At 65.5% G+C, this 114,435-nt stretch carries 97 protein-coding genes and 1 pseudogene (1 of these 98 only partly in view); 55 read left to right on the plus strand and 43 right to left on the minus strand.

What is annotated here, in order from left to right; genetic code table 11:
• Both VRZ08_RS16640 and VRZ08_RS16645 read right to left on the minus strand, forming a co-directional pair.
• Nucleotides 1–338 (minus strand): annotated as a pseudogene (locus tag VRZ08_RS16640) (ATP-dependent DNA ligase); the annotation flags it as partial.
• The gene (locus VRZ08_RS16645) at nt 335–1,378 is read right to left on the minus strand and encodes a ligase-associated DNA damage response exonuclease (protein WP_414533254.1); all 1,044 of its coding nucleotides are present in this window, start codon (nt 1,376–1,378) and stop codon (nt 335–337) included. The gene VRZ08_RS16645 and the pseudogene VRZ08_RS16640, both read right to left, overlap by 4 nt.
• 58 nt (nt 1,379–1,436) lie before the next feature.
• On the opposite strand from VRZ08_RS16645, the gene VRZ08_RS16650 reads away from it, so the two are divergent.
• Nucleotides 1,437–2,411, plus strand: a complete 975-nt coding sequence (locus VRZ08_RS16650; RefSeq protein WP_414533255.1) for a methyltransferase domain-containing protein — start codon at nt 1,437–1,439, stop codon at nt 2,409–2,411.
• 180 nt (nt 2,412–2,591) lie between these two features.
• Here VRZ08_RS16650 and VRZ08_RS16655 read toward each other — a convergent pair whose 3' ends face one another.
• Nucleotides 2,592–3,938: an outer membrane protein gene (locus VRZ08_RS16655; protein WP_164633899.1), complete on the minus strand. Its 1,347-nt coding sequence runs from the start codon at nt 3,936–3,938 to the stop codon at nt 2,592–2,594.
• A gap of 344 nt (nt 3,939–4,282) precedes the next feature.
• Here VRZ08_RS16655 and VRZ08_RS16660 point away from each other — a divergent pair, with 344 nt between their 5' ends.
• The 3 genes from VRZ08_RS16660 (at nt 4,283) to pdeM (ending at nt 9,178) form a co-directional block, all read left to right on the plus strand.
• Entirely contained in the window at nt 4,283–5,503 is a 1,221-nt protein-coding gene (locus VRZ08_RS16660; protein WP_408018847.1) for an ABC transporter substrate-binding protein, read from the plus strand.
• A 197-nt stretch (nt 5,504–5,700) separates the two neighbouring features.
• A complete protein-coding gene (locus VRZ08_RS16665; RefSeq protein ID WP_414533256.1) occupies nt 5,701–8,388 on the plus strand; it encodes a ligase-associated DNA damage response DEXH box helicase in 2,688 nt (895 codons plus the stop codon).
• 115 nt (nt 8,389–8,503) lie between these two features.
• Complete coding sequence (gene pdeM / locus VRZ08_RS16670; protein WP_414533315.1) at nt 8,504–9,178, plus strand: ligase-associated DNA damage response endonuclease PdeM; 675 nt, start codon at nt 8,504–8,506, stop codon at nt 9,176–9,178.
• Between the two features lie 164 nt (nt 9,179–9,342).
• Here pdeM and VRZ08_RS16675 read toward each other — a convergent pair whose 3' ends face one another.
• Nucleotides 9,343–10,206 carry a LysR family transcriptional regulator gene (locus tag VRZ08_RS16675; RefSeq protein WP_414533257.1) on the minus strand — a complete coding sequence of 288 codons (864 nt, stop codon included), beginning with the start codon at nt 10,204–10,206 and terminating at the stop codon, nt 9,343–9,345.
• 97 nt (nt 10,207–10,303) lie between these two features.
• Between VRZ08_RS16675 and VRZ08_RS16680 the strand changes: the two genes are divergently transcribed.
• Entirely contained in the window at nt 10,304–11,224 is a 921-nt protein-coding gene (locus VRZ08_RS16680) for a DMT family transporter (RefSeq protein ID WP_346296460.1), read from the plus strand.
• Between the two features lie 120 nt (nt 11,225–11,344).
• Nucleotides 11,345–12,652 carry an NRAMP family divalent metal transporter gene (locus VRZ08_RS16685; RefSeq protein ID WP_205523576.1) on the plus strand — a complete coding sequence of 436 codons (1,308 nt, stop codon included), beginning with the start codon at nt 11,345–11,347 and terminating at the stop codon, nt 12,650–12,652.
• A 170-nt stretch (nt 12,653–12,822) separates the two neighbouring features.
• Here VRZ08_RS16685 and VRZ08_RS16690 read toward each other — a convergent pair whose 3' ends face one another.
• From VRZ08_RS16690 to VRZ08_RS16705, 4 genes are all read right to left on the minus strand, one after another.
• Nucleotides 12,823–13,623: a TIGR02186 family protein gene (locus VRZ08_RS16690; protein WP_414533258.1), complete on the minus strand. Its 801-nt coding sequence runs from the start codon at nt 13,621–13,623 to the stop codon at nt 12,823–12,825.
• The gene (locus VRZ08_RS16695; RefSeq protein ID WP_414533259.1) at nt 13,620–14,543 is read right to left on the minus strand and encodes a sulfite exporter TauE/SafE family protein; all 924 of its coding nucleotides are present in this window, start codon (nt 14,541–14,543) and stop codon (nt 13,620–13,622) included. The genes VRZ08_RS16690 and VRZ08_RS16695 overlap by 4 nt, the downstream gene beginning before the upstream one ends.
• Nucleotides 14,544–14,817: 274 nt before the next feature.
• On the minus strand, nt 14,818–18,153 hold the full coding sequence (locus VRZ08_RS16700) for a hypothetical protein (protein WP_414533260.1): 3,336 nt from the start codon (nt 18,151–18,153) through the stop codon (nt 14,818–14,820).
• A 254-nt stretch (nt 18,154–18,407) separates the two neighbouring features.
• On the minus strand, nt 18,408–18,965 hold the full coding sequence (locus tag VRZ08_RS16705; protein WP_119018500.1) for a TetR/AcrR family transcriptional regulator: 558 nt from the start codon (nt 18,963–18,965) through the stop codon (nt 18,408–18,410).
• A 332-nt stretch (nt 18,966–19,297) separates the two neighbouring features.
• On the opposite strand from VRZ08_RS16705, the gene VRZ08_RS16710 reads away from it, so the two are divergent.
• The 4 genes from VRZ08_RS16710 to VRZ08_RS16725 all read left to right on the plus strand — a co-directional run bounded on the left by VRZ08_RS16710 (nt 19,298) and on the right by VRZ08_RS16725 (nt 25,282).
• The gene (locus VRZ08_RS16710; protein ID WP_107342990.1) at nt 19,298–19,684 is read left to right on the plus strand and encodes a nuclear transport factor 2 family protein; all 387 of its coding nucleotides are present in this window, start codon (nt 19,298–19,300) and stop codon (nt 19,682–19,684) included.
• Between the two features lie 93 nt (nt 19,685–19,777).
• Complete coding sequence (locus tag VRZ08_RS16715; protein ID WP_107342991.1) at nt 19,778–21,568, plus strand: acyl-CoA dehydrogenase C-terminal domain-containing protein; 1,791 nt, start codon at nt 19,778–19,780, stop codon at nt 21,566–21,568.
• Nucleotides 21,569–21,733: 165 nt separating this feature from the next.
• A complete protein-coding gene (locus VRZ08_RS16720; RefSeq protein ID WP_263990603.1) occupies nt 21,734–22,942 on the plus strand; it encodes an acetyl-CoA C-acetyltransferase in 1,209 nt (402 codons plus the stop codon).
• A gap of 123 nt (nt 22,943–23,065) precedes the next feature.
• The gene (locus tag VRZ08_RS16725) at nt 23,066–25,282 is read left to right on the plus strand and encodes a 3-hydroxyacyl-CoA dehydrogenase NAD-binding domain-containing protein (RefSeq protein ID WP_414533261.1); all 2,217 of its coding nucleotides are present in this window, start codon (nt 23,066–23,068) and stop codon (nt 25,280–25,282) included.
• Nucleotides 25,283–25,696: 414 nt separating this feature from the next.
• Here the strand turns inward: VRZ08_RS16725 and gstA are convergent, their stop codons facing one another.
• Nucleotides 25,697–26,311, minus strand: a complete 615-nt coding sequence (gene gstA / locus VRZ08_RS16730) for a glutathione transferase GstA (protein WP_414533262.1) — start codon at nt 26,309–26,311, stop codon at nt 25,697–25,699.
• Between the two features lie 122 nt (nt 26,312–26,433).
• Here gstA and VRZ08_RS16735 point away from each other — a divergent pair, with 122 nt between their 5' ends.
• The 3 genes from VRZ08_RS16735 (at nt 26,434) to VRZ08_RS16745 (ending at nt 29,086) form a co-directional block, all read left to right on the plus strand.
• Nucleotides 26,434–26,925 carry a MarR family winged helix-turn-helix transcriptional regulator gene (locus tag VRZ08_RS16735; protein ID WP_107357390.1) on the plus strand — a complete coding sequence of 164 codons (492 nt, stop codon included), beginning with the start codon at nt 26,434–26,436 and terminating at the stop codon, nt 26,923–26,925.
• Nucleotides 26,926–27,018: 93 nt separating this feature from the next.
• Nucleotides 27,019–28,389, plus strand: coding sequence for a glutamate--cysteine ligase (locus VRZ08_RS16740; RefSeq protein WP_414533263.1), 1,371 nt, complete (start codon nt 27,019–27,021; stop codon nt 28,387–28,389).
• Nucleotides 28,390–28,534: 145 nt separating this feature from the next.
• Entirely contained in the window at nt 28,535–29,086 is a 552-nt protein-coding gene (locus VRZ08_RS16745; protein WP_107342996.1) for a PAN domain-containing protein, read from the plus strand.
• Between the two features lie 19 nt (nt 29,087–29,105).
• Here VRZ08_RS16745 and lepB read toward each other — a convergent pair whose 3' ends face one another.
• Together lepB and tldD are read right to left on the minus strand one after the other, a co-directional pair.
• Nucleotides 29,106–29,876 (minus strand): signal peptidase I, encoded by a 771-nt coding sequence (gene lepB / locus VRZ08_RS16750; protein WP_414533264.1) that lies wholly within the window; start codon nt 29,874–29,876, stop codon nt 29,106–29,108.
• Nucleotides 29,873–31,300: a metalloprotease TldD gene (tldD, locus tag VRZ08_RS16755; RefSeq protein ID WP_107342998.1), complete on the minus strand. Its 1,428-nt coding sequence runs from the start codon at nt 31,298–31,300 to the stop codon at nt 29,873–29,875. The genes lepB and tldD overlap by 4 nt, the downstream gene beginning before the upstream one ends.
• A gap of 232 nt (nt 31,301–31,532) precedes the next feature.
• Here tldD and VRZ08_RS16760 point away from each other — a divergent pair, with 232 nt between their 5' ends.
• Together VRZ08_RS16760 and VRZ08_RS16765 are read left to right on the plus strand one after the other, a co-directional pair.
• Nucleotides 31,533–32,003 (plus strand): MarR family winged helix-turn-helix transcriptional regulator, encoded by a 471-nt coding sequence (locus VRZ08_RS16760; protein ID WP_414533265.1) that lies wholly within the window; start codon nt 31,533–31,535, stop codon nt 32,001–32,003.
• Between the two features lie 114 nt (nt 32,004–32,117).
• Nucleotides 32,118–32,543 (plus strand): organic hydroperoxide resistance protein, encoded by a 426-nt coding sequence (locus VRZ08_RS16765; RefSeq protein WP_414533266.1) that lies wholly within the window; start codon nt 32,118–32,120, stop codon nt 32,541–32,543.
• Nucleotides 32,544–32,824: 281 nt separating this feature from the next.
• Here VRZ08_RS16765 and VRZ08_RS16770 read toward each other — a convergent pair whose 3' ends face one another.
• Nucleotides 32,825–33,373, minus strand: a complete 549-nt coding sequence (locus VRZ08_RS16770; RefSeq protein WP_107354283.1) for an invasion associated locus B family protein — start codon at nt 33,371–33,373, stop codon at nt 32,825–32,827.
• A gap of 410 nt (nt 33,374–33,783) precedes the next feature.
• On the opposite strand from VRZ08_RS16770, the gene coxB reads away from it, so the two are divergent.
• The 12 genes from coxB (at nt 33,784) to VRZ08_RS16830 (ending at nt 44,626) form a co-directional block, all read left to right on the plus strand.
• Nucleotides 33,784–34,641, plus strand: a complete 858-nt coding sequence (coxB, locus tag VRZ08_RS16775; protein WP_107354284.1) for a cytochrome c oxidase subunit II — start codon at nt 33,784–33,786, stop codon at nt 34,639–34,641.
• 66 nt (nt 34,642–34,707) lie between these two features.
• Nucleotides 34,708–36,333, plus strand: a complete 1,626-nt coding sequence (gene ctaD, locus VRZ08_RS16780) for a cytochrome c oxidase subunit I (RefSeq protein ID WP_107354285.1) — start codon at nt 34,708–34,710, stop codon at nt 36,331–36,333.
• A 72-nt stretch (nt 36,334–36,405) separates the two neighbouring features.
• The gene (locus VRZ08_RS16785; protein WP_263990613.1) at nt 36,406–37,344 is read left to right on the plus strand and encodes a heme o synthase; all 939 of its coding nucleotides are present in this window, start codon (nt 36,406–36,408) and stop codon (nt 37,342–37,344) included.
• A gap of 11 nt (nt 37,345–37,355) precedes the next feature.
• Nucleotides 37,356–37,523, plus strand: a complete 168-nt coding sequence (locus VRZ08_RS16790) for a hypothetical protein (RefSeq protein ID WP_012494516.1) — start codon at nt 37,356–37,358, stop codon at nt 37,521–37,523.
• A gap of 14 nt (nt 37,524–37,537) precedes the next feature.
• Nucleotides 37,538–38,155: a cytochrome c oxidase assembly protein gene (locus VRZ08_RS16795; RefSeq protein ID WP_414533267.1), complete on the plus strand. Its 618-nt coding sequence runs from the start codon at nt 37,538–37,540 to the stop codon at nt 38,153–38,155.
• A 71-nt stretch (nt 38,156–38,226) separates the two neighbouring features.
• On the plus strand, nt 38,227–39,084 hold the full coding sequence (locus VRZ08_RS16800; protein ID WP_107354288.1) for a cytochrome c oxidase subunit 3: 858 nt from the start codon (nt 38,227–38,229) through the stop codon (nt 39,082–39,084).
• Nucleotides 39,085–39,188: 104 nt separating this feature from the next.
• Nucleotides 39,189–39,575 (plus strand): DUF983 domain-containing protein, encoded by a 387-nt coding sequence (locus tag VRZ08_RS16805; protein ID WP_107354289.1) that lies wholly within the window; start codon nt 39,189–39,191, stop codon nt 39,573–39,575.
• Nucleotides 39,572–40,375 carry an SURF1 family protein gene (locus VRZ08_RS16810; RefSeq protein ID WP_414533268.1) on the plus strand — a complete coding sequence of 268 codons (804 nt, stop codon included), beginning with the start codon at nt 39,572–39,574 and terminating at the stop codon, nt 40,373–40,375. Before VRZ08_RS16805 ends, VRZ08_RS16810 begins: the two co-directional genes overlap by 4 nt.
• 146 nt (nt 40,376–40,521) lie before the next feature.
• Nucleotides 40,522–41,940 (plus strand): threonine synthase, encoded by a 1,419-nt coding sequence (gene thrC, locus VRZ08_RS16815; protein WP_164633885.1) that lies wholly within the window; start codon nt 40,522–40,524, stop codon nt 41,938–41,940.
• Nucleotides 41,937–43,226: a M16 family metallopeptidase gene (locus tag VRZ08_RS16820; protein WP_107343010.1), complete on the plus strand. Its 1,290-nt coding sequence runs from the start codon at nt 41,937–41,939 to the stop codon at nt 43,224–43,226. The genes thrC and VRZ08_RS16820 overlap by 4 nt, the downstream gene beginning before the upstream one ends.
• 61 nt (nt 43,227–43,287) lie before the next feature.
• Nucleotides 43,288–43,875 (plus strand): GNAT family N-acetyltransferase, encoded by a 588-nt coding sequence (locus tag VRZ08_RS16825; protein WP_012494521.1) that lies wholly within the window; start codon nt 43,288–43,290, stop codon nt 43,873–43,875.
• A 97-nt stretch (nt 43,876–43,972) separates the two neighbouring features.
• A complete protein-coding gene (locus tag VRZ08_RS16830; RefSeq protein ID WP_107354292.1) occupies nt 43,973–44,626 on the plus strand; it encodes a hypothetical protein in 654 nt (217 codons plus the stop codon).
• A 109-nt stretch (nt 44,627–44,735) separates the two neighbouring features.
• Here the strand turns inward: VRZ08_RS16830 and VRZ08_RS16835 are convergent, their stop codons facing one another.
• From VRZ08_RS16835 to VRZ08_RS16855, 5 genes are all read right to left on the minus strand, one after another.
• On the minus strand, nt 44,736–45,227 hold the full coding sequence (locus VRZ08_RS16835; RefSeq protein ID WP_107343012.1) for an ATP F0F1 synthase subunit B: 492 nt from the start codon (nt 45,225–45,227) through the stop codon (nt 44,736–44,738).
• A 5-nt stretch (nt 45,228–45,232) separates the two neighbouring features.
• Nucleotides 45,233–45,790 (minus strand): F0F1 ATP synthase subunit B, encoded by a 558-nt coding sequence (locus tag VRZ08_RS16840; protein ID WP_107343013.1) that lies wholly within the window; start codon nt 45,788–45,790, stop codon nt 45,233–45,235.
• Nucleotides 45,791–45,847: 57 nt separating this feature from the next.
• A complete protein-coding gene (locus tag VRZ08_RS16845) occupies nt 45,848–46,075 on the minus strand; it encodes a F0F1 ATP synthase subunit C (protein WP_009796340.1) in 228 nt (75 codons plus the stop codon).
• Between the two features lie 48 nt (nt 46,076–46,123).
• On the minus strand, nt 46,124–46,870 hold the full coding sequence (locus tag VRZ08_RS16850; protein WP_107354293.1) for a F0F1 ATP synthase subunit A: 747 nt from the start codon (nt 46,868–46,870) through the stop codon (nt 46,124–46,126).
• 69 nt (nt 46,871–46,939) lie between these two features.
• Entirely contained in the window at nt 46,940–47,326 is a 387-nt protein-coding gene (locus tag VRZ08_RS16855; protein ID WP_107354294.1) for an AtpZ/AtpI family protein, read from the minus strand.
• A gap of 302 nt (nt 47,327–47,628) precedes the next feature.
• Between VRZ08_RS16855 and VRZ08_RS16860 the strand changes: the two genes are divergently transcribed.
• The 3 genes from VRZ08_RS16860 to VRZ08_RS16870 are packed head-to-tail and all read left to right on the plus strand — an operon-like array spanning nt 47,629 to nt 49,390.
• The gene (locus tag VRZ08_RS16860) at nt 47,629–48,252 is read left to right on the plus strand and encodes a 2-hydroxychromene-2-carboxylate isomerase (protein WP_264054323.1); all 624 of its coding nucleotides are present in this window, start codon (nt 47,629–47,631) and stop codon (nt 48,250–48,252) included.
• 47 nt (nt 48,253–48,299) lie between these two features.
• Nucleotides 48,300–48,893: a hypothetical protein gene (locus VRZ08_RS16865; RefSeq protein WP_107354296.1), complete on the plus strand. Its 594-nt coding sequence runs from the start codon at nt 48,300–48,302 to the stop codon at nt 48,891–48,893.
• Between the two features lie 23 nt (nt 48,894–48,916).
• Nucleotides 48,917–49,390, plus strand: coding sequence for a secondary thiamine-phosphate synthase enzyme YjbQ (locus VRZ08_RS16870; protein WP_414533269.1), 474 nt, complete (start codon nt 48,917–48,919; stop codon nt 49,388–49,390).
• 240 nt (nt 49,391–49,630) lie between these two features.
• Here the strand turns inward: VRZ08_RS16870 and VRZ08_RS16875 are convergent, their stop codons facing one another.
• Nucleotides 49,631–51,295 (minus strand): MFS transporter, encoded by a 1,665-nt coding sequence (locus VRZ08_RS16875; RefSeq protein ID WP_414533270.1) that lies wholly within the window; start codon nt 51,293–51,295, stop codon nt 49,631–49,633.
• A 336-nt stretch (nt 51,296–51,631) separates the two neighbouring features.
• On the opposite strand from VRZ08_RS16875, the gene VRZ08_RS16880 reads away from it, so the two are divergent.
• Nucleotides 51,632–52,309, plus strand: coding sequence for a response regulator transcription factor (locus VRZ08_RS16880; RefSeq protein ID WP_011156603.1), 678 nt, complete (start codon nt 51,632–51,634; stop codon nt 52,307–52,309).
• A 280-nt stretch (nt 52,310–52,589) separates the two neighbouring features.
• Here VRZ08_RS16880 and VRZ08_RS16885 read toward each other — a convergent pair whose 3' ends face one another.
• From VRZ08_RS16885 to VRZ08_RS16905, 5 genes are all read right to left on the minus strand, one after another.
• Nucleotides 52,590–56,099, minus strand: coding sequence for a NahK/ErcS family hybrid sensor histidine kinase/response regulator (locus VRZ08_RS16885; RefSeq protein WP_414533271.1), 3,510 nt, complete (start codon nt 56,097–56,099; stop codon nt 52,590–52,592).
• Nucleotides 56,100–56,287: 188 nt separating this feature from the next.
• On the minus strand, nt 56,288–57,517 hold the full coding sequence (hemA, locus tag VRZ08_RS16890) for a 5-aminolevulinate synthase (protein ID WP_263990624.1): 1,230 nt from the start codon (nt 57,515–57,517) through the stop codon (nt 56,288–56,290).
• Between the two features lie 220 nt (nt 57,518–57,737).
• Complete coding sequence (locus VRZ08_RS16895) at nt 57,738–58,802, minus strand: MBL fold metallo-hydrolase (RefSeq protein WP_414533272.1); 1,065 nt, start codon at nt 58,800–58,802, stop codon at nt 57,738–57,740.
• 167 nt (nt 58,803–58,969) lie between these two features.
• A complete protein-coding gene (locus VRZ08_RS16900) occupies nt 58,970–61,108 on the minus strand; it encodes a methyl-accepting chemotaxis protein (protein WP_346296479.1) in 2,139 nt (712 codons plus the stop codon).
• Between the two features lie 213 nt (nt 61,109–61,321).
• On the minus strand, nt 61,322–62,014 hold the full coding sequence (locus VRZ08_RS16905; protein ID WP_414533273.1) for an outer membrane protein: 693 nt from the start codon (nt 62,012–62,014) through the stop codon (nt 61,322–61,324).
• A 567-nt stretch (nt 62,015–62,581) separates the two neighbouring features.
• On the opposite strand from VRZ08_RS16905, the gene VRZ08_RS16910 reads away from it, so the two are divergent.
• The 7 genes from VRZ08_RS16910 to VRZ08_RS16940 all read left to right on the plus strand — a co-directional run bounded on the left by VRZ08_RS16910 (nt 62,582) and on the right by VRZ08_RS16940 (nt 68,557).
• Nucleotides 62,582–63,331 (plus strand): metal ABC transporter ATP-binding protein, encoded by a 750-nt coding sequence (locus VRZ08_RS16910; RefSeq protein WP_264075561.1) that lies wholly within the window; start codon nt 62,582–62,584, stop codon nt 63,329–63,331.
• Nucleotides 63,332–63,338: 7 nt separating this feature from the next.
• On the plus strand, nt 63,339–64,208 hold the full coding sequence (locus VRZ08_RS16915; RefSeq protein ID WP_041810197.1) for a metal ABC transporter permease: 870 nt from the start codon (nt 63,339–63,341) through the stop codon (nt 64,206–64,208).
• Nucleotides 64,209–64,213: 5 nt separating this feature from the next.
• Nucleotides 64,214–65,131, plus strand: a complete 918-nt coding sequence (locus VRZ08_RS16920) for a metal ABC transporter substrate-binding protein (RefSeq protein ID WP_414533274.1) — start codon at nt 64,214–64,216, stop codon at nt 65,129–65,131.
• A 146-nt stretch (nt 65,132–65,277) separates the two neighbouring features.
• On the plus strand, nt 65,278–66,327 hold the full coding sequence (locus VRZ08_RS16925; protein ID WP_012494533.1) for a CobW family GTP-binding protein: 1,050 nt from the start codon (nt 65,278–65,280) through the stop codon (nt 66,325–66,327).
• Nucleotides 66,324–67,343 carry a WD40 repeat domain-containing protein gene (locus VRZ08_RS16930; RefSeq protein ID WP_414533275.1) on the plus strand — a complete coding sequence of 340 codons (1,020 nt, stop codon included), beginning with the start codon at nt 66,324–66,326 and terminating at the stop codon, nt 67,341–67,343. The genes VRZ08_RS16925 and VRZ08_RS16930 overlap by 4 nt, the downstream gene beginning before the upstream one ends.
• 33 nt (nt 67,344–67,376) lie before the next feature.
• Nucleotides 67,377–68,099, plus strand: coding sequence for an MgtC/SapB family protein (locus VRZ08_RS16935; protein ID WP_263990632.1), 723 nt, complete (start codon nt 67,377–67,379; stop codon nt 68,097–68,099).
• Nucleotides 68,100–68,203: 104 nt separating this feature from the next.
• Nucleotides 68,204–68,557, plus strand: a complete 354-nt coding sequence (locus VRZ08_RS16940) for a hypothetical protein (RefSeq protein ID WP_414533276.1) — start codon at nt 68,204–68,206, stop codon at nt 68,555–68,557.
• Between the two features lie 261 nt (nt 68,558–68,818).
• Here VRZ08_RS16940 and VRZ08_RS16945 read toward each other — a convergent pair whose 3' ends face one another.
• The 7 genes from VRZ08_RS16945 to VRZ08_RS16975 form a co-directional block, all read right to left on the minus strand.
• Entirely contained in the window at nt 68,819–70,249 is a 1,431-nt protein-coding gene (locus tag VRZ08_RS16945) for a homospermidine synthase (RefSeq protein WP_264054331.1), read from the minus strand.
• 109 nt (nt 70,250–70,358) lie between these two features.
• Nucleotides 70,359–70,763 (minus strand): nucleoside diphosphate kinase regulator, encoded by a 405-nt coding sequence (gene rnk / locus VRZ08_RS16950; RefSeq protein WP_107354310.1) that lies wholly within the window; start codon nt 70,761–70,763, stop codon nt 70,359–70,361.
• Between the two features lie 293 nt (nt 70,764–71,056).
• Nucleotides 71,057–71,443, minus strand: a complete 387-nt coding sequence (locus VRZ08_RS16955) for a RidA family protein (protein ID WP_013500818.1) — start codon at nt 71,441–71,443, stop codon at nt 71,057–71,059.
• 103 nt (nt 71,444–71,546) lie between these two features.
• The gene (locus VRZ08_RS16960) at nt 71,547–71,705 is read right to left on the minus strand and encodes a hypothetical protein (RefSeq protein WP_408018917.1); all 159 of its coding nucleotides are present in this window, start codon (nt 71,703–71,705) and stop codon (nt 71,547–71,549) included.
• A gap of 10 nt (nt 71,706–71,715) precedes the next feature.
• A complete protein-coding gene (locus VRZ08_RS16965; RefSeq protein WP_414533277.1) occupies nt 71,716–72,303 on the minus strand; it encodes a GNAT family N-acetyltransferase in 588 nt (195 codons plus the stop codon).
• A gap of 200 nt (nt 72,304–72,503) precedes the next feature.
• On the minus strand, nt 72,504–73,646 hold the full coding sequence (locus VRZ08_RS16970; protein WP_107354312.1) for a type III PLP-dependent enzyme: 1,143 nt from the start codon (nt 73,644–73,646) through the stop codon (nt 72,504–72,506).
• Between the two features lie 663 nt (nt 73,647–74,309).
• Nucleotides 74,310–74,570: a hypothetical protein gene (locus tag VRZ08_RS16975; RefSeq protein WP_107343034.1), complete on the minus strand. Its 261-nt coding sequence runs from the start codon at nt 74,568–74,570 to the stop codon at nt 74,310–74,312.
• Between the two features lie 207 nt (nt 74,571–74,777).
• Here VRZ08_RS16975 and VRZ08_RS16980 point away from each other — a divergent pair, with 207 nt between their 5' ends.
• The 6 genes from VRZ08_RS16980 to VRZ08_RS17005 all read left to right on the plus strand — a co-directional run bounded on the left by VRZ08_RS16980 (nt 74,778) and on the right by VRZ08_RS17005 (nt 81,530).
• Entirely contained in the window at nt 74,778–76,868 is a 2,091-nt protein-coding gene (locus VRZ08_RS16980; protein WP_264054333.1) for a M3 family metallopeptidase, read from the plus strand.
• Nucleotides 76,869–76,872: 4 nt separating this feature from the next.
• Nucleotides 76,873–77,526, plus strand: coding sequence for a DUF1007 family protein (locus VRZ08_RS16985; protein WP_414533278.1), 654 nt, complete (start codon nt 76,873–76,875; stop codon nt 77,524–77,526).
• Nucleotides 77,523–78,701 (plus strand): nickel/cobalt transporter, encoded by a 1,179-nt coding sequence (locus tag VRZ08_RS16990; protein WP_414533279.1) that lies wholly within the window; start codon nt 77,523–77,525, stop codon nt 78,699–78,701. The genes VRZ08_RS16985 and VRZ08_RS16990 overlap by 4 nt, the downstream gene beginning before the upstream one ends.
• A 174-nt stretch (nt 78,702–78,875) precedes the next feature.
• Nucleotides 78,876–79,913, plus strand: coding sequence for a ferrochelatase (gene hemH, locus VRZ08_RS16995; RefSeq protein WP_263990638.1), 1,038 nt, complete (start codon nt 78,876–78,878; stop codon nt 79,911–79,913).
• 155 nt (nt 79,914–80,068) lie between these two features.
• A complete protein-coding gene (locus VRZ08_RS17000; RefSeq protein ID WP_414533280.1) occupies nt 80,069–81,064 on the plus strand; it encodes an SPFH domain-containing protein in 996 nt (331 codons plus the stop codon).
• Nucleotides 81,065–81,080: 16 nt separating this feature from the next.
• The gene (locus VRZ08_RS17005) at nt 81,081–81,530 is read left to right on the plus strand and encodes an NfeD family protein (RefSeq protein WP_263990640.1); all 450 of its coding nucleotides are present in this window, start codon (nt 81,081–81,083) and stop codon (nt 81,528–81,530) included.
• Between the two features lie 280 nt (nt 81,531–81,810).
• On the opposite strand, the gene VRZ08_RS17010 is transcribed toward VRZ08_RS17005, so the two are convergent.
• Entirely contained in the window at nt 81,811–82,824 is a 1,014-nt protein-coding gene (locus tag VRZ08_RS17010; RefSeq protein ID WP_119019693.1) for a KpsF/GutQ family sugar-phosphate isomerase, read from the minus strand.
• Nucleotides 82,825–83,028: 204 nt separating this feature from the next.
• On the opposite strand from VRZ08_RS17010, the gene VRZ08_RS17015 reads away from it, so the two are divergent.
• Nucleotides 83,029–84,744: an outer membrane beta-barrel protein gene (locus VRZ08_RS17015; protein ID WP_414533281.1), complete on the plus strand. Its 1,716-nt coding sequence runs from the start codon at nt 83,029–83,031 to the stop codon at nt 84,742–84,744.
• A gap of 45 nt (nt 84,745–84,789) precedes the next feature.
• Here the strand turns inward: VRZ08_RS17015 and VRZ08_RS17020 are convergent, their stop codons facing one another.
• From VRZ08_RS17020 to VRZ08_RS17035, 4 genes are all read right to left on the minus strand, one after another.
• Nucleotides 84,790–85,641, minus strand: coding sequence for an ABC transporter permease (locus tag VRZ08_RS17020; RefSeq protein WP_408018908.1), 852 nt, complete (start codon nt 85,639–85,641; stop codon nt 84,790–84,792).
• Between the two features lie 109 nt (nt 85,642–85,750).
• Complete coding sequence (locus VRZ08_RS17025) at nt 85,751–86,545, minus strand: ABC transporter ATP-binding protein (RefSeq protein WP_414533282.1); 795 nt, start codon at nt 86,543–86,545, stop codon at nt 85,751–85,753.
• 210 nt (nt 86,546–86,755) lie between these two features.
• Entirely contained in the window at nt 86,756–87,754 is a 999-nt protein-coding gene (locus VRZ08_RS17030) for an ABC transporter substrate-binding protein (RefSeq protein ID WP_414533283.1), read from the minus strand.
• Between the two features lie 130 nt (nt 87,755–87,884).
• Nucleotides 87,885–88,157: a hypothetical protein gene (locus VRZ08_RS17035; protein WP_107354323.1), complete on the minus strand. Its 273-nt coding sequence runs from the start codon at nt 88,155–88,157 to the stop codon at nt 87,885–87,887.
• Nucleotides 88,158–88,324: 167 nt separating this feature from the next.
• Here VRZ08_RS17035 and VRZ08_RS17040 point away from each other — a divergent pair, with 167 nt between their 5' ends.
• The gene (locus VRZ08_RS17040) at nt 88,325–89,833 is read left to right on the plus strand and encodes a diguanylate cyclase (RefSeq protein WP_107357392.1); all 1,509 of its coding nucleotides are present in this window, start codon (nt 88,325–88,327) and stop codon (nt 89,831–89,833) included.
• Between the two features lie 27 nt (nt 89,834–89,860).
• Here VRZ08_RS17040 and galU read toward each other — a convergent pair whose 3' ends face one another.
• Entirely contained in the window at nt 89,861–90,736 is an 876-nt protein-coding gene (gene galU / locus VRZ08_RS17045) for a UTP--glucose-1-phosphate uridylyltransferase GalU (protein ID WP_107343045.1), read from the minus strand.
• 123 nt (nt 90,737–90,859) lie between these two features.
• On the minus strand, nt 90,860–91,804 hold the full coding sequence (locus tag VRZ08_RS17050; RefSeq protein WP_263990647.1) for an alpha/beta hydrolase: 945 nt from the start codon (nt 91,802–91,804) through the stop codon (nt 90,860–90,862).
• Between the two features lie 221 nt (nt 91,805–92,025).
• Here VRZ08_RS17050 and VRZ08_RS17055 point away from each other — a divergent pair, with 221 nt between their 5' ends.
• Entirely contained in the window at nt 92,026–92,502 is a 477-nt protein-coding gene (locus VRZ08_RS17055) for an Hsp20 family protein (protein ID WP_107343047.1), read from the plus strand.
• A gap of 141 nt (nt 92,503–92,643) precedes the next feature.
• Here the strand turns inward: VRZ08_RS17055 and VRZ08_RS17060 are convergent, their stop codons facing one another.
• Nucleotides 92,644–93,426, minus strand: a complete 783-nt coding sequence (locus VRZ08_RS17060) for a hypothetical protein (protein ID WP_414533284.1) — start codon at nt 93,424–93,426, stop codon at nt 92,644–92,646.
• Nucleotides 93,427–93,886: 460 nt separating this feature from the next.
• Here VRZ08_RS17060 and gltB point away from each other — a divergent pair, with 460 nt between their 5' ends.
• The 4 genes from gltB (at nt 93,887) to VRZ08_RS17080 (ending at nt 104,161) form a co-directional block, all read left to right on the plus strand.
• Complete coding sequence (gltB, locus tag VRZ08_RS17065) at nt 93,887–98,614, plus strand: glutamate synthase large subunit (protein WP_264075580.1); 4,728 nt, start codon at nt 93,887–93,889, stop codon at nt 98,612–98,614.
• Nucleotides 98,615–98,770: 156 nt separating this feature from the next.
• Complete coding sequence (locus VRZ08_RS17070) at nt 98,771–100,225, plus strand: glutamate synthase subunit beta (protein ID WP_414533285.1); 1,455 nt, start codon at nt 98,771–98,773, stop codon at nt 100,223–100,225.
• Nucleotides 100,226–100,879: 654 nt separating this feature from the next.
• Nucleotides 100,880–102,871 carry an ATP-binding protein gene (locus tag VRZ08_RS17075; protein WP_414533286.1) on the plus strand — a complete coding sequence of 664 codons (1,992 nt, stop codon included), beginning with the start codon at nt 100,880–100,882 and terminating at the stop codon, nt 102,869–102,871.
• Between the two features lie 885 nt (nt 102,872–103,756).
• The gene (locus VRZ08_RS17080; RefSeq protein WP_414533287.1) at nt 103,757–104,161 is read left to right on the plus strand and encodes an endonuclease domain-containing protein; all 405 of its coding nucleotides are present in this window, start codon (nt 103,757–103,759) and stop codon (nt 104,159–104,161) included.
• A gap of 1,109 nt (nt 104,162–105,270) precedes the next feature.
• On the opposite strand, the gene VRZ08_RS17085 is transcribed toward VRZ08_RS17080, so the two are convergent.
• Nucleotides 105,271–106,047 carry an SDR family NAD(P)-dependent oxidoreductase gene (locus VRZ08_RS17085; RefSeq protein WP_107354327.1) on the minus strand — a complete coding sequence of 259 codons (777 nt, stop codon included), beginning with the start codon at nt 106,045–106,047 and terminating at the stop codon, nt 105,271–105,273.
• 139 nt (nt 106,048–106,186) lie between these two features.
• Here VRZ08_RS17085 and VRZ08_RS17090 point away from each other — a divergent pair, with 139 nt between their 5' ends.
• A complete protein-coding gene (locus VRZ08_RS17090; protein ID WP_414533288.1) occupies nt 106,187–106,921 on the plus strand; it encodes an SDR family NAD(P)-dependent oxidoreductase in 735 nt (244 codons plus the stop codon).
• Nucleotides 106,922–107,033: 112 nt separating this feature from the next.
• Here the strand turns inward: VRZ08_RS17090 and VRZ08_RS17095 are convergent, their stop codons facing one another.
• Both VRZ08_RS17095 and dapA read right to left on the minus strand, forming a co-directional pair.
• Complete coding sequence (locus tag VRZ08_RS17095) at nt 107,034–108,731, minus strand: DUF459 domain-containing protein (RefSeq protein ID WP_414533289.1); 1,698 nt, start codon at nt 108,729–108,731, stop codon at nt 107,034–107,036.
• Between the two features lie 146 nt (nt 108,732–108,877).
• A complete protein-coding gene (gene dapA / locus VRZ08_RS17100; RefSeq protein ID WP_414533290.1) occupies nt 108,878–109,795 on the minus strand; it encodes a 4-hydroxy-tetrahydrodipicolinate synthase in 918 nt (305 codons plus the stop codon).
• Nucleotides 109,796–110,140: 345 nt separating this feature from the next.
• Here dapA and VRZ08_RS17105 point away from each other — a divergent pair, with 345 nt between their 5' ends.
• Nucleotides 110,141–110,626 carry a DUF2231 domain-containing protein gene (locus VRZ08_RS17105; RefSeq protein WP_414533291.1) on the plus strand — a complete coding sequence of 162 codons (486 nt, stop codon included), beginning with the start codon at nt 110,141–110,143 and terminating at the stop codon, nt 110,624–110,626.
• On the plus strand, nt 110,623–112,029 hold the full coding sequence (locus VRZ08_RS17110) for a PQQ-dependent sugar dehydrogenase (RefSeq protein ID WP_414533292.1): 1,407 nt from the start codon (nt 110,623–110,625) through the stop codon (nt 112,027–112,029). Before VRZ08_RS17105 ends, VRZ08_RS17110 begins: the two co-directional genes overlap by 4 nt.
• A 38-nt stretch (nt 112,030–112,067) precedes the next feature.
• On the opposite strand, the gene VRZ08_RS17115 is transcribed toward VRZ08_RS17110, so the two are convergent.
• Complete coding sequence (locus VRZ08_RS17115) at nt 112,068–113,453, minus strand: lytic murein transglycosylase (protein ID WP_414533293.1); 1,386 nt, start codon at nt 113,451–113,453, stop codon at nt 112,068–112,070.
• 194 nt (nt 113,454–113,647) lie between these two features.
• Between VRZ08_RS17115 and VRZ08_RS17120 the strand changes: the two genes are divergently transcribed.
• A complete protein-coding gene (locus tag VRZ08_RS17120) occupies nt 113,648–114,280 on the plus strand; it encodes a LysE family translocator (RefSeq protein ID WP_414533295.1) in 633 nt (210 codons plus the stop codon).
• A 14-nt stretch (nt 114,281–114,294) separates the two neighbouring features.
• Here VRZ08_RS17120 and VRZ08_RS17125 read toward each other — a convergent pair whose 3' ends face one another.
• Nucleotides 114,295–114,435 carry the 3' portion of a sulfite exporter TauE/SafE family protein gene (locus VRZ08_RS17125; protein ID WP_107343058.1) on the minus strand. Its footprint extends 627 nt past the window's final position, so the window shows 141 of its 768 coding nt (coding positions 628–768); its start codon lies beyond the right edge, outside the window; its stop codon occupies nt 114,295–114,297.

Below are 114,435 nucleotides of genomic sequence, written 5' to 3' on the forward strand. Positions count from 1 at the left end.
GTCCCGTCGTCGACCCCCACCCCCGACCCCTCCCCGCAAGGGGGAGGGGAGGAAGCTCGGCCTCGCGGCGATGGCCACATCAGCGCGACTGTCTCCGACAAATCGCCGACGTAGTCGTAGGACAGGCCGAACAGTACCGGGTCGGTGCGTTCGGCGATCAGGGCGCGGATTAGCCCGGGCTTGGCGTGGCGGAACGACAGCGCGCCGGTGAGCGCTGCCAGCGCCCAGCCGCGGTCCGGATCTTCGACCTCGCGGAAGTAATTAGTGATCAGCCGCAGCTTGTTGTTGCGGCCGGGCTCGTAGCCGAGGCGGTCGAGCAGTTCTGCGAAGCGGTTCATGCTTCGCTCGCCTCGTCGGCGGCCGGCATGCCGACGTCTTCATCTTCGTCGCCATAGCCAACCAAATCGAGCGGCCGCGCCGCGAGGCCCTTGGTCTGGCACCAATGCACCAGCGCATCTTCCTGGCCGTGGGTGACCCACACTTCGCCGGCACCGGTGGCCGCGATGGTGGCGGTGAGGCCGTCCCAATCGGCGTGGTCGGAGATCACCAGCGGCAGTTCGACGCCGCGTTGGCGGGCTCGGGCGCGTACCCGCATCCACCCCGACGCGAACGCGGTCAGCGGATCGGGGAAGCGGCGCGTCCAGAGATCGGAGGTCGCTGACGGCGGCGCCAGCGTGATGGTGCCGGCCAGCTCAGCCTTCTTGACGCCTTTCACCGGGCGTAATTCGCCAAGCGGGATGCCGGATGCCTGATAGTAATGCGTAATTTTCTCCATCGCGCCGTGCAGATAGATCGGCGCGTCGTAGCCGGCCTGCCGGATCAGCGCGATCACCCGCTGCGCCTTGCCGAGCGAGTAGGCGCCGACCAGATGCGCGCGCTCTGGAAACAGCGCAACGGAGTCGAGCAGCTTACGGACTTCGCCTGCCGCGTCGGGATGGCGAAACACAGGCAGGCCGAAGGTCGCCTCGGTAATGAAGACGTCGCACGACACGATCTCGAACGGCGTGCAGGTCGGGTCCGGCGCGTCCTTGTAATCGCCGGACGCGACGATGCGGATGCCGCCGGCTTCAACCGCGACCTGGGCAGAGCCGAGCACATGGCCGGCAGGATGGAACGTGACCGTCGTGTCGCCGAGCCGGATGGTCTCGCCATAGGTGACCGCCTGGGTTGAGCCCGCGAAGTTGTCGCCGTAGCGCAGCCGCATCATGTCGAGCGTAGGCTGGGTCGCCAGCACGGTGCCATGGCCGGCGCGGGCGTGGTCGGAATGGCCGTGAGTAATCACCGCGCGGTCGACCGGCCGCACCGGATCGATGTGGAAGCCGCCAAGCCTGCAACACAGGCCCGCGGCGGTCGGCATCAGGATGTCGTGCGGTCGCATCTTCGCTATATAGGCGGGCGTACCTTTCAAACGAGTCTCATCCCGCCGGGTTCCGTCGATGCCGACGTACCTGTTCCTGTCGTCCGGAAATGTTCTTGCCGACCGACGCTACGGCTTTGCGCGCGAGCTCCTGGCTCGCGGCGAGGCGGAGGCGGCAGCCGACCTACTGGCGCAGGCGGTCGAGCTGGCGCCGGACTTTACCTCGGCGTGGTTTGCACTCGGGGAAATTCGTCAGGACCGGCTCGGCGACCGCGACGGCGCGATCGATGCGTTTCGGCGGGCGCGATCGGCGGATCCGCGCGATCGGCACGGCGCCGGTCTGCGCCTGATGCGGCTCGGCGCCGCCAATCTCGATGCGATGTCGCCCGCCTATGTCGGCACGCTGTTCGATCAATATGCGCCGCGATTCGACAAGTCGCTGGTCGAGGATCTCGGCTACCGCGGCCCGGCATTGCTGCTCGAGGCGGTGCGCGAGGTCTGGGCAGCGACAGGCCGAGTGATGGTGTTCCGGCGCGCAATCGATCTTGGCTGTGGCACCGGGCTGGTCGGCCGCGCGTTTGCGCCAATCGTTTCCGAAATCATCGGCTTCGATTTGTCGCCGCAGATGATCGAGCGCGCCCGCGCGAGCGGCGTGTATGCGCGACTCGCAGTGACCGATCTGGTGCAGGGGCTTGTCAACGAACCATCGGCGAGTGCCGGGCTGATCCTTGCCGCGGACGTGCTGATCTACATCCAGGACGTGGCGCCGCTGCTCCGCGAAACTACGCGAGTGCTGCAGCCGGGCGGCCTGCTCGCTGTCACAGCCGAGACGCATGCTGGCGATGGCGTGGTGCTGACGGCCGGGCTGCGATTCGCCCAGGCGGAAAGCTATCTGCGCGAAGAATTGCAGCAGGCAGGTCTTGCGGTCGCGCTGCTGCAGCACGCGTCGGTCCGCAATGAGAATCAAGCCCCGCTGCCGGGGGTGGTCGTCGTTGCCTTCAAGCCCGACGACGAGATCCGACGCGTCGAACCCGAGACGCCTTGCGATACCTAGCCGAGCTCTGGCAACGGACCGAGCGATTTTCCGTCATTGCGAGGAGTGGAGCGACGAAGCAATCCAGCGTGGTTCACGCAGGCCTCGATTGCTTCGCTTAGCTCGCAATGATGGAGTTCCTGCAAACAAAAACCCCGGCCGCTAGGCCGGGGCTCTGTGTCCGTCGCTGTGAGGCGAAGATTAGTACTTCGCGACCACCGGCTGATTGAAGTGATAGTTGATGCCAGTGCGCAGGATGTGTTCGGTGACCTTGGTGGTGTTGATGCCGGTGCCGCCGAACACGTCGGTGGTCGAGCCGAGGTCAACGTAGAGATATTCGGTCTTCGAGGTCCAGTTCGGGCCGAGCAGGCCGAACAGCTGGAACGGAGTCTCGATGCCGGCGCCGGCAGCCCAGCCACCCTTGGTGGTCTTGAAGCTGTAGTTGCCGATCGAGCTGACGATGTCGGACTTGATGTTGCCGTAGGCGTAGCCGGCGGTGCCGTAGAACAGCGTCGAGCCGAGCGAGTAGCCGATGCGGCCACGCGCGGTACCGAACCAGGGCAGCTTGGCGTCATAGTAGGCCCGCGGACCGAGCACCGAGGCGCGCTGATCCTTCTGGGTCGAGCCCTGGAAGTCGGCTTCGACACCGAACACCCAGTTCGAGGCCTGCCAGTTGTAGCCGATCTGGCCGCCGCCGATGAAACCGTCCGGCGCCAGGTTGAAGGCGTCGGTCGCACCGCCGAGGGTCAGGCTCGAGCGATCACGCCCGGTCGCGCCGCCGAAATTGCCGCCGATATACAGGCCAGCCCAGTTCGCCGGGGGCGGAGTGATGTAGGTGCCGTTGCCGCCGATGCGGTAGTTCAGACCGGCGCGGAAGATGCTCTCGCGCACTTCGGTGCGCAGGCTCTGATTGCCGAAGAAGTCGGTCTGGTTGCCGAGGTCGAGATACAGATATTCGATCTTGCCGGTCCAGTTGCCGCCCAGCGCAGCTTCCACACCCGAGCCGATCACCCAGCCGGAGCGGGTCTTGCTGTTGTCGAACGCCACCAGACCACCTTCGGTGACGGTGGTCTTGACGCTGCCGACCGCATAACCGCCGGTGAAGTAGGCGACCGCCGGGCCGCGCACGAGGCCGACGCGGCCGCGCACGGTGCCGAACCAGTCGAGCTTCTGGTTGTAGTTGGTGGCGAGGCCGTTGAGCGAGGTGTAGCCGTCGCTCGCGCCGCTGCCCTGGATGTCGGCTTCGAGGCCGAGCAGCATCGGGCCGAGGAACGAGCCGAGCTGCCAGTTGTAGCCGATCTGGCCGCCACCGATCACGCCCTGCGGCTGCAGGTAGGTGGTGTTGAGCGAGGCGCCGCCCGGATAGGCGTGGGTCTGCAGGTTGCGGCCGAGGCCGACACCGACGTTGGCGCCGATGTAGAAGCCCGTCCAGTCATAGACGGCGGCAACCGGGGCCTTCAGGTACGGAGCCTTGACGGCGAGATCGGCCGCTTGGGCGCTGACGGCGGCGGTGCCAGCCAGCACGACGCCGGCGAAGATGCGTTTCATGGACGGGAATCCCCTCTTAAACCTGCGCGAACATTACGGGGACGGCATCGAGTCGTCTGTACCCGGGCGGCCACACCGGCTGAAAATCGCGGGTAAACGATTGATTGACGCGGTAAATCCCGGTTTTGAAAGTTCCGGGGTGCGGCGACGAGTCGCTCTCGCATTGCCCGCTGTACGGCAGAAATCTCGCCCCTTACGCGTATTCGGCGGTCATTCAATCGGTTGATGGGTTGCGTTGGCTTCCCGCCTCTGCCCAGGATGGCTCCGCCGCAGAAGCGCACAGCGCCGCGGCCGAACAAGAACCGGTCGTTTCGAGCCGGCACACCCAAGGGGAGAGAAACTCGATGAATTTGCGCACCAGCTCCGTCCGCACGTCCGTGGCGGCGATCGCGGCGGTGATGTTGACCGCGGGGGCGGCAACGGCGGCGGACAAGAAATACGATCCGGGCGCCAGCGACACCGAAATCAAGATCGGCCAGACCGTCCCGCATTCCGGCCCGGGCTCGCTCTACGGCGTGCTCGGCCGCGTCGGTGAAGCCTATTTCCAGATGCTGAACGAGAAGGGCGGCATCAACGGCCGCAAGGTCAAGTTCATCACCCTGGACGACTCCTACAGCGCGCCGAAGGCGGTGGAAGCGACCCGCCGGCTGGTCGAGCAGGAGGAAGTGCTGGCGCTGTACGGCTCGCTCGGCACCGCGCCCCAGACTGCGGTCCACAAGTACCTGAACTCTAAGAAAGTTCCGCAGCTGCTGCTGAACACCGGGGCGTCGAAGTGGAACGACCCGAAGAACTTCAAATGGACCATGGCGGGCCTGCCGCTGTACCCGACCGAGGCCCGCATCCTCGCCAAGCACGTCATTGCGGTGAAGCCGGACGCCAAGGTGGCGATTCTGTACCAGAACGACGATTTCGGCCGCGACTTCCTGGGGCCGTTCAAGAAGGTGCTGGAAGAGGCCGGCGGCAAGGCCAAGGTGGTGGCGGAAGCCAGCTACGACCTGACCGAGCCGACGATCGACTCGCAGATCATCAACCTGTCGAAGTCCGGCGCCGACGTGTTCTTCAACATCACCACCGGCAAGGCGACCTCGCAGTCGATCCGCAAGATCGCCGAGATCGGCTGGAAGCCGCTGCACCTGCTGTCGGCCGGTTCGACCGGCCGCTCGATCCTCAACGCAGCCGGGCTCGACAATGCCAAGGGTATCGTTGCGGTTCGCTACTCGAAGGAGGTCGGCGTGCCGCGCTTCGAGAACGATCCGGACGTCAAGGCGTTCGAAGAGCTGCGCGCCAAGTACCTGCCCAACGTCGACAAGGACAACACCATTGCGTACGCGGGCTATGGTCAGGCCGTGACGATGGCCGAGATCCTGCGTCGCTGCGGCGATAACCTGACCCGTGAAAACGTGATCAAGCAGGCGACCTCGCTGAAGGGCTTCCACTCGCCCTATTTCCTCGACGGCATCGACTACAGCTACACGCCGGACGACTACACTCCGATGAAGACCCTCTACATCGCCACCTTCAACGGCACCGATTGGGACATCTCGGAGAAGCCGTTCACGGAGTAACAGCCGCGCCTGCTGTGATGACCCCGGCCAAGCGGAAGCGCGGCCGGGGTTTTCGTTACGGCGTGGGGTCCTCAAGGGTGAGAAGCATTGCGCGTTAGCCAGGCGTCTCGAACCGTGATGCGGCAGAGACTGGCAGGCGGCGAGCATTTCTCGCGCCCAACCTCGACCGCCGCACGGCGAATGCCTAGCTTGGCGGGGTGAGCGTCGCCGATTCTTCCTCCGATTTGCTGCCCGACCGGTTCCGCCGCTGGTTCGCCGAACGCGGCTGGGCGCCGCGCGACCATCAGCTTGCGCTTTTGGAAAAGGCACAGGCGCAACGCTCCGCCCTGCTGATCGCGCCGACCGGCGCCGGCAAGACGCTGGCCGGCTTTCTGCCGTCGCTGGTGGAACTGTCCTCTTCAAGCCCGCTTGCCGGGAGAGGTCGGCTTGTCGGCAATGCCGGCAAGCCGGGTGAGGGTGCTGATGAGTTTCACCCGGTTGAACCAGCCTCGCTTGCCGAGACGCCCCCTCTTCCGGCGCAGCAAGCTAGCCTTGCCGCGCCACCTTCTCCCCGCGGGCGGGCAGAAGGAATGGTCCCGCGCAGTGGCGGGCTCCATACGCTCTACATCTCGCCACTCAAGGCGCTTGCGGTCGACATCGCGCGCAACCTCGAGACGCCGATCGCAGAGATGAAGCTGCCGATCCGGGTCGAGACCCGCACCGGCGATACGCCGGTGTCGCGGCGGACGCGGCAGCGGCGCAATCCGCCGGACATTCTGCTGACCACGCCGGAACAGCTCGCGCTGCTGCTCGCCTCCGACGATGCGCCCTATCTGTTCGGCTCCTTGCGGCGCATCGTGCTCGACGAACTGCACGCGCTGGTGACGTCGAAGCGCGGCGATCTGCTATCGCTGGGCCTCGCCCGGCTGTGGCGGATCGCGCCGCAACTCCGAGCCATCGGGCTGTCGGCAACGGTGGCCGACCCGGACGAACTTGCCCGCTTCCTGGTGCCGCAGCCGGACGGCGAGGCTATCTCGGCCGACATCGTCGTCGCCACAGGCGCCGCGCCGCCGATCGTCGAGATGCTCGACACCAAGGAGCGGTTGCCATGGGCTGGGCACTCCGCACGCCACGCGTTGCCCGAGATCTACGACCTGATCCGGCGCAACACCACGACGCTGGTGTTCGTCAACACCCGCAGCCAGGCCGAGATGCTGTTCCAGGAGCTTTGGCGGATCAACGACGACAACCTCGCGATCGCGCTGCATCACGGTTCGCTCGATGTCGGTCAGCGCCGCAAGGTCGAGGACGCAATGGCAGCAGGGCGCTTGCGCGGAGTTGTTTGTACGTCGTCGCTCGATCTCGGCGTCGACTGGGGCGACGTCGATCTCGTCGTCAATGTCGGCGCGCCGAAAGGCTCCTCGCGGCTGATGCAGCGCATCGGCCGTGCCAACCACCGCATCGACGAGGCCTCGCGCGCCGTTTTGGTGCCGGCCAATCGTTTCGAAGTGCTCGAATGCGCTGTCGCGATCGAGGCGGTAGCCGAGAATGCGCAAGACACCCCGCCGCAGCGCAAGGGGGCGCTCGACGTGCTGGCGCAGCACATCCTCGGATGTGCCTGCGGCGAGCCGTTCTTCGCCGATGATCTGTACGCGGAGATTCGCAGCGCTGCTCCCTATGCGGGGTTGTCGCGCGCCGACTTCGACGACACGCTCGATTTCGTCGCCAGCGGCGGCTACGCGCTGAAAAGCTACGAGCGCTTCGCCCGCATCAAGCAGGACAAGCAAGGCCGCTGGCGGGTGGCCAATCCGAAGGTGCGGCAGAGCTATCGGCTCAACGTCGGCACCATCGTCGAAGAGGCGATGCTGAAGGTGAAGCTGGTGCGCTCGTCGCGCGCCAAGGGGGGCGGTACCACCGGCGCGATCGCACGCGGCGGCCGGATGCTCGGCCAGATCGAAGAGGGTTTCATCGAAGGGCTGACGCCCGGCGACACCTTCGTGTTCGGCGGCGAGGTGGTGCGCTACGAGGCACTGATGGAGGATCAGGTCTACGTCTCGCGTGCGCACGACAAGGACGCGCGGGTGCCGTCCTATATGGGCGGGAAATTTCCGCTCTCGACCTATCTGGCCGAGCGGGTCCGCGGGCTGCTCGCCGACAAGCGGGCATGGAAGGGCTTGCCGGATCAGGTGCGCGACTGGCTGGCGCTGCAGACCAAGGCGTCGCAGGTCCCGGCCCGGCGCGAACTGGTGATCGAGACATTCCCGCGCGCCGCCAAGTCTTATCTTGTCTGCTATCCGTTCGAGGGCCGGCTCGCCCATCAAACGCTCGGCATGCTGCTGACGCGGAGGCTGGAACGCGCTCGCGCGCGGCCGCTCGGTTTTGTCGCCAACGAATACGCGCTCGCGGTGTGGGGTCTCAGCGACATGTCGCAGATGATCCGGCAGGGCCGGCTCGATCTCGATGCGCTGTTCGATCCGGACATGCTCGGCGACGATCTCGAAGCCTGGCTTGCGGAGTCGGCGCTGATGAAGCGCACCTTCCGCAGTTGCGCGATCATTTCCGGCCTGATCGCGCGGCGCTTCGCTGGCGAAGAGAAGTCGCGGCGACAGGTGCTGTTTTCAACCGACCTCGTTTACGACGTCCTCAACAAGCATCAGCCCGACCATGTGCTATTGCGCGCCGCCCGCGCCGACGCCGCCACCGGGCTGCTCGATTTGCGGCGGCTGAGTGATATGCTGATGCGAATCAACGGGCGCATCGTCCACAAGGAACTCGATCGGGTGTCGCCACTCGCGGTGCCGGTGATGCTGGAAATCGGCCGGGAAGCCGTGTACGGCGAGGCCTCCGACGTCCTGCTCGCCGAAGCCGCCGACGACTTGGTCCGCGAGGCGATGGGATCCACGTAGGATGGGTTGAGCGAAGCGAAACCCATCAGACGCGCGCATTGAATCGATGGGTTTCGCTTCGCTCAACCCATCCTACGGGTGGATTGTTTTGCTCGCAGACCGCGCTTCGAACGAACTGGAAGAGGTGTCTGTCGTTACCATCGCCGGCGTGACGCTGGTCGCCGATCTATTCGGCGCGCTGTATTGGGAAGACGAGCGGCTGCTGGTCGTCTCCGATCTGCATCTCGAAAAAGGCTCGAGCTTCGCAATGCGCGGCGTGTTGCTGCCGCCTTACGACACGGTAGCGACGCTCGGACGGCTCGGCGCGGTGATCGCGCGGTTCAATCCGGCCACCGTGATCGCGCTCGGCGACAGCTTCCACGACCGCGACGCTCATGGCCGGCTGTCGCCCGCCAATCGTGACATCCTTACCGCGCTGCAGGCGCGGCGCGACTGGATCTGGATTTCCGGCAATCACGATCCGGACCTGCCGGCCGATCTCGGCGGCAGCGTTGCGGCCGAGGTGGCGGTCGGTGCCGTCGCGTTCCGCCACGAGCCCACCGGCGCCTGCGGTGAGATCGCCGGCCACCTGCATCCGAAGGCGCGGGTCAGCCGCCGCGGCCGCAGCATCGAGCGGCGCTGCTTTGCCGGCGACGGAACGCGCGTGGTGATGCCGGCGTTCGGCGCCTATACGGGCGGGCTGAACATTCGCGATGCGGCGTTTGCGAGACTGTTCGGCGGTGCGGCTTTCACCGCCCACGTGCTCGGCGACAACCGCCTCCACGCCATCGCCGCCTCGCGGTGTTGCTGATTCCAGAACTATCCACGAGTCATTCCGGGGCGCTCGCAAAGCGAGCGAACCCGGAATCTCGACGACTGCGATGTTGGGCGAGATTCCGGGTTCGCGCTACGCGCGCCCCGGAATGACCCGCTGAGAGGTCGACACGATTGACGGGCCTCAAGCCGCAGAACGTCTCACGCTGCCTTGGAGTGAACCTCCTCGCAAAATTCGGCGAGCCTGTCGGCGAGCCGCAACGTTGCCGGGCTGGCTTGCGGGGCGGCGATCAGCGCGAGCTCGGTGCGTTCGATCGGCGGGAAGCCATCGCGCGCGGTGAGTTTGCGATGATCGGCCTGAATTGAAATCTCCGACAGGATCGACAGGCCGAGCCCGGCCGCGACTGCGGCCTGAATGCCGGCGAGGCTTGAGCTGGTATAGGCCATGTGCCAGCGCCGGCCGGCGGCTTCGATCGCGTGGATCGCGCGGCGCCGATATAGGCAGCCGCCGGGAAAGAAGATCAGCGGCACCGAGTTGGCCTTGGGGTTGCACGGGTGGCTCTTGCTGTTCACCCAGTAAACGCGCTCCGGCCACGCCGCGACCGCGCCGGCACCGCCAGCTTCGCGCTTGAGCAGCACGAGATCGAGATCGCCGCGTTCGAGATCGCGCTTCAAATTCAGGCTCTGATCGGCGCGGACATCGAGCCGCAGGCCGGGACGGGCGCGCGAGAAATTGCCGAGCAGCCGCGGCAGCCTGTACAGCGCGAAGTCTTCCGGAATCCCGAGCCGCACCGCGCCCTCGGTGCTCGGCCGCCCGACCACATCGCGTGCCTCTTCGGCGAGTGCGAGCAGGCGTCGTGCGTAGGACAACAGCCGCTCGCCCGCCTCGGTCGGCAGCACGTCCTTGCCGCTGCGGTCGAGCAGTTGCTGGCCGAGATCGTCCTCAAGCCGCTTGATCTGCTGACTCACCGTCGACTGCGTCCGGTGCACGCGCTGGCCGGCGCGCGTGAAGCCGCCGGCCTCCACCACCGAGACGAAACTGCGCAGCAGTTCGAGATCGAGCATCGCAGCCTCATTCGAAAATCCACTGAGTGTGATTTTATCATTTAATTTCCCAATGACAACGCGAGCCCCTAAGCCGAGGCATCAGGAGACGTTTTCGATGTCGCTTACGCCCGCCGTTTCGCTCGCCTCGCCGCTGCTCAACCCGCGTGCCCTCCAGATCGTGCTGTTCTGCGCGCTGTGGAGCTTCGCTTTCGTGGCCGGCAAAGTCGGCGTCTCCGATTGCCCGCCGCTGATCCTGCTGGCGGCGCGATTCAGCCTCGCCGGCATTCTGATCCTCGGCATCTCGGCGCTGCGCCGCGAGTCGTGGACGTTGCGGCCACGCGATGTCGCGATTTGCGCGCTGCTCGGCCTCGCCAATAACGCGCTGTATCTCGGCCTCGGCTATGTCGGGCTGCAGACCGTCTCGGCCGGCATCGGCGGGCTGATCGTCAGCGCTAATCCGGTATTCACCGCGGTGGCGGCCGCGCTGCTGCTGCACGAGGCGCTGACCTGGCGAAAGGTCGCCGGCCTGGTACTGGGTGTCGCCGGGGTCGCTTTCATCGTCTGGCACCGCGTCGCGATCGGTGCCGAGGCATGGACCGGGCTCGGCTTTACGCTGGCCTCGCTGGCTTCGATCGTCGCCGGCACCATCCTGTTCAAGCGTCTGGCGCCGAGTGGCAGCCTGTGGATCGGCAACGGCATCCAGAATCTCGCCGCTGGGCTTGCGCTGACGCCGCTGGCGTTCTCGCTGTCGAGCGTCAACGATATCGTCCCGAGCTGGCGGCTCGCCGGCGCATTTGCCTTCCTGGTGCTCGGCGGTTCGATCATCGCCTATTGGCTGTGGTTTCGGCTGCTGACGCTGTACGGCGCGACGGCGGCCAGCGCCTGGCACTTCGTGATGCCGCCGCTGGCGATGTTGTTCGCCTGGCTGGTGCTTGGCGAATCGATCGATGGCCGAGATTTGCTGGGTGTGATCCCGGTGGCGATCGGAATCTATCTTGTGACAAGGCCGGCGCGTCCGGCTGTCCCGGCAGGCTGAATTGCCGGTGGAGCGTTCCGCTGCCGGAACGAAGCGGCTTCCGCTACGTTGGAGCTCGTCCACCTAGCCGGGATCCCGAGCGTGACCTTTGACGCCAGACGAGAGTTCGACCGGCCAGACTTGATCGATCCAGCCCCGGATGGGGCGCCCAAGGTCCAACGCCTCCAAACCTTCCGGCTCCGCGGCTTCTTCAAAACGCTCGGACCTGGCCTGATCACCGGGGCCTCCGACGACGATCCGTCCGGGATCGGTACCTACAGTCAGGCCGGCGCGCAGCTCGGTTACGGCATCGGCTGGACCATGCTGCTGACGTTTCCGCTGATGGTGGCGATCCAGGAGATTTCCGGCCGGGTCGGTCGCGTCACCGGCCACGGCATCGCCGGCAACGTCTGTCGGCATTATTCCGGCCGCCTGCTCGCCGTAATCGTGGTGCTGCTGTTCACTGCGAACACCATCAACATCGCCGCCGATCTCGCCGCGATGGCCGACGCCACCAAGCTGCTGATCGGCGGGCCGGCGCTGTTCTACGTGGTAGCGTTCGGGACGATCTCGGTGCTGGCGCAGATTTTCTTCGACTACAAGCGCTACGTCTCTGTGTTGAAATGGCTGACGCTGTGCCTGTTCGCCTATGTGGGCGCACTGGCCGCCGCCAAAGTCGACTGGGGACAGGCTGCCGCCGGCGTGCTGATCCCGCACGTCGCCTGGAGCAGCACTTATCTCACCACCATCGTGGCGATCCTCGGCACCACGATCTCGCCCTATCTGTTCTTCTGGCAGGCCTCGCAAGAGGCGGAGGAAGAGCGGATCGATCCGCACAAGAAGCCGCTGATCAAAACGCCACAGGACGCGCCACAGGAATTCCAGCGCATCCGGGCCGACACCATCATCGGCATGGCGTTCTCCAATCTGATTGCGCTGGCGATCATCATCACCGCGGCGGCCACGCTGCACGCCAGCGGCAAGACCGATATCGAAACCTCGGCGCAGGCTGCCGAGGCGCTGCAGCCGATTGCCGGTTCGTTCGCCGAATGGATCTTTGCGCTCGGCATCGTCGGCACCGGCTTGCTGGCGATTCCGGTGCTGGCGGGTTCGGCCGCCTATGCGGTGGGTGAGGGGAGGCGTTGGCCGGTCGGTCTGGCGCGCAAGCCGAAGCAGGCGGTGGCGTTCTACAGCGTACTGGCGCTGTCGGCTGTGCTCGGCATCGCGCTCAATTTCGCGCCGATCAACCCGATCTCGGCGCTGTATTGGAGCGCGGTGATCAACGGCGTCCTGGCCGTACCGGTGATGGTGTTGCTGATGCTGATTGCCCGCCGCCGCGACGCCATGCACGGCTTCGTCGTCCGCGGCCCGCTGCACTGGCTCGGCTGGCTCTCGACCGCCGCGATGGGTGTCAGCGTGGTGGCAATGGCGGTGGGCTATTTGCTTTAATTAGCCCCATACGCCGTCATTCCGGGGGGGCGCGAAGCGACCGAACCCGGAATCTTGAAGTTATCAGGCTGAGAGGTCGACACGCGTGGCGCTGCCGGGTGCCCTGAAGCTCCGGATTCCGGGTTCGCGCGTTGACACGCGCGCCCCGGAATGACGAGCGTGGGGAAGGTTTAGTCGCGCCGGAACACGATTGACGCCATCCAGCCGGTGGCGAGGGCCATCAGGGCAGTGATCAGGCCGTAGATGATGCCGTGCTGGCGCGCTGCGGTGGCGACGAATTGTTCGAAGCCGATCTTGGCGATTTCGAATGAGGTATCGGTCTCGGTCAGCAGCTCGCCGCCGGAGAACAGCTTGATCGAGATGTCGTAGCTGCCGATCGGGACTTCGGCCGGAAGCGGAATCCCGGTGCGGAACAGCGTCGGGGTCAGGAATTTCACCGCGGTGGTGTCTTCGCGGTACAGCCCGCGATCCTCGCGCAGCCGAAGGAAAGCCTGACGAAACTGATCGTCGGCAACGACGTCTGCGTAGTCGGTGCCGATCCGCTGGGTCAGCAGCACATGGTTCATGCCGAGCTGCTGCCGGCGCCGCACCTCGCTCGGTGCGATCGCGTCGATCGGCCGGTTGGCGAAGATCGCCAGATAGCTCGGCACCATCAGGAATTCGCGAGAGTCGCTGTTGATCCAGATGCCGAATTTGCGCTCCTTGCGCCGCGTCACCATGTTGGCGCGGGGGCCGAACACGCTGATCACCAGATCGTATTTGCCGGCTTCGACGAACGCCGGATGGTCTTTCTCGATCGCGCCGAACAGCACCAGCTCGCCGCCCGAATAGTTCGGCGTGACGGTGACGCGGGCGTTGGAGACCGACACGATCAGTCTCTCGGCACGCGCGGGCGCGGCGAGCGGCAGCATCAGCGCCAGCAGCACGGCGGTGGCGATCGTGCGGAGTGATGTGAACCGCCGCGTCGTCACGTCGGGCTCAATTCGCGCAGCGTGAACAGTTCGGCGGGGCGGATGCCGAGTTCGATCGCGAACCGCACGCCGACCGCCAGCACCAGCAGGCCGAGCAGCAGGCGGAGCTGTTCGCCGCGGATGCGCTGGCCGGCGCGGGCGCCGAACTGCGCGCCGGTGACGCCGCCAATCATCAGGATCAGCGCCAGCACCGCATCGACGAGGTGGCTGGTGGCGGCATGCAGCACGGTGGCGATCAGCATCGTCACCAGGGTCAGCACCATCGAGGTGCCGACGACGGTGCTGGTCGGGACCCGCAGCAGATAGATCAGCATCGGCACCAGGATGAAGCCGCCGCCGACGCCCATCACCGCGCCGATGAAGCCGATCAGCACGCCGATCGCCACCACCGGCAGCACCGACAGATAGATTTTGGAGCGCTTGAACCGGACCTTGAACGGCAGCGCATACAGCCAGTTGCGGTTGCCGGAGCGGCCCGCCAGCGGCACCTCGCCGCGGCTGGTGCGTCGGATCGCGCGGATGCCTTCGTACACCATCAGACCGCCGACCGAGGTCAGCAGCACCACATAGGACACTGCGATCACCAGGTCGAGCTGACCGACCGAGCGCATCAGCACGAAGAACCAGACGCCAAGTCCTGTACCGGCAATGCCCCCGCATAACAGCACGAACGCGAGGAGAGGATCGATTGCGCGGCGTCTCCAGTACGACAGCGCACCGGAGAATGAGGAGGCAGCCATGTGGCTGGTCACCGAGGCGACCGCGACCGCGGGCGAGATGCCGATGAAGATCAGCAGCGGCGTCATCAGGAAGCCGCCGCCGACGCCGAACATCCCCGACACGAAACCGACCGCGGCGCCCATCGCCAGCACGAGCAGGACGTTGACCGGGAGATCGGCGATCGGGAGATAGAGCTGCACGCGCGGTTCGCTTCGGAGTTCTCGCTGTGACGACAGCATCCCCCGGCTCAACGGCTGACGCTTCGCCCCGGAGATGTTCTTGATTCAATGATCTGGCAACACATCAGACCCGCTCAGCCGGACCGGCATGGCGGACTTCGCGCCAGATCGCGGTCCATCTGAACCGCTGTCCTTGCATAACCGAAATTAGTTCACGCCGGGATTACAGAATCGGTCGCAACCGAGTTTTTTAGGCTCGGTAGCGGCGATCTCGTCCACCTGATGGACGCTGGCGTTAGCGGGCCGCGCGCTTGGCCGCGGCGGCCGGCTGCCCGTCCCAGCCGCCGGCTGGCGCCGCGACCTTGACGGCGGCGTCGGGCTGCGGTTCGGCCGTGAAGGTCTGGATCGCGAGCTTGGCGGCCGCCAGCGACTGCGGGTCGAGGCGCTTGGCGACATCTTCGCGCTTGCGGCCCGCATCCTCGTCGCCCTGAGCGGCGGCGAGAGAGAACCACTTGTACGACTCCGCGAGGTTCTGATCGACGCCGATGCCGCGGGCATACAGGATGCCGAGGTTGAACTGGCTGTCGGCAACGCCACGCTCGGCAGCCTTGCGGAACCAGGCCGCAGCGGTCTTGTAGTTCGCGCCCTTGCTGCCGCCGTCGGCGTACAGCACGGCCAGATTGTGCATCGCCTTGGCGTTCCCGCGATCAGCCGCGGTCGAATACAGCTTCCGCGCAACGTCGAGGTCGCGCTTCACGCCGAGGCCCTTTTCATACAGCGTGCCGATGCGGAAGATCGCCGGCGTCACGCCGGCATCCGCTGCGCGCTGATACCATTTGGCGGCTTCGTCGTAGTTCACCGGCACGCCCTTGCCTTCGGCGTAACGGGTCGCGACTTCGTAAGCGGCGGCGGCGTCGCCCTTGAGCGCCAGGGTACGCAACGTCGCACCGCCAATGGTGTCGGGCAGCCGCTCGGCGGACGGAATCGCGACGGTGCCGAACTTCTCCGGCGCAGCGCTCGGCTGCGACGGGATCGTGCCGGTGATGTCGCTGGACGCGGCAGGCTCGGTCTGCTGCGCCGCCGGCGGCGTGTACAGCGACTGACGCTCGACCGGAGTCGGCGAAATCATCGACGGCGGCGGAGCGACCGGCGCGACAGACGGCGGCGCGGCGGGCTCGGTCGGATCGGATTGCCGCTCGTCCGCAGGCAGGCGCTGTTTTTCCGGCGCCGGGCTGGGCTTTGGCGCAGTGACGCTGGCGACCGGCGGCGCTTCGCCGCTGTCGAACAGTTTCATTGCCATCTGGAAGCTGGACAGCACGATCACGACGACGCTGGCGCCGACCAGCAGCGACTTGATCTTGGAGCCGAGCGGCGAGCCCGGTGTGCCGCCGTCCGGATCGGGCTTGTCGCCATCGGTCTTCGGCTTGCCGGGCTTGGCCTTGCCGGCGCTGGCGGACGCCGCCGCCTGCGCGGCGCGGCGCGCGGCAGCGATAAAGCTGGTGGCGTTTGCCGGCTCCGGCTGCGCCGGCGCGATCTCGCCCAGCGCGCTTTCAGAAGCGGCGATCCGTTCCGACGGCGAAGCGACCCGGGCCGGTGGCTTGGTGCCGGGCTCGAGCGGATGGTCCGGCGGCAGTGTGGCTTCCCGGCGAGCGGGCGGCGGCACAGCAACGACCGGCTCGATCTTCTGCGGCTGGTGCGGGCCCGCGGCGGACTCGTGGATGTCGTGGAAAGCGCGCGGCCCACGCGGCTCGGGCGCCGGGGCCGGTGGCTCGGCGGCTGGTTTGGCGGCGGCGAACTCGCGCGGCGCGGCAGCGAACGCCTCGACGGCCGGATTGGCCATCTCGGGCTGAGGCTGCGGCGGAACAGGCGCGGCTGCGGGAGTAACCGGGGCCGGTGCGATCGGCGCGGCAGCCAGGAAAGCGGGCTTCGCCGGTTCGGGGGCCGGAGTTAGGACGGGCGGCGGTGCCAGCGGAGGTGTCGCCCGCGCGGTGCGCAGATCGCCTTCGATCATCGCCAGCCGGTCGACGACATGGCCAAGGGTGTTGTGCACCGCCTCGAGCGAATCCTGAGTGTGGCGATCGGTTTCCGACTGGCTGAAGCGCATGTCGGAGAGTTCGCGCTTGATGGTGTCGACGAAGCTCGGGTCGAGCGCCGGCGCCGGCCGGCGATCGAGCTCCGTCAGCACCGCAAATTGCGACTGCTGCCGCTCCAGCATCCGCAGAATGTCGTGCAGGCCTTCCTCGACCCGCCCGAGATTGGCGCTGCCGCCGCGCTGCTCGGTCGCGGCTTCCATCCGCTCCAGCAGATGTGTGACGCGTTGTTCCAGATGCGCGAACGCGGACTGATTGTCGTTGCCGATCGGCAGATGATCGATCCGCTCCGACAGCGCCCGCACGGCGCTTTCGAGCTGCTCGGTGGATTCGCTCGGGGCAGGGCGCTCGCGGCTTTCCAGCGCTGCGGTCAGCGCCGAGATGCGCTGCTCCAGGGCGGCAAACGAGATGCTGTGGTTGTCGGCCTGCGCCAGCTGTTCGATCTTCTCGCCGAGCACGTGGACGTTGGCGCTGAGTTGCCCCAGCGCTTCATTGGAAGCGACGTTGGAGACGATGCCGCGCAGCGCGCCGATGGCGTTCTCGAGCTGCTGGACCGTGCCCGGATCGTCGCTGTTGCGGACGATCATGTCGATCTTGCCGCCGAGATTGCGGATCGCTTCGTCGAAGCCCGCGAGCTGTTCGGCCGGCGTCAGCGAGCGCAACGCGGTGTAGATCTCGCCGAGCGCGCGTTCGATGCCGGCAATCACTTCACTGTCGCTGCCGTTGGCCCGGCTTTCATCGAGCCGCTGCGCCAGCGAGCGGATCTCGCCTTCCAGCGTTTCGATCGCCTTGCGCGGCATCGCTTCGGTGATGGTCTGGCGGATCTCGGCGAGGTCGGCACGGAACGCGGCGATCGATTGTTCGACCTTGTCGGAGCGCTGCAGCGCGTCGATCTGGCTGGTGATCTTGTGGAGCTGCTTCTCCAGGCTGGTGAAATCCGGCCCGGCCAGCGGATTCGGGGGGGCCATCGCGGGCGCGATCGGCGGCGCAAACGACGCCGGCTGCCGCGGCATCCGGCCGATGCTGGCATCGAGTTCGCTCTGCCGCGCGGCGATTTCGGCAATCGCCTTGTCGAGCGCGTTCGGGTCGAGCGTGGGGGAGGGGTAGACTTGCTCGGCGGCGCGTTCGACGCGCTCGGTGGGCGATTGGGCCGGCACGGCTGCGGCCTCGGCCGGCCGAGCTGCCGCGGGCTTTGGCTCGGTAATCCGCGCCAGGCGGGCGTCGAGCCGGGAAATCGCGTCGTTCAGCTGCCGCGCGACCGGCGGCTCACTGCGCGCCGGCGTGCGGGAAATATGGTCGATCTGGCGGGCGATGGCGTCGAGCCGCTGATGGATTTCAGCGACTTCGGTAGCGCTGCGCTCGGGCATTGCGGGGCGGCCGGGCATGCGCGGTTGTTCGGTGGCCGGCTGCTGCGGGGCAGCCTCGCCGAGCTGAGCATTGATCCAGTCGGTGAGCGACAGCCCGGCGCGCTTTGCGGCGGCCTCGGCCTTCTCGCGCACTGACGGCTCGATCTCCTCGACACTCCACGACACGCGATTCATGCTCTTGTCCGCACCCAAGCCGGCCCCAGCCGCGCCCCGCACACCTCCGCGTCTTGCTCAAGCGAACATCGACACGACGCGGGAGTCTGCCTCTGGATCGACTTTTTCCCGTTAGGGTAAATACCGAGTTAAGGATCAGCGCGGACGGCGGTGAAACTTAACGATCGAGGCAGATAGCTTGGTTTTGCAGCTATTTGCCGCGCCTGGAGCGAGGCGGGAGCGGCTCAGGAGGCCGTCCGTTACCGCCGGCGTCGCTAACCGCCGGCGCGGGTGAACAGCGCGCTGAGGTCGTCGATGTCAGATTCCGTCACGGCGTTGAGCGCCGGATTCATCACCGCGGTCTGGCCGATATAGGCCCAGTACAGGAACTCCGCCCGCGGCCGGGCGTGGCGGCTCTCGACGCCGGATTCGATCATCAGCTTGGACAGGTATTCCACCCGCCTCGCGTCGACCGCGGCGACCATCTCGGCGGCGGCCGGATCAGTCGCGGCGAGCTCGCGGATGGCGCGGTCGAGGCTGCGGTCCTCGTTGAAGGCGAGCTTCATCAGATGTGTCAGCCGTGCGGGGCCGACGATCGCCGCATCAATCTCGCGGAAAACCTGCTCGGTAACCCGCTCCTTCCAGAGCTGCAGCAGCTGGGTGCGGAAGTCGGTGGCGTCCTTGAAGTGCCAATAGAAACTGCCGCGCGACACGTCCAAGCCCGCGGCTAGATCGCCGACTTTGAGGGCGTTGGCGCCATGTCGGGCGAGTGTCCGCAGCCCGTGGGCAAGCCAGTCCGCGCGCGTCAGCCGATCTTTGGTATCCGAATCCATGCCGGCACCATACACGCGTGTATTGACACGGCCAAGCCGGGCCGTTAGATGCCATTCAGAGGTGTATGGAGATGATCTGGCAGGCTGCTACGTTGCGGCCGCTGGAAATCATCACATCGGAGGAGCGCTCGTGCACGCCATGTTGGTCCAGCGGCCGATGGTCGACCTGTCCCGAGCCGCCACCCCGGTGCTTTGCAGCGATTTGGAGACGTGCCGGCGCCCGAGTGCGCCGCGGCGTCATCGCGCTTGATGTCGCGACCGATGATGGTCGAACATCCGACCCGCCCTACGTCTTCGCCGCAATTTTATCTCGCTCATCCGGAGAACTGCCGATGGCCTTGAACGGGCTCGACACCTGGTATGCCTTCATGAAGTCCCACGACTCAGATGCGTTGTGGGATCTGCTGCATCCGGACGCGGTGTTCGAAAGCCCGGTGGTTCACACCCCGCAGGTCGGGCGGGACATCGTGTTCAAGTACCTCAAGGGGGCCGAAAAGGTGCTGGGCGGCCCGGGCTTCACCTATGTGGGCGAATGGCGCAGCGATAACAGCGCGGTGCTCGAGTTCGAGAACGTGATCGAAGGCATCAAGATCAACGGCGTCGACATCATCACCTTCGCCGACGACGGACGTATTACCCACTTCAAGGTCATGGTAAGACCCTTGAAAGCGATCAACCTGCTGCATCGCTTGATGGGAGAACAGCTGGCGCAGCAATAAGCGCGCCGGCGACTGGTCGAATTCATCTCGCCGTCGCCTGAAGTTGTTTCAGGCGGCGCACACTTCACACCTGATCCCGATCGAGAGAACCGCATGACGATCTACAAGGCCCCGGTTGAAGAAGTCGGCTTCCTGCTCAACGACGTTTTTCAGTTCGACCGCTACAACAACCTGCCCGGGTTCGCCGATGCTGCGGCCGACGTGCGCGACGCGATCATCAACGAGGCGGCGCGGCTGAGCGAGGAAGTGCTGCATCCGCTCAACGCGGTCGGCGATCACGAAGGCTGCACCCGTCACGACGACGGCAGCGTCACCACGCCGAAGGGCTTCAAGGACGCCTACAAGCAGATCGCCGAAGGCGGCTGGATGGGCCTGTCGTCGCCGGCCGAATATGGCGGCCAGGGCCTGCCGATCACGCTGACCCAGACGGTGCAGGAATTCCTGAACTCCGCCAACATGGCGTTTGCGATGTACCCGGGCCTGACGATGGGCGCCGCGGCGGCGCTGACGGTGCACGGCTCGCCGGAGCAGAAGCAGACTTATCTGCCCAAGATGGTGTCCGGCGAGTGGACCGGTACCATGAACCTCACCGAGCCGCAGTGCGGCACCGATCTCGGCCTGCTGCGGACCAAGGCGGTGAAGCAGGCGGACGGCAGCTACAAGATCACCGGTACCAAGATCTTCATCTCGGCCGGTGAGCACGATATGGCCGATAACATCATTCATCTGGTGCTGGCGCGGATCGAAGGCGCACCGGCCGGAATCAAGGGCATCTCGCTGTTCGTGGTGCCGAAATTCCTGGTCAACCCCGACGGTACCGTCGGCGCCCGCAACGGCGTGATCTGCGGCTCGATCGAGCACAAGATGGGCATCCACGGCAACGCCACCTGCACCATGAACTACGACGGCGCCACCGGCTGGCTGGTCGGCGAAGAGAACAAGGGCATGCAGGGCATGTTCGTGATGATGAACGAGGCTCGCCTCGGCGTCGCCGTGCAGGGCCTGGCGCAGTCGGAAGTCGCCTATCAGAACGCCGTCGAATACGCCCGCGAGCGGCTGCAGGGCCGGGCGCTGTCGGGACCGAAGGCGACCGACAAGCCGGCCGATCCGATCATCGTGCATCCCGACATCCGCCGCGCGCTGCTGACGATGCGCGCGTTCAACGAGGCGGCGCGGGCGCTGGTGCTGTGGACCGCGCTGAAGAGCGACGTCGCGCATCGTTCCAGCGACGCCAAGGAGCGCCAGGTGGCCGACGATCATCTCGGCCTGATGACGCCGGTGCTGAAGGGCGTTCTGACCGACGGCGGCTTTGCCAATGCGGTCGCCGCGCAGCAGGTTTACGGCGGCCACGGCTACATCGCCGCCAACGGCGTCGAGCAGTTCGTCCGCGATGCCCGCATCGCGATGATCTACGAAGGCGCCAACGGCATTCAGGCGCTCGATCTGGTCGGCCGCAAGCTGCCGCGTGACGGCGGCCGCGCCGTGATGGCGTTCTTCGCCGAGGTCGGCGCCTTCGCCAAGGAGCACGGCGGCGACGAGGCGATGAAGCCGTTCGTGGCGCCGCTGTCGACTTCGCTCGGCCATCTGCAGAAGGCCACCACCTGGCTGATGATGAACGCGATGGCGCAGCCGGACAACGCCGGTGCCGCCGCCACCGACTACATGCACCTCTTCGGCCTCGTTGCGATGGGCTACATGTGGGCCAAGATGGCCAAGGTGGCGCAGGACAAGATCGCGGCCGAGGGTGCAAAGCCCTTCCTGACCCGCAAGCTGGTCACCGGCCGGTTCTTCGCCGAGCGGATGCTGCCGGAAACCGCGCTGCGGCTGACCCGGATCGAATCCGGCTGCGCCACGCTGATGGAACTGCCGGCGGAAGCGTTCTGACGCTTTCGTCAAACCAACGTCGTCATTGCGAGCGAAGCGAAGTAGTCCGAGCCGCGCACGAAGTCTGGATTGCTTCGTCGCTACGCTCCTCGCAATGACGCCTCGACACGCGATTGTTCAATTCGTCCGGCTCCTGTGAGCCCGGACCGAAACGGGAGAAAACGGATGCCCGAAGCCTATATTTACGATCACGTTCGCACTCCGCGCGGCCGCGGCAAGGCCGACGGCTCGCTGCACGAGGTGACCGCGCTGGCGCTCGCCACCGTGCCGCTGAAGGCGCTGAAGGAGCGCAACAACCTCAAGAAGGACGTGGTCGATGACGTCGTGATGGGTGTGGTCGATCCGGTCGGCGAAGCCGGCTCGGACATCGCGCGTTTCGCGGCGATGAAGGCGGGCCTCGGCGAGGCGGTGCCCGGCGTGCAGATCAGCCGGTTCTGCGCCTCCGGTCTCGATGCGGTGAACTTCGCCGCGGCGCAGATCATGAGCGGCCAGCACGAGCTGGTGATCGGCGGCGGCGCCGAATCGATGAGCCGTATCGGCATCGGTGCTTCGGGCGGTGCCTGGCCGATGGATCCGTCGATGGCGATCCCGTCCTACTTCATGCCGCAGGGCATTTCGGCCGACCTGATCGCCACCAAATACGGCTTCTCGCGCGACGACGTCGACGCCTATGCGGTGCGCAGCCAGCAGCTCGCCGCGAAGGCCTGGGACGAAGGCCGGTTCGACAAGTCGGTGGTGCCGGTGAAGGACATCAACGGCCTGACCATCCTGGCGAAGGACGAGCACATGCGTCCCTCGACGACGATGCAGTCGCTGGCGCAGCTGCAGCCGTCGTTCGCGCCGATCGCCGCGATGGGCGGGTTCGACGCGGTGGCGATCCAGTCGCACCCGGAAGTCGAGAAGGTCAACTACGTGCACCATGCCGGCAACTCGTCGGGCATCGTCGACGGCGCCGGCGCGGTGCTGCTCGGCAGCAAGGAAGCCGGTGAGAAGCACGGCCTGAAGCCGCGCGCCAAGATCCGCGCCTTCGCCAATATCGGCTCGGAGCCGGCGATGATGCTGACCGGTCCGGTCGACGTCACCAACAAGCTGTTCGAGCGCTCCGGCATGAAGAAGAGCGACATCGACCTGTTCGAGCTCAACGAGGCGTTCGCTTCGGTCGTGCTGCGCTACATCCAGGCGTTCGAGATCGACAACGACAAGATCAACGTCAATGGCGGCGCGATCGCGCTCGGCCATCCGCTCGGCGCCACCGGCGCGATGATCCTCGGAACCGTGCTCGACGAGCTCGAGCGCACCGGCAAGGCAACCGCGCTGGTGACGCTGTGCATCGGCGGCGGAATGGGCACCGCAACGATCATCGAGCGGGTGTGAGTATTCGATAGCACCGCGGGCCGCGCAACGCGCGCAGGCCTGCTCCCTCCCCCTTGCGGGGGAGGGGAGAAGAACATCAACCGCCGCGCCGCAACGGCTGCTGGCATCGAAGGAGCTAATCAGATGGCCTTCAAGAACTTCAAAGTCGAGACCGACGCCGACGGCATTGCGCTCGTCACCTGGGACCTGCCCGGCAAGTCGATGAACGTGCTCGACGCAACGACGATCGAGGAACTCGGCGCGATCGCGGAAGCGACTACCAAGGACGCCGCGGTCAAGGGCGTGGTGATCACCTCGGCCAAGGAGGCGTTCTGCGCCGGTGCCGATCTGTCGATGCTGGAGGGCATGAACCAGCAGTTCGCCCAGATCCGCAAAGACAAGGGCGAGGAAGCCGCCCAGAAAATGCTGTTCGACGAGAGCCGCAAGCTGTCGCAGATCCTGCGCGGCATCGAGACGGGCGGTAAGCCGTGGGTCGCGGCAATCAACGGTCTGGCGCTCGGCGGCGGCTTCGAAGTCACGCTGGCCTGCCACTATCGCGTCGCGGCCGACAATCCGAAGACCCGCCTCGGCCTGCCCGAGATCAAGGTCGGCCTGTTCCCGGGCGGCGGCGGCACCCAGCGGATTCCGCGCATCGTCAATCCGCAGGAGGCGATGACCATCCTGCTCAAGGGCGATCAGATCAAGCTCGACAAGGCCAAGGCGCTGAAGCTGGTCGACGCCGTGGTGCCCGCGGCCGATCTGATCAACACCGCCAAGGACTGGATCAAGAACGGCGGCAAGGCGGTGGCGCCGTGGGACGAGAAGGGCTTCAAGCTGCCCGGCGGCCCGGTGTTCTCCAAGCAGGGCATGATGATGTTCCCGGCCGGCAACGCGATCTATCGCCGCGAGACCTACGACAACTATCCGGCCGCCCGCGCCATCATGAGCTGCGTCTATGAGGGCCTGTTGGTGCCGATGGACGTCGCGCTGCGCATCGAGTCCCGCTACTTCGCGCATGTGCTGCAGACCAAGGAAGCGGCTGCGATGATCCGCAGCCTGTTCCTGTCGATGCAGGAGCTGAATAAGGGCGCGCGCCGTCCGCAGGGCGTGCCGCCGACCAAGGTCAAGAAGCTCGCCATCATCGGCGCCGGCTTCATGGGCGCCAGCGTCGGCTACGTCTCGGCCAAGGCCGGCATCGAAGTGGTGCTGATCGACCGCGACCAGGAGAGCGCCGACAAGGGCAAGGCGCACTGCCAGTCGGTCATCGAAGGTCTCATCAAGAAGGGGCGCGCCAAGGAGGCCGACCGCGACGCGCTGATGTCGCGGATCACCGCGACCGCCGACTTCAATGCGATCTCGGATGCCGACCTCGTCATCGAAGCCGTGTTCGAGGATCGCAAGGTCAAGGCCGAGACCTACGCCAAGGCGCAGCCGCTGCTGAAGGAAGGCGCGATCTTCGCCTCCAACACCTCGACCCTGCCGATCAACTCGCTGGCCGAAGAGTTCAAGGACCAGTCGAAGTTCATCGGCATCCACTTCTTCTCGCCGGTCGAGAAGATGATGCTGGTCGAAGTCATCCTCGGCAACAACACCAGCGACGCCACGCTGGCGGCCGCGCTCGACTACACCCGGCAGATCGGCAAGACCCCGATCGTGGTGAACGACAGCCGCGGCTTCTTCGCCAACCGCTGCGTGCTGCGCTTCACCGCCGAAGGCCTCGAGATGCTGATGGAAGGCGTCCCGGCGCCGATGATCGAGACCGCCGCCAAGATGGCCGGCATGCCGGTCGGCCCGCTGTCGCTGGCCGACGAAGTCGCGCTCGACCTGATCCTCAAGATCATGAAGGCCACCGAAGCGGACCTCGGCGAACAGGCGGTCGATCAGCAGCAGAAGAAGCTGATGGTCGAGCTGGTCGAGAAGCAGGGCCGGTTTGGCCGCAAGAACGGCAAGGGCTTCTACGTCTATCCGGAGAAGGGCAAGGGTCAGAAGAGCCTGTGGGACGGCATTGCCGCGCTGCAGCCCAAGCACCTCGATCCGGATACCATCGACGTCGAAGAGCTGAAGCAGCGCTTCCTCGCCGTGCAGGCGGTGGAAGCGGCACGCACCGTCGAGGACAATGTCATCGTCGATCCGCGCGAGGCCGATGTCGGCTCGATCCTCGGCTTCGGCTTCGCGCCGTTCACCGGCGGCACGCTCAGCTATATCGACTTCATGGGCACCAAGGAGTTCGTGGCGCTGTGCCACAAGCTCGAGGGCAAATACGGCTCGCGCTTCACCCCGCCGAAGCTGCTCGAAGACATGGCCAAGACCGGCGACACCTTCTACCACCGCTTCGCCCCGAAGAAGCAGGCGGCGGCGTAGTCACTCCGAGCACAGCCGGCTCCCTCTCCCGCTTGCGGGAGAGGGCTGGGGTGAGGGCGCCCCAGGCACTCAGTTCGCAATCTGCGGAGAGATTGGCCTTACCTTGATCGCTACGCGATGCGACCTCTCCCGCAAGCGGGATGGGTCACGCGACCGAGCATCAGTGCTCGCGTCGCCCTCACCCCACCCCTCTCCCGCAAGCGGGAGAGGGAGCGCGCTGCCGCTGGGGCGAGGCTTCCTCTTACTTTCAGCAGAAACAACAAGGGCCGGATCATCGTGATCCGGCCCTTTGTCTTTCCGCGCTACTCCCACTCCGTCATTGCGAGCGAAGCGAAGCAATCCAGTTCAGTGCACCGCGCTGGATTGCTTCGTCGCTTCGCTGCGCTCGCAATGACGAGCGAAAAACGAAATCCCTCACGCCTTCTGCAGCAGCCCTTCACTCTGCATCGCCGCCTGCACCTTCGGGCGGGCGGCGACGCGGGCCTTGAAGGCGGCGAGGTTGGGGTAGGAGGCGAGGTCGATCTTCATCCGGTCGCACCAGCTCAGGATCACGAACAGATAGCCGTCGGCGACCGTGAACGACGAGCCCATCAGATAGTCTTTGCCGGCGAGCTGCTTGTCGACATAGCCGAGGTGCCGGGCGATGCGGTCCTTGAAGAAATTCTTGGCGTCTTCGCCGAGTGTCGGGGCGAACAGCGGGCCGAAGCTCTTGTGCAGGTCGGTCGAGATGTAGTTCAGCCATTCCTGCAGCCGGTAGCGCTCCGGCGATCCGTTGGCCGGCGCCAGCTTGCCGGAGCCTTCCTTGTCGGCGATGAACTGCACGATCGCCGGGCCCTCGGTCAGCACCGAGCCGTCGTCGAGACCGAGCGCCGGCACCGAGCCCTTCGGGTTGATGGCCGCATAGTCCTCGCCGGTCTCCAGCTTCTTCGCCCGGATGTCGACCTTGACCAGGTCGAACGGCAGGCCGGCCTCGCTGAGCGCGATATGCGGCGACAGCGAACATGCACCGGGCGAATAATACAGCTTCATGGCAGGGGCTCCTCGGCGGGATTGGATTCAGGCGCGCGGGCGATTAAATGCCGGTGCATGGGCAAGTCAAGATTGATGCAGCTGCATACACTGGGTTACAGTCGCCGCGGATGGACGAACCGATGAAACGCAAGCCGTCGACCGAGGCCACTGCGGCCTGGGTCCGCCTGATGCGGGTCCGGAGCCGGGTGTTGGACGCTGTCGAGCAGGAATTGAAGAAGGCGGGCTTCCCGCCGCTGGCCTGGTACGACGCGCTGCTCGAATTGTCGCGCGCGCCGGGCGGCGAAATGCGCCCGGTCGAGCTCGAAAAGCAGATGCTGATCCCGCAATACTCCACCTCGCGGCTGGTCGACCGGCTGGTCGACGAGGGGCTGGTGGTGCGCCGTGAGTGCCGTAGCGACAAGCGCGGCCAGTTCGTCGAAATCACCGAGGCGGGCCGCGAATTGCAGAAGAAGATGTGGGCCGCCTATTCGGCGGCGATCGAAAAACACGTCGGCTCGAAATTGTCCGATGCCGACGCCGTCCGGCTGTGCGGGCTGCTCGACCGGCTCGGCTGCTCGTGCGACGGCTCCGCCGCTGCGCTTGATGCGCGAGACACCGCAGTCTCGCGATGATAAACAGCTCTCGCTTCGTGTTCGCGGTTGCTTCCGGCCGCGGCTTCCACCACCTCGCGTCGCCCGATCCCGCGCGCTTTTTCCGGACTTCCCATGGCGCGTGACCAGCTCGATATGACCCCGCTGAATTCGCGTGATGAACTCGTCGCGTGGATCGAAGCGGGCGTGAAATCGCCGGCCGAATTCCGCATCGGCACCGAACACGAAAAGACCCCGTTCACGCTCGACGGCCATCATCCGGTGCCCTACGAGGGCGCCCGCGGCATCGGCGCCCTGCTCGAAGGGATGCAGATCCTGCTCGGCTGGGAGCCGATCATGGAAGGCCCGCATATCATCGGGCTGCACGACGTCACCGGCGGCGGCGCGATCTCGCTGGAGCCGGGCGGCCAGTTCGAATTGTCGGGCGCGCCGGTCGAGACCGTGCACCAGACCCACGCCGAGCTGATGGCGCATCTGGCGCAGGTGCGTGAAGTGGCGACGCCGCTCGGGATCGGCTTCCTCGGCCTCGGCATGACGCCATCGTGGTCGCGCAGCGAAATCCCGGTGATGCCGAAGGGCCGCTACAAGATCATGACCAACTACATGCCGAAGGTCGGTCGTTACGGCCTCGACATGATGTACCGGACCTGCACGGTGCAGACCAATCTCGACTTTTCCTCGGAAGCCGACATGGTCAAGAAGCTGCGCGTCTCGGTCGCGCTGCAGCCGGTCGCGACCGCGCTGTTCGCCAACTCGCCGTTCACCGAAGGCAAGCCGAACGGCTTCCTGTCGTTCCGCTCCGAGATCTGGCGCGACACCGACAATGATCGCTCCGGCATGCTGCCGTGGGCTTTCGAGGACGGCATGGGATTCGAGCGCTGGGTCGACTACGCGCTCGACGTGCCGATGTACTTCGTCAAGCGCGGCGACAGCTATATCGATGTGGCCGGCTCGTCGTTCCGTGACTTCTTCGACGGCAAGAACGATAAGCTGCCCGGCGAGCGGCCGACGCTGTCGGACTGGGCTAATCATCTGTCGACGATCTTCCCCGAGGTGCGGCTGAAGCGGTACCTGGAAATGCGCGGCGCCGACGGCCAGCCGTGGGGCCGCCTGACGGCGCTGCCGGCGTTCTGGGTCGGCCTGCTGTACGACGACACCAGCCTCGACGCCGCCTGGGAGCTGGTCAAAGGCTGGAGCGCCGAGGAGCGCCAGGCGCTGCGGGACGAGGTGCCGCGGCTCGGCTTCAAGGCCAAGATCGGCAACCGCTTCCTGTTCGAAATCGCCAAGGAGTGCCTGGTGCTGGCGCATGCCGGGCTGCGCCGCCGCGGCCGTGTCGATCCAACCGGCCTCGACGAATCGCGGCATCTGGCGCCGCTCGACCGTATTCTCGACAACGGGCATACCCCGGCCGAGGAGATGCTCGAGAAGTATCAGGGTGCGTGGCGCGGCTCGGTGGAGCCGGCCTACGACGAATACGCGTTCTGAGCGCTGGCGGACCAAGACCGCGCTGGCCCGCGCCGTTCATCCGCCATACAGGTTGCCGGCCGTCAGATGGGCCGTGGGGCTGCGCTCCGGATTGGCCTGAGTTCCATCGGCCAAAGTTCCGGGCCTAACGCGAAAGCAAGTGTGAATGCGAAGCGGCCTGCTCAGGGCGTGTTTGCTCGTGCTCGCCGTGGCTGCGGCGGCGCTGTCGCCGCATGCGTCCCGTGCCCAAGCCAATATTGATCGCATCGGCGGCGATTACCTGCGCACGCCTGTGACCAGCGGCGACCCGGCCGAATGCGCGCTGATGTGCGAGCGCGACAAGCGCTGCCGGTCGTGGACCTTCAGCTATCCGCGCTCGCCCGAAGACGGTGCGATGTGTTGGCTGAAGAGCACGGTTCCGCCGCGCACGCCGAACTCGTGCTGCGTGTCCGGCGTCCGCGGTGCCGGCGTGCTGGAGCCGCGCAACGATTCCAACGAAGTTTCGATCGACCGCTTCGGCGGCGACTACCGCAATTTCGAACTGAAATCGGGCGAGGGTGACGAGGCTTGCAAGGCGGCCTGCGTCGACGAGCACAAGTGCCGGGCCTGGACCTATGCGCGTCCCGGCTATGTCGGCCGCAACGCCCGCTGTTTCCTGAAAAGCCAGATCAAGCCGCCGCGCCGCAAGGCCGGGTTCATCTCCGGCGTGGTGCGCTGAGGCGCAAAACGCTTGCGGCTCAATGCACCGCGGTGAAGAACCGCGCGACGCGGAAGCCGGAGAACCAATCGGTGACCGGCTGGCGGCGGACGCCGGGATTCCACGAGCCGACGATGGCATCGACCCGGCCGACCAGATCGTCGATCGGCAGCATGCCGACGCCGCCTTCGCTGACCGGCACGCGGCTGTCGGCGGAGTTGTCGCGATTGTCGCCCATTACGAACAGGTGGCCGGGCGGCACCGTGACCTCCCCCGTGTTGTCGAGCCGGCCATTGTCGTACAGCTTGAAGATCGGGTGGGCGACGCCGCCGGGCAGCGTCTCGATGTAGCGCGCGGCGGTCTCATACGAGCCGTTGTCGTCCTCGGCGCGGCCGACGCCGTCCGGCGTCACCTTGGCGGCGACGCCGTTGATGAACACTCGGCCGTTGTCGAGCTGCACCCGGTCGCCGGGCAGGCCGACTACGCGCTTGACCCAGACCTGCGAGCGATCGCCGGACCAGCGAAACACCACCACGTCGCCGCGGTGCGGCGTCGCGCCGAACACTCGCCCGCTTTCCGGGACCGACACATGGATCGGCAGCGAGGCAGCCGAATAGCCGTACGGATATTTCGAGGCCAGCAGCGCGTCGCCGATCAGCAGCGTCGGCTCCATCGAGCCGGACGGCACGTAGAACGGCTCGGCGACCGCGCCCTTGCCGACCAGCACGATCGCCACCACGGCGGCGAGCTGCGTCAGCTGCGAGCCCCAGCGCCGCGCGGTGCTCGCGGCCGTCTCCGTCTTCGTCGTCATCCGCCGGTGCCTCCGACCGTGATCCTGTCCATGCGCAGCGTCGGCTGACCGACACCCACCGGCACGCCCTGGCCGTTCTTGCCACAGGTGCCGATGCCGTCGTCGAGCTGCATGTCACTTCCGATCATGGAAATGCGGTGCAAATCGGTCGGACCGTTGCCGATCAGCATCGCGCCCTTCAGCGGTGCGCCGATCTTGCCGTTCTCGATCCGGTAGGCCTCGGTGCACTGGAACACGTATTTGCCTGACGTGATGTCGACCTGGCCGCCGCCGAAGTTCACCGCGTAGATGCCGTTTTTCACCGAGGCGAGGATTTCGGCCGGGTCGCGCTGGCCGGCCAGCATGTAGGTGTTGGTCATTCGCGGCATCGGGACGTGGGCATAGGACTGCCGGCGGCCGTTGCCGGTCGGCTTCATGCCCATCAGCCGGGCGTTCTGGCGGTCCTGCATGTAGCCGGTGAGGATGCCGTCCTCGATCAGCACGGTGCGGCTGGTCGGGGTGCCCTCGTCGTCGATCGACAGCGAGCCGCGCCGCGCCGAGATGGTGCCGTCGTCCACCACGGTGACGCCCTTGGCGGCGACCTGTTGGCCGAGTAGGCCGGCAAAGGCCGAGGTCTTCTTGCGGTTGAAATCGCCCTCGAGGCCGTGGCCGACCGCTTCGTGCAGCATCACGCCGGGCCAGCCGGGGCCGAGCACCACGTCCATCTCGCCGGCGGGCGCGGGCACGGATTCGAGATTGACCAGCGCCTCGCGCAGCGCGCCATCGGCGGCGTCACGCCACGCCTTGGTCTCGATGAACCGCGCATAGGGCTCGCGGCCGCCATAGCCTTTGGACCCGCTCTCCTGACGGTCGCCCTGGCCGGCGACCACCGAGACGTTGACGCGCACGAGCGGGCGGATGTCGCGGTAGCTCTCGCCGTCGGGACGCAGGATCTCGACCACCTGCCAGGTGGCGCCGACCGAGACCGACACTTGCCGCACCCGCGGATCCTTGTCGCGGATATAGGCGTCGATCTCGCCGAGCAGCTTGACCTTGGCCTCGAAGCCCGGCGCGTCGAGCGGGTTGTCGTCGCCGTAAAGCTGCACATTGGTGTGCGGCGGCGCCACCGACAGGCTGCCGCTGTAGTCGCCGCGCACCGCAGCGACCGCGTCCGCGGCGCGGATCAGCGCCGGCAGCGACACGTCGGAGGAATGCGCATAGCCGACCGCGTCGTCCTTAACGGCGCGTAAACCGAAGCCTTGCGCGGTGTCGTAGGTCGCCTGCTTCAGCCGGCCGTTGTCGAACGCCAGCGCCTCGGTCTGGCTGTATTCGAGAAACAATTCGCCATCGTCCGCCCCCTGCAGCCCCCGCGCGATCTCGCGCCTCACCTCGTCGCGATCGAGATTGGCGCGGTCGATGAGCGAGGTCTGGGCTGGGTTGGTCATGAGGTCCTGTTCCCGAAGTTGTTTGGATCACAAGATAGGCGGTCTGATCTGGTTCTGCGAGGGGTTGGCGGATTGGGGCGCACCGCGTTTGCAGGCCTCGGATCAATATGCCGTCATTGCGAGCGCAGCGGAGCAATCCAGCCTGTCTGCACCAAGCAGGGTCTCAGGGAGACGCATTCGCACCCAGATGCCTCGCTTGACAATATATCGTGCGCGATATAAATCGCGATCCATGAAGTCGCCCTCGACATCGTCACGCGCGCCGCGGCCGGCGGATAAGCTGAAGCTGGAGACCCAGCTGTGCTTTGCGCTGTATTCGACGCTGCTCGGGGTCAACAAGGTGTATCGGTCGCTGCTGCGCGAGCTCGACCTGACCTATCCGCAATACCTCGTGATGCTGGTGCTGTGGGAGAAGGATCAGGTCAACGTCTCGGAGATCTGCGATCAACTGTTTCTCGAAACCACCACGCTGACGCCGCTGCTGAAGCGGCTCGAAGCACGAGGGCTGATCCGGCGGCGGCGGTCGGCCGACGACGAGCGCCAGGTGATCGTGTCGCTGACCGACGAGGGACGGGGGCTGCGGGCGCGGGTCAAGCACGTGCCCGACTGCCTCGCCGCTGCGATGGGCTATTCGGGCGCCGAGATCGCCGAGCTGCGCGACCGGCTCACCGGCCTTCGTACCAATCTGTTTCGTAGCACCTGACCGAGGATGACGTTGAACAAGGCCAGCTCCACTTTGTCACCAGATATATCGTTCGCGATATAGCGTCGCACGATATTTATCTACCGCCTCTCTCCCACCTGAAAGGACCACACCATGTCAGTCGAGAAAGTTCTCTACCGCGCCACGGCCACCGCCACCGGAGGCCGCGACGGACGCGGCGTCAGCAGCGATGGCCATCTCGATGTCGCCCTGACCACGCCGAAGGAACTCGGCGGCGCCGGCGGCGACGGCACCAATCCGGAGCAGCTGTTCGCGGTCGGCTACTCGGCCTGCTTCCTCGGCGCGATGAAATTCGTCGCCGGGCGCGACAAGCTGCCGATCCCGAAGGACGTCAGCGTCACCGGTTCGGTCGGCATCGGCCCGATCCCGACCGGCTTCGGCATCGAAGTGGAGCTGAAGATCAGCCTGCCGGGCATGGATCCGGCCCAGGCTCAGACACTGGTCGATCGCGCCCACATCGTCTGCCCGTATTCCAACGCCACCCGCGGCAACATCGACGTGACGTTGACGCTGGTGTGAGGCCGCGTCGATCACGCGTGACGGTTTCAATAGCGTCTCGCCACAAAGATCGTCATGCCCGGGCTTGACCCGCCTGCGCGGCCGTAGCCGCTTCGACGCGGCGAAGGCCCGGGCATCCACGATTTCAAGCGAGGCCGTGCGTGTGTCCGTGGATGGCCGGGTCGGGCCCGGCCATGACGGCTATTGTGCGGAAACACAGCGCATCATAGCCGGCGCCGCGTGATGCGAGGCGACTATCGACTGTGGAATGGCGGCCGCGGACGTTAGAGTCCCGTGCCGTCCTACGGCAGCTTGTCGTAGCCTTCGCCGAGGCCGTTGAGGCTGAGCGGGAAGCCGATGCCTTCTTCCGGCGTTTCAAAGATGATGAAGGTCGCGGTCTTGGCGTTGCGCAGCTGGCCGAGCAGCTTGTCGTCCATCACCACTTCGGCGACGCAGCCGTTCGGCAGGCAGCGCACGAAGCCGGCGCGGCCGATGTCGGCGTTGTCGAGCTTGAGGCCGAGGCCCGACGGCAGCAGCACGCCGAGCGGCGCCACCACGCGCATCAGCTTGCTCTTCTGATCGGCGGTCTTGAGGATGATGACGGTGAGGCCGGCGTTGGAGCGGTCCTCCGCCACCACGCTCTGAATCAGCGCGCACTGCTCGGCCTTGGCGCCGGGCGGGGTGTCGCAGCGGATCTGCCAGTCACCATGCACCGACCTCACCGCGCCCTGGGCCTGCGCCGTGCTGCTGCCGGCCAGCGCCGCCAGCGCGATCAACCCGACCGCCAGCATGGCCCCGGACGCAGCGCGGCGGCTCGAGGCAAGGATTGGCGAAAGTCTGGCGAAGCCCATCAGAGATGTTTCCGAGGTGGTGACGGTTGAACGGGATGGTCGGCGGCGGGTTCCGACTGACCGGCAATGACGGCGCCATGAAGGCAGCGCGCGCGCCAGCGAATCAGGCTTCCGTGACATCCGGGTGCTTTGCCTACAGCGAGGGGCACATCTGTCAAGCCGGCCTCACAAGACTGACACGCTGTGTCAGCGGCACCGGACAAAATTCTTAACCGATGAGCAGGCCTGGGTTGTTTGCACGCGCGAACCCTCACTCCTGCATTGCGACGTCCCGAGAATTGTGATTTGAAAAGTAGAATAAGAAGCGTTCGCACTTAGGCTACGCTTTTGTGCCGAGCGCAATAAAACTGCACGGCCGGTCACGCCGATACGGCGGGCTCGCTGTGACAAGTCATAGGGAGCGCGGCGGCATGAAGGTGTCGAAGGGGCGTTTGGGGCGGTGGTCGCTGGGACTCGCGATCGCTTGCTGTGCGGCGGCGGTCGGCGGGACTGCATTCGCCGAGATGGGGCAGCCGGCCCCGTGGGAAGTTACCCTGCAACAACCCGCCTCTCCGGTAATGCAGAACATCGTCTGGTTTCACGGCTTCATGCTGTGGCTGATCACTCTGATCACGCTGTTCGTTCTGGCGCTGCTGGTGATCGTGGTGGTGAAGTTCAACGCCAAGGCCAACCCGGTCCCGTCGAAGACGACTCACAACACGCTGATCGAAGTCGCCTGGACGATCGTGCCGGTGCTGATTCTGGTCGCGGTCGCGGTGCCGTCGTTCCGCCTCTTGTTTCTCGAACTCGATATTCCGAAGCCGGACCTCACCGTGAAGGCGACCGGCAATCAGTGGAACTGGACCTACACCTATCCCGACGACAAGATCGAGTTCACCTCGATCATGCTGACCGATGAAGAGCGGGCCAAGATGAATCCGGTCCCGCCCCGTCTGCTCGGCGTCGACAACGAGATGGTGGTGCCGGTCGACAAGGTGGTGCGAATTCAGACCACCGCGGCCGACGTGATCCACTCCTGGGCGGTCCCGTCGTTCGGCGTGAAGATCGACGCCGTCCCCGGCCGTCTCAACGAAGCCTGGTTCAAGGCCACCAAGGAAGGCCGTTTCTACGGCCAATGCTCGGAACTCTGCGGCCGCGACCACGCCTTCATGCCGATCGTCGTCCGTGTGGTGAACGAACAGGAGTACGAAGCCTGGAAGAAAAAGCAGCAGGTCGCCTCGCGCATGCGTGACGATTCCTACGCCTCGGCCGCTTCCGCCACGCGCTAAGCGGCGGGATCGCAAGACGTCGAACGGAGACCGCAAGGTCTGAGGTTTTCAAGTCAGGATCTGAAGATGGCAATGGAAGCTGCAAGGGTCGCTCATTCCGAACACGCGCACGACGATCACGCGCATGCGCATCCGACCGGATGGCGACGCTATCTGTACTCGACCAACCACAAAGACATCGGGACGATGTATCTGGTGTTCGCCGTGATCGCGGGCATCATCGGCGCGGCGATGTCGATCGCGATCCGGGTCGAGCTGATGTTCCCCGGCATTCAGATCTTCCACAACACCCACACCTACAACGTGTTCGTCACGTCGCACGGCCTGATCATGATCTTCTTCATGGTGATGCCGGCGATGATCGGCGGCTTCGGCAACTGGTTCGTGCCGTTGATGATCGGCGCGCCGGACATGGCGTTCCCACGGATGAACAACATCTCGTTCTGGCTGTTGCCGGCCGCGTTCGCGCTGCTGATCATCTCGACCTTCGTCGAGGGCGAGCCGTCGTCGAACGGCGTCGGTGCCGGCTGGACGATGTATGCGCCGCTATCGACCATCGGGCATCCGGGGCCCGCCGTCGACTTCGCGATCCTGGCTCTGCATCTGGCCGGCGCATCGTCGATCCTCGGCGCGATCAACTTCATCACCACCATCTTCAACATGCGGGCGCCGGGCATGACCCTGCACAAGATGCCGCTGTTCGTGTGGTCGGTGCTGATCACCGCGTTTCTGCTGCTGCTGTCGCTGCCGGTGCTCGCCGGCGCCATCACCATGCTGCTGACCGATCGCAACTTCGGCACCACCTTCTTCTCGGCCGAAGGCGGCGGCGATCCGCTGCTGTTCCAGCATCTGTTCTGGTTCTTCGGCCACCCCGAAGTCTACATCCTGATCCTGCCGGGCTTCGGCATGATCAGCCAGATCGTGTCGACCTTCTCCAAGAAGCCGGTGTTCGGCTATCTCGGCATGGCCTACGCGATGGTGGCGATCGGCGTGATCGGCTTCGTGGTGTGGGCGCACCACATGTACACGGTCGGCATGTCGAGCACGACGCAGGCCTATTTCGTCGCCGCCACCATGGTGATCGCGGTGCCGACCGGCGTGAAGGTGTTCTCCTGGATCGCCACGATGTGGGGCGGGTCGATCGAGTTCAAGACGCCGATGCTGTGGGCGGTGGGCTTCATCTTCCTGTTCACCGTCGGCGGCGTCACCGGCGTGGTGCTGGCCAATGCCGGCGTCGACCGGGTGCTGCAGGACACCTACTACGTCGTCGCGCACTTCCATTACGTGCTGTCGCTCGGCGCCGTATTCGCGATCTTCGCGGGCTGGTACTACTGGTTCCCGAAGATGACCGGCTACATGTACAACGAGACCATCGGCAAGCTGCACTTCTGGCTCACCTTCATCGGCGTCAACATGGTGTTCTTCCCGCAGCACTTCCTCGGTCTGTCGGGAATGCCGCGGCGCTACGTCGATTATCCGGACGCGTTCGCCGGCTGGAATCTGGTGTCCTCGATCGGCTCCTACATCTCCGGCTTCGCCGTGCTGGTCTTCCTGTACGGAATGGCGCTCGCCTTCATCCGTAAGGAGCGTGCCGCCGACAATCCGTGGGGTGCCGGCGCCACCACGCTGGAGTGGACGCTGTCGTCCCCGCCGCCCTTCCATCAGTTCGAGGTGCTGCCGCAGGTGCGCTGAGGCCGGTGTTGGAACCTGCAACCGCCGCCGTTGTTGCGGCAGCGGATGCAGCTCGAAAGAAGAGGTGAGCCCGTGTCGGTCATCGACGTCAATCCGATCCCGCTTGCGCCCCGGATCTCCGAAGCCGGCGTCGCCGACTACATCGCCCTGCTGAAGCCGCGTGTGATGTCGCTGGTGGTGTTCACCGCCCTGGTCGGGCTGCTGATGGCGCCGGGGAGCTTCCATCCGGTGCTGGCGATCACCGCGATCATCTGCATTGCGGTCGGTGGCGGCGCCGCCGGCGCGCTGAACATGTGGTACGAGGACGACATCGACGCCAAGATGACGCGTACCGCCAACCGTCCGATCCCGCGCGGTCGGGTGACGCGGCCGGAGGCGCTGACCTTCGGCATGACGCTGGCGTTCTTCTCGGTGGTGACGCTCGGCATCCTGGTCAATTGGATCGCCGCCGCGCTGCTCGCCTTCACGATCTTCTTCTACGTCGTGATCTACACGATGTGGCTGAAGCGCTGGACCGCGCAGAACATCGTGATCGGCGGCGCCGCCGGTGCGCTGCCGCCGGTGGTGGCGTGGGCCTCGGTCACCGGATCGCTGGCGGTCGAGCCGATCCTGCTGTTCCTGATCATCTTCTTCTGGACGCCGCCGCATTTCTGGGCGCTGGCGCTGTTTCGGAACGACGACTACGCCCGTGCCGGCGTGCCGATGCTGCCGGTCGTCTCGGGTCCCGATCACACCCGGCTGCAGATCCTGCTCTACACCGTCGCGCTGGTCGCAGTGGCGGCGGCGCCGTGGCCGCTCGGGTACTTCGACGCGATCTATGGCGTGGCGTCGCTGGCGCTCGGCGGCTGGATGCTGGTGCTGGCGGTGCGGGTGTATCGCCATCGCTCCGGCAGCGCTGCGCTGCGCGCGACCCGCAATCTGTTCAAGTTCTCGATCCTGTATCTGTTCGCGCTGTTTGCGATCCTCCTGGTCGAGGTCGTCGCCGCGGCCGTGCTGCGGTTGATCGGTTGATGGAGGGCGCGATGGAGCCAGCTCATAAGACGCCGCCCGGTATCGTCCTCACCGATGCGCAGAAGAAGCGCCAGCGCGAACGCTCGATTGCGATCGCGGTGGCCCTCGGCGTGCTGGTGGTGCTGTTTTTCGCCGTGACGCTGGTCAAGGGACCGGCGGTACTGCACCGGCCGATGTGAGAAAGGTGCCGCCGATGTCGCCACCGCTTCCGCAGCAGCCGGCGCCGCGCCGCGGCCTCGGGCGCGACACGGCGGTGGCGGCGGCGTGCGGTCTGGTGGTCGCCCTGATGGTCGGGGCGTCGTTCGCGGCGGTACCGTTCTATAACTGGTTCTGCCGCACGACCGGCTTCAACGGCACCACGCAGGTGTCACGCGCTGCGCCGAGTTCGGCGCCGCTCGACCGCACCGTCACAGTCAGCTTCGATTCCAACGTCAACGGGCTGCCGTGGAAGTTCGAGCCGGAGCAGCGCGACATCGAGGTGCCGATCGGCAAGGTGGTGACGGTGTATTACCGCATCACCAATCTGTCGCGATCCGACACGGTCGGGCAGGCGGCCTATAACGTCACGCCGCTGACGGTCGGTTCCTACTTCACCAAGATCAACTGCTTCTGCTTCACCGAGCAGACGCTGGCGGCCGGCGAGAGCCGCGACATGCCGGTGGTGTTCTACATCGATCCGGCATTCGCCGCAGATTCGGAGAACGACACCGTCAAGACCATCACCTTATCCTACACCTACTACCCGGTGCGCGATCCGGCGCCGAAGCCGGTGGCTTCGAGCGAACCGGCACCGCGCAAGGGCAATCTCTGACAGGAAACGCAGCAACAAAAACGACCGGGACACGCATCACCATCCCGGAGGGATCGAAACGGAGAGCGACAATGGCCACGGCGCACGTCAAGCACCACGACTATCATCTCGTCGATCCGAGCCCCTGGCCGTTCGTCGGGTCGGTGTCGGCGTTCATCATGGCGTTCGGCGCGGTGTCCTGGATGCACCAGATGTATCAGGGAGCCCCGATCGTGTTCGGCGTCGGGGTGATCGGCGTGCTCTACACCATGGCGAGCTGGTGGAGCGACGTGATCCGCGAGGCGCAGTATCAGCACGATCACACCCGCGTGGTGCAGCTCAGCCACCGCTACGGCATGATCCTGTTCATCGCCTCCGAGGTGATGTTCTTCGTCGCCTGGTTTTGGGCCTACTTCAACGCAGCGCTGTTTCCGGCCGATCCGGTCCACGCCACCCGCGAGGCTCTGTTCGGCGGGGTGTGGCCGCCGAAGGGCATCGAGACCTTCGATCCCTGGCACCTGCCGCTGCTCAATACGCTGATCCTTCTCACCTCAGGCACCACGGTGACCTGGGCGCACCACGCGCTGCTGCACAACGACCGCAAGGGTCTGAAGCAGGGGCTGATCTGCACCATCCTGCTCGGCGCGACGTTCTCCTGCGTGCAGGCCTACGAATACAGCCACGCCACCTTCTCGTTCGCCGGCAATGTCTACGGCGCCACCTTCTTCATGGCGACCGGCTTCCATGGCTTCCACGTGCTGGTCGGCACCATCTTCCTGCTGGTGTGCCTGATCCGCGCCTATGCCGGTCACTTCACGCCGAAGCAACATCTGGGTTTCGAATTCGCCGCCTGGTACTGGCATTTCGTCGACGTGGTCTGGCTGTTCCTGTTCGTCTGCATCTACGTCTGGGGCCACGGCGCCTCGGCGATGGCGCACGGCGCGCACTGATGCCCTCGGCCACGTTCTTCGTTGCGAGCGAAGCGAAGCAATCCAGAACTGCGTCTAGGAGCGCCTGGATTGCTTCGTCGCTTCGCTCCTCGCAATGACGCCATATGGAGACGTCTTCGCCCACCATCCTGCAGAGCGCGCTCCGCGGCCTTGCTTGCCGATGCCCGCGTTGCGGGGAGGGGCGGCTGTATGCCGGCTTCCTGACGCTGGCGCCGCGCTGCGAGGTCTGCGGTCTCGACTTCGGCTTCACCGATGTCGGTGACGGCGCGGCGGTTTTCACCATCCTGATCGGCGGCGCCATCGTGGTGCTGTGCGCGCTGATCGTCGAGGTGAAGTATCAGCCGCCGTTCTGGCTGCACGCGGCGCTCTGGTTGCCACTGGTGGTGATCACGACGCTGGTGCCGCTGCGCTCGATCAAGGCGCTGTTGATCGCCCTGCAGTTCCACCACAAGGCGCAGGAGGGCCGCCTCGCCGGTCGCGAGCCGCAATGACGGCGGAAGCCGCGCGCCGGCGCAGCATCGCCGGGATGAGCCTGATCGCGCTGACGATGGTGGCGGTGCTGCTGTCGCTGGGGATCTGGCAGTTGCAGCGGCGCGACGAGAAGCATCGGCTGATCGCGGCTCTGAGTGAGCGGCTGGCAGCCGAGCCGGTGGCGCTGCCCGCCGCGCGCGACTGGCCGGCGCTCGATCCGCCGAACGATGAATTCCGCCGCGTCCGCTTCACCGCGACCTATCTGAAACTGCCGGACGTGATGGTGTATTCGTCCGGCTCGGCAGTTCGCGACGACGTCGCCGGTCCCGGCACCTGGGCGTTCCTGCCGGCTCGGCTGGCGGACGGCCGCATTGTGGTGATCAACGCCGGCTTCGTGCCCAACACCATGCAGGAGCGCGGCGCCGAGGATCGCGCGGTACAGCCGCTGCTGAGCGGGGAGGCGGCGACGCTGACGGGTTATTTGCGATTTCCCGAGCAGCCCGGCCTGTTTGCGCCGGCCCCAAATCTCGACACGCGGCTGTGGTTCACTCGCGACGTGCCGGCGATGGCCGCCGCGCTCGGTTGGGATAAGCCGGCCGAGATCGCACCGTTTTACATCGACTTGGAAGCGCCGATGCCGGCCGGCGGTGTGCCGAAGCCGGGACCGCTTGGCGTGCATCTGCGCGACAACCACCTGCAATACGCCATCACCTGGTTCGGGCTTGCCGCTGCGGTGCTGGTGGCGTTCGCCTTCTGGCTGCGCGGCCAGGGACGGCAGGTGGCAGTGCCGCCGGCGAAGGCATCACGTCGCACCGCTTGACCTCCTCGGCGGGCGCATCCGCCACAGGGAGCGATTTCCCCTGCGGGTCAAACTCCTTTATGGTGAGGCCGATTTCACCCGCGCGTGAGACTGAACTCGATCAATATCAAAGGCTTGGGCGTTGGGCCGGGCCTTTGGAGGCACCCTTGACGACCTATGTTTCGACCCGGGGCGAAGCCCCGCGCCTCGGCTTTTGCGACGTGATGCTGACCGGGCTCGCCCGTGACGGCGGACTGTATATTCCGGAAGTCTGGCCGCAGCTCACTCCCGATACCATCACCAGCCTGTTCGGCCGGCCGTACTGGGAGGTCGCCGTCGAGGTGATCCGGCCGTTCGTCGCCGGCGAGATCTCCGATGCCGAGCTCGGCCGCATGGCAAGCGACGCCTACGCCACGTTCCGGCATCCGGCGGTGGTGCCGCTGCGGCAGACCGGCCCGAGCCAGTTCGTGCTCGAGCTGTTCCACGGGCCGACGCTGGCGTTCAAGGACGTCGCGATGCAGCTGCTGTCGCGGCTGATGGATCACGTGCTGGAAAAGCGCAAGCAGCGCACCACCATTGTGGTGGCGACTTCCGGCGACACCGGCGGCGCCGCGGTCGAAGCCTTCGCCAACCTGAACAATGTCGACCTCGTCGTGCTGTTTCCGCACGGCCGGATCTCCGACGTGCAGCGGATGATGATGACCACGTCGGGCGCCCCGAACGTGCATCCGCTGGCGATCGAAGGCCATTTCGACGACTGCCAGGCGATCGTGAAGGGGCTGTTCAATCACCACAAGTTCCGCGACCAGGTGGCGCTGTCCGGCGTCAACTCGATCAACTGGGCCCGAATCGTCGCGCAGGTGGTGTACTACTTCACCAGCGCGGTCGCGCTCGGCGCGCCGAACCGTGTGGTCGACTTCACCGTGCCGACCGGCAATTTCGGCGACATCTTCGCCGGCTACGTCGCCAAAAAGATGGGCCTGCCGGTGCGCCGGCTGAAGATCGCCGCCAACGTCAACGACATCCTGGCGCGCACCCTGAAGACCGGCATCTACGAAGTGCGCGAGGTCCACGCCACCACTTCGCCGTCGATGGACATCCAGGTGTCGTCGAATTTCGAACGGCTGCTGTTCGAGGCTTCTGGGCGCGACGCGGCGCTGATCCGGTCGCTGATGGGCTCGCTCGGCCAGTCCGGCCGCTTCGTGCTGCCGGATGCGGTGCTCGCCGCGGTGCGCGAGGAGTTCGACGCCGGCCGTGCCGACGAGGCGGAGACTGAATCGGCGATCCGTGCCGCTTGGCGCGAGGCGGGCGATCTGATCGATCCGCACACCGCGGTGGCGCTGGCCGTGGCCGATCGCGACACCACCGATTCGAGCGTGCCGAACATCGTGCTGTCGACCGCTCATGCGGCGAAGTTCCCGGACGCGGTGGAAGCTGCTTGCGGCATCCGGCCGGATCTGCCGGCCTGGCTCGACGGGCTGATGAGCAAGACCGAAACGATCAAGATCATGCCGCGCGATCAGGTGGCGATCGAACGTCACGTGTTGGCGGTGAGCCGCGCCGCCAAGCAAGGAGCCGCCGGATGACCGTCGAAGTCAGTAAGCTTCCCTCCGGCCTCACCATCGTCACCGACACCATGCCGCATCTCGAGACTGCCGCGCTCGGGGTCTGGACCGGCGTAGGCGGCCGCGACGAAAAGCCGGACGAGCACGGCATCTCGCATCTGCTCGAACACATGGCGTTCAAGGGCACCACGCGCCGCACCTCGCGCGAGATCGCCGAGGAGATCGAGGCGGTCGGTGGTGACCTCAATGCCGGCACTTCGACCGAGACCACCGCGTATTATGCTCGGGTGATGAAGGCGGACGTGCCGCTGGCGCTCGATGTGCTATCGGACATTCTGGCCAATCCGTCGTTCGAGGCCGAAGAGCTCGAACGCGAGAAGAGCGTGATCGTGCAGGAGATCGGGGCCGCGCAGGATACGCCCGACGACGTCGTGTTCGAGTATCTGAACGAGCTGTGCTACCCGGAGCAGCCGATCGGCCGCTCGCTGCTCGGCACCGCCAAGACGCTGAAGAGCTTCAGCCGCGAAAAGCTGCAGTCGTATCTGTCGACGCATTATCGCGGTCCCGACATGGTGGTGGCGGCGGCCGGCGCGGTCGATCACGCCCGCATCGTCGAAGAAGTGTCGCACCGCTTCGCCAGCTTCGACGCCACGCCGGCACCGAAGCCGCAGCCGGCGATGTTCGGCGCCGGCGGCTCGCGGGTCGTGCATCGCGATCTCGAGCAGGCGCATCTGACGCTGGCGCTCGAAGGGCTGCCGCAGGGTGCGCCGACGCTGTTCAGCCTGCAGGTGTTCACCAACATCCTCGGCGGCGGAATGTCGTCGCGGCTGTTCCAGGAGGTGCGGGAAAAGCGCGGGCTGTGCTACTCGATCTACACCTTCCACGCGCCCTACAGCGACACCGGGTTCTTCGGTCTCTACACCGGCACCGATCCGGCCGATGCGCCGGAGATGATGGAAGTGATCGTCGACGTCATCAACGACGCGGTCGATACCCTGACGGACGCCGAGATCTCGCGGGCCAAGGCCCAGATGAAGGCCGGCCTGCTGATGGCGCTGGAGAGCTGTTCGTCGCGTGCCGAGCAGCTGGCACGGCACATCCTGGCCTACGGCCGGCCGTTGCCGGTCGACGAACTGGTCGGGCGAATCGATGCCGTCACCATCGATACCGCGCGAGAAGCCGGACGCACGCTGCTGGCGCGGAGCCGGCCGGCGGTGGTGGCGCTCGGCAGTGGCCGCGGTCTCGACAGAGCTGTCAGCTTTGCTGAAGGCTTGACACAATCCAAGGCCAAGACGTCCTATCATTGAGCTGACGCCGCGGGTCGCGGCGTTCGAGGCCCGCCGATTCTGCGGGTCGGGAGTGCCGTGCATGGCGCTGTTTCGTATGCCATCCGTCGGGCCCGCTGCGCTGGCGCCGCGCGGCAATGGGCTGTTGCTGCGCGCGCCGCAGATGGCCGATTTCCCGCAATGGGCCGAGCTGCGCGAGTACAGCCGGGCCTATCTGACGCCGTGGGAGCCGATCTGGCCGTCCGACGACCTGACCCGCTCCGGCTTTCGCCGCCGGCTGCGCCGCTATTCTGAAGATGTCGCCTCCGACCGCTCCTACCCGTTCCTGGTGTTTCGCGAGCACGACAACCAGCTGGTGGGCGGGGTGACGCTCGCCAATGTCCGTCGCGGCATCGTCCAGGCCGGCACCATCGGCTATTGGATCGGCCAGCCGTTCGCGCATCAGGGCTATATGACGGCGGCGCTGCGGGTGCTGCTGCCGACGCTGTTCGGCGAACTCAATTTGCATCGCGTCGAGGCGGCCTGCATCCCGACCAATGCGCCGTCGATCCGGGTGCTGGAGAAGTGCGGCTTCACCCGCGAGGGGCTGGCCCGGCGGTATCTGTGCATCAACGGCGTCTGGCAGGACCATCTGCTGTTCGGGCTGCTGCACGACGATTTCCGCGGCTGATTCGGCCGGTCCGGGAGCGCCTGCCGCCTTTGGTTCGCCGGCATTGCTTTGCTATAACCCCGCCGGTCGCAACGAATTGGACAGCCGGGTAGGGTGAATGGCTCAGGAGATTGAACGGGTGCCGTCGCGGCACCGGATCGCGCGCGCGGCGCGCGCCACCGTCGCGGTGGCGATCTGCGGCACTGTGCTGGCGGCAACGCCGGCGTGGTCGCAATCGATTACCGATCGTTTCAAGAGCTTGTTCGGCAGCTCCGACAAGGATCAGGCGCCGACCGTTTCCAACGGTCCGCCGGTCGAGAGCCAGCTGACCTGCCCGTCGGTGACGGTGCGCTCCGGCGCCTCGACCTATGCGGTCGGCCTGCCGGGCAAGGAGGCCAGCGGCTCCGATCTGCGCTACCAGGCGGTGATCAGCCGCACCGCCCGCGAGTGCAATCTGAACACCGGCGTCATCACCGCCAAGATCGGCATCCAGGGCCGGATCATCGCCGGTCCGGCTGGTGCGCCGACCTCGGTCGACGTGCCGCTGCGCGTCGCGGTCGTGCAGGAGGGCGTGTCGCCGAAGACGGTCTTCACCAAGGCCTATCGCACCAGCGTCTCGATGCAGCCGGACGGCAGTGTGCCGTTCAGCCTGGTCGCCGAGGACGTCGCCTATCCGGCGCCCTCGGTCTCGGACAACGACGCCTATGTGTTCTATGTCGGCTTCGATCCGCAGGCGCTGAAGCCGGAGCCGAAGGCGCGCAAACGGAAATAGCCGCGGCGGCGATCGCCGGCAGCGGCAACGCTGCCCGCGCCGCGACTGCAAAAACAAAAAGGCCGGCGCGATCGCTCGCGCCGGCCTTTGATTTGTAACAGGCGTCAGCTCAGTTGAGCTTGCCGCGGACTTCCTGGATGCCCTTGCTGAGCAGCTCGTCGGCGAGGTTGCCCTTGACCGATTCCGACAGGATGCGCGAGGCCGCCGCCACCGCGGCTTCGGCTGCCGCCGCGCGAACGTCGGCGAGCGCCTGGGCTTCGGCGAGGGCGATCTTGCTCTCCGCAGTCTTGGTGCGACGAGCGACGAAGTCTTCCAGCTTGGCCTTGGCTTCCGCCGCGATCCGTTCGGCGTCGGCCTTGGCGCTTTCGACGATCGCCTGCGCTTCGCGTTCGGCAGAGGCACGGCGCGCGCGATAGTCGGCGAGCAGCTTGGCGGCCTCTTCCTTCAGCTTGCGCGCTTCGTCGAGCTCCGCCTTGATCCGGTCGCGACGCTTGTCCAGCGCCTGCAGCACGGTGCGGTGCACGCCGAAATAGGCGAACACGCCGAGCAGAATGACGAACGCAATCGCGACCCAGGTTTCTGCTTCTCCGAAGATTGCCATCAGCCTCAGCCCTTCAACGAAGCGTCAACCGCGCTGTCCACCGCCTTGCCATCCGGCGTCACGCCGGCGAGCTGCTGGACGATCGCCGAGGCGGCGTCCGACGCGATGTTGCGCACGTTACCCATCGCGGCGGTGCGAGTCGCTGCGATGGTCTTCTCGGCGTCGGCGAGCTTCGCCGCGAGCCGCTGTTCCAGCGTCTTGCGCTCGGCTTCCGCCTGCGCATTGAGCTTTTCACGGGTTTCCGCGCCGATCGCCTGAGCCCGGGCGCGGGCGTCGGCGAGTTCGGCCTCATAGGCTTTCAGCGCGTCGTCCGCTTCGCCCTTCAGCTTCTGAGCCGCCGCCAGATCGCCGTCGATGGTCTTCTGCCGCTCTTCGATCACACCGCCGACGCGCGGCAGTGCGATCTTGGAAACGATCAGGTAGAGCGCAACGAATGCGATCGCCAGCGACACCAGTTGCGAGGCAAAGGTTTCCTGCTGGAAGGGCGGGAACGGCGCCTTGTGGCCTCCGCCCGCTTCCGTGTGGGCAGTGGTGCCCTTGGCGTCGCCATGACCTTGAGCCACGGGCTTCTCCTGTTCGGCCGGTCGCGACCCCGGAAGGTCAGGACCGGATTTTGGATCTTAGAGGGCGAACAGCAGCAGCAGCGCGATCAGCAGCGAGAAGATGCCGAGCGCTTCGGTCACCGCGAAGCCGAAAATCAGGTTGCCGAACTGGCCCTGGGCGGCCGAGGGGTTACGCACCGCAGCGGCGAGGTAGTTGCCGAAGATGATGCCCACGCCAGCGCCGGCGCCGCCCATGCCAATGCAGGCAATACCAGCGCCAATGTACTTCGCGGCAATCGGATCCATGTAACGAACTCCTGTTGGGGTTGGGTGTAGTCGTTTGCGAGTGGGTCTTTAGTGGCCCGGATGAATTGCATCGTTGAGATAGATGCAAGTCAAAATGGCGAACACATAAGCCTGCAGGAACGCGACCAGCAGCTCCAGCGCGGTCAGCGCGATGGTCAGGCCGAGCGGCAGCACGGCGCCGAACCAGCCGACGATGCCCAGTGCGCCGAGCATCGCCACGAAGCTCGCGAACACCTTCAGCGCGATGTGGCCCGCCAGCATGTTGGCGAACAGACGCACCGAGTGCGAAACCGGCTTGAGGAAGAACGAGATCACTTCGATGAAGACGACCAGCGGCAGGATGTAGACCGGAACGCCGGAGGGCACGAACAGCTTGAAGAACTTCAGGCCGTTCTTGGAAAACCCGTAGATCAGCACCGTGAAGAACACCAGCAGCGCCAGCGCGACGGTGACGATCAGGTGGCTCGACACCGTGAAGGTGTAGGGCACGATGCCGATCAGGTTCGATACGGCGATGAACATGAACAGCGAGAACACCAGCGGGAAGAACTTCAGGCCTTCCTTGCCGGCCGTCGACCGTATCATGTTGGCGACGAATTCGTAGGACAGCTCTGCGATCGACTGCAGCCGGCCCGGCACCAATTGGCGGCCCGGCACCAGCATCAGGATGGCGATCAACGCCACCGTGCCGAACATGTAGGCCGACGAATTGGTGAACGCGATTTCTTGTCCGCCAACGTGACCGAGGGTGAAGAGCTTGGTGATCTGGAACTGATGGATCGGATCGGCGGCCATTCGTCTCTCAGTCTGTCGGTGTCGCGAGCTTGCGCGGGATTCGAACGATCGGTGCGCCTTGGATCCCGCTCAGAGTCGCTCGGACTGTTTCGCCATGACGCCTGCTGCCCGCATCACGTTGACTACACCGGCGATGAAGCCGATCAGCGCAAACGCAATGAGACCCCAGGGCGAGGTCGAAAACAAACGATCGATACCCCAGCCGAGAGCCGCTCCGCCGAGAACGCCCGCAATCAACTCCGAAGAAAGCCGAAAACCGAGCGCCATCGCCGAAGCTTTGGCATGTCCGTTTTCACTTCCTGTTTCGGATTGATCCGTCTGGAGTTTCCGGCTCACCCGAGAATGGGCCAACCGTTGTTCCAGGCTTCCGAGCCGTGCGGAAAGCGCAGCCTCCTCAGGCGATCCGTCGCGCGGTTCATGCGCTGGTCGGCTGCTGTCGTGCGTGTCGTCCGCCATGTCGTGGAGACCCGAACTAGCTGCCGCTAACGATGAAATAACGCCCCAGAAACCCTTAAAAGCCGCGCGGACCATACTGACCACCTGTTGGCAAGTCAAGATTCGGTCGCAGCCGCTTACAGCGTTGTTTTGGCTGATTTTATTGAGGATTTGCGAGTCCGTGCGCTAACTTGTCCGCAGTGCATTTGCGGCGGTGCGCCATGATCCGGCTTGCATGGCCGGAATGGCTCTGATCCGATGCGATCGCTTCCGGCGATCGGTTCGCAACGGTCTCGCGGAAAGCCATCGTTATCGGAGACGGTATGTCGCGCCGGATCGACTACTACTTCTCGTTTCAATCGCCCTGGGCCTATATCGGCCACCAGCCGTTGCGACGGCTGGTCGAGATCTACGATCTGCAGCTCGCCTACAAGCCGGTGTTGCTGACCGGGCTGTTTTCGGAGACCGGCGGTATGCCGCTGGCGAAGCGGCACCCGGCGCGGCAGCGCTACCGGCTGGTCGAGCTGCAGCGCTGGCGCGACAGGCGCGGGCTCGACTTCAAGTTGTGGCCGAAGCACTGGCCGTTCGATGCGCGGCTCGCCGATGGCGTGGTGATCGCGGCGCTTGCCGCTGGACACGATCCCGAACCGTATCTGCAGCGCGCTTTTGCCGCGGTGTGGGAGCGCGAGCTTGATCTCGCCTCGCCGGCGGTACTGATCGAGCTTGCCAATGCGGCCGGCTTGCCCGGCGAAAAGCTCGTCGCGCATGCCGGTTCGGACCAAATTCGCGCCGCTTACGAGCAGAACCGGCTGGATGCGATCGCCGCCGACGTGTTCGGCTCGCCGGCCTATGTGCTCGACGGCGAGGTGTTCTGGGGCCAGGACCGGATCGAACTGCTCGAGGATGCGTTGAAATCCGGTCGCGCCCCGTACCGGCCGACGAACTGAGGCCCCATATAGGCGGGGTCTTTGATTCCGAGAGGCGGAGCATCCCGATGAGCTTTGCACCCATGGCCGTGGCCTTCTTGCCCGCGGGCGCCAGGCGCGGCCCGCGCCTCGCCGCGCTGACGTTGCTGCTTGCTGTCGGCGGCGCCGGCGGCGCGCTGGCCGAAACCCCACTGCCGGACAGCGAGAACGGCCGCTATGCCTTCAAGCCCGCAACCGAGGGTGTGGTGCGGCTCGATACCCGCACCGGCAAGGTCTCGACCTGCACCGATAAAGGCAGCGGATGGGCCTGCTACGAGATCGCCGACGAACGCGCCGCGTTCGATGCCGAGACCGGACGGCTGCAGGCCGAAATCGATCGGCTGAAGAAAGAGGCCGATACGCTGCGCGCTGCCAACGACAGCCTGAAAGCGCAGCTTGCCAGCGCCGGACAGCCCGGCGTGAAGACCGATGAGGCGCTGCCCAAGAGCGACAAGCTGCCCCAGCCGCAGATCACCGAGAAGGACGGCCAGCGCAAACTGGAAATCCCGCTGCCGAGCGATCAGGACGTCAATCGGGTGATGGGCTTCCTCGAGCGCGCCTGGCGCCGTCTGGTCGAGACGGCTAACCGGCTGCAGAAGGACTTCAGCGGCGACAAGATCTGATCGGTCGCGACACGAGGTCATCAATGAGTTCATCCCGTACTCTCAGCCGCGTGCCGCTGGCGCGCGCGACCGCCACCAGCGTCGCCTCGTCGCTCCTGACCGTGCAGACGAATGGGGCGGGCTTTACCGACATCACCCGCGAGCTCGCGGCATTCGTGGCCGAGGCGCAGGCCAAGGATGGTGGTCTCACCGTGTTCGTGCGTCACACCTCCGCGTCGCTGACGATCCAGGAGAATGCCGATCCGACCGTGCTGGTCGATCTCACCACAGTGCTGAACCGGCTCGCGCCTGAGAATGCCGGCTGGCGTCACGACACTGAGGGCCCGGACGACATGCCGGCGCACGTCAAGACGATGCTGACATCGGTGTCGCTGCAGATCCCGGTGCTGCAGGGCCGGCTCGCGCTCGGCACCTGGCAGGGCGTGTATCTGATCGAGCACCGGGCCCGGCCGCATCGCCGCGAGGTCGTGCTGCAATTTATCGGTACGACGGCGTAATCAATCTTCCCAATATGGACTGCGCCCTCATCCTAATGAGGCGCCCGGCGGAGTCTTGTGTCTGGAAGGATGAGGACATGCAGTAGCCGCGGTCTATGGTTCGAGACTGCGCTACGCTTCTCCTGACCATGAGGTTGTGAGCCTTCTTATCCGCCTCATCCCAGTTTCCCAAAACAAAACGGCCGCGGATTGCTCCGCGGCCGTTGCTATTTGGTAGGGCCGGCGTCGGCCCGCTGATCATCAGGTCTTGCTGATGTCGACGTTCTTGGTCTCCGGCAGGAAGATCAGGCCAACCACGACCGTAATCGACGCGAACACGATCGGGTACCACAGGCCGGCATAGATATCGCCGGTCGAGGCGACGATCGCGAACGCGGTCGCCGGCAGCAGGCCGCCGAACCAGCCGTTGCCGATGTGATACGGCAGCGACATCGAGGTGTAGCGGATACGGGTCGGGAACAGTTCGACCAGCAACGCCGCGATCGGGCCGTAGACCATCGTGACGAACAGCACCAGGACGAACAACAATCCGATCACCGCTGCGGTGCTCGGATTGAACACGTCGAACGGGTGCGCCATCTTGATGATCTGCGGATTGCCGGCCTTCGGATAACCGGCTTCCTGCACCGCCGCGAGCACCTGCGGGTTGGAGGTCTTGGCGTCGGTGTACGGCACTTCCTTGTCGTTCACCATCACCTTGACGCCGGAGCCGGCGGGGCCGTTGATGGTGGAGTACTTCACCGACGACTTCGACAGGAAGTCACGCGCGGTGTCGCACGGCTTGGTGAAGACGCGGGTGCCGACCGGGTTGAACAGGTCGCCGCAGCCCGCCGGATCGGCGACGACTTGCACCCTCACGGTCTCGATCGCCTTTTCCAGCGCCGGGTTGGCGTAGGTGGTGATCATCCGGAAGATCGGGAAGAACGACAGCGCCGCGATCAGACAGCCGGTGAGGATGATCGGCTTGCGGCCGATCTTGTCCGACAGCCAGCCGAAGATGATGAAGAAGCCGGTGCCGAGCAGCAGCGACCACGCGATCAGCAGGTTCGAAGTGTAGCCGTCGACCTTCAGGATCGATTGCAGGAAGAACAGCGCGTAGAACTGGCCGGTGTACCAGACCACGCCCTGGCCCATCACCGCGCCAAGCAGCGCGATCAGCACGATCTTGGCGTTGCCCCAGTTGGCGAACGCTTCGGTCAGCGGTGCCTTCGAGCTCTTGCCTTCCTCCTTCATCTTCTTGAACACCGGCGACTCATTGAGCCGCAGCCGGATCCAGACCGAGACGCCGAGCAAGGCGACCGACACCAGGAACGGCACGCGCCAGCCCCAATCGGCGAACGCCGCTTCGCCCACGATGGTGCGGGTGGCGAGGATCACCAGCAGCGACAGGAACAGGCCGAGGGTCGCGGTGGTCTGAATGAACGCAGTGTAGTAGCCGCGCTTGCCGGGCGGAGCATGCTCGGCCACATAAGTCGCGGCGCCGCCATATTCGCCGCCGAGCGCCAGGCCCTGCAGCAGGCGCAGCGTGATCAGGATGATCGGGGCGGCGATGCCGATGGTGGCCGCGTTGGGCAGCAGGCCGACGATGAAGGTCGACAGGCCCATGATCAGGATGGTGACCAGGAAGGTGTATTTACGGCCGACGATGTCGCCGACCCGGCCGAACACGATGGCGCCGAACGGACGCACCAGGAAGCCGGCGGCGAAAGCGAGCAGCGCGAAGATGTCCCGGGTGGCCGGCGGATAGGCGCTGAAGAACTGGGCGCCGATAATCGCGGCGAGCGAGCCGTACAGGTAAAAATCGTACCATTCGAAAACGGTACCGAGCGAAGATGCAAGAATGACGAAGCGCTCGTCACGGGTCATTCCACCCGACCGCCTGCTCGTCTCGGCAAGTGTAGCCATCAGCGTCTGCCTCCCTTGGGTTGTTTCGAGGGCTATGTTGTTGTTTTGTTTGAGGTCCGAGCCACAGCGCCGGGCGCGCGGCAACGGTCCGTCAGTGTACGGTAGCACCGGTACCGTCCTGCGGCATTACGACTTTCGACGCCAAATCCGCTGATAGTTGCGCTTGCTCAATGTTTTTGGGTTGCCGTGAGGGCATGATGGTACGGACAAGGCATTCACGTCCGCCTTGCCAGCCGTCCATCAGAGGGCGACACTTGCCACCCAACTTGCCATCGGTTCGCTTTGGCGTTCCGAGAGCGAAGACGGTTTGGTTCCAGCTTGCGAGTAAGGGACACCATGAGCACCCCCGCCAGCACGCACTTGATCATTGCCGACGACCACCCGTTGTTTCGCGATGCGCTCCGTCTGGCGGTTGCCAGCGTAGTCTCCTCCGCGAAGATCGGTGAGGTCGGTTCCTTCGAAGACCTGACCGCAATGCTCGAGCGCGAGGGCGACGTCGACCTGGTGCTGCTCGATCTCAAAATGCCGGGGATCAGCGGGTTTTCCGGGCTGATCTACCTTCGGGCTCAGTATCCGGCGATCCCGGTCGTCGTGGTGTCGGCCAGCGACGACGTCGAAACCATCCGCCGCTCGCTCGATTTTGGCGCCTCCGGCTTCGTGCCGAAGCGGTTCGGCGTCGAAAAGCTCGGCGAGGCAATCCTGCGGGTGCTGGACGGCGACGTCTGGGTTCCGCCGGATGTCGACCTGTCTGCGGCGGCCGATCCGGAGACCTCCAAGCTGCGTGACCGGCTGGTGACGCTGACCCCGCAGCAGGTCCGGGTGCTGATGATGTTATCCGAAGGCCTGCTCAACAAGCAGATCGCCTACGAGCTCGGGGTGTCGGAAGCGACCATCAAGGCTCACGTCTCGGCGATCCTGCAGAAGCTCGGCGTCGAAAGCCGCACCCAGGCGGTGATCGCCGCGGCCAAGATCTCCGGCAGCCAGTGGCGCCAGGAAGAGCCGATCGCGTCGTAAGCCCAGCGTTGGCTTAGATCGACCAATTCTTGCTTGTTCCGTTATGGCCGGGCTCGTCCCGGCCATCGACGTCTTTGGACGAGCGTGGCTGCGCAGCAAGGCGTAGATGCCCGGCAAAAGGCCGGGCATGACGGAAGTCGTCGGCCTATCTCCCGTCATTGCCAGCGAAGCGAAGCAATCCAGGGCTCCGGCGCACGGGGCTCCTGGATTGCTTTGTCGGCTTCGCCCCCTCGCAATGACGCTATGAACTCGGCCTTGCGCCGACCTGTCTCGGCGGCGCTTACTCCGCCGCCACGACCGACTGCTGGGCGTGCCACTGGCTCAGCAGCGCCCGCAGCGAGGCGGCCTTCACCGGTTTGTTCAGCACCGCGATTTCTTCCTGCCGCGCCGAGGCGCGGACGCCGGGGCTGCGGTCGGCCGTGATCAGGATCGCCGGGATGCTCTGGCCGAAGCGGGCGCGGATTTCACGGATCGCCGCGATGCCGTTGCCGCGGTCGAGGTGGTAGTCGACGAGAAGGCCGGTGACGCGCTGCTCGCTGCCCTCGATTGCGCGGACCGCGGCTTCCGGATCGGCGACCGCGATCACCTTGGCGTCCCAGGTGGTCAGCAGCGTCTTCATGCCGTCCAGGATCGCCGGATCGTTCTCGATGCAGACCACCAGGATGCCGCTCATCGAGGCGCGCGATAGCGGCGTGGCGCTGGTCACCGCCGCGGTGTGATTGACCGCTTCGGCGATCGGCACCGTCACCGAGAAACAGGAGCCGCCGCCGCGGTTGGAATCGAGCGCAATGCCGTGGTTGAGCACGCGGGCCAGCCGCTCGACGATCGACAGCCCAAGCCCGAGTCCCCGCGCGATCCGCGCGCCCTGTTCGAGCCGGTGAAATTCCTTGAAGATCTCGCCCCGCTTCAGGATCGGCACGCCGACGCCGGTGTCGTAGATGCCGATCCGGAGCGACTGCCCCTGACGGCGGCAGCCAACCAGCACTCGGCCCTGCGGAGTGTATTTGATCGCGTTCGAGATCAGGTTCTGCATCAGCCGGCGCAGCATCAGCCGGTCCGACTGCACCGGCAGCGAACACGGCACAAAGGTCAGCTCCAGCCCCTTGGCGCGCGCGGTCGGCGAGAACTCGATCTCCAGCGAGCGCATCAGGTCGCCGACCACGAAGTTGGTCAGCGACGGCGTCATTGCGCCGGCGTCGAGCCGCGAAATGTCGAGCAGCGCGCCAATGATCTCTTCGATCGCCTGCAGCGACTCGTCGATGTTCTCGACCAGGCGAGAGTCTTCGCCGCCGTTCTGGCGCTCGACCAGGCTGGTGGCGTACAGCCGCGCGGCGTTGAGCGGCTGCAGGATGTCGTGGCTGGCGGCGGCCAGGAAGCGGGTCTTGGAGATGTTGGCTTCTTCGGCCGTGCTCTTGGCGAGCGCGAGCTGCGAATTCAGCCGGGTCAGCTCCTCGGTGCGTTCACGCACCCGGCGTTCCAGCGTGGCGTTGGCGCGCTCTAGCGCTTCGGCGGCTTCGAAGCTCGGAGTGACATCGGAGAAGGTGATCACCAGACCGCCGTCGGGCATTCGGTTGGCGCGGACCTCGACCACCAGATGGCGGTCCGGGAAGCGCTCGATGAACGGTTCGCCTTCGGTGGTGTAGGCCGCCATCCGCATCTGGGTGTGCGCTTCGGCGTCGATCGGTGTGGTGCTGTTGCTGGCGAGGAATTCCAGGATCTCGATCAGCGGAATGCCGATCTGGATGATGTGCGGCGGCAATCCCAGGATCTCGCCGAACTGCCTGTTCGAACAGATCAGTTGCAGCTCGGGATTGAACACCGCAATGCCCTGGCGGACGTGGTTCAGCGCGGTCTGCAGAATCTCGCGGTTGAAATGCAGCGCGGCGTGAGAATCGTCGAGCAGCTTCAGGGCAGCTTCAGCCGACACGGTGCGCTTGCGCAGCAGCAGTGACAGCACCAGCCGGGACGAGGCCGCGCCGATCGAGGAGGCGATCAGATGCTCGGCGTGCTTCAACAGCTCGAAATCTGCAGGTGCCGCGGGATCGAGTGTGATGCGGCGGCCGGCGGCGAAGCTGCGGAAGGAATCGCGCGCACGATCCGGGCCGAGATATTGCGACACCGCGCCGACAATGTCCTGCACCGTCACGGTGGTGCGCCAGCGCCGGAACGCCGGAGTCATCGGCGTCAGCGTGTCCGGGACGAAGACTTCGGCCTGCAGCCGTTCGATCGAGGACGGCTGCCGCAGCAGCGACAGCAGGATGTAGGCGACGAGATTGAGCGATAGGCTCCACAGCACGCCGTGGAGAAGGGGCGGCAGATCGGAGCCGAACAGCGCCTGCGGCCGCAGCGCCTCGATGCCCCACGGGCCGTGCTGCAACAGCAGCAGGCCGGTGGTGCTGTTCTCCATGAAGCTCGGGATGAACAGCGTGTAGGCCCACACGGCGAATCCGACCAGCAGGCCGCCGATCGCGCCGCGCGCAGTGGCGCGGCGCCAGACCAGCCCGCCGAAGAACGACGGCGCGAACTGAGCGATCGCGGCGAACGACAACAGGCCGATGGCGGCGAGCTGAGTGTTGCCGAGTGCCCGGTAGTACAGATAGGCGAGGATCAGGATCGCGAAGATCGCAACCCGCCGCACCGTCAGCAGGAAACTACCGAAATTGCGTTGTTCGTCGGGGCGAGGCGCGCCGTGCCGCTTCAGCACCAGCGGCATCACCAGATCGTTCGACACCATGACGGCCAGCGCGACGCATTCGACGATCACCATCGCGGTGGCGGCCGACAGCCCGCCGATGAACACCGCGACGCTCAGCATCGGCGCGTCGGCGTCGATCGGCAGCGCCAGCACGTACATGTCGCTGTCGACCTTGCCGAACGGGAATTTGACCAGGCCGGCGAGCGCGATCGGAATCACGAACAGATTGATCGCAATCAGGTACAGCGGAAACAGCCAGCGGGCGCGGCCGACTTCGGCCTCGTTCGAATTCTCCACCACGCTGACGTGGAATTGCCGCGGCAGCATCATGAAGGCGCAGAACGACAGCGCCGTCATGGTCAGGAAGTTGGCCGGCGACGTCGAATCCAGCGCGCGGACCGCCTCGGGCATCTGCGTCGCCCGTTCGATCAGCGCCGATGGGCTGAACATCCAGAAGGTGACGAAGATACCGGCCGCCAGGAACGCCACCAGCTTGACGATCGACTCGGTGGCGACCGCCAGCATCAGGCCGTGCTGATGCTCGGTGGCGCTGGCCTGCCGGGTGCCGAACAGCACCGTGAACAAGGCCATCGCCATCGCGACGATCAGCGCGATGTCGCCGACGATCGGGATGTCGGCAATGTTGTGGTCGTCGCCCAGGATGGTCTGCAGCGACGACGACACCGCTTTCAGTTGCAGCGCGATGTAGGGGACCGAGCCGATGATCGCGATGATCGCCACGGTGGCGGCGACCTTCTGGCTTTTGCCGTAGCGGGCGGCAATGAAGTCGGCGATCGAGGTGATGTTCTGCGACTTGGCCAGTCGGATGACCCGGCGCAGCAGCGGTGCAGCGACCAGCACCACCAGGACCGGGCCGACATAGATTGCCAGGAAGTCGAAGCTGGAGCGGCTGGCGAAACCGACCGAGCCGAAGAAGGTCCAGGACGTGCAGTAGATCGCCAGCGACAGCGGGTAGATCAGCCCGCCGGCGCGCTCGCGCTGGCCTTGCGAGAGCCGGTCGCCCCAACTCGCGACGACGAACAGAAACCCGATGTAGGCGAGGGCGGCTGCGATCACGCCCCAGTCGTGCAGCATCGCGGTCGTGCTCCCTCGCGTCAGGCGGCAGGCGATTGATCAATCACTTCCCGCGCAGGCCGCCGGATGCAGGCCTGCAGGACGCAATTGCAAGTCTACCAAAACAGAAGGGGCGCCTGCGACAGGGATTTTCCCGGCCGCGGGCGCCCCCGCTGAAGATCGTTACCGCAGCGTGCGAGCGATACGGATCACTCCGCAGCGATCGCCTTGGCGCCGAGCGGCAGGCCGAGCTCGTTCCACACCTGCACCAGGGCTTCGGCCAGCGCGTCGATCAGCTTGTCGTCGTGATACGGCGACGGCGTGATGCGGAGCCGTTCGAGGCCGCGGGCGACGGTCGGGTAGTTGATCGGCTGGATGTAGATGTTGTGCTGCTCGAGCAGCAGATCGGACGCCTTCTTGCACTTCTCGGCGTCGCCGACGAACACCGGCACGATGTGGGTGTCGGTCGGCATCACCGGAATGCCGGCGTTGTTCAGCACGGCCTTGACGCGTGCGGCGCGATCCTGATGGCGTTCACGCTCCCAGGTCGAGCTGCGCAGATGCTTGATCGCGGCGGTCGCAGCGGCGCAGATCGGCGGCGGCAGCGCGGTGGTGAAGATGAAGCCCGGCGCGTAGGAGCGTACGGCGTCGATCACTTCGGTCTTGCCGGTGATGTAGCCGCCGAGGCAGCCGAACGCCTTGGCAAGGGTCGCTTCGATGATGTCGATGCGGGCCATCACGCCGTCACGCTCGGCGACGCCGGCACCGTGCGCACCGTACATGCCAACCGCGTGCACTTCGTCGCAGTAGGTCATCGCGTTGTACTTCTCGGCGAGATCGCAGATCTTCGCCAGCGGGGCGGTGTCACCGTCCATCGAGTACAGGCTCTCGAACGCGATCAGCTTCGGACGGTCGGGACCGGCGGCGATCAGCAGCTCTTCGAGATGAGCGGTATCGTTGTGGCGCCAGACCACGCGCTCGCAGCCCGACTGACGGATGCCTTCGATCATCGAATTGTGATTGAGGGCGTCCGACAGGATCAGGCAGTTCGGGATCAGCTTGCCGAGGGTCGACAGGCCAGTCTGGTTGGAGACGTAGCCCGAGGTGAACAGCAGCGCCGCTTCCTTGCCGTGCAGCGAGGCGATCTCCTGCTCCAGCTGCACCAGCGGATGATGCGTACCGGCGATGTTGCGGGTGCCGCCGGCGCCGGTGCCGATCCGGGTTGCGGTCTCGACCATCGCGCCGACCACCTTCGGGTGCTGGCCCATGCCGAGATAATCGTTCGAGCACCAGATCACAACATCGCGAGCTCCGGAGTTCGAGTGCCACGTAGCGTGCGGGAACCTGCCGGCAATTCGCTCGAGATCTGCGAACACCCGGTAACGACGCTCGTCGTGAAGTCGGGTGAGAGCGTCTTGAAAGAATTGATTGTACTGCATCGCGATGACCTGTTGGGGAGGCGGGATCGAACGACGGAACGCCGCAGAACCGGCGAAACTATTAGAACTCTTCCATCACCGAAGTCGAGGCGCAATTCGGCGATCGAGCTGCGCCCGACGCGATCCATATCATCGGTTCCGCAGGGCAAGGCTTGATGAAGATCAATGCCTTGGCTCGAATGCGGCCTTGTCAGGGATCACGCGGACAGCGCCGTAAACGTTAAGCGCTGGTGAACCGCAAAACGCCGTCTGTCGTCGGCGCTAGCTGCAAACGGTTCTGCGTCAGCATGTAGTTGACGTGCGCGATCAGCTCGCCGACCGCAAAGCCGGTTTGATGCGCATCCAACACGTGTTTGTGAAATACCACCGGGACCAGCTCGGACGAACTCATCGGGCTGGCGCGGCAGGCATCCGCGATCATCCCGCAGCGCTCCTCGTGATGATCGGCGAGCTGCTTGATGCGGATCTTGACGCCGTGGAACGGCAGGCCATGGCCCGGCAGTACCAGCACGTCGTCCGGTAAGAGTGTGTCGAGCTCGGCAATCGACGAAAGATACGAGCCGAGCGCGTCTTCGTCGGGCTCGTGCGCCCACACGCTGACATTCGGCGAGATCTTGCTCAGCACTTGGTCGGCGGAAAGGAACAGCTTGTCGGCCTCGCAATATAGCATCACCTGATCGGGCGAGTGGCCGGCACCGGTGATGATCCGGAACGACCGTTGCCCGATCGTGATGTCCTTGCCCTTCGCGAGCCTGCGATACGCTGCCGGCAGCGGCACGGTCTTCTTCAGATAGTCCTGGCCGCGGCCGACGAGCTGGTCGATCACAGCTTCGTCGATGCCGTGGCGGCGGAAGAACGCGCGGTTGTTAACCAGCCGCTCTTCGGTGCGGCGGTTCTGATGATACACGCCTTGCAGATACTCGATCTGCGACATGTAGAACGGGCAGCCGAACCGCTGCACGATCCAGCCCGCCATGCCGACATGGTCCGGATGGGCATGGGTGACGATCACCCGGCTGATGCGAAAGCCCGCCAGCGCACCGTCGAACAGCGTTTCCCAGGCCGCGATGGTCGCATCGTTGCCGAAGCCGGTGTCGACCATCGCCCAGCCATCGCCGTCGGCGAGCAGATAGATGTTTACGTGGTTGAGCCTGAACGGCAGCTTCAGCCGCAGCCACAGCACGCCCGGCGCGATCTCGACCGTCTGGTCGGGGCCGGGGTGGCTGTCCTGCACGTAGTGCAATTCGTCGTGCGGCGTCTCGGTCGCGTCGGTCTTCTTATGCATTCGGCGCATGCTCCCTGATCCGGCTTACCGGGCGCGGAGCGGCGGCGCCAGCCGAAAAACCGTCAGGGCCGGTTGCAGTCCTGACAGGCCTCAAATTCCAGCATCTGGACGCAAAAAAAGGCCGGCGGGGGTTAGCCGCCGGCCCTTCCTTTCATGTCGTGTCCCGATTAGGCGGCGCGGATATTGGTCAGGAACGCGTCGATCTCCTCGCGCAGCAGCGCCGCTTCCTGGCGCAGCGAGCCGGAGGCATTCAAGACCTCGGCGGCAGCAGAGCCGGCCTGAGAGGCGGCGGCGCTGACGCCGACGATGTTGCTGGAGACTTCGCTGGTGCCGCCGGCCGCGTGCTGGATGTTGCGGGCGATCTCGCGGGTCGCCGCGCCCTGTTCTTCGACCGCCGCCGTAATGGCGGTAGTCACCTCGTTGATCGAAGTAATGGTCTGGCCGATGTTGCGGATTGCGCCAACGGCCGAGCTGGTCACGCCCTGCATGGCGGCGATCTGCGCCCGGATCTCCTCGGTCGCCTTGGCGGTCTGGCTGGCGAGATCCTTGACCTCGGCGGCCACCACCGCGAAGCCGCGGCCGGCGTCACCGGCACGCGCCGCCTCGATGGTGGCGTTGAGCGCCAGCAGGTTGGTCTGCGAGGCGATGCTCTGGATCAGGTCGATCACCGCGCTGATCCGTTCGGCGTTATCGGCGAGGCCCTGCATCGTGGTGTCGGTCTCGCCCGCCTCGCGCACGGCGCGGGTCGCGATCTCTGCCGAGGTGGTGACCTGACGGCTGATCTCGGCGATCGACGAGGCGAGCTGCTCGGTGCCGGTCGCCACGGTCTGGACGTTGACCGAGGTTTCCTCTGCGGCCGACGCGACGGTGGTAACCAAGGCGCTCGATTGCTCGGATGTGGTCGCCATCGTGTGCGCGGTTTCCTGCATCTGGTCGGCGGAAGATTGCAGCTTTTCCATCGCGCTCCGCACGGTCGCCTCGAATTCGGCGATCCGCGCCTCGATCCGCTGGGTACGTTCGGCCTTCGCAGCGCGATCCTTGTCCTGCTCCTCGCTCAGCGTCCGCGCCCGGATCATGTTGTCGCGGAACACTTCCAGCGATTCGGCCATCACGGCGATTTCGTCGCGGCGGCTGCCGCGTTCGATGGCGGTGCTCAAATCACCGGCCGACAGGCTCTGCATCGACTTCTGCAGGCCGCCAATTCGGCGCAAGATGCTGCGTCCGACATACAGCCAGACGAACAGTGCCGAGCCGATCAGGGTCGCCGCGCCGAGTGCGATCATCACCCGCGTGGCCAGCGTGATCTGCGCCTGCGCGTCCGAGGTGCCGACCGTGGTCTCGTTGCGGACGTTGTCGACGAGCTGCTTGACGCTGATGCCGAGGCCGACGTTGAGCTTGCGGGTCTCGTCGAGCAGCAGATCGCGATAGTCGCGGGCATCGAGCTCGAGCTGGCGCAGCTTGAACGCGCCGGTCTTGCCGTCGCCGAGTGCCATCAGCTTTTGAGCCGCGGCTTTGATGTCAGCGGTTGTCTGATTTTGCGGGAGACCTTCCAAATTGGTATTCACCACCTGGCGGGCTTCCTTAAAGCTGGCTTCGACCGGCTCCAGATCATCGGCGCTGGAAGCCGACAGTGCGGCCATCAGGTTCGAGGCGATCAGATTGCTCTGGGCGATGACGTTGCCGAGCTGTTCGATCTGGCGTCCGGTCGCAGTCGCGTCGTCCTGCGACAGATTGGCCGAACCAAGCACGGCATTCATCTGAGTCTGCGCATCGAGCATCGCAGGGTTAGCAACTGCAATGAAGGCGTCGTGCGAGCGGCGCAGCTCTTCATAGAGCTTGGCGTGTTGTGTGGTCAGATCGAGCCGCTCCTTGGCGGCTGCGCCGAGGCTGCGGATGGTGTCGTCGATGTTCTTCAGGGTTTCGCTGAGCGCCGAAACGACTGCCTTGTCGCCACCGTAAGCAGTGATGTCGGCGAGCTTCTGGATCGCGACCTGCTGGGCCGCCTTCATCCGGGCTGAGCGCTCACGGAGTTGTTCGGCGGAGAGCGAGTCGAGAAGGATCGGGGCCTGGCTGGCGAGACTTTCGCTTTCGGTCGCGAGCTGGAGGCTGGCGGCAAGTTTGGGAATGTCGCGGCCGCTCAGCTCGGCGATCGTACGCCCCAGCTGATGCAGGCTGATCCCGGCCCACGCGCTGATCAGGATCGCCATGCCGGCGATCACCGTGAATGCAGCAAACAGGCTGCCACGAATTCCGAGTTGCGGAAACTTCAGCCGCGGACGCCGGAATATCGCGAATTTCCCAGACATGTTTCCCCCAACCTGGACTTTGCACTGACGCGTCGTCTTGGCGACGCCGGCCGGGAGTATCAGTTTAGGGGGTTAATATTCTTCACGTCGTTCTACGAGGAACGATCGCTATTTGAGCGATCGGTGCACCCGGTTCTGACATGGTTGCGAAAATGAAAAAGGGCCGGCGCGAGGCCGGCCCTTCCAACTTCCCGCAAAGGAAGTGATCAGGTCTTAGTACTTGGCGACGACCGGACCGCCCCAATTGAAGCGGTAGTTCAGGCCGGCCTTGACCACGTGCTCGTCGTTCTTGACCGAATAACCCGGGACCAGATCGACGTTGCCGAAGTCATAGTACTGATACTCGATCTTGCCCGACCAGTTCGGAGCGAACAGGTATTCGAGACCGCCACCGACGGTGTAACCATCGGTCTTGCTGTCGATCGCAACGCCGACGCCGTTGAAGGTCAGGCTGCTCGAGTAGTCGGCGTAAGCCCAACCGCCCTTGGCGTAGAGCAGTGCCGGACCCCAGGTGTAGCCGAGACGGCCGGTGACCGACGCCAGACCACGCTGGTTGTCGGCGTAGGTATAGCCACCCCACGACACCGACTCATTGGTGCCGCTCAGCCAGCTGTACTGACCTTCGATACCGAGCACCCAGTTCGGAGCGAACTGCCAGTCGTAACCGGCCTGCACACCGCCGAGGAACTTGCCGTTGTCGCTGGCGGTAACGCCGGTGCCGATGCTGTTGTCGCCGGAGAAGGCGCCACCGATGTGACCACCGATGTAGAAGCCGGTCCAGTTGTAAACCGGGGCCGGGGCGTAGGCGGGAGCCTTGGTGTACGGGCGGGCGGCGAGGTCCGCGGCGAGGGCCGGGGCCGCGCCGAGGGCGACCAGGGCCACGGTGCTGAGCAGAATCTTCTTCATGTGTTGTCTCCAGACTTTGTCAGACGCACCGCTAGTCGGCGCCATCTGCATCATGCTTAGCGGGATTTTGCGTAAAATGCTGTCACCGGGAGGCCACACTCCCTTTGGAACTAACCTCATGACGACGCACAATTTTTTATACCTAATGGAACCTTAAAGAGATCCAAATTCCGCCTTAATTTGAAACCGTTGGGAGCCTGCGTGATGGCGTGTCAGGGAGCAGGAGGCTGCCCAATTCTTCGGCGCTTGCAAGGAACCATTTAACATATTGAATCTGGGCGGTTTGTGCAGTTCGCGACACTTGCGGGCCGGGCGTCCGCTATTGTTATAATGTAACAGATCTCGATGAAGCGGACTGCCGCACGTGCCACCATCACCTCCTTCGCCATCCCATCTGGGCACGTCATCCGGCCATGTGCATCTGCATGTCCACGGTGCTGAATCGCCGCACCCTCCGCAGCTGGCGCCTTGGTCGATCCTGCGGATGGGGCTTGGGGCCCGAATCGCGGCGGCGCTGGCCGTCAGTGCCGGTCTTTGGACGCTTGTGCTGGTGGCAATGAGATGACCATGCGGGCGCAACTGACCTTCAACGACGTCACCCTCGGCTACGACCGCCACCCGGCGGTGCATCACCTATCGGGACGAATCGACGCCGGCTCGCTGCTGGCAGTGGTCGGGCCGAATGGCGCCGGCAAGTCGACGCTGTTTCGCGGCGTCGTGGGTATCCTGAAGCCGCTGGCGGGATCGATCGATCGGGACGGCCTGGACGTTCACGACATCGCCTATCTTCCCCAGAGCGCCGAGATCGACCGTTCCTTTCCAATTTCGGTGTTCGATTTCGTCGGCACCGGATTGTGGCGCTCGACCGGAGCGTTCGGCCGCATTGACCGGTCTGCGCGGCAGCGAATCTCCCAGGCTCTGGCGGCCGTCGGCCTGTCCGGCTTCGAAAACCGCAATATCGGAACGCTGTCGGGCGGCCAGATGCAGCGCATGCTGTTCGCCCGGGTGCTGCTGCAGGACGCGGCCGTGATTGTGCTCGACGAGCCGTTCAACGCCGTCGACGCTCGCACCACCGCTGACCTCGTCCATCTGGTGCAGCATTGGCACGGCGAAGGCCGCACCGTGGTGGCGGCGCTGCACGACATGGACCTGGTCCACGCCAGCTTCCCCGAGACTCTTCTGCTGGCGCGCACGGCGGTGGCGTGGGGCCCGACCGCCGAGGTGCTGACCGCCGACAACCAGGCCGAAGCGCGGCGGATGTGCGAAGCGTTCGACGACGGCGCGCCGGCCTGCACCGCAGCTTCCCAGGCGGCCTGACATCATGATGCTGTACCAGGCGCTGATCGCGCCGTTCACCGAGTTCGAATTCATGCGCCGGGCGCTCGCCGGTATCGTGGCGCTGTCGCTCGGCGGCGCGCCGATTGGCGTGTTCCTGATGCTGCGGCGGATGAGTCTCGTCGGCGACGCGATGGCGCACGCGATTTTGCCGGGCGCGGCGATCGGCTTTCTGCTGTCGGGCCTCAACCTGTTCGCGATGACGTTCGGCGGCCTGATCGCCGGCTTCGCGGTGGCGATTCTCGCCGGCGTGGTGTCGCGCGTCACCGAATTGAAAGAGGACGCCTCGCTGGCGGCGTTCTACCTGGTGTCGCTCGCGCTCGGCGTCACCATCGTGTCGATGAAGGGTACCAATATCGATCTGCTGCACGTGCTGTTCGGCAACATCCTGGCGATGGACGATCGCACCCTGCTGGTGATCGCCTTCAACGCCACGCTGACGCTGGTGGCGCTCGCGGTGATCTGGCGGCCGCTGGTGATCGAATGCGTCGACCCTTTATTCTTACGGACGGTCAGCCGCGCCGGCGCGCCCGCGCATCTCGCCTTCCTGGCGCTGGTGGTGATCAACCTGGTCAACGGCTTCCACGCGCTCGGCACGCTGCTTGCGGTGGGCCTGATGATTCTGCCCGCCGGCATCGCCAAATTCTGGGCGCGCGACATCACCGGCATGATGATGGTGGCGGTCTCCAGCGCCATGCTGTCCGGCTATGTCGGGCTGGTGTTGTCGTATCAGGCCGGCCTGCCGTCGGGCCCGGCGATCATCCTGGTCGCTGCCGTGCTGTATCTCGGCTCGGTGCTGTTCGGCCGCTTCGGCGGCGTGATTCGCAAGCTGTTTCCCGCACCGCATCTGGAGGCGTAACGCCGATGTTCCGTGTCGTCCTGATCCTCGCCGCCGGCCTTGCCGCGATGCTGCCGGCACGCGCGCAGGAGCGCGTCCGGGTGGTCGCGAGCTTCTCGATTCTCGGTGATTTCGTCCGCAATGTCGGTGGCGACCGCGTCGATATCGCCACGCTGGTCGGCCCTGGCGGCGACGTTCACGTCTATACGCCGTCGCCGACCGACGCCAAGAAAGTCGCCGACGCCAGGCTGCTGGTGGTCAACGGTCTCGGCCTGGAAGGCTGGCTGCCGCGGCTGGTGCAATCGTCCGGCAGCAAGGCCACCGTCGTCACCGCCACCAAGGGCATCATGCCGCGCGATGCCGACGAGGATGACGCCCACGCCGGCGGTGGGCACGCACACGATCACGGCGACGGCCACGCCGATCCGCATGCCTGGCAGTCGGTCGCCAATGCCAAGACCTATGTGGGCAATATCCGCGACGCGCTGATCGCCGCCGATCCGGCCGGCGAGGCCGCATACCGCGCCAACGCCGCGGCGTATCTGGCCAAGCTCGATGCGCTCGACCGCGACGTTCGGGAGGCTGCGGCGAAGATCCCCGAGAGCAAGCGCAAGGTGATCTCGACCCATGACGCCTTCGGCTATTTCGCCGCCGCCTACCGGATCGTCTTCATCGCGCCGCAGGGCGTCTCGACCGAATCCGAAGCCAGCGCCCGCGACGTCGCCAAGATCATCACCCAGATCCGCAAGGACAAGGTGCCGGCGGTGTTCCTGGAAAACGTCACCGACCCGCGGCTGATGCAGCGGATCAGCGCCGAGACCGGCGCCAAGATCGGCGGCACGCTGTATTCCGACAGCCTGACGCCCGAAAACGGCGACGCCCCCACTTACATTGATATGGTCCGGCACAATATAAGAACGCTGACCGGCGCGCTGAGCGGATGACGCAGCGCCGGTCCCGCTGACCCGAGCCTGGACCGCCGCGGCGGTCGCCCGGAATCCGGCGGCCCCGCCATGATTTTCGGCCTCAGCCTTGGAGACGCGCACGCCGTGTGTTTCGGGCCGGGGCTCCGCGCTGGAGTAACTGCCTGATGACCTCTACGGCCGCTTCGAAGATTCCCGTCACCGTGCTCACCGGCTATCTCGGCGCCGGCAAGACCACGCTGCTGAACCGCATCCTGTCGGAAAACCACGGCAAGAAATACGCGGTGATCGTCAACGAATTCGGCGAGATCGGCATAGACAACGACCTCATCATCGGTGCCGACGAAGAAGTGTTCGAAATGAATAACGGCTGCGTCTGCTGCACGGTGCGCGGCGACCTGGTGCGCATTCTCGCCGGCCTGATGAAGCGCAAGGGCAAGTTCGACGCGATCATCGTCGAGACCACCGGCCTCGCCGACCCGGCCCCGGTGGCCCAGACCTTCTTCGTCGACGAAGATGTGCAGAACGCCGCGCGGCTCGATGCGGTGGTGACCGTCGCCGACGCCAAATGGCTGAGCGAGCGGCTGAAGGATGCGCCCGAGGCCAAGAACCAGATCGCCTTCGCCGACGTCATCGTGCTGAACAAGACCGACCTGGTGAGTCCGGCCGAACTCGCGGAAGTCGAGGCGCGCATTCGCGCGATCAACCCGTACGCCAAGCTGCATCGCACCGAGCGCTGTCAGGTCGCGCTCGCCGACGTGCTGGAGCGCGGCGCGTTCGATCTCGACCGGATTCTGGAGATCGAGCCGGCCTTCCTCGAGGCCGACGATCACGATCACCACCATGATCACGACCACGGCCATCATCACCATGGCCACGATCATCATCACGATCACGGACTGAAGCACTATCACGACGAGGACATGCAATCGCTGTCGCTGAAGAGCGACAAGCCGCTCGATCCCGCCAAGTTCATGCCGTGGCTGCAGCAATTGGTGCAGACCGAAGGTGGCAAGATCCTGCGCTCCAAAGGCATCCTCGCCTTCACCGGCGACGACGACCGCTACGTGTTCCAGGGCGTGCATATGATGCTGGAAGGCGATCACCAGCGCGCCTGGAAAGAGGGCGAGCCGCGCGAGAGCCGCGTGGTGTTCATCGGTCGCGATCTGCCCGAACAGGCGATCCGCGACGGCTTCGCCAAGTGCATCGCGTCATGAGCGGCTTCGAGGCGCCCGGCGAGGCCGGGTCGATCGCGTCGGTCACCGACCGGGTCAAGCCGGTTGCGATCGAAGGCGGCGCCAGTGCGGTCCACTTCCTCGGCGACACCGCGGTGTTTATCGGCACCGAGGAAAACGCGACGCTGGTCGCTGCCGACGGCACGACCTCGACCGTTTCGCTGCACGGCGGCGGCATTCTCAGCGCGGCCTGTGACGGCAAGCGCATCGTTACCGGCGGCGACGACGGCAAGGTGACGCTGCTGGATGGTTCGGGCAATGCCGAGACCTTCGCGACCGATGCCAAGCGGCGCTGGATCGACAACGTCGCGATGCATCCGGACGGCGCGGTGGCGTGGTCGGCCGGCAAGATCGCGTACGTTCGCGCGCCGAAGGGCGAAGACAAGTTCTTCGAGGTGCCATCGACCGTCGGCGGCCTCGCCTTCGCGCCGAAGGGGCTGCGGCTCGCGATCGCGCACTACAACGGCGTGACGCTGTGGTTTCCGAACATGGCCGGCAACGCCGAGTTCCTCGAATGGGCCGGTTCGCATCTCGGCGTGATCTTCAGTCCCGATAACCGCTTCCTGGTCACCGCGATGCACGAGCCGGCGCTGCACGGCTGGCGGCTGGCGGATGCCAAGCACATGCGGATGACCGGCTATCCCGGCCGGGTGCGGTCGATGTCCTGGACGGTCGGCGGCAAGGGGCTCGCCACGTCGGGCGCCGATACCGTGATCATCTGGCCGTTTGCCAGCAAGGACGGTCCGATGGGCAAGCAGCCGGCGATGCTGGCGCCGCTGCAGGCCCGCGTCAGCGCGGTCGCGTGCCATCCGAAGAACGACATTCTTGCGGCCGGCTACAGCGACGGCACTGTGCTGCTGGTGCGGATGAACGACGGCGCCGAGATTCTCGCCCGCCGTAATGACACGCCGCCGATCGCCGCGCTCGCCTGGAACGCCAAAGGTACGCTGCTGGCATTTTCCGACGAGGATGGTGCGGGCGGCATCCTTCCGCTGTAAGAGGGAACCGTCTCCGAAAGCAGGCGGCTCCCGATGCGGTTTCTCACGACCTTCCAGACAGCGGACTTCTTCGACACGCTGGTCAGCCTTGCCGTTGCCTTCGTGCTCGGCATGCTGATCGGCGCCGAGCGGCAGTACCGGACCCGCACCGCAGGGCTGCGCACCAATGTGCTGGTGGCAGTCGGCGCCGCAGCCTTCGTCGATCTGGCGATGCATCTGGCCGGTGCCGACGGCGCGGTCCGGGTGATCGCCTATGTGGTCTCCGGCATCGGCTTCCTCGGCGCCGGCGTGATCATGAAAGAGGGCATGAACGTCCGCGGCCTCAACACCGCGGCGACGCTGTGGAGCTCGGCGGCTGTCGGTTGCTGCGCCGGCGGCGATCTGGTGGCCCAGGCGGTGGCGCTGACGGTGTTCGTGATCGCCGGCAACACCCTGCTGCGGCCGCTGGTCAATGCGATCAACCGCATCCCGTTCGACGAACGCACTTCGGAGGCGACCTATGCGGTGCGTCTCACCGCCGGCAGCGCGGCTGCCGGGCGGCTGCGCGAGCACCTCGAGGAGCGGCTGGAAAAGGCCGACTATCCGGTGGCGGAAGTCGAGGTCGAAACGCTCGAGCATGCCGAGGACAAGGTCGAGATCGTTGCCACGCTGGTATCGACCGCGGTGGAGCCGAGCGAACTCGATGCGGTGGTCGACGAACTCGGCAGGGAAGCCGGTGTCGAATTCGCCACCTGGGAAACCAGCACTAAAGATTGATTCACCTTGTCGCTAATTCTGACCATTCGGGAACCCGGTGCGACACCGGAACCCGGAACGATGCCCGCGCGCGTCCGTTGGTTCGGCGAGCAAGGGTGAGGGTCATGACAGCGAACAACAACGACAAGGAGCGCGGCCTCAAGCGGGATCTGCTGCTGGCCGGTGTGCTGATCGCGGCGGGCGTGGCGCTATCCGGCCTGTCGCTCACCCAGGTTGATACCAGCACTGGACGGCTGCAATTCGCCCAGGCGACGCCGCAGCCGCCGACCTCGACCCCGGGCGCGGAAACCAAGTCGCCGGCCCCGGACGATCCGAAGCCGACCGGCGCCCGCCCGCATGATATTCCCCCGCAACCGGCGCGGCCTGACCAGGACGCGATCCAGTCCGGTGCCAAGCCGGCGCTACCGCCCGCTCCGCCGGAGAAGATCGGCGACCCGATCAAGCCAAAGGGCAGCTGAACCCACGACAGTTAGAAACGGAAGATCGATACTGGCCGGGCCGCATTGCGGGCTCGGCCTTTTTCTTGTGCTGAGAGTGGAGCTTTCATCGTGGCGGGAGATTCCGGGTTCGCGCTACGCGCGCCCCGGAATGACTCGTGGAGGCGACTCGCCACACAACGTCATTCCGGGGCGCGAGCGCAGCTCGCGAACCCGGAATCTCGCCGTGTTCTGGCGGGAAGCGGACAGCGCGAACGCTGTCTGTTCAAAGGCCGCTCGGCCTCAACGCACCAGGACGTTCTTGAACTGCCACGGATCGGAGGTGTCGATGTCTTCCGGGAACAGGCCGGGGCGGTCGGCGAGCGGGGTCCAGTCGGTGTAGTAGCCCTTCACCGGGCCGAGATACGGCGTCTGCACTTCGAGGCAGCGGCGGAAGTCCATTTCGTCGGCTTCGACGATGCCGGCTTCCGGATTCTCCAGCGCCCACACCATGCCGGCCAGCACCGCCGACGACACCTGCATGCCGGTGGCGTTCTGATACGGGCAAACCTTGCGGGTTTCTTCGATCGAGAGCTGCGAGCCGTACCAGTAGGCGTTCTTGGCATGGCCGTAGACCAGCACGCCGAGCTCGTCGATGCCGTCGACGATTTCGTTCTCGTCGAGGATGTGCCACTTCGGCTGCATCTTGCCTTCGGCGCCGAACATCTCGTGCAGCGACAGCACCGCGTCGTTGGCCGGGTGATAGGCGTAGTGGCAGGTCGGCCGGTACACCACGTTCTGGCCGTCGCGGACCGTGAAGTAATCGGCGATCGAGATCGACTCGTTGTGAGTCACCAGGAAGCCGTACTGCGGGCCCGGCGTCGGACACCAGGTGCGGACGCGGGTGTTGGCGCCCGGCTGCAGTAGGTAGATCGCCGCCTGGCAGCCTTCAGTGTGCTTGCGGCCGTTGTCCGGGATCCACTTTTCGTGGGTGCCCCAGCCGAGTTCGGCCGGCTGCAGGCCTTCGGACACGAAGCCCTCGACCGACCAGGTGTTGACGAACACGTTCATCGGCTTCGGGGTCTTGGCGCGCTGGGTATCACGCTCGGCGATGTGGATGCCCTTGACGCCGAGCTTCTGCGCCAGCTGGCCCCAGCCTTCGCGGCTCTTCGGCTCGTTGACTTCGACGCCGGTGTCGCGGGCGATATCGAGCAGCGCCTGCTTGACGAACCACGACACCATGCCGGGGTTGGCGCCGCAGGTCGACACCGCGGTGGTGCCGCCCGGGTTCTTGGCCTTGGCGGCCAGCAGGGTCTCGCGCAGCGCGTAGTTGGAGCGCTTCTCCGGGCCGGCGTTCTTGTCGAAGTAGAAGCCGAGCCACGGCTCGACGACGGTGTCGATATACAGAGAACCGATCTCGCGGCACATCGTCATGAGGTCGACCGAGCCGGTATCGACCGACAGGTTGACGCAGAAGCCCTGGCCGCCGCCTTCGGTCAGCAGCGGAACCAGCAGCTCGCGGTAGTTGTCCTTGGTCACCGCCTGCTTGATGAAGCGGACGCCGTGCTTCTCGGCGAGTTCACTGTCCGCGTGCGGATCGATGATCACGAACCGCTTCTTGTCGTACTCGAAGTGCCGCTCGATCAAGGGCAGCGTGCCCTTGCCGATCGAGCCGAAGCCGATCATCACGATGGGGCCGGTGATCTTGGCGTGGATCTTCGAGGTAGACGACATCAGGTTTGAACTCCGGACAGGGTGGCAGGGGTTACGCCGCTATGTGCGGGCAGGACAGTTCGGGAATGTGACGGCGAGGTGAATTTCAGATGTCACCCGCGACGGCTACTCAATTCGGTTCGGACACGCTGAGCACCGTCAGCGAGCGCCGCTCGCCCGACGGGGTCTCGAAACTGATCGATTGTCCGACGGAGAGGCCGATAAGGGCCGCCCCGATCGGGGTCAATACCGAAATACGACCAGCCTCGACGTCGGCTTCGGTCGGATAGACCAGCGTGACCTGCTTTTCCTTGCCGGTGGTATCGTCCCGGAAGGTGAGGGCTGACTCCATGCAGACGATCCCGGGCAGGGGATCGTGGTCAGGCGCCACATTGGCGCGAGCGACCTCTCCGGCGAGGAAATCGGCCGTGGCCGGATAGCGCTGCGCAGCGGCTTCGGCGAGCTGGCCGAGCCGTTCGGCATCGCGATTCCGGATGGTAATCGGCGGTCGTTGGGTACGAATGGACTGGATCATGTCTTTCACGGGTCCTTGTCACGCCGAGCGCGTCATGCGCAGCGGCATTCACGGGATAAGTAGCAGTCTGAAAAAGGGGAGAAGTCGTCGACGAGATCGTTAAGCCCGGACGGCGCACGCGCGCGCCCGGGTCACCTTCCTGCGTGAAGGCGACCGGCGCGCAGCGTCAAGCGGTTGCGGGGCAAGATCATCATGATCGTCGGAACGTAGGGCTCCCCGTCCGAAAGTCAACGGGGAAGCCGAGAAGGGTCGGTTGCGCCAAGTGAGTGGTGCGGCATTTTGGCCGCCCCGCGTCAGCTCCGGCGCTTCGCGGTGACTTCGATTTCGATCTTCATTTCCGGCTTGTAGAGGCCGGCAACCGCGACGATCGTCGCCGCCGGGCGGATCTCGCTCAGATTCTCACCACACACTGCGAAGACCGCGTCCGCATCCTTCGGGTCGGTGATGTAGTAGGTTGCGCGCACGATATCTTCCATCGCAAAGCCCGCTTCCTTCAGCGCCGCGCCGATGGTCTTGAAGCAGTTGCGGGTCTGCGAGGTCACATCCTCGGGCAGGGTCATGGTCGTGTAGTCGTAGCCGGTGGTCCCCGAGACGAAGACGAAATCACCATCGACCACGGCGCGGCTGTAGCCGGCAGTCTTTTCGAACGGCGATCCGGTGGAAATCAGGCGACGCGACATATCAGGACGACCTTGAAGTTGAGGGGAACTTGGGTGAGCAGCCAATGCCGCGTCTGCCCCGGCAAATCAAGCCTTGCTGGAGACGGGAGCGGCGGTGGCGGGATCAGGCTGTCGTGGTCTCCGGGGCGCGGGTGCGTCGGCGCCGCAAGGCGTCGACCGCGATTTTGAGCGCGAATACGGCGAGCACGAATACGGTCACGCGCGGCCTTTTGGCCGGATCGCGCGGGGCGAAGACGCGGTGGGTCGGACGGGGAAAACGCATCGGACCCTCCTTACGCGGCGCGACGAAGACGCACCCGCTCGGCGCGCGCCGGCTTGGCGGCTGCGCCGGTGGCGACGATCAGGCCGGACGCGCCATCGAGCGCGCTGTCACGCAGTTCGAGCCCGAGCAGGCGGTCGCGCTCGAACGGGCCGGGCAATGCCAGCGCGCCCATCTTGTCGGCCGAGAAGCCGAACCGTGCGTAGTAGGGCGCATCGCCCAGCAGAATGACGGCGCCGTGGCCGCGGGCGGCGGCTTCCGCCAGCGCCACGCGCATCAAGGCGCCGCCGACGCCGAGCTCGCGGCAGGAGGAATCGACGGCGAGGGGGCCGAGCACGAGTGCGGCCCGGCCCCCTGCGTCAACGTGCCAGAGCCGCACCGTGCCGACCAGCCGGCCTTGACGGACCGCGGAGAAAGCGAGGCCTTCCGCGGGCGCGCGTCCATCACGCAAACGCTGGCAGGTGCGCGCATGCCGGCCTTCGCCGAAGCACGCATCCAGCAGGCGCTCACGCGCGGCAATGTCGGAGCTCTTTTCCGCACGGATCGCGAACGGAACGGCTGCGACGTTCAAGGCAGTCAGGTCGGCGAGGGTATTCGTCATGGCACGTCGATCCCCACGCCATCCGGCGAACCGCGCCGGCAGCGTGTTGTCAGCAGATAGCAATGTGACAGGGAGAGGCCGGCAAGCCGGCCTCAATTCTTCTGCTCCCTCTCCCGCCTGCGGGAGAGGGCCGGGGTGAGGGCGACACCAGTCGCTGATTCACCCTGCTATCCGGCCTCCGCAGCGCGGAGGAGCGGACATCAGATGTGGTAGGTCGCCAGCGGCGGGAAGCCGTTGAACGCCACCGACGAGTAGGTCGACGTATAGGCCCCGGTGCCTTCGATCAGCAGCTTGTCGCCGATCTCGAGCGTCACCGGCAGCGGATACGGCATCTTCTCGTACAGCACGTCGGCCGAATCGCAGGTCGGGCCGGCGAGCACGCAGGGCGTCATCTCGGCGCCGTCGTGGCGCGAGCGGATCGCGTAGCGGATCGACTCGTCCATCGTCTCGGCGAGACCGCCGAACTTGCCGATGTCGAGATACACCCAGCGCACGTCGTCCTCGTCGCTCTTCTTCGAAATCAGAACGACTTCGGTCTCGATCACGCCGGCGTTGCCGACCATGCCGCGGCCCGGCTCGATGATGGTCTCCGGGATCTGGTTGCCGAAGTGCTTGCGCAGCGCCCGGAAGATCGAGCGGCCGTACTGCACGACCGGCGGGACTTCCTTCAGATACTTGGTCGGGAAGCCGCCACCCATGTTGACCATCGACAGCTGGATGCCGCGCTCGGCGCAGTCGCGGAACACGGTCGCGGCCATCGCCAGCGCGCGGTCCCACGCCTTCACCTTGCGCTGCTGCGAGCCGACATGGAACGAGATGCCATAGGCTTCCAGGCCGAGACGCTTGGCGTTGTCGAGCACGTCCACCGCCATCTCCGGATCGCAGCCGAACTTGCGCGACAGCGGCCACTCGGCGCCGGCGCAATCGTACAGGATGCGGCAGAACACCTTCGAGCCGGGCGCCGCACGCGCGACCTTCTCCACCTCGGCGGTGCAGTCGACCGAGAACAGGCGGATGCCGAGCTCGTAGGCGCGCGCGATGTCGCGCTCCTTCTTGATGGTGTTACCAAACGAGATGCGGTCCGGGGTCGCTCCCGCGGCCAGCGCCATCTGGATTTCCTGCACCGAGGCGCAGTCGAAGCACGAGCCCAGCGAGGCCAGCAGCGACAGCACTTCCGGCGCCGGGTTGGCCTTGATCGCATAGAACACGCGGCTGTCCGGCAGCGCCTTGGCGAAATGCATGAAGTTGTCGCGGACCACTTCGAGGTCGACGACCAGGCACGGCTCGACGTCCAGACCCTTGGCGCGGCGGTCGCGCAGGAATTCACGGATACGTTCGGTCATGGCACTCTCCCACGCGCCCAGCGACGGGCGCTTACCAACGATGGCGCTGATCCGACGGCTTCAGCGCCGTCGCGCGATGGAGGCGCGACGAGCGATCAGCTCGGACGAGCAGTGCTGCCTTGGATTGGTTGGGAAGGATCCCGCCCGCTCACTGGCAATGAAGGACAAGCCTCTTCGGTATTCGCGCCGGCTGATGGAAAGCCGGCAGAGACCAAAAAAGCCCGCTCCGTCGTTGCTTTAAGTCGCGTCCCCCGTTGAGAACGAGGTGCGCCGGTTCGCCTCCGGCTGTCAGTCACGGTTGCAAGAGAGGAAGCTACCTTCAACGGCATCTCTTGAGAGAGATGCTGGCCTCGTCGCGTTGCCGCTTGGAGACCCTCGGCTCTTCATCCCTTGGCGGCTGTCCGGCCTCTTGTCCGGATACCTACCGACTGACACACGACCACGGGCACGTGCGAAATTGGGCAAGGCTGGAGATAGGTGTTTCGATGCCGGGCCGCAAGATTTTTTTTGTCTTAACCGGAGAATTATCCCGGCTCGTCGGGAAGCGTTGCCGATCAATCACACCGGCAGCGGCGAAGCTGAACGTCTGTTCAAGTTCGTCAATAACGACGGGGACAATTATGACGGCGGTGCGTCGGCGCGGCGGCTGGCCGCGGAGCCAAATCAGGCGCGCTTGAAGAACGGTTCGATGCGCTGCGCGTTGCGGATGAAGCCGACCATGATCACTACGCCGATCACGAACAGGACCACCTGCAGGATGTGGGCGGCGCTCTCGCCGAGACCGAACAGGATCGCCAGTGCCCACCCGCCCGCGAATGCGGCTCCGAACACCTCGGCGCCAATCAGAATGGCGGCGCTGATGACGGTGATGACGCTCGGCCAGGCGATCTGGCGCGATCCGGCGGCGGTGGCAGGCTTGCTCATGGTTCGAAGGTCCTTCTGGCGGGCGCAATCTAACGAAATCGCCCGCGTCGGCAAGCGCAAGCCGATGATCCCGTAAAGTGTCAGCAGTGGGGCGTCTGGCGCGCCTTGCGTAATTTACCAGCAGCAACAAGGCAATCCGGGCGCAAAAAAGCCGTACGCAATGGTATATGTCGTGCGATTACGAGGCCCCGCATTCAGGATGGATTGATGTCAGAAAGCTCCGGACCGATTGCCGCACCCGCTGATGCCGGCAATCCGCTGCTGGCCGCCTGGACCACCCCGTTCGAGACCCCGCCGTTCGCCGAGATCAGGCCCGAGCACTTCATGCCGGCCTTCGAGCAGGCGTTCGCCGACCATGCCGGCGAGATCGCCGCGATCGTCAACGATCCGACCGAGCCGGACTTCGACAACACCATTACGGCGCTGGAGCGCGCCGGTAAGCTGCTGAACCGGGTCGCCGCGGTGTTCTACGACCTGGTGTCGGCGCATTCGAGCCCGGAGCTGCTGAAGATCGACGAAGAGGTGTCGCTGCGGATGGCGCGGCACTGGAATCCGATCATGATGAACGCGGTGCTGTTCGGTAGGATCGCGGCGCTGCGCGACAAGGCGGCGCTTTTGAACCTGACGCCGGAGCAGAGCCGGCTGCTGGAACGCAGCTACACCCGCTTTCACCGCGCCGGCGCCGGCCTCGACGAGGCCGCCAAGGCGCGCATGGCCGAGATCAACGAACGCCTGGCGCAGCTCGGCACCAGCTTCAGCCATCATCTGCTCGGCGACGAGCAGGAGTGGGTGATGGAGCTCGGCGAGGGCGATACCGAGGGGCTGCCCGACAGCTTCGTGGCTGCCGCCCGCGCTGCGGCCGAAGAGCGCGGGATGCCCGGCAAGGCGGTGGTGACGCTGTCTCGGTCGTCGGTCGAGCCGTTCCTGAAGATGTCGAGCCGGCGCGACCTGCGCGAGAAGGTATACCGCGCCTTCATCGCCCGCGGCGACAACGGCAATGACAACGACAACAACGCGATCATCGGCGAGATCCTGAGCCTGCGCGAGGAAAGCGCCAAGCTGCTCGGCTATCCGACCTTTGCGGCCTATCGTCTCGAAGACTCGATGGCCAAGACGCCCGAAGCGGTGCGCGGCCTGCTCGAGCGGGTGTGGAAGCCGGCGCGCGCCCGCGCGCTCGCCGACCGCGACGCGTTGCAGGAGCTGGTTACTGAAGAAGGCAGCAACTTCAAGCTGGCGCCGTGGGACTGGCGCTACTACGCCGAAAAGCTGCGCCAGCGCCGCGCCAATTTCGACGACGCCGCGATCAAGCCGTATCTGACGCTCGACGGCATGATCGCTGCGGCGTTCGACACCGCCACGCGGCTGTTCGGCATCACCTTCGAGGAACGCAAGGACGTCCCGGTGTGGCATCCGGACGTCCGCGTGTGGGAGGTCAAGGATCCAAACGGCGCGCATCGCGGGCTGTTCTACGGCGATTATTATGCCCGGCCCTCGAAGCGCTCCGGCGCCTGGATGACGTCGCTGCGCGATCAGCAGAAGCTCGACGGCGCGGTGGCGCCGCTGATCATCAACGTCTGCAACTTCGCCAAGGGCGCCGGCGGCGAGCCGTCGCTGCTGTCGCCCGACGATGCCCGCACGCTGTTTCACGAGTTCGGCCACGGCCTGCACGGCATGCTGTCGGACGTGACCTATCCGTCGCTCTCCGGCACCAGCGTGTTCACCGACTTCGTCGAGCTGCCGTCGCAGCTTTACGAGCACTGGCAGGAGCAGCCGCAGGTGCTGCGGCAGTTTGCCCGTCACTACCAGACCGGCGAGCCGCTGCCGGACGACCTGCTGCAGCGCTTCATTGCCGCCCGCAAGTTCGGCCAGGGCTTCGCCACCGTCGAGTTCGTGTCCTCGGCGCTGCTCGATCTCGAATTCCACACCCAGCCGGCCGCCGGCATCGGCGAGATCCGCGCCTTCGAGCGCAAGGAGCTCGACAAGATCGGCATGCCGGAAGAGATCGCGCTGCGGCACCGGCCGACCCAGTTCGGCCACATCTTCTCCGGCGATCACTACGCCTCGGGCTACTACAGCTACATGTGGAGCGAGGTGATGGATGCCGACGCGTTCGGCGCGTTCGAGGAGGCCGGCGACATCTTCGCGCCGGAGGTGGCCAAGCGGCTGCGCGACGACATCTATTCGTCCGGCGGCTCGCGCGATCCGGAGGAGGCCTATGTGGCGTTCCGCGGCCGCAAGCCGGAGCCCGACGCGCTGCTGCGCCGCCGCGGCCTGCTCGACACCCCGGAGGCCGCGTAGCCGCATGATCGGCCTATTGCGCCGCGCCGCCGTCCGCTACGCGCTGGTCGCGGCGGTCGTGGCCCTGTTCGGCTTCGGCACCGCCGAGGCCCACCCCCACGTCTGGGTGACCTCGACCAGCGAATTGGTTTATGCGCCGGACGGCTCGTTCACCGGCGTCCGCCACGCCTGGGCGTTTGACGACATGTTCTCGACCTATGCGCTGCAGGGCATCGAGACCAAGGAGAAGGGCGTCTATAGCCGCGAGGAGCTGGCGCCGCTGGCGCAGACCAACGTCGAGTCGCTGAAAGAGTTCGCCTACTTCACCTTCGCCAAGGTCGGCGGCAAGAAGCAGAAGTTCGGCGAGCCGGTCGACTACTATCTGTCCTACAAGGACAACGTGCTGACGCTGCACTTCTTCCTGCCGCTGAAGACGCCGGTGAAGAGCAACGAATTGTCGGTCGAGGTATTCGACCCGAGCTACTTCATCGACTTCTCGTTCGCCGAAAAGAACCCTGTCAGCCTGGTCGGTGCGCCGTCCGGCTGCGCGCTGAACTTCCAGCGCCCGACCGACGGCAGCGCCACCGCGCAGCGGATGAGCGAAGACAACTTCCTGAACGGCGATAACTCCAACTACGGCGCGATGTTCGCCAACAAGATCGCGGTGACCTGCCCATGACGTCTCATCGCCGGTTTGCGGTTGCCGCCTTGTTCGTCTGCGTCGCCGCGCTCGTGCTCGGCGACGCCACGCTGCATGCGGCGTTCGCCCACAATCCGTTCGGCGCGCCGAAGGGGGCGCCGGAGCCGCAGGCCGGGGGCATCATCGGCTGGCTGCTGGCGCAGCAATCGGCGTTCTACAAGCAGATGTCGGCGACGATCCGCGCCGCCAAGGCCGACGGCAGCGCGGTGTGGACCCTGCTGGCGATCTCGTTCGCCTACGGGGTATTCCACGCCGCCGGACCGGGCCACGGCAAGGCGGTGATCTCGTCCTATCTGGTCGCCAATGAAGAGACCGCGCGGCGCGGCATCGCGCTGTCGTTCGTCTCGGCGATGCTGCAGGCGGTGGTGGCGGTACTGATCGTCGGCATCTGCGCCTGGCTGCTGAATGCCACCGCGAGCACGATGTGCAGCGCCGAGCGCGCGATCGAGATCGGCAGCTACGCGCTGATCGCGCTGTTCGGCGCGCGGCTGGTTTGGGTCAAGGGCGGCGGCTTCCTGCGCGCCCTGCAGACCTCGATGCGCAAGCCGCAGCTGGCGATGGCCGGCGTGCCGGCGGCGCTGACGGATCACGACCATCACCACCACGATCATGATCACGACCACGCTGGGCACGGCCATGCCCACGCCCGCGCGGCGCATGGCGATCATCAGCACCATCATCATGACCATGGGCACGGCCACGACCACGCTCATGCGCATAGCCACCACGATCACCACCATCATCACGGCCCCGGCGAAGCCTGCGACCATTGCGGCCATTCGCACGGGCCGGAACCGAGCGAGCTCGCCGGCCCGGGCGGCTGGCGCCGCGGTCTTGGTGCGGTGCTGACCGTCGGCATCCGCCCCTGCTCGGGGGCGATCCTGCTGATGGTGTTTGCGCTCGCCCAGGGCTTGTTCTGGGCCGGGATCGTCGCCACCTTCGTGATGGCGCTGGGCACCGCGATCACGGTCGCGACCATCGCGGTGGCGGCGGTGTCGGCAAAGGGGCTGGCCCGCAAGCTGGCTGCACAGCGCGACGGCGGCGGCATGCTGGTGATGCGGGGCCTCGAGTTCGGCGCCGCCGGTCTGGTGCTGCTGCTCGGCTGCGGACTTCTCCTAGGGTATGTCGCAGCCGAACGTGTGACGTGTCTTTAACCAGCAGCCTGCAAATCTGCGCCTTGCGTGGGTTTCAGCAAAACCCGACGGCGGCTTGTGCGTAGATGATCAGGACACCATGGAACCGCCCTCGCGATGCCGCGGTGTACGACGCACTGACCGTCACCGCGTCGTCTTGACAACGATAGGCCAAAGCGCGAAGCCAGCAGCAACATGAGCGTCATTGTTCCGATCCATGGACCAGCGATCGCCCCGGCGCCCGCGCCGGAGCGGGTCGGTGTGCTGTTGGTGAACCTCGGCACCCCGGACAGCTGCGACACCAAGGGCGTGCGCATCTATCTGCGCGAGTTCCTGTCGGATCCGCGGGTGATCGAGAACCAGGGGTTGTTCTGGAAGCTGGCGCTCAACGGCATCATTCTGAACACCCGTCCGGCCCGCAAGGCCAAGGACTACCAGAAGATCTGGAACCACGAGAAGAACGAGTCGCCGCTCAAGACCATCACCCGCGCGCAGGCCGAGAAGCTGTCGGCATCGCTGGGCGATCGCGGGCATCTGATCGTCGATTGGGCGATGCGCTACGGCAACCCGTCGCTGCGCGACCGGATCGAGGCGCTGGTGGCGAAGGGCTGCACCCGGCTGCTGGTGGTGCCGCTGTATCCGCAGTATTCGGCCGCCACCTCGGCGACGGTGTGCGACCAGGCGTTCCGCGTGCTGCGCGAGCTGCGCGCCCAGCCGACGCTGCGGGTGACGCCGCCGTATTATCGCGACCCGGCCTATATCGACGCACTGGCGACCTCGATCAAAGCGCACCTCGCCTCGCTGTCGTTCGAGCCCGAACTGATCGTGGCCTCGTTCCACGGCATGCCGCAGGCCTATATCGACAAGGGCGATCCCTATCAGGCGCAGTGCGTGGCGACCGTCGAGGCGCTGCGCGAGCGGATGGGCGTTGCCGACGACAAACTGCTGCTGACCTTCCAGTCGCGGTTCGGCTTCGACCAGTGGCTGCAGCCCTACACCGACAAGACCATCGAGGCGCTGGCCCGCAAGGGTGTGCGCAAGCTTGCCGTGGTGATGCCCGGTTTCTCGGCCGACTGCCTGGAGACGCTGGAAGAGATCGCGCAGGAAAACGCCGAGATCTTCATGGAGCATGGCGGCGAGGAATTCACCGCGATTCCCTGCCTCAACGACTCCGATGCCGGTGTGCAGGTGATCCGCCAGCTCGTACTGCGCGAGCTGCAAGGCTGGCTGTAATCAAGCGAAGGCTGTCGTCAACGCCAGCCTTCCGCGACCAAATCCCCCATCGTCGAACCTGGATTGCGGCGACCGCGACCCACCAGTGTTGCGCCGTGCCGGCGCACGCATCACCATGACCGCACGGATGCCAAAATCCGGCGAGGAGAGTTTGCATGTTTTATGATCTCAGCGGGTTCGATGTGGTGTCCATCGTTCTCGTCCTGCTGGTGATCCTGACGCTTTTCGCGGGCGTCAAGACGGTGCCGCAGGGCTACAACTGGACCATCGAACGGTTCGGCAAGTTCACCCGGACGCTGTCGCCGGGCCTCAACCTGATCATTCCGTATTTCGATCGCGTCGGCCGCAAGATGAATGTGATGGAGCAGGTGATCGAGATCCCGCAGCAGGAAGTCATCACCAAGGACAACGCCACCGTGACGGTCGACGGCGTCGCGTTCTACCAGGTGTTCGACGCCGCCAAGGCGAGCTACGAAGTCGATAATCTGCAGCAGGCGATCATCGTACTGACCATGACCAACATCCGTTCGGTGATGGGTTCGATGGATCTCGACCAGGTGCTGTCGCATCGTGACGAGATCAACGAGCGGCTGCTGCGCGTCGTCGATGCTGCGGTGTCGCCGTGGGGCATCAAGGTCAACCGCATCGAGATCAAGGACATCGTGCCGCCGAACGACCTGGTGGAGGCGATGGGCCGGCAGATGAAGGCCGAGCGCGTCAAGCGCGCCGACATCCTGCAGGCCGAAGGCCAGCGCCAGTCGGAGATCCTGCGCGCCGAGGGCGCCAAGCAGGCCCAGATCCTGCAGGCCGAGGGCCGTCGCGAAGCCGCGTTCCGCGACGCCGAGGCGCGCGAGCGCTCCGCCGAGGCCGAAGCACGCGCGACCCAGATGGTGTCGGAAGCGATCGGCAAGGGCGACGTCGCGGCGCTGAACTACTTCATCGCCGACAAATACATCAAGGCGTTCGGCCAGCTCGCCGACTCGCCGAACCAGAAGGTGATCATGTTGCCGGTCGAGGCGATGAGCATGCTCGGCTCGCTCGCCGGCATCGGCGAGATCGCCAAAGCGACCTTCGGCGAAGGCGCTGCTTCCGCGCAGGCCGCCCGCCGCGGTTCGGTGCCGCCGACGACGCCGGTGCCGCCGGCGCGGTGAAACGGAGGCCGCTGCCATGACCGCGATCCTCGCCGCGCTCGGCGCCTGGAACTGGCTGATCTTCGGCCTGGTGCTGATGGCGCTGGAGCTGCTGGCGCCGGGCGTCTTTCTGTTCTGGCTCGGGCTCGCAGCACTCCTGGTCGGAGTGTTTGCACTGCTTCTGGAGCCGGGATGGCAGGCGCAGATCCTGCTGTTCGGTTTGTTCGCCGCTGCCGCGGTGCCGCTATGGCGGCGGATGGCGCGCAGCGGCGACGTCGAGGTGCACGCCAGCAATCCGTTCCTCAATCGCCGCACCGACGCTTTGGTGGGGCGGGAGTTCACACTTGAGAAGCCGATCGAGGGCGGCGTTGGAACGGTGCGGATCGACGATACGGTGTGGCGCGTGTCCGGCCCCGACACGCCTGCCGGCAGCCGCATTCGGATCGTTGCGGCGGATGGCGTGCAGCTAACTGTAGCGGTGGTTTAGGCCTTCTCCCGATCCTTCAAGCGAAGGGGCACCATTCTGGAAGGGGCGTCATCCTGAGAGCCTGCCCGGAAATGCGGGAAGTGAAATCAAGCACTTTCGTTTCAACCCGTCATGCCCGGCCTTATGCGGCCATCCATGTCTTGCAGCGAAAACAGCAGGAAAGGCGTGGATGGCCGGGACAAGCCCGGCCATGACGAGCCTAATCGTCAATTGAACGGCTTATGAAAGCCTCTCAATTAACTGGCCGCATTTCCAGTCAGGCTCTCAGGCGCGCGAATGCTTAAGCGACGCCTGCGCGGAGCAGGTCGTGCAGATGCACGATGCCGAGCGGCTTCTTGCCTTCGGCGACCAGCAGCGCGGTGATCTTCGAGGAGTTCAGCAGTTCCAGCGCCTGGCCGGCGAGCAGGTTCGGGCTGATCGTCTTCGGATTCCGCGTCATCACCTCGTCCACGGTGGCCGTCATCAGGTCGGACCGCATATTCCGGCGGAGGTCGCCGTCGGTGACGATGCCGGCGATCTGACCATTGCTATCGATGATGCCGACGCAGCCGAAACCCTTGGCGGACATTTCGACCAGCGCATCCGACATCCGGGTGCCGAGCGGCTTCAGCGGAATCGCTTCGCCGGTGTGCATCAGGTCACGCGCGTATTTCAGCATCGCGCCGAGCTTGCCGCCCGGGTGCAGTACGCTGAAATCGCCCGGGGTGAAGCCGCGGCTTTCGAGCAGCGCGATCGCCAGCGCATCGCCGAGCGCCAGCATCATCAGTGACGAGGTGGTCGGCGCCAGATTGTGCGGGCAGGCCTCGCGCGCCTTCGGCAGCGTCAGAGACACGTCTGCCGCGGTCGCCAGCGTCGATGTCGGGTCCGAGGTCATCGCCACCAGCGCGATCTTGAAGCGCTTGGCGTAGTTGATCAGGTTCTTCATCTCCGGCTGCTCGCCGGACCAGGACATCGCGAGAATGATGTCGTCGGCGGTGATCATGCCGAGATCGCCGTGGCTCGCCTCGGAGGCGTGCACAAAGAACGCCGGCGTGCCGGTCGACGCAAAGGTCGCGGCGATCTTGCGGCCGATATGGCCGGACTTGCCGAGGCCGGTGATGATCAGGCGGCCCTTGGCGTTCTGAATCAGGTCGATCGTGGCGGCGAAGCGCACGCCGAGATCGGATTGCAGCGCGGTGGCGAGCGCGGTCACACCGCTGGCTTCAGCCTCCAGGGTGCGCAGGGCCGAGGGGATCGCGGCGGCAGCTTGCTCGCTCATTGCGGGTATCTTGGTGTGGTTTTTGGACAGTGCCATGCAGGGTCTCCGGCATGGGCCGCGAAGCGGCCGGGCCTTCTCCTAGCATGCCGCCGGCCGGGATGCGACGCAGCCGGTCCCAGCCTGCCGCCGTTCTCAACCGCTCCTTAACCATAGTTGTTTTAACTCCATTAACGATGAGGAGTGGCGCGTCTGCTCCTCATCGTTGTTCAGGATTCTGATTTCGTTGGAGTTTTTGCAGTCGTGACGTGGGCTCCAGCATCGGGCCGCCGCTCTCGCACAGCTTTGTGCGCCGGTTCCGCATGCCTGGCGCTCGCTGCGATCGGCACGACTCCGGCGGCTGCGCAGAGCCTGACCCGCGATCTGTTCAACCCACAGCGTGGCGGCTTTGTCGCCACCCAGGACCTGCCGCTGCGGCCGACGCCCGGCGCCGCGACCAGCTCGGCATCCCGGGGGCGCAACGTTTTCACGCAGCCCCAGGACGATGACACCAATACGCCGCTGCGGCCGACTTCGACGGCGGCGCTGCAGCCTCCGCCCGGCAGCGCCAATCCGGACAATGCCGGCGTCGCCTACGACGCGCTGAACCGAAAGCGCCAGCGGCCGAAATACTATCCGGGTGCGCCGCGCCCGAAGGCCGTGGGACCGGGATCGCCGATGGTCACCCCGGCGCCGCCGCCGGCGCGGCCGCTGCCGCCGTCGCAGACTGCCGCCAAACCGCCGCTCCCGCCCGCGCTCGCCGGTCGTGTGCCCGGGCAGCCGACGCGTCGGCAGCTCAAGACCGACGACGATCCGTTCGGTCCGGTCGGTGACTACGCTGGCAGCTTCCTGATCAAGGGCGCGCTCGAAGTCGGCGGCGGCTACGACACCAACCCGGCGCGCACCAACACGCCGCGCAGCTCCGGCTTCTACAAGGTGGCGCCGGAACTGATGATTACGTCGGATTGGGAGCGGCACGCGCTGGTGGCCGATCTGCGCGGCGCGTTCACCGGCTATGGCCACGACTTCAATCCGCCCGCCGGAACGGTGTCGCCGGCGCCGATCAGCCTCGACCGGCCGGAGTTCAACGGCCATGTCGACGGCCGGCTCGACGTCAGCCGCGACACGCATCTGATCGGCCAGGGGCGCCTGATCGTCGGCACCGACAACCCGGGCAGCCCGAACATTCAGGCCGGCCTGACTAAATATCCGCTGTTCACCACCACCGGCTTCTCCGGTGGCATCGATCAGAGCTTCAATCGCCTGCAGGTCACCGCGGTCGGCAATTTCGATCGCACCGTGTATCAGGACTCGCAGCTGACCGATGGCACCAGCGACTCGAACAAGGACCGCAACTACAATCAATATGGCGGCGTCGGCCGGGTCAGTTACGAGCTGAAGCCGGGCCTGAAGCCGTTCGTCGAGATCGAGGGCGACACCCGCGTGCACGATGTGCCGGTGGATCGCTATCTGTATCTGCGCGGCTCCAATGGCGGCTATGCCAAGGGCGGCACCAGCTTCGAACTGACGCGGCTGCTCACCGGTGAAATCTCGATCGGTTATGCGACGCGAACCTATGTGGACCCGCGGCTGGAGAAGCTCGGTGGCCTGCTCACCACCGCCTCGCTGGTGTGGACAGTGACGCCGCTGACTACGGTGAAGTTCAACGCCGACACCCAGATCTCGGAATCGCCGCTGCCCGGGGTGTCGGGCGTGTTCACCCGCACCTATACGGCGGAGGTCGACCACGATTTCCGCCGCTGGCTGACGGCGATCGGCAAGTTCACCTACGGCACCTACGACTATCAGGGCTCCGGCCGCTCCGACCGAATGAATTCGATCGAAGGCAACCTGATCTACAAGCTGAACCGCTCGGTATGGGTGAAGGGCCAGCTTCGCTACGACAAGCTGGATTCCAACGTCGTCGGCGGCAGCTACGACGCCACCGTGGTGATGCTCAGCGTCCGGCTGCAGAACTGAGGCCGCGCGGCGTTCGACGCCGTCGAAGCCGGCTTCAATCGCCGGCTAATCGTTGAGGGCCGAGGCCTCCGGCCGCCACGTCAGCAATCGCTTCTCCAGCGCGGTCAGCAGTCCTTCGGCGACCAGGGCCACCACGGCGATGACGATCATCGCGGCGAACACGCCGTTGGAGTCGAATGAGCCCTGGGCGGTGGCGATCAGCAGGCCCATGCCTTCGCGGGCGCCGAGGAATTCGCCGACGATGGCGCCGACCAGCGCGAACCCGAAGCTGACATGCAGGCTCGCCAGGATCCACGACAGCGCCGAAGGGATCACCACCGAGGTCGTCACCTGCCACGGGCTGGCGCCGAGAATCCGCGCATTGGCGATCAGGTTCTTGTCGGCTTCGCGCACGCCCTGAAACGCATTGGCGAATACCACGAAGAACACCATCACCACCGCCAGCGCGACTTTCGACGCCGCGCCCAGCCCGAGCGCGACGATGAAGATCGAGCCGAGCACCACGCGGGGAATCGAATTGGCGACCTTGATGTAGATCGAGAACACGTCCGACAGCAGGTGATTGCGGCCGAGCGCGATGCCGCACAGCACGCCGAGCACGGCGCCGATCAGAAAACCGGCGCCGGCCTCGTAGATCGTCACCCACACCTGCCGCCACAGCGGCCCGATCGAGGTGCCGTTCTGAATCCAGTCGATCAGCTTGAGCACGATGCCGCTCGGCTGGCCGAAGAAGAACGGATCGATCACGCCGAACCGTACGCCCAGCTCCCAGCCGGCGATCAGCACCACCAGCACCGCGAGCCGCAGCACCAGCACCAGCCGCGCCCGCCGCCGCATGCGGACAGCCATTGGCTCGGCGCGAATGCCGGCGGGTTTGTTCATCGATGTATCGGTCATCGGCTCGCCTCCACGTCATTGCGAGCGAAGCGAAGCAATCCAGGCCTCATCCGCGGCCTCTGGATTGCTTCGTCGCTGCGCTCCTCGCAATGACGGTCGCGTGGCCTCCTCATTGCCCCGCCCTCGCGCGCAGGACTTCTTCGCGCAGGTCGTCGCTGATGCGGCGGGCGATGGCGATGAAGCGCTCGTCGTAGCGGAGCGTGGCGACGTCGCGCGGGCGCGGCAGGTCGATGGCGTGCACCGACTTCACCCGCGCCGGACGCGTCGTCAGCACCGCGACACGGTCGGCCAGCAGGATCGCTTCGTCGAGGTCGTGAGTGACGAACAGCACCGCGGAGCGCGCCTGCGCCCACAGCTGCAGCAGTTCTTCCTGCATCAGTTCCCGGGTCTGGACGTCGAGCGCCGAGAACGGCTCGTCCATCAGCAGCACCTGCGGATTGTTGATGAAGGTCTGCGCCAGCGCCACGCGCTTGCGCATGCCGCCGGACAGTTGATGCGGATGATGATTCTCGAAACCCTTCAGCCCGACGCGGACGATCCAGTCGCGGGCTTGCGCCTCGGCATCCGCCTTGCCGACGCCGCGAAACAGCGGACCGGCCATCACGTTGTGCAGCACGCTGCGCCAGGGAAACACCGCGTCCTGCTGAAACACGAAGCCGACGCGGCGATCGACGCCATCGACCGGCGCATCGAACAAGGTGACGCGGCCGGCCTGCGGTTTCGCCAGTCCGGCGATCAGTCCGAGCGTCGTCGACTTGCCGCAGCCGGTCGGCCCGACGATGGCGCAGAACTCGCCGGGCGCGATCGACAGGTCAAAATCCTCCAGCGCCGACAGCACCTCGCCCGACGGCGTCACAAAGCGGCGGGCGACCTGATGGAGTTCGACGGCGGAGGGGCTAGTCATGAGCAACTACTCGCATCTGAAATAATGCGCGAGCCGCGAGCGCGGCGCGCTCCCTCTCCCGCTTGCGGGAGAGGGTTGGGGTGAGGGCGACGCGGGCACAGTGCCTGTGGACCCCCACCCCCGACCCCTCCCCGCAAGGGGGAGGGGAGAAGACGCGTCGCGTCACTCCATGCTCGTGTGCATTGGCCCGATCGACAGGCATCGTCGCCCTCACTGCCCAGCATTCGCCTTTGCCACGAATTCCGTGGTGTAGGTCTTCGCCAGATCGACGGTCTTGCCCTGCAGGTTGGGCGAGAAGCTGGCCAGGATCTTGGCGACGGACTCAGGCGCGCCGCTCGGCATCATGCCGTCGGGCGAGTACTGCACCTTGCCGTCCTGCAGGCCTTGGACGTAGAGCGCGCGGTCGCCGGCGTAGTAATCCTTCGGCATCTTGTCGGCGATCTCTTCGGCCGAATGCGCCTGGATCCATTTCAGCGTCTTCACGAAGGCGTTGACCAGCTTTTGCACGGTGGGCTTGTTGGCCTCCATCCAGCCGCGGTCCATGTACAGGCAGGCGGCCGGGTAGTCGCCGTCGAGCGCCTTGCGGGTCTCGTCCGGCGAGCGCAGGTCGATGCCGATCTTGGCGGTGCCGGAACTCAGCGCACGCTGCACGGTCGGCTCGGTGGTCATGCCGGAGCTGATTTTTCCCTGCTGCATTGCCGCCAGGAAGGTGTCGCCGGCCCCGACCGGCACCAGCGTGTAGTCCTGCATCTTCAGGCCAGCCTTGGCGGCGAGCGCGCGGGTGAGAAAGTCGGTGGCCGAGCCGAGACCGGTGACGCCGAGCGCCAGGCCTTTCCAATTCGCCGGCTGTTTTAGCTTGTCCGCCTCGGCCGCCTTCACCAGCACGACCTCGCCGGGCGCGACCGAGAACTGCACCACGTCGGTGATGAACTTGCCCTTGGCCTGCAGGTCGATGGTGTGATCGTAAAATCCGACGACGCCTTGGACTTCGCGTGCCAATAGCGCGGTCGCGGCCTGCGAGCCTGAGGTCGAGTTGAACAGTTCGACGTCGAGCCCTTCCTCCTTGAAGAAGCCGAGCTGGGCGGCGAGCTTGGCCGGCAGATAGATCTGCTTGTCGATGCCGGCCACCATGATCTTCAGCGACGTCTGCGCAGCCGCCGGCACGGCGGTCAGCAGGACGGCAAACAGGGCGGCGACAACTCTGCGCATCGGCGTTTCCTCATGACGTTCGCGGCTCGCAGGCCCAGGCGGGCCGCGACGCGTGTCACGCATCAGGACGCGGGGTGCGGCAATCTGTCAATGCCGGTCGCGCGCGCCGCTGCGCCCGCCGGGGAACCCGTCAGCCGCGCCAGCGCGGCCGTTCGGCCTTCATCCGCCGGAAGCGGACACCGGAGCCATCCGGCAGGCGGGTGGCGATGTAGCCGGCGGCGAGGCAGGCTTCGCGCTGCGGCATCTTCTCGTCGGGCGCATAGGTCGAATCCCACCACGCCGCCCGCTGCGCCGCGCGCGGCAGGTCAAAGCCGAGCATCTCCTCGATGGCGTCGATGCTGAGCACCAGCTCCGGGGCGGTCTGCTGCGCCAGATACTCTCGTAGGGGTTCGTAGGATTTCATCGGGCGCCGTGGTTGGTCGAAGGGAGCGGATGGATGGTCGTTTGGAGGACGCTAAGTGCGTTCTCCGGCCGAGTCCGACGTTATGCGGTGAAACAGCGTGTTAACCCCGCATTACGTCAATAGCGCAACTTAAGCGCTCTGCAAGACATTGCGTGGAACCTGAGATGATGGACACGCACGCTCTGTTCGACAGGATCAGCAAGGAGCTCCACCGTCGGCGCCGGATGTCGGCGCGGGTGATGGTGATGTTTTCGCTGATCACCGTGCTGGGTTTTTCCGCTGTGTGCGGCAGCGTGCTGCTCGACATGCGGCGCGGCGCCGAAGAGCTGGCGCGGCAGACGCTCGAAAATCTCGCCGCCTCGATGGACGCCGACATCAATCGCAATGTCGAGCTGTACGACGCCTCGCTGCGTGCGGTCGCGTCCAATCTGGTGCTGCCCGAACTCAGTCAGGTCGACGCCCGCCTGGCGCGACTGATCCTGTTCGATCATCCGGTCACCGGTCCGCATTTCGGCGCGATCCGGGTCTATGACGAGCACGGCAATCTCACCCGCGATTCCGCCCTGACCAACCCGCCGAAGGAGAACCGGGCGAGCGAGCCGTTCTTCACGGTGCAGCGCGACGAGCCATATGCCGGGCTGTACATCAGCAAGCCGCAACATGTCGACGGCCACTACTCGGTGATCCTCAGCCGACGTGTCACCGGCTCCGACGGCACGTTTCTCGGCGTCGTCGCCGGCTCGATCAAGTTCGGTTACTTCCAGGACCTGTTCAAGCGGCTGCGGCTGCGCCCGCAGGACATGATCGCGGTGATCGCGCACGACGGCACCCTGATCGTCCGCACCCCGTTCGAGCCGGAGCTGATCGGCAAGAACATGCTGTTCACCTCCGGTGCGCAGAAGATGTTCAGCCGCCGCAACGGCTGGTTCGCCGGCACCGGCACGCTGGACGGCGTCCAGCGGATGTTCGTGTGGAGCGACAGCACCAAGCCGCTGGTGGTGCTGGTCGCGAAGTCGTGGAACGACATCTATGCGATGTGGCGCAAGGAGGCGATCTGGATCGGCATCGTGCTGCTGGTGCTGGCCGGCTTCGTCGCTGCCGTCACGGTGTTCTTCATCCGCGAGATCGAGCGCCGCGCCGCGGCCGAGCGCCGGCTCGAGGAGCTGGCCACCACCGATCCGCTGACCGGGCTGACCAACCGGCGCAAATTCGACGCCGCGATCGACACCGAGTGGCGCCGCGCCATCCGGCAGAACACGCCGATCGCGCTGTTGATGATCGATGCCGATCACTTCAAGGCTTACAACGACAGCTTCGGCCATCAGGCCGGCGACCAGATGCTGGTCGGGATCGCGGTGTGTATCGCCGACACCGTGCATCGCGCCGGCGACTGCGTCGCCCGGTTCGGCGGCGAGGAGTTCGCGGTGCTGCTGCCGGGGCTCACCGCGCCGGCGGCTGAAGCCATCGCCGAGACCATCCGGCGCAAGGTCGAGGAATGGTCGGATATCGAGGGCGGCGTCACCGTGTCGATCGGCGTCGCCAGCACCACGCCGATGGCTGCGCATCAATGGCACGATCTGGTCGAAGCCGCCGATCGTGCGCTGTATGCGGCCAAGGAACTCGGCCGCAATCGTTGCGTCGTCGCCGTGCGCGGCGAGGTCACGCTGGTGGCGTAACCTCTCCGGCGCTCCGGCGCCGCGCGATTACTTGTCCAGATAACGCTTCATGTCTTCGATCAGGCCGGCACGCAGGTCGTCGCGCTGCATCGCGAACGCGATGTTGGCGCGCAGGAAGCCGGCCTTTGAACCGCAATCGTGGCGTTCGCCTTCGAACTCCACGCCGTAGAATTTCTGGGTCTTCGACAGCCCGATCATCGCGTCGGTGAGCTGGATTTCGCCGCCGGCGCCGCGCTCCTGTGTCGCCAGGATCTTGAAGATCTCCGGCTGCAGGATGTAGCGCCCGGTGATCGACAGGTTCGACGGCGCGGTGCCGGGCGCCGGCTTCTCGACCATGCCGTCGACCTCGAACACTTTGCCGGTGCGCTTGCCGACGCCGCAGATGCCGTACTGATGGGTGCGGTCGGCCGGCACTTCTTCCACCGCGATGACGTTGGCCTTGTCGCCGAGCTTCTCGGCGGCCTGGATCATCTGCTTCAGGCAGCCCGGGGTGTTGAGCACCAATTCGTCCGGCAGCACCACCGCGAACGGCTCGTTGCCGACGATGTCGCGAGCGCACCACACCGCGTGGCCGAGCCCGTGCGGGGCCTGCTGGCGGGTGAAGCTCATCGCGCCCGCTTCCGGCTGGTCCCGCGCCAGGATTTCCATCTCGTTCTTCTTGTTGCGCTTCTCCAGCGTCACATCGAGCTCGAACTGGCGGTCGAAATGATCCTCGATCATGCCCTTGTTGCGCCCGGTGACGAACACGAAGTGCTCGATGCCGGCTTCCCGCGCTTCGTCGACGACGTACTGGATCAGCGGCTTGTCGACGATGGTCAGCATCTCCTTCGGCATCGCCTTGGTGGCGGGGAGAACGCGGGTGCCGAGGCCGGCGACCGGGAAGACGGCTTTACGGATTTTCATGATCTGGAAATCTTTCGAGAGGGACGGAAGGGCGAAACCGTACGGTCTTGCAGCCTGCAACCAAGGCGGATGTGTGAAGTTCCGAAACGCGGCGCGAAGCGTCGCCGGAGACAGAATGTCACATCAGAAAAGCGGCGTCCCCGGTACGAAAGCATCGAACGCCGCCCAGAATTGCTGGCGGTAACGATCCTGCTCCTGGAGAATTTCGTGCTTGGCGCCGGGGATCACCAAATGCGACCCGGCCCGCAAATGATAAGCGAACTCTTCGATCGCCGGCGTCGACACCACGCCGTCCATGCCGGCCGCGATCATCAGGATCGGCTGCCGGATCTGCGACGGATAGTTGGTCGCCTTGAAGGCGTGCATGGCGCGGAAGGCGGTGTCGGCCCAGGCGACGGTCGGCGAGGCGAGGCCGAGGGTCGGGTCTTCGGCGACGATCGCCGCATTGCGGGCGTAGCGCACCGGATCCGAGGTCAACTTGTTGCCCACGAACGGCTCAGTGTTGGCGAGCACGTCGTTGCCGCCTGGCACATAGCGGCCGCCTTGGCCGGCCAGCCGCATCGCCCGCAGCAGCAGTCTGATCGGCAGCGCGGTGGTGTTGCCGGCGAGGTCGATCATCGGGGCCGACAGCACCATGCGGTCGAACCAGCGTTTGCCGGAGCGGGCGATGCGCAACATCACCGCGCCGCCCATCGAATGCGCCAGCGCGAAATGCGGCGGCGGGCAGTCCGGCAGCACCACTTCGCGGACGAAGGTTTCGACGTCGACCTCAAAGTCGGCGAAGTTGCGCACATAGCCCTTGCGATAGTCGCGCAGCCGGCGTTCCGAATGGCCCTGGCCGCGCCAGTCAAGCGCCGCGACCGCAAAGCCGCGGTCGCGCAGATCGCGCACCGTCTCGAAGTACTTCTCGATCTGCTCGGTGCGTCCGGTGAAGACGCACACGGTGCCTTTGCGATGCCCCGCCGGCTCCCACCGCGCAAACCGCAGCTGCACGCCGTCGGGCGTCTTGATGAAACCGGAGACGGCGTCTTCGGGCACCGGATTGGCAGGAGTCGAGACGAGCGTCATGGACCGGGTCCGGAAGGGGAGCAAATGCCTGGAAAATCGGGATGAAAGCGGCGGGCGCGAACTGCTTCGGGCCCCCTCTTGAACCCCGAAACGCCCCTCCCATATCATTTCCGTGCAGGCCACACCAAGGGGTCAGGAACTGACTTCTCCGGCTGCACGGACAAGGCCCGGCCCGATGGCGGGCGGGTCATCACATAGTCGCTTCTAGGAGGACTTTGACCATGCGTAGCTTCGATCTCACCCCGTTCTATCGTTCGACCATCGGCTTCGACCGGCTGTTCAATCTGCTCGACCAGACCTCTGCGGATGCGGCCGCCCCCGGCTATCCGCCCTATAACATCGAGCGTACCGGCGAGAATGCGTATCGCATCACCGTTGCGGTCGCCGGGTTCTCTCCGTCCGAGCTGTCGATCGTCAGCAAGGAGAACACGCTGACCATCAAGGGCGAGAAGACCGGTGAAGAGGCCGGCAAGGCCGAAGTGCTGTATCGCGGCATCGCCGCGCGCGCCTTCGAGCGGGCCTTCCAGCTCGCCGACTACGTCACGGTAAAGAACGCCAGCCTCGAAAACGGTCTGCTGCACGTCGACCTCGTGCGCGAGATTCCCGAGGCGAAAAAGCCGCGCAGCATTCCGATCAGCATCAATGCGCAGGCCGGCCCGCAAGTGGTCACCGACAACAGCGAGAAGGCGGCCGCGTAACGCGCCGCCGGCTTGCGAACTTTCTTTCGCTGCATAGACCCCTAGCCAAGCAGGCGCCCCGGGCAACCGGGGCGCTTTGCTGTTGGAAAGACCGTCCGCTCCGTCGCGAAGGGCAGGTCGTCTGAAAAGCCGACCGAGCGGCTACTCCAGCCCCTGCACCGGCGGCATTGCTTCGGTCGGGCGGATCGTCGCCGAGGAGGAGGGCTTGGCTCGCACCGGCGAGGGGCCTGCGGCTGATGGCACGGCGCTGGCCGGGCTCTGCACCGCTGCGGCGTCCTGTTTGGTGTCCTTGCCGGCGTCCTGCCTGGCCTGATCGAGCGCCGACTTGGAGCCGTCCTTGGCGGCGGCGTCGCCTGCGGCCTTGGCGGCTTTGTCGCCGGCCGGATGCTGAGGCGCCGGCCGCGGAATCGGCGTGGCGGCATTGCGGTTGGCGACGCGGGCGACCGGCTTCGGCGGCCGCGGCGGATTGGTCTCGACGAACCGGGGCAGTCCCTGAATCCGGCCGTAACTGGCGACCGTCACCTCTTCCATGCGGTCGCCCATCTGCCAGGCCGGCATGAAGCGGACCATACGGCCGGTGCGGGCGTCGATCACCAGGCGACCATCGTCACCGTCCGGATTGATCGCCGCCATGGTGTAGACCGCGCCGCGCTGGCGCGGATAGCCGAGCGGCGAAAAGCCCTCGGCGCGGGCCGCGCGGGTGACTTCATCCGGTGACAGCACCTCCAGCACCTCGGCCAGCGGGGCCGGGCGGCGCAGATCGCGCCGGGCCGGCGGCGGCATCGCCGCATACGAGCCCTGAAGGTCCGACACTCGGGTGACGGGCGGCCGCGCGGCGCCGCCGGCCGGCAGCGGATCGGCCATCGCCGTGGTCGCGGCGGTCGCGGCGAGGCCCGCCGACATTACCCACCCCTTGAATTTCATAGCTTCATGCTCCCTGCAGCGCCCGCCCCGTTCTGGTGCGGGCGGGAGCCTCGCCGGGGAATTTGGCCTGGGCTTGGCCCAAACGCGGCGCATTTGGCGTGAATCCGCGGCAGCCGCGATCGCGTCGCTGCTGCAGAACCAAAGCCGAAACGCGCCGGAGCCACCATCGAATGGGGGACGTGGGCGCGCTTGTGTGCTAGACAAAAATTTGGCAAAGTCGTGCTAGGACAGCATCGCTGTCTCATTTACGGTGGTAGCCCGGCACGGGGTTTGCAGCGTCACGCGAGACGATTGACGTCGCGCGCGGCACCTGATTGTCCGTTGGGCGATATGGACACCGGGGTCTGAATACGCAAATCGTGGCTCGCAGAGCGCGAGCGGTGGCCCGGAGGGTGCCGCGAGCGTTCGAAGTGCGCCGATGCTGGATAGTGTATCCCCTCCCGGGATGAAGAGGACGAAGATGAGCGGGTCTGAGTGCGAGCGCGAAATTATGGTTGCCAATGCGCTGACGGCGGACTCGGCTGTCAAAACCACCGGTCCTGAGCACACCTGGCGTCCGCCGGCCGAAGGTCTGTACGACCTGTCGCGCGAAAAGGACGCCTGCGGCGTCGGCTTCATCGCCAACATCAAGGGCGTCAAGTCGCATCAGATCGTCTGCGACGCGCTGCGCATCCTGTGCAACCTCGAGCATCGCGGCGCCGTCGGCGCCGATCCGCGCGCCGGTGACGGCGCCGGCATCCTGGTGCAGATCCCGCACGCCTTCTTCAGCCGCAAGGCCACCGAACTCGGTTTCTCGCTGCCGGCGCCGGGCGAATACGCCGTCGGTGCGCTGTTCATGCCGCGCGAGACTTCGTGGCGGAAGGTGATCAAGAGCATCATCGAGGATCGCATCAAGGCCGAAGGCCTGACCTTCCTCGGCTGGCGCGACGTGCCGACCGACAACTCCTCGCTCGGCGAGACCGTGAAGCCGACCGAGCCTGCCAACATGCAGGTGTTCATCGGCCGCGGCACCGCGATCACCTCCGAAGACGATTTCGAGCGCAAGCTCTACATCCTGCGCAAGTCGATCTCGAACGCGATCTATCAGCGTCGCGAGCGCGCCCTCGCCGGCTACTATCCGGTGTCGCTGTCGTGCCGCACCGTGATCTACAAGGGCATGTTCCTGGCCGACCAGCTCGGCAAGTACTATCCGGATCTGCACGAAGACGATTTCGCCAGCGCGCTGGCGCTGGTGCATCAGCGGTTCTCGACCAACACCTTCCCGACCTGGTCGCTGGCGCATCCGTACCGCATGGTCGCGCATAACGGTGAGATCAACACCCTGCGCGGCAACGTCAACTGGATGGCGGCGCGTCAGGCGTCGGTGCATTCGGAACTGTACGGCGAAGACATCAGCCGGCTGTGGCCGATCTCTTACGAAGGCCAGAGCGACACCGCCTGCTTCGACAACGCGCTCGAATTCCTGGTGCGCGGCGGCTACTCGCTGACGCATGCCGTGATGATGATGATTCCGGAAGCGTGGGCCGGCAACCCGCTGATGGACGAGAAGCGCCGCGCTTTCTACGAGTACCACGCCGCTCTGATGGAGCCGTGGGACGGTCCGGCCGCGCTCGCCTTCACCGACGGCCGCCAAATCGGCGCGACGCTCGACCGTAACGGTCTGCGCCCGGCGCGCTATCTCGTCACCAAGGACGACCGCATCGTGATGGCGTCCGAAATGGGCGTGCTGAAGATTCCGGAGGACCAGATCGTCACCAAGTGGCGGCTGCAGCCCGGCAAGATGCTGCTGGTCGACCTCGAGCAGGGCCGCCTGATCCCGGACGAAGAGATCAAGGCGCAGCTCGCCGCCAGCCAGCCCTATGCCGACTGGCTGCATCGCACCCAGATCGTGCTGGAAGAGCTGAAGGACGCGCCGGTCAAGGGCCAGCGCTCCAACCTGCCGCTGCTCGATCGGCAGCAGGCGTTCGGCTACACCCAGGAAGACATCTCGATCCTGCTGACGCCGATGGCGTCGACCGGCGAGGAAGCCAACGGCTCGATGGGCAACGACACTCCGCTGTCGGCGCTCTCGGACAAGCCGAAGCTGCTCTACACCTACTTCAAGCAGAACTTCGCCCAGGTCACCAACCCGCCGATCGATCCGATCCGCGAGGAGCTGGTGATGAGCCTGGTGTCGATCATCGGCCCGCGGCCGAACCTGTTCGACACCGAAGGTCTCGCCGGCACCAAGCGCCTGGAAGTGCGTCAGCCGATCCTGACCGACGGCGACCTCGAGAAGATCCGTTCGATCTCCGAGATCGGCGATCCGCACTTCAAGTCGCGCACCCTCGACACCACCTTCCACTCCGCGCTCGGCGCTGCCGGCATGGAGCAGGTGCTCGACGACCTCAACGGCCGCGCCGAGTCTGCGGTGCGTGACGGCGTCAACATCATCATCCTCAGCGACCGCGCCGCCGGTGCCGACCGGATTCCGATCCCGGCGCTGCTGGCCTGCGCCTCGGTTCATCATCACCTGATCCGCGTCGGTCTGCGCACCTCGGTGGGCCTGGTGATCGAGTCGGGCGAGCCGCGCGAAGTGCATCACTTCGCCTGCCTGGCCGGTTTCGGCGCCGAAGCCATCAACCCGTATCTGGCGTTCGAGACCATCATCGCGCTGAAGGACCGGCTGCCGGCCAAGCTCGAAGACAAGGAAATCGTCAAGCGCTACATCAAGTCGATCGGCAAGGGCCTGCTCAAGGTCATGTCGAAGATGGGCATCTCGACCTATCAGTCGTATTGCGGCGCGCAGATCTTCGATGCCGTCGGCCTGCGTCACGACTTCATCGCCAAGTACTTCGCCGGCACCCACTCGCAGATCGAAGGCGTCGGCCTGGCCGAAATCGCCGAAGAGACCGTGCGCCGCCATCGCGACGCATTCGGCGACGCGCTGGTGTACAAGACCGCGCTCGACGTCGGCGGCGAGTATGCTTTCCGCACCCGCGGCGAGGACCACGCCTGGACCGCGGATTCGGTCGCGACCCTGCAGCACGCGGTGCGTGGCAACTCGCAGGAGCGCTACCGCGCGTTCGCCAAGCTGCTCAACGAGCAGCAGGAGCGGCTGCTGACGCTGCGCGGCCTGTTCAAGATCAAGGGCGCGGAGGCCGAAGGCCGCAAGCCGGTGCCGCTCGCCGAAGTCGAGTCGGCCGCTGAGATCGTCAAGCGGTTCTCGACCGGCGCGATGAGCTTCGGCTCGATCTCGCGCGAAGCGCACACCACGCTGGCGATCGCCATGAACCGGATCGGCGGCAAGTCGAACACCGGTGAGGGCGGCGAGGAGCCGGATCGCTTCAAGCCGATGGCGAACGGCGACTCGATGCGCTCGGCGATCAAGCAGGTCGCCTCGGGCCGGTTCGGTGTCACGACCGAATACCTCGCCAATTCGGACATGATCCAAATTAAGATGGCGCAGGGTGCCAAGCCCGGCGAAGGCGGTCAGTTGCCCGGCCACAAGGTCGACGCCACCATCGCGGCGGTGCGCCACTCGACCCCCGGCGTCGGCCTGATTTCGCCGCCGCCGCACCACGACATCTACTCGATCGAAGATCTGGCGCAGCTGATCTACGATCTGAAGAACGTCAATCCGTCGAGCGCGATCTCGGTGAAGCTGGTGTCGGAAATCGGCGTCGGCACCGTCGCGGCGGGCGTTGCCAAGGCGCGCGCCGACCACGTCACCATCTCGGGCTTCGAAGGCGGCACCGGCGCTTCGCCGCTGACCTCGATCAAGCACGCCGGTTCGCCGTGGGAAATCGGCCTCGCCGAAACCCACCAGACCCTGGTGCGCGAGCGGCTGCGGTCGCGCATCGCCGTCCAGGTCGACGGCGGCTTCCGCACCGGCCGTGACGTGGTGATCGGCGCGCTGCTCGGCGCCGACGAGTTCGGCTTCGCCACCGCGCCGCTGATCGCGGCCGGCTGCATCATGATGCGCAAGTGCCACCTCAACACCTGCCCGGTCGGCGTCGCCACCCAGGACCCGGTGCTGCGCAAGCGCTTCACCGGCCAGCCCGAGCACGTCATCAACTACTTCTTCTTCGTCGCCGAAGAAGTCCGCGAACTGATGGCGAGCCTCGGCTACCGCACCTTCAACGAAATGGTCGGCCAGTCGCAGATGCTCGACCAAGCCGCTCTGGTGGCGCACTGGAAGGCCAAGGGCCTCGACTTCTCCAAGCTGTTCTTCAAGCAGAAGGCGGACAAGGGCCAGACGATCTTCCATTCGGAAGGCCAGGATCATCATCTCGACAGCGTGCTCGACCGCAAGCTGATCGCCAAGTCGCAGCCGGCAATCGACCGCGGCGCACCGGTGAAGTTCGAGATCGAGATCAACAACACCGACCGCTCGGCCGGCGCGATGCTGTCCGGCACCGTCGCCAAGCATTACGGCCACGCCGGCCTGCCGGCCGACACCATCCAGGTGCACCTCAAGGGCACCGCGGGGCAGGCGTTCGGCGCCTGGCTGGCGCGCGGCATCACCTTCGATCTCGAAGGCGAAGGCAACGACTACGTCGGCAAGGGCCTGTCGGGCGGCAAGATCATCGTCCGGCCGCCGGCGATCTCCGGCATCGTGCCGGAAGAGTCGATCATCGTCGGCAACACCGTGATGTACGGCGCGATCGAAGGCGAGTGCTACTTCCGCGGCATCGCCGGCGAACGCTTCGCGGTGCGTAACTCGGGCGCGGTCGCGGTGGTCGAAGGCGCCGGCGATCATTGCTGCGAATACATGACCGGCGGCATCGTGGTGGTGCTCGGCAAGACCGGTCGTAACTTCGCGGCCGGCATGTCGGGTGGCGTCGCCTACGTGCTGGACGAGGACGGCAGCTTCGCCAAGACCTGCAACATGGCGATGGTCGAGCTCGAGCCGGTGCTGTCGGAAGAGATGATCAATGCCGGCGCGTTCCATCAGGCCGGCGATCTCGAAGCGCACGGCAAGGTCGACGTGTTCGCCGATCTGCTCGGCGCCGACGTCGAGCGGCTGCACGTGCTGATCTCGCGCCACGCCAAGTACACCGGCTCCAAGCGCGCCCAGGACATCCTGGCGAACTGGAAGAGCTACTTGCCGAAATTCCGCAAGGTGATGCCGGTCGAGTATCGCCGCGCGCTGCGCGAGATGAAAGCCCGCGCCGCCGAGGAGCCGAAGATCGCGATCGGGGCGTAGTTACACCAGCGCTTCCTCGTCATTGCGAGCGAAGCGAAGCAATCCAGAAGCTCCTTGCGTTGAGCTGGATTGCTTCGTCGCTTCGCTCCTCGCAATGACGGAGAGTGCGTGCCAAGACACAAAGTCGAAGACAAGAATTCGAGGCGTCAGAGTTCGATGGGCAAGGTCACGGGGTTTCTGGAAATCGAGCGGCACGATCGCGCTTATGCGCCGGTCGCCGACCGGGTGAAGAACTACAGCGAGTTCGTGGTTCCGCTCAGCGAGAAAGACCTGCGCGACCAGGCCGCCCGCTGCATGAACTGCGGCATCCCGTATTGCCACGGCACCGGTTCGCCGCAGCCGGGCGCGACGGGCTGTCCGGTCAACAACCAGATCCCGGACTGGAACGACCTGGTTTACAACGGTTATTGGCAGGAAGCCGCGCGCACCCTGCACTCGACCAATAACTTCCCGGAATTCACCGGCCGGATCTGCCCGGCGCCGTGCGAAGCGTCGTGCACGCTGAACATCGACGACAACCCGGTCACCATCAAGACGATCGAATGCGCGATCGTCGACACCGCGTTCGACAACGGCTGGGTCAAGCCGGAGATCGCCGCGGTCAAGACCGGCCAGAGCGTCGCGATCGTCGGCGCCGGCCCGGCGGGCCTTGCCTGCGCCCAGCAGTTGGCGCGCGCCGGTCACGACGTCCACGTCTATGAGAAGTTTGCCAAGGCCGGCGGCCTGCTCCGCTACGGCATCCCGGACTTCAAGATGGAGAAGACTCTGATCGACCGCCGCGTCGCTCAGATGGAAGCCGAAGGCGTCACCTTCCACTACGGCGCGCCGGTCGGCGGCAGCGCTCCGGGCGCAGTCGATCCGGCCGAGCTGCTCAAGCAGTACGACGCCGTCGCGCTGACCGGCGGTGCGGAAGCGCCGCGCGATCTGCCGATCCCGGGCCGCGAGCTCGGCGGCATCCATTTCGCGATGGACTTCCTCACCCAGCAGAACCGCCGGGTCTCCGGCGAAGCCGTGAACGGCACCGACATTCTCGCCGCCGGCAAGAACGTGGTGGTGATCGGCGGCGGCGATACCGGTTCGGACTGCATCGGCACCTCGATCCGTCAGGGCGCCAAGTCGGTGACCCAGATCGAAATCATGCCGGCGCCGCCGGAGCGCGAGAACAAGGCGCTGACTTGGCCGAACTGGCCGATGAAGATGCGCACCTCCTCGAGCCAGGCCGAAGGCGCGCTGCGCGAATTCGCCGTGATGACCCAGTCGTTCGAAGGCGAGGGCGGCGTCGTCAAGAAGCTGAACTGCGTCCGCGTCGACGCCAAGTTCCAGCCGATCCCCGGCACCGAATTCGTGCTCGAAGCCGACCTCGTGCTGCTGGCGATGGGCTTCGTCTCGCCGGTCAAGGAAGGCCTCCTCACCCAGCTCGGCGTCGCGCTCGACCCGCGCGGCAACGTCGCCGCCGACCTGTCGCACTTCACCACCTCGGTCGACAAGGTGTTCGCCGCCGGCGACATGCGCCGCGGCCAGTCGCTGGTGGTCTGGGCGATCCGCGAAGGCCGCCTCTGCGCCCAGGCGATCGACCGGTTCCTGATGGGCGCGACCACGCTGCCGCGGTAAGCGGGGCAATAGCAGCGCCGTAGCGCCGTAGGATGGGTTGAGCGCAGCGAAACCCATCAAAGCCTCGCCGCGCAGCGATGGGTTTCGCGTCGCTCAACCCATCCTACGGCCTGAGGACGTAGTCGATAGCTACACGCCCCAGCGTCATGCGCGGGCTCGACCCGCCTGCGCGGCCATAGCCGCTCCGGCGCGACGAAGGCCCGAACATCCAGCGCGGCCCGAGCGCGCATAATCACTTCGCGCACTGCCTTGTCCTGAGGAGCGCGGCACAGCCGCGCATCTCAAAGGATGGGTTGCGTGTAGCAACACCCATGTTTGTGCGCGCCCGCATAGCCGAGCCGTCCTAAGAATAGCGGGCGCCACATCCTCAATTAGGATCCAACGGCAGCGCCAGCCCTGCTTACTTACGGCATCGCGAAGCAAATTGGGCGATCCCGGATTGCAGTGCGTCAGAGGCGAGGCAGTGCTAAGCCGCGCGGTTTGAAGAACTCGAGCCGCGCCGGCTGACGCTGAGGCCGGAGCGTACAACGTCTTCTATTCTTTAGCCCCAAGTCAATTGTTCAAAAAGTATCCTGAGAGTAGCCGCTTGAGGCTGCTTTCATGCTCGCGACCGTTGCGTTACGCTACCTCTGCCAATTTTCTGGGGAAAGACCTATGGACCAAATGCTTGAACAGGTGGCGCCCGCAAAGGACACCCTCGAAGGATTCGATCCGTTGCTTGAGGGGATTAATTTCGGCGGTCCCGACAAGAGTATTTTCGAAGAAGCGACTCAGCGGGTCGTGCAAAATATTCTGAAAAGCTACACTGGATATTTCGATATCTTTTCGGAGCTAATACAGAATTCCTTAGATGCTTGTGACAAGCGCTCTAAGCAGAATGAGCCCGGCTATTCCCCTAAATTGTACATAAAGATCGACATCGCTAACCGAAATATTCGCGTGGTGGATAATGGCGTAGGTATGTCATTCGATGAGGCAAAATTCTGCTTTCGACCCAACGTTAGCTTCAAGAGTCGCAAGGAATCTCGCGGACACAAAGGCGTAGGTGCTACCTTTCTCGCTTATGGCTACGGCCAGATCCGTCTCTTCACAAAGACAGCAAACTCTCGACTCTCGGTGAGGCTCGTTGGGGGGCGTCAATGGGCTGACGACCAGTCTGGTTCATTTTCTAGGCCGAAGCTAGAAGCTGACAATTTCGATGTGTCCGAACTGGCGGGCGAGGCATCTGGAACCGCAATCGAAATCTCCATTCCGAAAGGTGTTCGACCAGATTTGGGTTGGTGGGGCGCGACGACTGCTACTCAATGGTATTGGCTATTGCGGATGAGGACGCCTCTTGGAGGTATCTATCTCGCTGGAGCGCAGCCCCCTAAGGTGAAGGTGAACATCGAAGTTAATGATTATAGCAACAGCGTCACTCAAGAAGATTTTAGTTTTGTCGAGTATCCTTACCCACACGAGCTATCCGAAATCTTGCCTCGAGTGCGGTCCTATGAAGATGTTGTCAAAGCTCTCTCTGGGATAGAGGGGGACTCTTCAAGGATCCCACAGGACCTTCGCCGAATCGATGCGATTTGGGGGATATGGGACGCTGAGCAGATTCTGAGAGACGACTCTCCATTTGCGGGTCAGCGTTTCGAGGCTGACCAGCAGGAGTTGATTAGGCGTCACAACGTATCCGTATACGGTTGTTTTCTCAGTACTGCAAAAAGTTGGAAGGCGTTCCAGGTAGATACGCTGCGGATCCGAAAGGAGCCGCTGCTGATGAAGGGTGGCTTGTTAGTCGCCAGTGATTTTATGATTCAGGGTGACCCAATGGTGATCCCACTCACCTCAACAATCGGATATCAGGCCGCGACACATGTCGTAGTTCATTTCGTTGATGGCAACCCGGATATGGGGCGGAAGGTCTTTCAACCTGAGCTAAAAGCTCTGGCAGAGGATCTTTCCCGGCAGGTGGTCAACATATTCAAGCGATATCTGTACTTGATGCGCGAAGACACCGGTGCAGCCAATATTGCCGACGAAACGGAGACGTACCATTGGCTGGAAGATCGGAAGTCGCACCGCGTTGCTAATCCCCTAGAGTTTGCCTTCGACGGTGGTCATCTGGCATACACAAGCATTCCTCAGTCCGAGCAGGATGTAATAGCAGTCTTCCACGAGCTTGTGGGAATGGAGGTAGTCAAAGGGGTTCGCTTCCTGGGGACTAATCAGCAAACCCGCTATGATGGGTGCTACGTTTGTCGATTTGATGAAGTTCATCGTTTTGGGTTCAATTTGGAATCGAATCCTCTGGGTGTGAACCATAAGATCATCTCACAGAAGGAGTCGCGTCCTTTAGTCTTGGAGTACAAGCTGGATCTTGATGGACTTATTTCAGATTTTGCGAAGGAGATAAAATTTCAGAATGAAATCAATTGTGTAGTGTGTTGGAGTATCGGCGATCTCTATCACGAGCGATACGCTTTGCGTAGTTATATGATTGGAGAGGAGGGTGCATCCCGACAATTCTACGGAGCGACCCATTCCCTCTGGTATGAAAAAGCCCGACTGGCCGACGTTGTTTGTCTTCGTGATCTGATTAGGTTCTTTTCTGATCCAGAGGGCCTGAAGGCTGAACATAAAACGCAATTCAGAGAGTGACTATTGACACTCATGATATAATATAAGTCGATCACCCTCTCCCGTCGAGGGGCGCCTCCGGAGGCGTTCTTGAGGCGGGGAGAGGGGTGGCGTCCTCCGTCGCGTGGTTCGCAGCCGCGTGGCCCGAGAGTCGCCGTCCGCCGCTACTACGAGCGGCTTGGGGAAAGTGGGCGCCCTCGCAAATGCTCTGTCGCTGCTGTTGACTGAATCGATACTGCGCGACTACCGCATCAATTTCTTCGAATCGAATAACCTCTGCTGCACCGAAGGGCGCCACTTATTTCGGCGAGGAAGGTGGCATGGCACGGAAGCGGGGCAGACTACCTGGAAGATTCGTTAACGCGCACTTGCGCAAAGATCGCTGTCGGCTCGGCAGTTATTTGAAGGTTGCGGATTATCAGGAGCGAGTCCGCTCGCCTTTGGCAAGACGGGAAAGCTTCAATCCTCAGGGGGAGTTTGAATTGTCGAATAAGCCGTTGGTGGCTGCGCGCGAAGGCACAGAACGAGAGGACGAGAAGTAGCTGGGTTTGATGCCTTCTATTGGTCCGGTAGGGTTGATGGGTTTCGCTGCGCTCAACCCATCCTACAGGCCACGGCGAATGCTGAGCGTCCATCGCACGCAGAGCGCGCCGTGGTCGAAAATCGTCTCGTACGAAGAGGATGGGTTGCCGGGTTAAGCCGGCAATGACGGTGGTCGTCTCGACGAGCTGCTACGAAGCTGCGGCTCCTGCCTTCATCCTCCCCTTCCATAAAGTGGCATCTGGCCCTGCGGAGCCGGCAGCGGCTGCGCGCGGGGCGCGCGAATCTTACTCGCCTACTACCCGTCCTGGTTGACGAAGCAGCCACGCGGATCGAAGCTCTTGCAGCCGAGCGAGAGGATCAGCCGTGGCCAGTGCCACCGCACGTGGACTTCGCAAGCGTCTCACACCCCAGGAAAGGCGGCTGTGGGTTGGGCTGCGCGGGCTTAAGCCGCGCGGCTTTCACTTCCGGCGGAAGGCGCCGATCGGTTGCTATGTGGTCGACTTCGTCTGCTTATCCGCCAGGCTGATCATCGAAGCCGATGGCGATCAGCACGCCATGCCGGCTTATTTCACCGCAGATCGGCAGCGCGGTGTTGTCCTGCGCCGGCAAGGCTTCCGTGTGCTGCACTTCTGGGATTCAGACATCGATCGATACTTCGACGGCGTGATGCAGACCGTGCTCGATGCGCTGGCGACCCCGGCCATTCGACCTCACGTACCGCGAACCGGTCCTCCCATCCATGAAGGAGCGGGAGAGCGTGGCGGGTGATGGGTGACGTCTGGCGTTGACGTCGAGTTGTGACCTCAGCCCACCCCGAGTCATTCCGGGCGCGACTGCTAGGTCGCTAGCCCGGAATCTCTTTGCTATCAGCTCGGGGTTCCGGGCTCGCTCGCGTTGCGAGCGCCCCGGAACGACGGTGCAGGGAGAGGCGCGGCGCGGACGACTAATCGCCCGAGCTACCCTTAGCGGATAGCCCTCACGCATTCCTCGCCATCGGGCCGCCGTCGACCGGGCTCGAAACACGCAGTGGAAATGCGCGCGCCGCTAGGCGGCAAAATCAACGTTGACAAGTACGACGGTTAGGAATAAATGCACATTAACCTCTCCCATCGAGGGGCGCCTCCGGAGGCGTCTTGAGGCGGGGAGAGGGGCGGCGTCCTGCGTTGCGTGGTTCGCAGCCACGTGGCCCGGGAGGCCGAGGGTGACCGTCCGCCGCTACTACGAGCGGCCGCCGCTTCAGAGGCTGGACGGGTACAGTGGAGGCCGGGGAAAGCCCGCAAGCTCGCTGTGTCCCGGAAGAACGGTCCTTCGGCCCAAAGATCGCCGCGGTGGGCGCGCCGTGAGGCGTTGCGCGAGGGATCGCAAGCCCTCGCGACAAGATCCACCCTTAGCGCCGCACGGCGCGCCCCCGCCCCTCGCTACGATAGCGACGGGCGCAGAACTCGGGCTCATCGAGCCGCGAGAGCGATCGGCCGTGGCTGTTTGACAGTGTGGATCGGAAAATGGGATGAGCGCCGTGCGCTTGCGCCGCGCGGCTGCGGCATCGCCCGACGTGATCGGGCGACCTGGTTGCAGAGCGTTGCTGTGATGCCGTGCCCTGACGTGACCGCTCGTGAATACTGGATCCCCGCCTGCGCGGGGATGACGGCTGAGGGTGGGGCGACGTTATGGCGGCGCTATCAGGTACCAACTATCCACGAGTCATTCCGGGGCGCGCAGCGAAGCTGCGTGAACCCGGAATCCATAGCCCCTGTGTTCGCGGTTACGTCGAGGCACCCGTTACTACGTCTTTGCCGCATCACTGATGCTGCGGCGTATGGATTCCGGGTTCGCGCTTCGCGCGCCCCGGAATGACAAACGTGAGGATCATGTGATCCTCACGCATTCCGTGCCATCAAACCACCGTCGACCGGGATCACCGCGCCGGTGATGAACGACGCCGCCGGCAGGCACAGGCTCAGCGTCATGTGGGCGACCTCTTCCGGGTCGCCGTAGCGGTGCAAAGCGGTGCGACGGCGGGCGTATTTCTGTTTGTGGTCCGCGCTGATACGGTCGGTCATTCCGGTGGTGATCGGGCCGGGGCAGATGCAGTTCACGGTGATGCCTTCGGGGCCGAGCTCGACTGCGAGCGAGCGCGTCAGGCCGGTGACGCCGGCTTTCGCCGCCGAATACGGGCTGTGAGTTGCGGTGGCGCCGAGCGCTTCGGTGGAGGCGATGTTGACGATGCGCGGAGATTGCGACTTGCGCAAATACGGCAGCGCGGCGCGGATCACGCGCGGATGCGCGGTGAGCAGAATGTTGAGCGCGCGCTCCCACACCGCATCGTAGCCCGCATCATCGATCGGCAGCGCCGCCGAGATGCCGGCATTGTTGATGACGATGTCGAGCCCGCCGAGTGATTGCGCGATGTGCTCGACGCCGCTCTTGATCGCCTGCGCGTCGCCGACATCGAGCGCAAACGCGGTCGCATCACCGCCGCGCGCCTTGATGGCGTCGGCGACCGGCTGCGCGCCGGCGAGGGTGACATCAGTGACGGCGACGCGTGCGCCTTCGTCGGCGAACACGTGGGCGGTGGCGCGGCCCATGCCGCTCGCGGCGCCTGTGACGAGAACGCGCAGGCCTTTGACGGAACGGCTGAGCGGCTTGTACGACATCGGTTTCCTCCGGTTGTTTCTTGTTGCGGAATGTGCAGGCGCGCGGCGCGCGTGTCTTCCAATTGACAAGGCTGGCATCGATCGACACACAGGTCAAACGTCGCGCAGACGACGAACAACAACAAACAGGAGGACGCGCGTGAACGATCTCGATTTCAGTGGCCAGCAGGTGCTGGTGGTCGGCGGTTCGAGCGGCATCGGCAACGGCATCGCGCAGGCGTTTCGCACCCGCGGCGCCAAGGTCTGCGTCACCGGCACGCGCGCGGCGCCGTCGGACTACTCGGCTGAAGACGGCAGCCATTTCGACGGACTGACTTACGTGCAGCTCGACGTCGGCAAGGCCCAGGCGGTCGACGCGTTCGCGCCGCCGATCGAACGGCTCGACGTGCTGGTGCTGGCGCAGGGTGCGGTGATCTACCGCCGCGGTGAGTTCGAGATGGACGGCTTCCGCCACGTGATGGAAGTCAACCTGATGAGCCTGATGGCCTGTGCGGAGAAATTCCACGCCCAGCTCAAGGCGTCGTCCGGCAAGCTGATCATCGTGTCGTCGACTGCGGCGTTCCACGCCACCAAGGGCAACCCGGCCTACAACGCGTCGAAGACCGGCGCCTACGGGCTGACCCGGACGCTGGCGCAGGCCTGGGCCGAAGATGGCATTCGCGTCAACGGCATCGCGCCCGGCCTGGTCGATACCAAGATGACCAAGGTCACCACCGACAACCCGAAGCGGCTCGCCGGCGCGATCGAAGGCATTCCGATGAAGCGCCTCGGCACGCCCGAAGACATGGCTGGCGCCGCGCTGTTCCTGGCGTCGCCGCTGTCGGCCTATGTGCTCGGCCAGACGCTGGTGGTCGACGGCGGGCTGATTTTGTAGCGGAGCTCGTAGGATGGGTTGAGCGCAGCGAAACCCATCCTGCGAACTAACCAGTCGTCATTCCGGGACAGGCGCAGCGCGGCCCGGAATGACCACGAGAGGGGCGTGCGCCTCAGCGGAAGATCGAGAAGAAGCCCGACGCGCTCGGCGGCGGGGCGCGGCGGCCTTGCTGCTGCGGCGGGCCGCCGAAGCCGAAGAAACCGGACGCGGTCGGCGGCGGGGGCGGCGGTGCGGAGCGGGCGACACGGCGCTGCTGTTGCTGCTGCGGCTGCGATCCCGCCGAAGCGCTCGGCGCGCCGCCGCTGGGCTTGGCGCTTGCCACCGGGGTCTCAGGCTTCGGCTGCTCCTTCGGCGGCGGCGGCTCCTGGGCCTTTTCGATCGAGACTTCCCGGCGCGGCCAGACGTCGTCGTCGGCGCGGCCGGCGGGCGCCGCCAGCGGCTCGCCCTTCACCAGCGTGCGGGCAACCAGCGCATCGACCGGCGCCGGCGCGGTGCCCGGGCCGCCGAGCAGGCGGTCGGTCGACACTGAAGAAGCGACCAGCGGCAGGATCGGACCGGCGGCCGGGCGCGGCGCCGGGCCTGCCGGAGGCTTGGCGGCTGTGTCGGGCGCGGCCGGTTCGGTCGGTAGGGCGATCGGGCCGCTGCGCGCTGCCAGCAGGCGGGCGATCTCGCGCTCGGCGTAATGCGCCAGCTTGCGGGCGCCTGCCTTGGTGAAATACACGCCGTCATACGAGCGCAGCCGGCGGATCTGGCCTTCGAAGTCCGGGCCCTGCAGCACGTAGCGGCCGCCTTCGTCGACGAAGCCGTCCCAGACGTCCACATAGGTGATGCCGGCCTTGGCGGCGCCGTCGCGATACAGCGCGTTGAGGAACTGCATGTCCGAGGTCGCCTTGGTGCCGCGCACCGCGGGCAGGCCGACCCACAGGATCGGGACGTTCTTGGCTTTGAGGACGTTGATCAGGTCCTCGATCTTCTTGGCGTAAAGCTCCGACCAGCGATCCTCGCGAAACTGGGCGATGCCGCCTGCGGCGCGCTTGCCCTTTTCGTTCATGATCCGCAGCGAGTCGTCGTCGTCCTCGTCGTCATCCGCTGCGGCGTTGTCGGCGGCCTTATCGTCCGGCTTGGCGTCGGTTTTGCCGTCAGGCTTCGCGTCGGTTTTGTTGTCTGTCTTGTTGTCTGTCTTAGCGTCCGGCTTGGCCTCCTCGCCGGGCTTGGCGGCGGCCTTGTCGTCCTTCTTCTTGTCCTTCTCGGGCGTCGTCGCCTGCTCGCGGATCGCAATCCGGTCCGACAGGCCGAGCATCACCACGATCGCGTCCGGGTTCTCCTGGGCGATCACCTCCTTGGCGGCGGCGACCCAATCCGACGGCTCACCCTTCGGCGCGTAGCGGAGCAGGCCCGAGATGGTCTTGAACTTGCGAACCACGCCCATTTCGGGCTGCTCGGCGTAAGCCTGCTCCAGGCCGTAGCCGAGCCAGTCGGCCATCGAGTCGCCGAGCACCAGCACGGTCCGATCCGGGATCGTCTCGCGCTTCTCGGGCGCGGGCGCCTTGGAATAGTCCTCGCGCGGGGCGGCGCGGCGCTGCGGCTGGTTCTGGTGGAACGGCTGGAACACGTCGTTGCCGAACCAGCCGAAGCCGCCACCACCGCCGCCGCCGCGCTGCTGGCGGGCGGGCGGGGGGCCGCCGAAATCGAAGAACTGCGCCGATGCCGGCCCGACAATGCCGAACAGCAGCACGCCGGCGACCGCGAGCGCGCCCAGCGGGCCGCGCTCGGTAAAGACGCCAAAGAAGGATCTCGGCTTGTCGGACATGCGGATCTTGCGCAATCGCCACCGGAAGAACGGAAGCTGATCCCTATACTAGCGGATTCGGGCCGCAACCGGGCAGCTTTCGCCGGCTCCATAAGGCGGTCCCGGCCGCGCCCGTCAAGGGCTTCGGCCGGGCCGCATCGGACCGCCTAAGCCGCGGATCGGCCGGGCGGGAGCCGCGCATCGAGGGCGGCGGCGAGCGCGGGCGACACCGGTGTCATCGGCAGCCGCACCTCCGGGCTGTCGATCAGCCCCCGCCGCCACAGCGCATGTTTCACCGGCGCCGGGGACGGCTCGGCGAACAGCAGCTTCGGCAGGTCGGCGAGGCGTTGCCATTCGGTCGCTCCGCCGAGCCGATCGCCGGCCTGCAGCCGATGCATCATCGCGGCGAACGCCTCGGTCTCCAGATGCGCCGAGGCCAGGATCGCGCCATCGCAGCCGCGGCTTAAGGCATCGAAGGCGAGCGCATCCTCGCCGGTGAGAACCGCAAAGCCCGGCGGCCGCAGCCGCAGCAGCTCGGCGGTCTGCGCAGGATCGGCGCAGCAATCCTTGACGCCGACGATGTTGGCGCGCTCGGCGAGCCGCAGCATCGCCTCGTTCTGCAGATTGACGCCGGTGCGATACGGAATGTTGTAGATCAGGATCGGCCGCGCGGTGGCGTCGGCTGCGGCTTCGAAATGCAGCACCAGTCCCTGCTGCGAGGGGCGGGTGTAATACGGGCAGGCGATCAGCACGCCGTCGATCGGCCAGCGCGCAGTCCGCGCCAGGGTCTTCACCAGCTTGCGCGTGTCGCTGCCGGACAGCCCGAGATACACCGGAAGCTTGCGGCCGCCCGCCGCCAGCGTGTCGGCGGTCAGCATCACCAGGCGCTCGAGCTCCGTCTCGTCCAGCGTCAGCCCTTCGCCGGTGGTGGCGCCGAGGATCAGCCCGTCGAGCGGTGCCCGCGCGTAGTGGGTGATCAGCCGGCGCAGCGATGCGGCGTCGAGGGCGCCGTCCCGAAACGGCGTGATCAGCGGCAGCCACAGCCCGCGCGGCTGTTCGGCTGTCGCGTTCAGGGTCGTCTCCATCTTCGGTCTCCTGAGAGGTCGGGCCGGAGGCGGAGCTGCAACAAAAAACCCCGTCGAAACCGGCGGGGTTGGGTGCATGCGTGAAGGCGAGATTGATCTATCGCGCGCGCAAGCCACCGGCCCCTGAAGGAGCGCTGGCTTTCGATTTCAAAGCGGCGGCACGGCGGATCATGCGGCGGAGGATGGGCGGCGCGCAGCCGGGTGTCAAGCGGGGCGCCGGGCTTCGGCCTGCGCGTCTGCCGCAAACAATGCCGTGAATGGGCCTGCTTACTCCGCCGTCTTCAGGAACATCGCGGCACCGCCGGTGTTCGCACCCTGACAGGAAGACGGCAGCGGATTCTCGCCATGGCGCACGACGCATTCCCCGCACACTCAGTCCCTGCAAACTCAGTCCGACTGGCATCGACCGCGCGGATCGGCGCGCATCCGATCCATCCGATGCTGGTGCCTATCCCGATCGCCTGCTTCGTCGGCGCGCTGCTCACCGATCTCGCCTATTGGAAGACCGCCGAGATCACCTGGTCGAATTTCTCAGCCTGGCTGGTGAGCGCCGGTGTGGTGATCGGCTGGCTGGCGGCGATCTTCGGCGCCGTCGATCTGCTCGCGCGCCGCGCCATCCGCAATCTCACCGCAGCGTGGATTCACGGCATCGGCAATCTCGTGGTGCTGCTGCTCGCCACCCTCAACATGCTGGTGCACACCCACGATGCCTGGACCTCGGTGGTGCCGTGGGGGCTGACGCTGTCGGTGCTGACGGTGCTGGTCCTGCTGGTCACCGGCTGGATGGGGTGGGCGCTGGTGTATCGCTATCGTGTCGGAGGCGCCGGATGAGCACCGTCATGTTCAAGCGCACCGCCACGCTCGTCGCCTGTGCGTCGCTGCTCACGCTCGCCGGTTGCGGCGGCGACGATCATTTCGACGTCTCCAGCCAGATCGGGCCGAATCCAAATCTGCCCGAACCGCAGCAGTATCTGTTTCCGCCGATGAAGCTGGCGCCGGTGGTCGGATGGAAGGACGGCGAGACGCCGAGCGCGCCGGAAGGCCTCAAGGTCGCCGCACTCGCCACCGGCCTGCAGCATCCGCGCGAGCTCTACGTGCTGCCGAACGGCGATGTGCTGGTGGTGGAATCGAAGAAGCCGCCCGGCGAGCCGATCAAGCGGCCGAAGGATCTGGTGATGGGATGGGTCGAGTCCTTCGTCACCTCGGGCGGCAGCGGTGCCAACCAGCCGAGCAATCGCATCACGCTGCTGCGCGACGCCAATGGCGACGGCGTTCCCGACGTGCGCAGCACCTTCCTCGACCATCTCAATTCGCCGTTCGGCGTCGCGCTCGTCGGCAACGACCTCTATGTCGCCAACACCGACGCGATCATGCACTACACCTATCATCCCGGCGACACGCAGATCAGCGAGCCCGGCACGGTGCTGACGCCGCTGCCCGGCGGTCCGATCGATCATCACTGGACCAAGAGCCTGGTCGCGAGCCGCGACGGCGCGCTGCTGTATGTCGGCGTCGGCTCCAACAGCAACATCACCGAGAATGGCCTCGAGGCGGAGAAGAACCGCGCCGCGATCTGGGAGGTCGACCGCGCTGTCGGGCGCTGGCGGCTGTTCGCCACGGGCTTGCGCAATCCCAACGGCCTCAGCATCGAGCCGCAGACCGGCGCGCTCTGGACGGTCGTCAACGAGCGCGATGAGCTCGGCCCCAATCTGGTGCCGGACTACATGACCTCGGTGAAGGACGGCGGCTTCTACGGTTGGCCGTACAGTTACTATGGTCAGCACGTCGATCCGCGGGTGCAGCCGCCGCGGCCCGATCTGGTGGCCAAGGCGATCGTGCCGGATTACGCGCTCAGCTCACACGTCGCCCCGCTCGGGATGGCGTTCGCCAACGGCACCAGCCTGCCGGCGAAATATCGCGGCGGCGCCTTCGTCGGCGAGCACGGCTCGTGGGACCGGCAGCACTTCAACGGCTACAAGGTGGTGTATGTGCCGTTCGACGGCGGCAAGCCGAACGGCAAGGCCGAAGATGTCGTCACCGGCTTTCTCGACCCAAGCGGCAAAGCCCGCGGCCGCCCGGTCGGCGTCGCCATCGATAAATCCGGCGCCCTGCTGATCGCCGACGATGTCGGCAACACGGTGTGGCGCGTCACCGCAACTGGCGCCACGCCGCAGACAGCGGGAGGAGTTGGCACAACAACCGGTGCTGCACCAACGCCGAGCCCGCAGCAGTAATCACTCGTCGGAAGTGAACTTCGAGGGGCGCGCTGAACTCAGCGCCCTCTCAACCTCTCCAACATTTCCCCCGTCGCAAATCCATCCGCCGGTGCGCCGATTGAAGCCTGAAAGTTGCGCAGAGCGCTGCGGGTTTCGGAGCCGAACTGGCCGTCGGGAGTGCCGCGGTAGAAGCCGCGCTGGGCGAGGAGCTGTTGCAACTCCAGCTTTTCGGTGCGGGACAGGGCGCGCTCCTGACGCGGCCAGGCCTGCACGAACGGCGGGCCGCCGCGCAGCCGGTCGGCGAAATGGCCGATCGCCAGCGCATAGGCCTCGGCCGGGTTGTACTTCATGATCACCCGGAAATTGGTGAGCATCAGGAAGCCGGGACCGGCGGCGCCGGCGGGGGCGAGCAGATAGGCCTTTTCGCTCGAGCGCGGGAACGGCTGGCCGCCGGCGCGGCGCAGCCCCATCTGCTCCCATTGCGCCAGAGTCTGGGTCTGGCGGCGGTCGGCCAGCATGTAGTTGAAGCCGCGCGGCACCACGACCTCGTAACCCCAGGTCTGGCCGGCCTGCCAGCCGTCCTTCTTCAGGTTGTTGGCGGTCGAGGCGATCAGGTCGTAGGGATTGTCGACCACGTCGCGGCGGCCGTCGCCATCGGCATCGACCGCGAAACGCTTGAACGCCGTCGGCATAAATTGCGTCGGGCCGAACGCGCCGGCCCATGAGCCGCGCAGCTGCTCGGGCCGCAGATCGCCGCGATGCAGGATCTCCAGCGCGGTGAGGAATTCGTCCTTGAAGTACGCCTGGCGGCGGCCGACGCAGGCCAGCGTCGCGGTCGAGTTCACCACATAGCGATCGCCCATCTGGGTCGAGTAGTTCGACTCGATGCCCCAGATCGACGCGATGATGTAGCGGTCGACGCCGTAGGCGCGCTCGACGGCGTCGAACTGCGGCTTGTACTGCGCCAGGATTTCGCGGCCCTTGGCGAGGCGGGTGTCGTTGACCAGGATGTCGAGATAATCCCAGATCGACTTGGTGAACTCCGGCTGTGAATCCATCAGGTCCATCAGCCGCAGGTCGGGCGACAGGCCGGCGGTGTAGCGCTCGAACGATTCCCGCGAGATGCCGCGGCGCGCCGCGTCCGGCCACATCGCCGCGACGCAATTGTCGAAATTCGCCGCGGCCTCGCGGATCGCCGCTGCGGTCATCAGCGGATGGCCCGAAGCGCCGTCCTCGCCGCTCCAGGGCTGTGCGGCGGAGCTGCCGCCGGAGGGCGCGCTCGCGCCGGGCGCGGCTGGGCGGCTCGGCGACGGATTGCCGAAAATGCTGTCGAGGAAGTTCAGAGGATTGCCGGATTGCGCCTGCGCCGCCGTGGCCGAAAGCGCCACGCCGCCGAACCATGCCGCGAGCGCGGCAGCTGCCAGCCGGTTGTGTCCCGTCATCGCCGATTGCATCCCACCTGTTGCGAGGCCCCCGGGGCAGGAGGCGCCGTGATGGTTTCCATCAGCTTAACAAAGCGGCTTTTTGCCGTCCGGCCGCCCGCGCCCGTACCGAGTTTTCACGTGCGGCGGTGGCCCTTGACGGCCGGTGCGATCGCCGGAGGATGGTGGGAAACGCGCATGGGAATGGGACCGAGATGCTTGGCATTCACGACTTCTGGCTGTTCGTCGCCTCCGGGCTGCTGCTCAATGTCACGCCCGGGCCGGACACCGCCTACATCGTCGGCCGCGGCCTGCAGTTCGGCTGGCGCGGCGGGGCGGCTGCGGCGCTCGGCGTCGGCACTGGTTGCCTGGTCCACGTTGCGGCGGCGGCCGCGGGCCTGTCGGCGCTGCTGTTGGCGTCGACGCTGGCATTCAGCGTGCTCAAATGGATCGGCGCCGCCTATCTGATCTGGCTGGGATTACGGATGCTGCTGTCGAAGCCGAGCGATTTCACCGCCACCGCAGGCGCTGCCCCGACGCTGTCGCTGGGCTCGGTGTTTCGCCAGGGCATGCTCACCAATGTGTTGAACCCCAAGGTGGCGCTGTTCTTTCTCGCCTTCCTGCCGCAGTTCGTCGCCGCCGATGCGTCCGATAAGGCGCTGGCGTTTCTGGTGCTCGGGCTGATCTTCGTGGTCAACGGCACGCTGTATTGCCTGGCGCTCGCGGCCTTCGCGGCGCGGGCGGCGGATCGGCTGCGACGCTCCGGCTCGGTGCTGCAATGGATCAATCGCGGTCTCGGGGCGCTGTTCGTCGCGCTCGGCATCCGGGTGGCGCTGGCGCGCGCCTGACCGAGGACGCGACGCTAGCCGACTAGCTTCACGAGGGTGGTGGCGGCGAGATACAGGCCGAGCCCCATCAGGGCGATCAGGAACCAGCGCCGGAATGTGTCTGGATGCATCCGTGTGCGCACCGCCTGGCCGCCGAACATGCCGGCGAACGCGGC

It is taken from the genome of Rhodopseudomonas sp. G2_2311, from assembly GCF_047501505.1.
GTDB lineage: Bacteria > Pseudomonadota > Alphaproteobacteria > Rhizobiales > Xanthobacteraceae > Rhodopseudomonas > Rhodopseudomonas palustris_H.

Coding starts and splice junctions, on each gene's coding strand:
- rnk (WP_107354310.1), bottom strand. CDS start 70,763: ATGATCCAGTCCATTCGTACCCAACGACCGCCGATTACCATCCGGAAT.
- VRZ08_RS16835 (WP_107343012.1), bottom strand. CDS start 45,227: ATGGCAATCTTCGGAGAAGCAGAAACCTGGGTCGCGATTGCGTTCGTC.
- VRZ08_RS16770 (WP_107354283.1), bottom strand. CDS start 33,373: ATGGGCTTCGCCAGACTTTCGCCAATCCTTGCCTCGAGCCGCCGCGCT.
- lepB (WP_414533264.1), bottom strand. CDS start 29,876: ATGACGACGAAGACGGAGACGGCCGCGAGCACCGCGCGGCGCTGGGGC.
- VRZ08_RS16870 (WP_414533269.1), top strand. CDS start 48,917: ATGAGTTCATCCCGTACTCTCAGCCGCGTGCCGCTGGCGCGCGCGACC.
- VRZ08_RS16955 (WP_013500818.1), bottom strand. CDS start 71,443: ATGTCGCGTCGCCTGATTTCCACCGGATCGCCGTTCGAAAAGACTGCC.
- VRZ08_RS16705 (WP_119018500.1), bottom strand. CDS start 18,965: ATGGATTCGGATACCAAAGATCGGCTGACGCGCGCGGACTGGCTTGCC.
- VRZ08_RS17085 (WP_107354327.1), bottom strand. CDS start 106,047: ATGTCGTACAAGCCGCTCAGCCGTTCCGTCAAAGGCCTGCGCGTTCTC.
- VRZ08_RS16725 (WP_414533261.1), top strand. CDS start 23,066: ATGGCCTTCAAGAACTTCAAAGTCGAGACCGACGCCGACGGCATTGCG.
- VRZ08_RS16915 (WP_041810197.1), top strand. CDS start 63,339: ATGCTGTACCAGGCGCTGATCGCGCCGTTCACCGAGTTCGAATTCATG.
- VRZ08_RS16795 (WP_414533267.1), top strand. CDS start 37,538: ATGTCGCCACCGCTTCCGCAGCAGCCGGCGCCGCGCCGCGGCCTCGGG.
- VRZ08_RS16745 (WP_107342996.1), top strand. CDS start 28,535: ATGCGAAGCGGCCTGCTCAGGGCGTGTTTGCTCGTGCTCGCCGTGGCT.
- VRZ08_RS17005 (WP_263990640.1), top strand. CDS start 81,081: ATGACCGCGATCCTCGCCGCGCTCGGCGCCTGGAACTGGCTGATCTTC.
- ctaD (WP_107354285.1), top strand. CDS start 34,708: ATGGCAATGGAAGCTGCAAGGGTCGCTCATTCCGAACACGCGCACGAC.
- VRZ08_RS16720 (WP_263990603.1), top strand. CDS start 21,734: ATGCCCGAAGCCTATATTTACGATCACGTTCGCACTCCGCGCGGCCGC.
- VRZ08_RS16935 (WP_263990632.1), top strand. CDS start 67,377: ATGCGGTTTCTCACGACCTTCCAGACAGCGGACTTCTTCGACACGCTG.
- VRZ08_RS16675 (WP_414533257.1), bottom strand. CDS start 10,206: ATGCTCGATCTCGAACTGCTGCGCAGTTTCGTCTCGGTGGTGGAGGCC.
- VRZ08_RS16985 (WP_414533278.1), top strand. CDS start 76,873: ATGATCGGCCTATTGCGCCGCGCCGCCGTCCGCTACGCGCTGGTCGCG.
- VRZ08_RS17075 (WP_414533286.1), top strand. CDS start 100,880: ATGGACCAAATGCTTGAACAGGTGGCGCCCGCAAAGGACACCCTCGAA.
- coxB (WP_107354284.1), top strand. CDS start 33,784: ATGAAGGTGTCGAAGGGGCGTTTGGGGCGGTGGTCGCTGGGACTCGCG.
- VRZ08_RS16655 (WP_164633899.1), bottom strand. CDS start 3,938: ATGAAACGCATCTTCGCCGGCGTCGTGCTGGCTGGCACCGCCGCCGTC.
- VRZ08_RS17025 (WP_414533282.1), bottom strand. CDS start 86,545: ATGACTAGCCCCTCCGCCGTCGAACTCCATCAGGTCGCCCGCCGCTTT.
- VRZ08_RS16905 (WP_414533273.1), bottom strand. CDS start 62,014: ATGAAGAAGATTCTGCTCAGCACCGTGGCCCTGGTCGCCCTCGGCGCG.
- VRZ08_RS16940 (WP_414533276.1), top strand. CDS start 68,204: ATGACAGCGAACAACAACGACAAGGAGCGCGGCCTCAAGCGGGATCTG.
- VRZ08_RS17110 (WP_414533292.1), top strand. CDS start 110,623: ATGAGCACCGTCATGTTCAAGCGCACCGCCACGCTCGTCGCCTGTGCG.
- gltB (WP_264075580.1), top strand. CDS start 93,887: ATGAGCGGGTCTGAGTGCGAGCGCGAAATTATGGTTGCCAATGCGCTG.
- VRZ08_RS16680 (WP_346296460.1), top strand. CDS start 10,304: ATGTCGCTTACGCCCGCCGTTTCGCTCGCCTCGCCGCTGCTCAACCCG.
- VRZ08_RS16900 (WP_346296479.1), bottom strand. CDS start 61,108: ATGTCTGGGAAATTCGCGATATTCCGGCGTCCGCGGCTGAAGTTTCCG.
- VRZ08_RS17020 (WP_408018908.1), bottom strand. CDS start 85,641: ATGACCGATACATCGATGAACAAACCCGCCGGCATTCGCGCCGAGCCA.
- VRZ08_RS16855 (WP_107354294.1), bottom strand. CDS start 47,326: ATGGCGGACGACACGCACGACAGCAGCCGACCAGCGCATGAACCGCGC.
- VRZ08_RS16650 (WP_414533255.1), top strand. CDS start 1,437: ATGCCGACGTACCTGTTCCTGTCGTCCGGAAATGTTCTTGCCGACCGA.
- dapA (WP_414533290.1), bottom strand. CDS start 109,795: ATGGAGACGACCCTGAACGCGACAGCCGAACAGCCGCGCGGGCTGTGG.
- VRZ08_RS17000 (WP_414533280.1), top strand. CDS start 80,069: ATGTTTTATGATCTCAGCGGGTTCGATGTGGTGTCCATCGTTCTCGTC.
- VRZ08_RS17060 (WP_414533284.1), bottom strand. CDS start 93,426: ATGAAATTCAAGGGGTGGGTAATGTCGGCGGGCCTCGCCGCGACCGCC.
- VRZ08_RS16865 (WP_107354296.1), top strand. CDS start 48,300: ATGAGCTTTGCACCCATGGCCGTGGCCTTCTTGCCCGCGGGCGCCAGG.
- VRZ08_RS16980 (WP_264054333.1), top strand. CDS start 74,778: ATGTCAGAAAGCTCCGGACCGATTGCCGCACCCGCTGATGCCGGCAAT.
- VRZ08_RS16930 (WP_414533275.1), top strand. CDS start 66,324: ATGAGCGGCTTCGAGGCGCCCGGCGAGGCCGGGTCGATCGCGTCGGTC.
- VRZ08_RS17105 (WP_414533291.1), top strand. CDS start 110,141: ATGGCGCACGACGCATTCCCCGCACACTCAGTCCCTGCAAACTCAGTC.
- VRZ08_RS16850 (WP_107354293.1), bottom strand. CDS start 46,870: ATGGCCGCCGATCCGATCCATCAGTTCCAGATCACCAAGCTCTTCACC.
- VRZ08_RS16965 (WP_414533277.1), bottom strand. CDS start 72,303: ATGACGAATACCCTCGCCGACCTGACTGCCTTGAACGTCGCAGCCGTT.
- VRZ08_RS16710 (WP_107342990.1), top strand. CDS start 19,298: ATGGCCTTGAACGGGCTCGACACCTGGTATGCCTTCATGAAGTCCCAC.
- VRZ08_RS17070 (WP_414533285.1), top strand. CDS start 98,771: ATGGGCAAGGTCACGGGGTTTCTGGAAATCGAGCGGCACGATCGCGCT.
- VRZ08_RS16700 (WP_414533260.1), bottom strand. CDS start 18,153: ATGAATCGCGTGTCGTGGAGTGTCGAGGAGATCGAGCCGTCAGTGCGC.
- VRZ08_RS17120 (WP_414533295.1), top strand. CDS start 113,648: ATGCTTGGCATTCACGACTTCTGGCTGTTCGTCGCCTCCGGGCTGCTG.
- VRZ08_RS16820 (WP_107343010.1), top strand. CDS start 41,937: ATGACCGTCGAAGTCAGTAAGCTTCCCTCCGGCCTCACCATCGTCACC.
- VRZ08_RS16825 (WP_012494521.1), top strand. CDS start 43,288: ATGGCGCTGTTTCGTATGCCATCCGTCGGGCCCGCTGCGCTGGCGCCG.
- galU (WP_107343045.1), bottom strand. CDS start 90,736: ATGAAAATCCGTAAAGCCGTCTTCCCGGTCGCCGGCCTCGGCACCCGC.
- VRZ08_RS16880 (WP_011156603.1), top strand. CDS start 51,632: ATGAGCACCCCCGCCAGCACGCACTTGATCATTGCCGACGACCACCCG.
- VRZ08_RS17010 (WP_119019693.1), bottom strand. CDS start 82,824: ATGGCACTGTCCAAAAACCACACCAAGATACCCGCAATGAGCGAGCAA.
- VRZ08_RS16660 (WP_408018847.1), top strand. CDS start 4,283: ATGAATTTGCGCACCAGCTCCGTCCGCACGTCCGTGGCGGCGATCGCG.
- VRZ08_RS16765 (WP_414533266.1), top strand. CDS start 32,118: ATGTCAGTCGAGAAAGTTCTCTACCGCGCCACGGCCACCGCCACCGGA.
- VRZ08_RS16810 (WP_414533268.1), top strand. CDS start 39,572: ATGACGGCGGAAGCCGCGCGCCGGCGCAGCATCGCCGGGATGAGCCTG.
- VRZ08_RS16910 (WP_264075561.1), top strand. CDS start 62,582: ATGCGGGCGCAACTGACCTTCAACGACGTCACCCTCGGCTACGACCGC.
- gstA (WP_414533262.1), bottom strand. CDS start 26,311: ATGAAGCTGTATTATTCGCCCGGTGCATGTTCGCTGTCGCCGCATATC.
- VRZ08_RS16845 (WP_009796340.1), bottom strand. CDS start 46,075: ATGGATCCGATTGCCGCGAAGTACATTGGCGCTGGTATTGCCTGCATT.
- VRZ08_RS17030 (WP_414533283.1), bottom strand. CDS start 87,754: ATGCGCAGAGTTGTCGCCGCCCTGTTTGCCGTCCTGCTGACCGCCGTG.
- VRZ08_RS16970 (WP_107354312.1), bottom strand. CDS start 73,646: ATGACCGAACGTATCCGTGAATTCCTGCGCGACCGCCGCGCCAAGGGT.
- VRZ08_RS17035 (WP_107354323.1), bottom strand. CDS start 88,157: ATGAAATCCTACGAACCCCTACGAGAGTATCTGGCGCAGCAGACCGCC.
- VRZ08_RS17115 (WP_414533293.1), bottom strand. CDS start 113,453: ATGACGGGACACAACCGGCTGGCAGCTGCCGCGCTCGCGGCATGGTTC.
- VRZ08_RS16645 (WP_414533254.1), bottom strand. CDS start 1,378: ATGCGACCGCACGACATCCTGATGCCGACCGCCGCGGGCCTGTGTTGC.
- VRZ08_RS16790 (WP_012494516.1), top strand. CDS start 37,356: ATGGAGCCAGCTCATAAGACGCCGCCCGGTATCGTCCTCACCGATGCG.
- VRZ08_RS17050 (WP_263990647.1), bottom strand. CDS start 91,804: ATGACGCTCGTCTCGACTCCTGCCAATCCGGTGCCCGAAGACGCCGTC.
- VRZ08_RS17040 (WP_107357392.1), top strand. CDS start 88,325: ATGGACACGCACGCTCTGTTCGACAGGATCAGCAAGGAGCTCCACCGT.
- hemA (WP_263990624.1), bottom strand. CDS start 57,517: ATGCAGTACAATCAATTCTTTCAAGACGCTCTCACCCGACTTCACGAC.
- tldD (WP_107342998.1), bottom strand. CDS start 31,300: ATGACCAACCCAGCCCAGACCTCGCTCATCGACCGCGCCAATCTCGAT.
- VRZ08_RS16925 (WP_012494533.1), top strand. CDS start 65,278: ATGACCTCTACGGCCGCTTCGAAGATTCCCGTCACCGTGCTCACCGGC.
- VRZ08_RS16830 (WP_107354292.1), top strand. CDS start 43,973: ATGGCTCAGGAGATTGAACGGGTGCCGTCGCGGCACCGGATCGCGCGC.
- VRZ08_RS16740 (WP_414533263.1), top strand. CDS start 27,019: ATGGCGCGTGACCAGCTCGATATGACCCCGCTGAATTCGCGTGATGAA.
- VRZ08_RS16800 (WP_107354288.1), top strand. CDS start 38,227: ATGGCCACGGCGCACGTCAAGCACCACGACTATCATCTCGTCGATCCG.
- VRZ08_RS17055 (WP_107343047.1), top strand. CDS start 92,026: ATGCGTAGCTTCGATCTCACCCCGTTCTATCGTTCGACCATCGGCTTC.
- VRZ08_RS16875 (WP_414533270.1), bottom strand. CDS start 51,295: ATGGCTACACTTGCCGAGACGAGCAGGCGGTCGGGTGGAATGACCCGT.
- VRZ08_RS16895 (WP_414533272.1), bottom strand. CDS start 58,802: ATGCATAAGAAGACCGACGCGACCGAGACGCCGCACGACGAATTGCAC.
- VRZ08_RS16715 (WP_107342991.1), top strand. CDS start 19,778: ATGACGATCTACAAGGCCCCGGTTGAAGAAGTCGGCTTCCTGCTCAAC.
- VRZ08_RS16975 (WP_107343034.1), bottom strand. CDS start 74,570: ATGAGCAAGCCTGCCACCGCCGCCGGATCGCGCCAGATCGCCTGGCCG.
- VRZ08_RS16735 (WP_107357390.1), top strand. CDS start 26,434: ATGAAACGCAAGCCGTCGACCGAGGCCACTGCGGCCTGGGTCCGCCTG.
- VRZ08_RS16920 (WP_414533274.1), top strand. CDS start 64,214: ATGTTCCGTGTCGTCCTGATCCTCGCCGCCGGCCTTGCCGCGATGCTG.
- VRZ08_RS17095 (WP_414533289.1), bottom strand. CDS start 108,731: ATGTCCGACAAGCCGAGATCCTTCTTTGGCGTCTTTACCGAGCGCGGC.
- VRZ08_RS16885 (WP_414533271.1), bottom strand. CDS start 56,099: ATGCTGCACGACTGGGGCGTGATCGCAGCCGCCCTCGCCTACATCGGG.
- VRZ08_RS16805 (WP_107354289.1), top strand. CDS start 39,189: ATGGAGACGTCTTCGCCCACCATCCTGCAGAGCGCGCTCCGCGGCCTT.
- hemH (WP_263990638.1), top strand. CDS start 78,876: ATGAGCGTCATTGTTCCGATCCATGGACCAGCGATCGCCCCGGCGCCC.
- VRZ08_RS16860 (WP_264054323.1), top strand. CDS start 47,629: ATGTCGCGCCGGATCGACTACTACTTCTCGTTTCAATCGCCCTGGGCC.
- VRZ08_RS16760 (WP_414533265.1), top strand. CDS start 31,533: ATGAAGTCGCCCTCGACATCGTCACGCGCGCCGCGGCCGGCGGATAAG.
- VRZ08_RS16990 (WP_414533279.1), top strand. CDS start 77,523: ATGACGTCTCATCGCCGGTTTGCGGTTGCCGCCTTGTTCGTCTGCGTC.
- VRZ08_RS16945 (WP_264054331.1), bottom strand. CDS start 70,249: ATGTCGTCTACCTCGAAGATCCACGCCAAGATCACCGGCCCCATCGTG.
- VRZ08_RS16960 (WP_408018917.1), bottom strand. CDS start 71,705: ATGCGTTTTCCCCGTCCGACCCACCGCGTCTTCGCCCCGCGCGATCCG.